The organism is Pseudomonas sp. DL, from assembly GCF_047199225.1.
GTDB classification, from domain to species: Bacteria; Pseudomonadota; Gammaproteobacteria; order Pseudomonadales; family Pseudomonadaceae; genus Pseudomonas; species Pseudomonas aeruginosa.
Genome location: NZ_CP178323.1, coordinates 2,468,615 through 2,581,953, shown reverse-complemented (window position 1 = coordinate 2,581,953; position 113,339 = coordinate 2,468,615). Strand labels below are relative to the sequence as shown.

Below are 113,339 nucleotides of genomic sequence, written 5' to 3'. Positions count from 1 at the left end.
GCCCACACCAGCGTACCGATGAGCACCGGCACCGTGGCCAGGGTCAGCAATACGTAATAGCCCTGGCCGAGCAACTGCGGCGTCTGCGTTTCCTCGTCGGGGTTGGCCGGGTCGCGGCCGAACAGCATGTCCAGCAGCGGCCCGATGCCGAATACCGCAATCACCAGGGAAAATGCCCAGAAGGCCGGATGTGCGCTGTCCTGGGCCATCCAGTAGTTGAACGGCATGGACAACGCCAGCAGCAGCCAGAGCCAATAGGCGTACTTCTTGATGGCCAGCATGGTGCTGGGAGAGAAATTTTCAAACATCGTGCGCTCCAGTTTTTGTCCGACAATCCTACAATCGAACCATCACCGAGCCGGGCTGCCAGGTCACCATCACTAAAGGTTGGCCGCCTCCCCCGCCTTCACCCTGCTTGACCTGAATCAAAGGCCAAGTCCTCGCGGTTTTATGCCCATCGACTTTCTCGATATTCCATTTTCATCCGTACTTGCCGTCTCTCGCTGCCGGCCGCGCTGGACCGTGGATACCCGGCTTTCCTGGAGAAGCCGGGTATCCATCGCATCAGCCGATAGGAATCACCGGTTATTTCCCATTGATCTCATCGAGGCCGTCGCTAATATCGAATCCAATTTCCAAACAAGGAGCCTCACGATGTCTGACGCATTCCTCTCCTCCATCAAGAACCGCCGCACCATCTACGCCCTGGACAAGCAACTGCCCGTCTCCCAGGAGAAAATCGTCGAACTGGTCAAGGAGGCCGTCTCGCACAGCCCTTCCGCGTTCAACTCGCAGAGCTCGCGGGTGGTCGTCCTGTTCGGCGCCGAGCACGAGCAGTTCTGGAACATCGCCAAGGACGAGTTGAAGAAGATCGTTCCCGCCGACGCTTTCGCCGCCACCGAAACCAAGCTCAATTCCTTCGCCGCCGGTGCCGGCACCGTACTGTTCTTCGAAGACCAGACGGTAGTGCGCCAGCTTCAGGAGCAGTTCGCCCTCTACGCCGACAACTTCCCGGTGTGGTCGGAGCAGGCCAGCGGCATGGCCCAGTTCGCGGTCTGGACCGCCCTCGCCGAGCACAAGGTCGGCGCCAGCCTGCAGCACTACAACCCGCTGGTAGATGCGCAGACCCACAAGACCTGGAACCTGCCGGAAAGCTGGAAGCTGCGCGCACAGATGCCTTTCGGCGCCATCGCCGCTCCGGCGGGCGAGAAAGCCTTCATCGCCGAAAGCGAACGCTTCAAGGTCTTCGGCAACTGATCGGCCGAGATCGCCGTAGAAAAGCCCCGCCTCGTCGCGGGGCTTTTTCTTTCCCCCGCGCCTCAGCCGCGACGCACCGCCGGCCTCGGCAGGCGCACGCTCCAACCCTGCTGCATGCCCGCCGCGGCGAGCAGGATGGCAGCCACGCCAAGCCACTGGGCCAGGCTCAGGCGATGTTCGAAGACCAGCCAGTCCACCAGGATCGCCGCGACCGGATAGATGAAGGACAAGGCACCGGTCAGCGCCGTCGGCAATTTCTGAATGGCGCCGTAGAGCAGTACGTACATCAGCCCGGTATGGACGATTCCCAGGGTCGCCAGGCTGGCCCAGGGAGCAACGTGCCGGGGCAGTTCGGCAAGGTTCGCCAGCGGTGCGAGCATCAGCACGCCGGTGCCCACCTGGATCAAGGCGATAAGATGCGGCGGCGTGCCTTGCAGGCGCTTCACGATCAGCGCGGCAAAGGCATACAGCAGCGCGGCAGCGAGCGCCAGGAGGATACCGAACAGGTAGTCCCCGCGCGGGGCGTCGCTGTCGCCGTGGGCGCTGACGATCGCCAGCATGCCGGCGAACGAAAGCCCCAGCCAGCCCAGCTTGCGCGCCGTGACCTTCTCGCCGAGAAACACCGCGCCTAGCCCCACCAGCATGAACGGCTGGACGTTGTAGACCGCGGTACCGATGGCGATCGAAGCCCGTGAGTAGGATGCGAACAGCAATACCCAGTTGCCGACGATGAACACCCCGCTGAGGAGCGCCAGCAGGAACGCCTCGCGCCCCAGGCTGCCGCGGCGCAGGAAACCCAGCGCGGCACAGGCGACCAGCAGCGTGGCGAAACCGAATACGCAGCGCCAGAACACCACGTCCAGCACGGGCTGCCCGGAGAGCAGCACCAGCCAGCCAATGGTGCCGCAGATCAGCATGGCCGAAGTCATTTCCAGCGTACCGCGACGGATCGGATCGTTCATGGGCGCTCTCCCGCAAGACAGGCCTATGATTATCCAAAGTCGTCTTCCAGCCCTCCATCGCATTACTCAGGCAAAAACCCGTGACGACCTTTTTTATCAGGGCTATTTTGAAAAAAAACTTTCGAGGCCGACATGACCGACGACATCGACCAACGCCTGATCAACGCCCTCATGGCTGACTCGCGACTGTCCCTCAAGGCTCTCGCCCAGGTCAGCGGGCTATCGGCCCCGAGCGTCGCCGAACGCCTGCGCAAGCTGGAAGAACGCGGCGTGATCCGCGGCTACACCCTGGATGTCGACCCCCGCTGTTTCGGCTACCAGTTCCAGGCGATCGTGCGCATCCGCCCCCTGCCCGGCAGGCTGCACGAGGTCGAGCGACAGATCCAGGACATCGCCGAGTTCACCGAGTGCGACAAGGTCACCGGTGACGACTGCTTCATCGCCCGCCTCCAGGTTCGTTCGATGGAACAGCTCGACACGCTGCTGGACAGGATCAACGGCTACGCGGAAACCAACACCGCCATCGTCAAGAAGTCCCCGGTTAAACGCCGGCTCCCCCCGATGACCTGAGCGAGGCACTCCGCATGCCCACACCCGGCACGGGTTCCGTCCCGGAACTGCAACTCGTCCCGTTCCAGCTGGAACACTTCCCAATCCTGCAACGCTGGTTCGCCACGGAAAAGGAGCTGGTGCAATGGGCCGGCCCCGCCCTGCGGCATCCGCTGAGCCTCGAGCAGATGCATGAAGACCTCGCGGAAAGCCGCCGGCGACCGCCGCTGCGCCTGCTCTGGAGCGCTTGCCGGGATGACCAGGTCATCGGCCATTGCCAGTTGCTGTTCGACCGCCGCAACGGCGTCGTCCGCCTGGCTCGCATAGCCCTGGCGCCAAGCGCGCGCGGCCAGGGCCTGGGGCTGCCGATGCTGGAGGCGCTGCTCGCCGAGGCCTTCGCCGACGCCGACATCGAGCGCGTTGAATTGAACGTGTACGACTGGAACGCTGCCGCCCGTCATCTCTATCGACGCGCGGGGTTCCGCGAAGAAGGCTTGCGCCGCTCCGCCACCCGGGTCGGCCGGGAACGCTGGAATGTCGTTCTCATGGGGCTTTTGCGGCAAGAGTGGGCGGCGGGAGGCGCCGGCAACGACTGAGGCGCAGGCGGATGCTGCGCCTCATCCGGTACTACAGGTTGGAACGGAGCCGCCACAGTTCGGGGAAGAGGATGGTATCGAGCATGCTGCGCAGATACCCCACTCCCTCGGTTCCGCCCGTGCCGGGTTTGAAACCGATGATGCGCTCCACCGTGGTCACGTGACGGAAGCGCCACTGGCGGAACGAGTCCTCCAGGTCGATCAGTTTCTCCGCCAGCTGATACAGGTCCCAGTAGCGTTCCGGCGCCTGGTAGACCTGTCGCCACGCCGCCTCCACCGAGGCCTCGTAACAGGTGCCGGCCGCCGCGTCCCGGGCGAGCCGCTCCTGGCTTACCGGCAACCCCTGGGCGGCCATCAGGCGGATCGCTTCGTCGTATAGCGACGGCGTATGCAGGGCCTGCTCCAGGGCCGCCAGCAGCTCGGCACGGTGAGCATGGGGCTTGAGCAGGGTGGCGTTCTTGTTGCCGAGGATGAATTCGATCTCGCGGTACTGGTAGGACTGGAAACCGGAAGACTGGCCCAGGTACGGGCGGATGGTGTTGTACTCGGTCGGCGTCATGGTCGCCAGCACCGCCCAGGCGTGTACCAGCTGGTCGAAGATCCGCGAGACCCTGGCGAGCATTTTCAGCGCCGGACCGAGCTTGCCTGACTTGACGTGCTCCCGGGCGGCCCGCAGTTCGTGGAGCATCAGCTTCATCCATAGCTCCGAGGTCTGGTGCTGGATGATGAACAGCATTTCGTTGTGGTCGGGCGAAAGCGGGAACTGGGCGTCCAGGACCTTCTCCAGCTTCAGGTAATCGCCGTAGCTCATCGCATGGGTGAAGTCCAGGGCGGCGTTATGCCACTCAGCCTCTCCGTCCGTTTCTCCCTGGGTCTGGGAGTGAGGGCAAGGACACATGTGAATCTCCTGAATTCGGCGGCAGGCGTCGGAAGTCGATGAGCGACCTGCCGGCAACGTTGTCGGGGGTGGCTTCGACACGGTCGAAGCGCGCTCATTTTACGATGCGCCCATTCGAATATTCGTGCAAAGCATCCTTTCCTGCCCGTCCCCGATGAAATCTAATTCGACGGATCGATGGAAAAATCGAATTTCGGATCACTCGCGGGTCGTGGCCGAGAAAAGCCCGGATAGCGGATCCGTGACCATTAGGCCTCGTCCCGAGAGCCTGGATTTCGACCCGCCACTCCATCCAGCGAAGCGACACGAGGCTCGCCGTCGAACTCAGCCGGCGCGCCCGAACACCCTGTCCAGGTGCGCCTGGTAGGCAGCGACGGTAGCCGGGACGTCCGGGCGCTTCATCACATCCACCGCGAGGAACGTCGGCAGGCCGGACATGCCGAGGAACTGGTTGGCCTTGTGGAAGGGGAAATACACCGCATCCACGCCTTTCCCTTCGAAGAAGTCGCTCGGATCGTCGAACGCCTGCCGTGGTGCATTCCAGGTCGCCGAGATCATGTAGCGCTTGCCCTGCACCAGACCGCCGCTGCCATATTTCTGCGTGCTGTCGGAGCGGGTACGACCGTCGTTGGCATAGAGGCTGCCGTGTCCGGCCGTGAAGACTTCGTCGATGTAGCGCTTCACTGTCCATGGCGCGCCCATCCACCAGCCGGGCATCTGGTAGATCACCACGTCGGCCCAGAGGAACTTGTCCACCTCCGTCGGGATGTCATAGCCACCGTCGATGAGGGTCTGGCGCAGGTCGAAGCCACGGCGGTCCAGATGGGCCAGGGCGGTTTCGTGCAGGGTCTGGTTGAGGCGACCGTCGGAATGGGCGAAACGCTTTCCGCCGTTGAGCAGGAGAATGTTTTTCATGGTGTTCCGTACATGCTGGAACCGCAGCGGAGATGCCTGCCGATCCCGGGTTGAAGAGAGCGGCAGGTTAGATAGGCGCAGGGAACGGAAAAAGTCGTTCGGCGGTAAAACAGATTTGATCCGCACTCACGAATCGCCAGAAGAGCTGGGATGCGCGTCTTCATTGCGCCCCCACGCAGCCAGCCCTCGATGACCGGCACGAACTCTACCCGCAGCGAGCCATCACCAACGCAGTACGCACTGGCTCGCCAGCATTCGAACGCATGTGAGTACCCAGGATTGCAGCAACAGGCTGTGACGCGCTCGACTCAAACGCTCCTTCCTACGCGCGGGACGAACGCTCCTTGGGAATCCGCAAGGAGTAGATTAGGATTCTTCCCGCACTCGCCTTAAGTCATTGGCCCGTATAGATAAGGATATCTCATGAAAACCATCGCTCGGCGTCTGAGCCCCTTCGCGATCCTGCTCCCGGCAAGCCTGTTGTCAGCCTGCGCCTCCCTAGGCAACGCCGGACTCGGCGGCTCCCAGCAGAACCCCACCAACCAGCTCCTGAACATGATCGATGAGGCTACCCGCGAAGGTATGTCCGTGGTGCTGGTACCGGCACTCATGCCCAACAAGAGCGTGACGGACCTCTCCAGCTACTCGCATCGGGTCATATTCAAGAATAAGGACGTGCCCGGGATCGCCTACATGCAGGCCTTTGCCAACAACGACCTGGAGAAGATCAAGGAAGCCGTCTATCTGTGGGACTTCCTCGAGGTCAACATCGTCCCGCCGGGAACCTACCTGCTGTCCGGAGGGATCGACTACAAGATCGACAGCACCCTTGCCCAGATCAAGGCGCCAAAGGGGCAGCCGGCTGCCAGCCCACTTGGTTCGGTGAACCTGTCCGCCGTGCTGTATCGCCGGTTCGTGAAGGAGAACTACTGGCGCGACGCCTCCTATGCAGATAAAACCTACACACAGAATGTCTGCAGCGCCGTGCACATGGCCTCCGGCCAATGCGTGGGCTGGACCGAGCAGCAATACAGCCAGCGGGAAATGGTCTCGGATGCCGGTTGGGCCGAAGGCACGAAGATCGAGGACGTTCCCTCCATCAAGCTGCAAGCGCAGATACCCGACGCCTATGCCCCGCTGTCCTTCACCATTCAGCCTGGGCAGATCCTGCTCAGCGATCGGTTCCACTTGAAGACCCCGGCCGTGAGCTATGACAGGAAGACCTGCAAGGCCGTGGACACGCAAAACATCAAGTGCGCCTTGCAGGATATCCAGGTCTTCATGAGGCCAGCGCCCATGGAGCTGACGAAAAGGTTCATCGATCGCGAGCAGCCAAGGCTGGATGAAACGGGCCGCCAGGTGCTCGCGCGCATCCAGCCGATGAAAACCGAGATACTCGGCGAAGCAGGCATGGAAGACCTGACCTGGGGCCTGCCGGTTTCCTTGAAACGCAAGGCAAGATGAAACGGGCCCTCCGCCGAGCGCCTTCCGCTCGCGGTCGCCACAACGGTTGATCGATAGAGGCCCGGAAGGCAGGCGGCAGGACAGACCGGCTCGGCTGGTCATGTTCGATGACGACCAGCCGATGACCGACCCAGACCGGATCTTGCGTCCAGATGAAAGCCGCGCACGGGGCTGGATTGCAGGCAACGGCCGAAAACGTGACAGGTGCTGGGGTACTCCTCGGACACTCCGGGAAAGTAGCAATTACGGAGCGGTTATCGGGAAAGGGAGGCGGTTGCGAGACCGTAAAAGTATGAAAGCGTTATGGGGGCACCCCAAGGAACTTGCTTCAGCAATACCGGACAGGAAAGAAAAAAGCCCCGTAACTCACTGAGCTACGGGGCTTTCCTGTTGGAGGCTGAGGTCGGAATCGAACCGGCGTTCACGGATTTGCAATCCGGTGCATAACCACTCTGCTACTCAGCCTTTGAGCGAAGCGACATGCGTTTGGCATATCGCTGAAATTTCTTTCCTGGCGCGATTTTGAACTTATAACCCTTTGATTTCAAAAGATTTTTAGCTCACCCATCGCTGGAATGGACGCAATTATGGACGGATTCGCCGAGCTTGGCAAGCGCTCTACGAAAAAAACTTTGCAGATCAGGCTATTGCGTAGCACAAGCCGGGAGAAACGGGCCCAGACGTCCGCGAAATGGGCCCGCAGCGACCGGCAACCGAGGAGCGCGCCAGGATCCGACGCGCCCTGCCCCGGCGATCAGTTCGCCTCGGGGCTCGCTTCGGTTGCGGGCGCTTCAGGCGTCGGCGCCTCCGTGGCGGCCGGCGCTTCGCCACCCGCCTGTGCACGCTTGGCGCGCTTCTCGCGCATCTGCTCGCGCTGCCGGCGAGACGCCTGCCGCCGCGCATACACCGCCTGCTCGGCGGTTACCTTGCCGGCAACCTGGCCTTGCAGATCCAGTCGCGGCGCATCTTCCACCATACAACTCCAGTAGCGGCTGCCCTGGCACCAGGTGGCGATGGCCTGTTTCAGTTGTTCGGCGGTGATTCCCAGTAGTTCGAGGTGCTGCTGCGCATCCTGGAGAATACCCTGCTTGAGCGGAACCTTGGCCGCGGGACTTTTCGGAAACGCCAGCGGAAAATGCCGTTGCAGCCTCCAGATAGCCTCGACTCCCGGCTCGACGGCTTCACGTTTCTTCGCGCGTCCCGCGGAGCTTTTGGTTTGAGCCGGTTTCGCCTGCGCCGCCTGTGCGCGCAGACGGTCTCTCAGCTCGGCAAGTTGTTCAAAACCCATCGTTCGCTTCACTAGTGCTGGTTCATTTCTGCGAGAGATTACCCGATACATCCGCTCGCGGCACGCAAAACGGCAACCAGTCGGGCACTTTCATTGCGAATCGACGCTCGTAGGCATGAGCGGCTCTCCCCCGTTCAGCGCCCGAGCGAGCTCATCGAGCGTAGTCGGCTTGAACAGGACCCGGTCCATGCCGGCAGCCAGGCAACGCTCCAGCGCATCCTTCTCGGCGCTGGCGGTAAGCGCTATCACCAAGCAGCGACGCCGACCGCCAAGGGCCTCTTGCGACCGGATACGTCGCGCCAGCTCGTAGCCATCCATCCGCGGCATCATGCCGTCGGTAATCACGACATCGAAGTCTTCGCCCTGCCAACGTTCGAATGCTTCCTCGCCATCTTCCGTGGAGGTCACCCGGTGCCCAAGGCTTTCCAATTGCATGGTCAGGGTCAGCCGATTGAACGGATGGTCTTCCGCAAGCAAGATCGAGAGCGCCCTTGCCTCTTTCTGCTCCTCGACCTCGGCAACTCCGGAACGCGCTTCGCTGGACTCGCTGGGCGGAGGCCCGGTCAGCGGAAGATCGAACTCGACCGAGAAGCAGGAGCCGTTGCCCAGTTCGCTGCGCAGGCTGATCTGGCCGCCCATCAGGTGCACCAGGCGTCGGCTGATGTACAGCCCCAGGCCGCTGCCGGACGCCTGGCCAAGCGCAGGAGAGCCGACCTGCGAGAATGGCCGGAACAGCCTGGCCTGGTCCTCCTCCGAAATACCGAGGCCGGTGTCGCTTACCTCGAGCAGCAAATGAAGCCTCTCCGCCTCGCGCCGCCCCACCGCCCGCACCGTTACCCCTCCGCGCTCGGTGAACTTGATGGCATTGCCCAGCAGGTTGAACAACACCTGCTTGAAATGCAGGGGATCCACCAGCACCCAATGCTCGAGATCCCCGTCGAGTTCCAGTGCCAGGGAAAGATTCTTCTGCCGCGTCAGCCCACCAACCAACGGCAGGATTCCTCTGATCAACTCGCCAGGAAGCACTGGTTCGGGAGCTGAATCGAACCGACCGGATTCGATCCGCGACAAATCGAGAATATTGCCCAGCAGAAGCAGCAACCCCTGGGCCGCCTCCTGGGCAATGCTCAGCGAATCTAGGTCCAACACGCCCTTCTCGCCCTTTTTCAGCACCAGTTCCTGCAGGCCGATGACCGCATTCAATGGCGTGCGGATCTCGTGACTCATCGTCGAAAGAAACACGCTCTTGGCACGGTTGGCAGCGTCGGCTTGCTCTTCTGCCTGGCGGGTCTTGCGCACCTGGCGCATCAGGTAGAAACCCCAGATGAGGGAGATGGAAATCAGTACGCCGAACAATCCGCCGATCTGCAGAATCTTGCTCCGGTGATCGCGCCAGAAGTCCGCCCCTCCCTTGGCGAAGCGAGGCTCCCAGCGGTGGAGGATTTCCGCCACTTCTTCCGGAGCGATCGCCACCTGGGCCTTCTCCAGGATGCCCCGCAGCTCCGGCTGGTTCCTCGCCACGCCGATGCTGATCGGGATGGAGAGGTCATCGAGGATACCGACGACCTGGATCCGGTTGTCGAAATGCTGGGCGGACAGATAGCGACCGGTATAGTCGCTGCTGATGGCGGCCTCGCTCTGGCCGGCGTCTACGCTGCGCATGGCGGCGAGGAAGGTCGGATAGACCTGGAGCTTGATCTCCGGGTGCTCGCGTCGAATGAAGTCGTTGAGAAAGTAGCCAATCGTCGTCGCCAATCGCTTGCCCGCCAGGTCCGCGAGGCCATGGACACGCCCCACCCTTTCATACCGGCCACCCTGGCGGGCGCCCATCAGCACCGTGGTGCTGCGTAGATAGGGCGTCAGCACTTCGAGGCCGGAATCGAAGCGCTCCGACGAAGGCATGGTCGGCGTAACCAATGCCTCCCCCGCATCCAGTCGGCTTTTCGTCTCGACGAAGTTGCGTGCTCCAGTGAAGGAAAACCGCAGGCCACTGCGCTTGCCGATCAGGTCCAGATAGTCACGCCCGATACCACTCAGCCTCCCCTCGTTATCCAGTTGCCCGAGCGCGCCAAGGGAATGGTTGATCACCACCGGCACGACCGGGTGCGCGGAGAGCCAACGCTGCTCCGCCGGCGACAGCGTCACCCGGGGCTCGTCGAAGCGCAGGCGCCGCCCGGCGCTCCAGCTGCGCAACAGTTCGTCGCCGTAGCGCCCGCTAATATGCGGCAGGGCGCGATCGATGAGCGCGAGCAGAGGTTCGTCACCTGGCCGGAGCAGGAAACGGAAACCCTGGCTGTCGATGGGTGCGAAGTTCTCGATGCGCAAGTTCAGCAGGTAATGGGTCTGGATGAGGTAGTGCGTGGAAACTGCGTCCCCCAGCACGCCATCGACATCCCCCATGCTCAGCGCTTCCAGGGCAAGCTGCGGCGAGTCGAACCAGATGATCCTGCTGTGCGGATAGGCAGCCTTGATACGTTCGGCGGGAAGATAGCCCTTGACCGTGGCCAGCCAGGACTCCGCCTGCGAATCGAACGGGGCACCGCTGGAAGACACCAGTACCGGCCGGTCGGAAAGATACGCAGCGGATGCCAGCAAGCCGTGTTGTCGGGCCTCGACCTCGCTACCGACGCCAAGCAGGTCGATCTCCCCTTGCGACAACGCGTCGATTGCCGCCTGCCGCGACGGAAAGTCCCTGACGCGCAACGGCCGCTCGAACACCAGGGCCAGGTAATCGGCCGTGAAGCCCTTGTAGGAGCCTGCGTAGAAGATGGACAACGGCGGATAGTCGGGGGAAACCACGCCTACCGTCAGCGGCTCCCGTGCATCCAGCCACTGCCTGGCTCGTTTATCGAGCCAGGGACGCATCGTTGTCGTCGTACGCCCATCCGGCAGGATGGATTCGGCTTCGACGGGCAGCGGCTGCAGAGCGATCAGCAACAGGCAAAAGACCGCGGACAGCAACGACCTTGTCAGCATGTCGAGTCTACGATGGCAAAGTTCTCCGGCCGGACAGAAAGCAGCGCATCCGCGACCCGGAGCCTGCGGATACATCGGCAACGATGCCGCCATGTTAGCAGGTAGATGGATACTTTTCCCAGGAACCCACGCCTGTCGACACTCGCTCTGGCAGCCGCCTTATGCCCGGCTCGCGAAAACCCTCGACTCTTTCGCGTCGCCGGCTAGATCGATGAAGCCGCTTGCGATGACGTGCGCACTGGCCGTGGCATGCCTGCACTCGAAAGCCCAGTTCGAGCCGCACATCGCCGAGGGCAACTGGTAGCGTGCTGGAAGGTTGGTGCGATCCATTCCCGGGCTATTACCTCCATCACCCAAGTCAGAGGCAACCTTCGCCGACCTTCTCAGTGGTCGTCGAAGCGCTGCGATACCGAAGCGCTGGCCTTGGGACGGCTCGGTCGAACGTGGCAGCCAAAGCAACAGGCGCACGAAGGCGGTCCAAGGTGCAATGAATCGAGCCCCCCTGGAGTGCGACAGCCACACTTCTGATGTGCCGAGGCAGCATCTTGCGGCAAGCCGCCTCGCTGGCGAGACGAAGGGCTTCGCGAAACGTACGGCCCCGGTCGCCGGGAAAGCGGCAAGGAGAACCGCCCCTCGGCGCGGACGCTCCACGAACGGGTACGGGACTTGGAGGCGGAACGAAAAAAGGGCCCGAAGGCCCTTTCTCAATGATCTACAGACTTCATTGGAACTCTATAGATCTATATTTGGAGCGGGAAACGAGACTCGAACTCGCGACCCCGACCTTGGCAAGGTCGTGCTCTACCAACTGAGCTATTCCCGCATCGTCTTGGTGACGGGCGCCATTCTATAGCATCGCGGCGCCGTGTCAACTCCTTGATTCAAAAAAGTTTATTTCTCTTTCGGGGTGGTCGACAGATGCGGCCATGCGGCCAGCAGGTAGTGCACCATGGACCACAGGGTCAGCGCCGCGGAGATGATCAGCAGCACGTAGCCGAGAATCACCCAGAAGGTCATCAGCGGCGGATTCGCCAGGAGAATGACCAGCGCCAGCATCTGCGCCGCGGTCTTCCACTTGCCCAGGTTGGACACCGCGACCTGCGCCCTCGCCCCCAGTTCGGCCATCCACTCACGCAAGGCGGAAACCACGATCTCGCGGCCGATGATGATCACCGCCGGCAGGGTCAGCCACAGGTTGGCGTGCTCTTCCACCAGCAAGACCAGCGCAACCGCCACCATCAGCTTGTCCGCGACCGGGTCGAGGAAGGCGCCGAACGGCGTGCTCTGGCCGAGGCGCCGGGCGAGGTAGCCGTCCAGCCAGTCGGTGGCGGCGGCCAGGGCGAACACGGCACTGGCGGTCAGGTAGCTCCAGGACGTCGGCAGATAGAACAGCAGAATGAAGATCGGAATGAGCAGGACGCGCAGTAACGTGAGCAGATTGGGGATATTCATCGGACCATCTAGGCTGCGAGGTGAGCCGGCATTCTACTCGCTGTGCAGGACGGCATAAATCTGCTCGGCAAGCTTTTTACTGATACCGGGGGCTTTGGCCAGTTCATCGATACTCGCCCGCGACAATTCCTGCAACCCGCCGAAATGCTTGAGCAGGTCGCGCCGACGTTTCGGGCCGACGCCAGGGACGTCCTCCAGCGTCGACGTCCGCCGTGCCTTGCCGCGCCGCGCACGGTGGCCGGTGATGGCGAAACGGTGCGCTTCGTCACGTATCTGCTGGATCAGGTGCAGCGCCGGCGAATCGGCCGGCAGGGTGAACTCGTGGGAGGCATCGTTCAGGTAGAGGGTTTCCAGCCCCGGCTTGCGGGTCACGCCCTTGGCCACGCCGAGCAGGATCAGACCGGCGACCGCCAGTTCCTGGAGCACCTCCTGGGCCATGGCCAATTGCCCCTTGCCGCCATCCACCAGGAGAATGTCGGGCATCTTCCCTTCGCCGTCCTTCAGGCGACTGAAGCGGCGGGTCAGCGCCTGGTGCATCGCCGCGTAGTCGTCGCCGGCCGTGACGCCTTCGATGTTGTAGCGGCGATAGTCCGATTTCAGCGGCCCTTCCGGGCCGAACACCACGCAGGAAGCCACGGTAGCCTCGCCGCTGGAGTGACTGATATCGAAGCACTCCAGGCGTTGCGGCGGCTCCGCCAGGTCGAGCGCCTCGGCAAGGGCTTCGAAGCGTGCCGCCACATGCTGGCGGTTGGCCAGGCGTGCGCCCAGGGCCTGTTCGGCGTTGGTCACCGCCAGTTGCTGCCAGCGGGCGCGGGTACCACGCACCCGGTAGCTGATCTCCAGTTCGCGGCCTCGCGCTTCGGCGATCGCCGAAACCAGCACCGGGAAATCCTCGTGCGTCACGTTGACGATCAACTCCGCCGGCAGGTCGCGCTCCTGGTGGCTGAGATAGTACTGGCCAAGGAACGCCAGCAGCACTTCGCCCACCTCCTCCTCGATCGCGACCTGCGGGAAGAAGTTCTTGCTGCCCAGCACCCGCCCGCCGCGTACGCTGATCAGGTGTACGCAAGCGCCGCCAGGGGTGACGATGGCGGCGACGATGTCGACGTCGCCGTTGCCACCTTCCATGCTCTGCTGGTCCTGGACCCGCCGCAGGATCGCCACCTGGTCGCGCAACTCCGCCGCCTTCTCGAAGTCCAGGCGCATCGCCGCCTGCTCCATGCCGACGTTCAGCTCGTCGGCCAGCGCGTTGCTCCTTCCTTCGAGGAACATCACCGAGTGGCGCACGTCCTCGGCGTACTCCTCAGGACTGACCAGCCCCACGCAGGGCCCCTTGCAGCGCTTGATCTGGTATTGCAGGCAGGGCCGCGTACGGTTGCGGAAATAGCTGTCCTCGCACTGGCGGACGAGAAACGCCTTCTGCAGCAGGTTGAGGCTCTCGCGGATCGCTCCCGCGCTCGGATAGGGACCGAAGTAACGCCCCTTGCGCTTCTTCGCGCCACGGTGCAGGGACAGCCGCGGATACTCGTCCTCGCTGGAGAGGAACACGAAGGGATAGGACTTGTCGTCCCGCAGCAGGATGTTGTAGGGCGGCCGCCACTCCTTGATCAGCGTCTGCTCCAGCAGCAACGCCTCGGTTTCATTGGCGGTGATGGTGGTTTCCACCTGGGCGATCCGCGCCACCAGCGCAGCGGTCTTCGGCGCCAGGCCGGACTTGCGGAAATAGCTGGCCAGGCGCTTCTTCAGGCTCTTCGCCTTGCCCACGTAGAGAAGCTTGGCGTCCGCATCGAACATGCGGTAGACGCCCGGACGATTGCTGCAGGTAGCGAGGAAAGCGCTTGCGTCGAAAACGGCGCTCATCTAGCTGGCGGCATCGACCATGCCGTGGCGGACGGCGAGCAGCGCCAGCTCCACGTCGCTGGTGATCGAGAGCTTCTCGAAGATGCGGTAGCGATAGGTATTCACGGTCTTCGGCGACAGGCACAGCTTGTCGGAGATGCTCTGCACCTTGTGGCAGTTGGCGATCATCAGGGCGATCTGGATCTCGCGCTCGGACAGCGAATCGAAGGGGGAATCGTGCTGCTGCGGCTGGAAGGACTTCAGCGCCAGTTGCTGGGCGATCTGCGGGCTGATATAGCGCTGGCCGGCGAAGACCTGGCGAATCGCCTGGACCATTTCCTCCAGCCCCGCGCCCTTGGTCATGTAGCCGGCGGCGCCGGCCTGCATGAGGCGGGTGGGGAACGGATCCTCTTCGCAGACGGTGACTACCACGACCTTGATGTCGGGCTGGCTGCGCAGCAGCTTGCGGGTTGCCTCCAGGCCGCCGATACCGGGCATCTTCACGTCCATCAGGACGACATCCGGCTTCAGTTCGCGGGCCAGTTTCAGACAGTCTTCACCGCAGTCGGCCTGGCCGACCACTTGCAAGCCTTCGATGTCGGCCAGCATGCGGGTAATACCGGTGCGTACCAGATCGTGGTCGTCGACCACCAGCACCTTAATCACGCTGCACCTCGTCGCGCATTAGCAGACAACCGCCCACACGGGCCCCCAGGAGATTTCGGCAACCTTAACAGAAAGCCATCCCATGACCTAGCTTGGCGCAAAGGCGTCATAAATCAAGCGTCATGGAAACATCATTCGACGGCATCGAACGGGCGCTGCGAAGTATACCGCCAGCCCCCGGCGAGCGGCAGACCGGATCGCAGCAAAAACCGGCGAACCTGTGGAGAGCCCAGCGACGCCGGGCCTGGTAAAGCGCAAGCGCCCTGGTTGCCCGGGACTTCTCCATAGCGACCATCGCCGAAGTCGAAAACAGGCGACCAAGACGCCACTGGCACCGGCGGCTACTGCGCGGCCATCTCACCGACACCGGTGAAAAGACGCTGGTGGAGGCGCCTGCGACTGGCATTCGGCACCAGGCGAACGAGGGTATTCCTCAGCCAGACGCTCCAGGGCGATTCCCATTGACCAAGGCGGCCGACGATCCAGGATTGCTTCCTGATGAACTCGATCCGCGCCTCGCGTTGCTGCTGGAACAGGATCAGCGTCTCGGCGCGCGGCGCCAGACACCACAGGCGCGCCAACAGGAAGGCGTCCTCCAGGGCCATGGCCGCGCCCTGCCCCAGGTTCGGCGTCATGGCGTGTGCGGCGTCACCGATCAGCACTACCCGTCCGCGGCACCAGGAGGCGCCGGCCAACTCCTCGAGGTCGTTGTGCACCAGCGTGGTGGCGCTCGGTATGAGCCGGGCGATGCTCGCGCCGATGCCGTCGAAGTCCGCGTAGTGGGCGGCCAGCCGTTGCGGGGTTACGAAGCCCTCCTCGTCCTCGGGCTCCTCCCGGCGCACCTTCAGGGTCGCGTAGACATACATCTCGCGCGGGCTGATCTGGATGAAGCCGAGGCGCTTGCCGTGCCCCCAGACCTCTCCCGCCAGCTCGGCGTCCTCCAGCCGATGGGGAACGACCAGGCGCCAGCAGGTTTCGCCGGAATGACGCAAGGTCGCCTCCGGCCAGACATAACGTCGCACGCTCGAACGAATGCCATCCGCACCGACCACCAGCGAACAGTCGTGGACAGTGCCGTCGCTCAGGGTCACGCGTTCGTGGTCGAGTCCGTCGAGGATCTGCACGATGGAGACCCCGACCCGAATGCGCGATTCATCCAGCCCCTCCAGTAGCGCCGCATGCAGCTCGTGGCGCTGCAACGCCAGGCCGCCGCGGGAACTCCCACCCAGACTGGAAGGCATCGACATCAGCATCGAACCGTCGTGGGCGTATACGTTGATGCCGGCCAACGGCATGCCACGGCGGAACAGCCGGTCGAGATCCAGGGTGCTGGACAACGCCGTCAACGCATTGCTCGCCAGGGTGATGCCGGTACCGATGGGCCTGATCTCGCTGGCCCGCTCGACCAGCAGCCAGTCGATGCCTGCCTTGGTGAATTCGCGCGCCAGCGCCAGGCCGGCGATCCCGGCCCCCTGGATAAGAACGGTCATCCGTTGCTCCTTAGCAGCGGCATCCGTCGCGACTTCGCGCGGTCGCGACAGGCCTGCCCGAGACGATGAAAATGTCCATCCTAGCCGCCCCGGACAGCCCACCGACCCTATCAGAAGATCGAGTTGACCCTGCTCGCCGACACCTCGCCGCTCGCTTTTCCTGTCCTCCAGGCCACCGGGAGTCCGGCGCGCCGGGAAGGCAAGCGAGGCCCGGGCACGGCACGCGTGGCCGGAAATCCCCGCTAGCCGCCGCCCGCCGCGGCGCTACGGTTTTCCTTGGCCAGCGGCCTCCCGAGCGCCGGCAAGCGGCGATGGCGCCTGAAGCTCAGGGCAACCGGCCCGCGCCACCACCGCCCACGACGATCATCCAGGCGCAGCCACCCCGGCGAGAGTGGCCGGGACGGCAGTGCTCAGCCGGGCCACGGCAAGCATGCACGACTGATCGGCACGGCGTCGCGGAGGCGCGGCTATACGCAGACCCCGCTCCTGTCAACCCCTTACGCAAGGTAGTGATTGCCGGAAGCCCAGCGTACGAAAATCAACCGAAACGACATCCGCATGGAATAACGAAGCCCTGACGCCTTCAGGGCGATAGCATCGCGTGCAAGAGGTAACCGATGAGCCCGTCCGAAAACATCCAGTACGATTTCGAGTGGCGACCACTCAACAACTACCTCGCCGTGCAACGCATCACGCCTCCGGACATGCGTCAGGGTTCGGCTGCCGAGCCGCGCCTGCCCAGCGAAGCGCTCTACGAGTGGATCGTGCTGAACGGACGCTCCCCCCTGGAAGGCCTGAGCCTGGGGGAGCACTACCGCCTTTCCGACTACGGCGTCGCCGGGCTGGCATTGCAGAGTGCCGGCACCGTGGGCGAAGCCTTGCAACTGATCAAGACCAACATGCTGCTGTTCCGCAAGGATATCCGCGGGATCGCGGTGCGACGTTCCAGTTGCGACACCGTGGATGTGGATATCGACCTGCAGGACAAGCCGGACTGGCCGCAGTCGGCCCGGCTGTATCACGCCAACGTCCTGGCGTCGGCCGCCTACGCGGTGTTCCGCGACCTGCTGCTGGGCGAGCTGGAACTGGTCCGCCTGCGCCTCCCGGAAAGGAACGGCGACGTGCGGGCATACGAGGAGTATTTCCGGGTGCCGGTGTATTTCGCCGGCGCAGGCATCACCTTCACCCTCCCCGAGGAATTGCTCGAGGCCGAGATCGCCACTGCCAACTCCGCCGTGTTCCAGGCCTCGCTGGCGCTCGGCAGCAAGGCCTTCAACACCCGCGTCACCCGCGAGATGGGCGGCTACCGCCAACGCATCGTGGCACTGCTGGAGGTGCTACAGGACCGCTACCCGAGCATCGCCTGGGTCGCCCGGCAGTTGAAGGTCACCGAACGGACGCTGCGCCGACGGCTCGCCGACGAGGGCACCAACTACCGGGAAGTGCTCGACCTGGTCCGCCACGACAGGGCGCGCCAACTGCTGCGGGACGAGCGACTGCGCATCGAGGAAGTCGCCGAGAGGCTGGGCTACATGGATACCTCCAGTTTTCGCCACGCCTTCCGTCGCTGGACGGGACAGTGCGCCAACGACTATCGCCAGGCCCGCCTCGCCGGCAAGACCGCGCGGCGCCAGGGCGAACGCTAGCCGGCATGATTCCCTTCAGGGCAATTTCTGCGGATAGGGGCGAAAGGCGAACAGGCTGCACGCAGCCAGGGAAAAAGCCGCGAGCAGCACCCATTCGGCCGTCCCGTAGCCTTCGGCGCGGTCGTACAGCCAGCCCAGCAGGTAAGCGCCGAGACTGATCGACAGGGCGAAGGTGAACGGCTGGATCGAACCGTAGATCACACCGAAGCTGCGCAGGCCGAAGTAGCGCATCAACAGGTACTTGGTGGTGCCGCTTTCCCCTCCTCCACCCAGGCCGACCAGGAACACCGCCAGCCATAGACCGCTCGGTGTGTCGCCCACCAGGAACCAGGCCATGCCGAGCACCGCCGCCAGGGCGAAGGGCAACGCCACCCGAGGCGTCGCCACGCGGTCGAGAAGCCAGCCCATCAGCGGCTGCGACAGCATCATGCCGACCCACAACGCCGACAGCGCGGTGCCCGCCTCGCCCCGGGACAAACCGCGCTCCACCAGCATCGGCACGCCATGGGTCATGATCCCGGACATCACGAACACCGCCAGTACCTGGTTGCCCAGCACCAGCCAGAAACTGGCGCTGCGCCAGGCCTGGGGCGCCGTCGATCCGCTCAGCGCGGTTTCCGCTACGGCCGTGCCGGCGGCCACGCCAGCATCCGGCGCTGGCTCGCGGAACAGCCAGGCCAGCAGCGGCAGCGCCAGGCCCAGTTCGAGCACGCCGTAGACCAGGAAAGCGCCGCGCCAGCCCCACGCTTCGAGGCTCTGGTGGCCGACCAGCAGGCCCAGCGGCCCGCCCACCCCGAAGCCCAGGCCTAGCAGGCCGTAGGCCACGCCCAGGCGTTGGCGGAACCAGAGTCCGAGGATACGTCCGTAAGGCAGGTTGCCTGGCGCCAGCAGGCCGATCAGCAGGAACAGCGCGTAGAGTTGCCAGACGGCATTCACCGCCGCCAGGCCGAGCAGCGGCAGCGACAGGGCGGCGGTCAGCCCGAGCATTGTCCGCCGCGCGCCCCAACGATCGATCAGCCAGCCCTTGAGCGGGCTGGTGATGGCGACCGCCAGTCCGAACAGCGTCACCAGCAACGACACCTCGGCGCGGTCCCAGGCGTACTCGGCGCTCATCGGTGCGATGAACAGACTGAAGGTGTTCAGCAGGATGCCGGTGGGCCCGAGCATGATCGCCACCACCGACGCCAGCAGCACACCGCCGCTGGTCGCGGAAAATTCTCGTTGCGCCACGCCTGGCCCTCTAGAAGCGGTATGCCGCGCGTAGGTAGTAGAAGGCGCCGTTGAAGCCGATCTGCGAGGCATAGGTGTCGTAGCGCAGCACGTCGCCATAGGTGGTGTTCTGCGCGGGCAGCTTGTCCGGACGGACGTCGAACAGGTTGTCGGCGCCGGCGGTCAGCGTCAGGTCGGCGCTGAGCCGGTAGCGCGCGGCGATGTCGGTGATGTACTTCGGGTCGTTGACGAAATGGTTGAATTTCTCCGTCGACCAGGCGTCCGGCCCTACCGTGTAGTCGAGTTCCGAGCTGGTCCGGCCGTAGCGCGTCAGGCGCAGGCTGACCTCCCAGTCCTGGCGGCTCCAGGTGCCGCCGAGGGAAACCTGGCTGCGCGGGGTGGAGCTGGTGATCCAGGCGACCTGCTGGGCATTGAGCAGCGGCTCGCCGTTGGCGCCTCGATGGTTCTTGCGCAAGGTGGTGCGGTTGAAGTTGGCCGACAGTTCCCAGTCGACCTGCCCGTACTCGCCAAGCGCGACGAGGTAGTGACCGGTGATGTCGACACCGCGGGTGCGGGTGTCGGCACCGTTGGCCAGGTAGTGGGTACTGACCGTACTGGCACTGGCCGGCAACGAGATCCCCGCCGCGGCCAGGGCATCGATGGCTTCCTGGCCGGAATAGGTGGCGCTGTCGACGATGCGGTCGCGGATGCTGATCTGGTAGGCGTCGATGTTCAGCCCGACGTTTTCCCACGGGCTGAGTACCAGGCCAAGGTTGAAGCTGGTCGACTTCTCCGGTTGCAGTTCGTCGGCGCCGAGCATCTTCGCCGCCGGCGAGTTGGCCGCCAGCAGGCCAAGGGCGATGGTCGGGCCGACGCTGAGGCCGGTGTAGTGCTCCTGGACCAGGGACGGCGCGCGGAACCCGCTGCTTACGCTGGCGCGCAGCGCCACCCGCGGATCGAACTGGTAACGGGTGGCGAACTTGCCGTTGGTGGTGCTGCCGAAGTCGCTGAATTTCTCGTGGCGCACCGCCACGTCGACCTCCCAGGCTGGGGTCAGGGAGGTACCCAGGTCCAGGTAGGACGCCCAGGCGTGCCGCGACCATTGCCCCTCGCTGAGCGGCGAGAGGCCAGCCAGGGATTCCGCCCCGCCGCTGTAGTAGGACGCCGGGTCGCCGGCGTCGATGCGGTAGCTTTCCCGCCGGTATTCCGCACCCAGCGACAACGCCAGCGGAGCAGCGAGGAAATCCAATTCGAATTCCCGCCCCAGGTCCAGGTTGCTGGTCCATTGGCTGTTGCGGTAGCGCGCCAGGTCGAAGCTTCTCGGGCTGTTGCCGGTTTCACGGTAGATCGCCGCGTTCACCGACTGGGTCATGCCGATATCGGGACGGTCGGCGCCGTAGCCACTGCTCAGGTCCCAGTGCCAGGCATCCAGCAGATGCTCGCCGCGCACCCCGGCGAGGAACGCATAGTCGTCCTCGTCGCTGTTCGGGCGCGGCGTGAAGCCGTCCGGATACAGCGTCGGCGCCACCGAAGCCAGGCGATAGTTGGCCGCCGAAGAGGCCTTGCGCCGAGTATAGGTGCCGAAGCCGTACACCTCGATATCGTCGCCCAACCCGAAACCGGAGTTGAGCGCCAACGATTGCCGGTGGAACGCGGGATCGCCCATGGAAATGTTGTCGCGCCGACCGGTGCGCTCATCGATGCCGCTGCGCATCGTGCGCTCCTGCTCGCGATATTCGGCGGTGAGGTTGACGAAGCCGCTATCGCCGAAGGCCAGCCCGATGTTCCCCCCGCCGCCATGGGTGAAGCCGTCGCCGTCGCCGGTCTGCCCGACGTCAGCGGCCGCCGACCCGCCGCTGTCGGCGGACTTGAGGATGACGTTGATCACCCCGGCGATGGCGTCCGAACCGTACTGCGCCGAGGCGCCGTCGCGCAGCACCTCGACCCGCTCGATGGCGTTGATCGGGATGGTGTCCAGATCGACGCCGGTGGAGCCCTTCTCCAGCCCCCCGCTGATATTGAGATTGGCCGTTTCGTGGCGACGCTTGCCGTTCACCAGCACCAGCACATGGTTGGGGCTCAGCCCGCGCAGCGACTGCGTGTGGGTCAACGCCGAGGCGTTGAACGGCTGGGCCTGGCGGGTCAGCGAGGGCAACAGTTTGACCAGCGCATCGCGCAGGTCGACCGCACCGCTGCTGCGTAGCTGGGTAGCGCTGACCACATCGATCGGGCTCAGGCTGTCCTGCGCCTTCACATCGCTCTTGCGCGTGCCGGTGACCACCACGGTGGACAAGGTCGGTGCCACCGCCGCACCTCGCGTCTCCTGCACAGGCGCCTGTCCGCGGCGCAGGACGAAGGCACCGCTTTCGTCCTGCGCGTATGCCAGCCCGCTGCCGGCCAGGGCACGCCGCAAGGCGTCCTCGACACTGAGCCGGCCGCGGATATCCGGTCCGCGCAACCCCGCCACCAGGCGCTGGTCGAAGGCGATCGGCACGTGTCCCTGGCGCACGATGTTCAACAACACCTCGGCCAGTTCGCCGGGCGCTATGTCGAATACCCGGGGCGCCGTGGCCGCGTCGCGCGGCCCACCGTCGGCGGCCTGCACCTCGCCCTGCAGCGCGCAGGCGAGCCCCACCGCACAGAGCATGGGGGTCAACGAACGAGAGGAAAGACGTACATCGGGCATGGTCGAATCGTCCTGGATGGAATTCGCCCATGAGTGCAATCCGACGCCGGCTTTTTCAGCGTCGGGCAATATGAATTTCGCATAACCTTATGCGCCCGGATTCCTCCGCAGGCGGCGCACTAGCGTGCGTCGGCGAGCCGCGGCGCGGGCGGGTTGATCAATAGCGCGAATATCTCGGAGTGGGACTTCACGTTCAGCTTCGCGTAGATGTGCCGGCGATGCACCTTGATGGTGGCGATCGACAGCGTCAGCCGATCCGCTATTTCCTTGTTCGAGTATCCATCCAGCATCAGGCGGATGACATCCGACTCCCGCGCGGTCAGCGGCGATATCAACCCTCTCCAGGGCTGGACTTCCACCTCCGCCGCTGCGATCGGTTTCGCCTCCTCCCTGACCGCATCCTCGAAGTGGATGCGTTTTTTCATCAGCGCGATGACCCACGGGCGAAGCAGCTCGAACAGCGCGATCTGCTCGGCGCCGAAGCGGCTCTCGCTGCCCAACGACAGGCACAGGGTTCTTTCACCATCCAGCGGGACGTTATATTGAACTTCGTCCGTCACCACATAATGCGCAAAGTACGTATTGTAATATTCGGTCGTTTCGAAATCTTCGGAGACGATATCCGCAAGATGAAAAAGCCCGCCGCGCCGACAGTTTCTGGATACCTGGTAGAAAGGATCTTGCAGATAGAGTCCGGTTATATATCGACTGATCAGCGGGTCCGGCTCGACTTCTTCTCTCTCCTCCTCCATGAAGGAAAGAATCAAGGGACTGGAATCGCTGAATATCAGGGCCGCCCAGTTGTCGACGGGGGCGAACTGGCCGAGGGTCTGCGCCAGGATCCGCCAGAAGAACGGCCGGTCCAGCGCTTCGAGCAACTTTCCCAGTGACTCGTGCCAGGCGCCGCCGTGCAATGCGATATCCACACAACTACTCCTCTGGGATTAGTCACTCGGCGTTATGTCATGAAGAGTTCCAATGTGCATAATATCGATGCCTTCGAAGATAGCCACAGGTCAGAACTACCAGTTCTGGTAGGTGCAAAATCCAACTTGTTTCGTTTCGGAAAGGAAATCCAATGAAAAAAGTTTGTGCACTGGCGTTATCGATCCTGACGACGATCGGTGCGACAGCGGCGGACAGTGCATGGGCTGCGCAAACCAGCGTCCATCTTTACAACTGGTATGACTTCATCGCCCCGGAAACGCCCAAGGCTTTCCAGAAGGAAACCGGCACCCGTGTCGTCCTCGACACCTTCGACAGCGCCGAGACCGCGCAGGGCAAGCTGATGGTCGGCCGCTCCGGCTACGACGTGGTGGTGATCACCTCCAACATCCTGCCCGGGCTGATCAAGGCGGGCGTCCTCCAGGAACTCGACCGCGACCGGCTCCCCCACTGGAAGAACCTCGACGCGGACATCCTCGGGAAGCTTCAGGCCAACGATCCCGGCAATCGCTATGCCGTACCTTATCTCTGGGGAACCACCGGGATCGCCTACGACGTGGACAAGGTCCGCAAGCTGCTCGGCCCCGACGCGCCGGTCGACTCCTGGGACCTGGTCTTCAAGGAGGAGAACATCTCCCGCCTCAGCCAGTGCGGCGTGGCCACGCTGGACTCCTCCACCGAGCTGGTGTCCATCGCCCTCAACTACCTGGGCCTGCCGCACAACAGCCAGAATCCCGAGGACTACCAGAAAGCCCAGGAACTGTTGCTGAAGGTTCGCCCCTACATTCGCTATTTCGACTCCTCCAGAGTCGACACCGATCTCTCCAACGGCAACGTCTGCGTGGTGGTCGGCTGGCAGGGCACGGCCTACATGGCCCAGGTCAACAACGAACAGGCCGGGAACGGTCGCCATATCGCCTACAGCATTCCCCGGGAAGGCTCGCTGGTCTGGGCCGAGAACATGGTGCTGCTCAAGGATGCACCGCATCCGCAGCAGGGTTATGCGCTGATCGACTACCTGCTGCGTCCGGAGGTCATCGCCAGGACCTCCAACTACGTGGGCTATCCGAATGGCAACCAGGCGGCGCTGCCGCTGGTAGAGCGGAAGCTGCGGGAAAACCCGGCGGTTTACCTGAGCAAGGAAACCATGGCGACCCTCTTCCCGCTGGAAACCCTGCCACTGAAGGTCGAGAGAATCCGTACCCGGGTCTGGAGCCGGGTCAAGACCGGGAGCTGACACCCGCCCGAGACGCCCCCTGGAAGCGCGGGAGCGCCCGGAGCCAGAAAAATCCAGCGAGGTCCGCCAGGACCGGCGTTCGCGTCTTTCACCGGGCGAGGCTCTGCCTCGTCCGTCAGGATGCGGCTTGCCGGCTGACCTGCGACCGATAGAGATACCTCTCCCCCAGGGCGGGAAAGCCCCGGGCATGCCTGATGGAGAAAACCATGCTTATCCATTTCTGCCCCAGGCTGCTGACGCCTGCGGGGTTCGACCTGCCGTGCGAGTTGATCGACATCCGCATCAAGGAGTTCGACCTGCACCTGCTTGGCGGGCGCGACGTGGTGGCGCGTCACCCCCTCCCCGACAAGCGCTACCACGTGGCCTGCCGCAAGTCCGGCTGCAAGGCGGTGAATGGCCTGCTGGTGGACGTGGAAAAGCACGTTCCGCTGTTCACCGTGGACACCCGCTGGAGCATCGACGCCGAAGTGGTCCTGCGCCACCGCGTCGAGTACGTGGTGCTCGACGCCGAGCACGACGCGGTGAGCGACTACATGCTGCTGTGGTGCGACGAGGTGCCCAACTACTTCCTCGGCCAGAGCACCCCGGCCATGCAGGTTCCGTTGATGGAACTGATGCGCGGCAATGCGTTGCAGACCGAGCGGCAGGATGTGTTCCGCCTGCCGACGCTGAGGTCCGAACGCCTGCGCCAGGGCAACGCCGATGCCAACCAGCATCTTCCGAGCCGTGAGCAGGCGTTCCACGTCAAGGCCGAGCAGATCAGCTATGGGCTGGCCTGAAGGACGCGCGCCAGCGGCAAGCTACGCTGGCCGCCGGTGCCGCGCATCACAGGGCAGCCGCGCCGCTCAGTGCCGCGGCTGCCATACCTCCACGGCGCGCGCATCCACCGGTTTGGGTAGCAGTCCCTGGGCGTGGAAGGCGTCGGCGATGCGCTGTTGCTCGTCGAGACCATCTGCGCTCACCGGTTGTACGTCGTAGCTGCGCCGCGCATTCGCCTGCTCGACGGTAGCGGCATCGAGATTGCCCCACAGCGGCCCCAGCACCTTGGCCGCGTCGGCCGGGTGGCTCTTGAGCCAGCGCCCGGTGCGCTGCAGTTCGGCGAAGACCTGCTGGAGCACTTCAGGATGTTTCCTGGCGTAGTCGCTGGAGGCGAGGTAGTAGCGCTGGTAGCTGGCCAGGCCCTGGCCGTCGGCCAGTACCCGCGCGCGTTGCTGGCGCTGGGCGCTTGCCACGTAGGGGTCCCAGGTCACCCAGGCGTCGACCTTGCCGTTCTCGAAGGCGGCGCGGCCGTCGGCTGGCGTCAGGTAGGCTGGCTGGATGTCGGAGAACTCAAGCCCGGCGCTGGCCAGCGCGGCGATCAGCAGGTAGTGGCTGCCGGCGGCCTTGGTCACGGCGATGCGCTTGCCCTTCAGCTCGGCCAGGGACTTCAGCGGCGAATGTTCGCCGACCAGTATCGCCTGCGCCGCGGGCGAAGGTGTTTCGCGGGCGAAGTAGGTCAGGCGAGCACCCGCCGCCTGGGCGAACACCGGCACGGTGTCGGCGACGTCGGCGGAGAGATCGACGTTGCCGACATTGAGCGATTCGAGCAACGGCAGGCCGCTGGGGAACTCATGCCAGGACACCCGGATGCCCTGCCTGGCCAACTCGCGCTCGAAGGTGCCCTGGCTGCGGATCAGGGTCAGCAGAGTCGAGGATTTCTGGAAGCCGATGCGCAGGACCTCCTCGGCCTGTGCGCCACCAATGCCCGACAGGACGACGGAAGCGGCAAACACGATGGCCAAGCGACGCAGGAACGGACGAGACATGCGATGACTCCTGGGATAGGTGCGAGCGCCCGCAGGGACGGGAGTTCCAGCTGCCGGCGACGGAACGGATAGATTATTGGAATAAAAAACAATCGATAAATAACTTATAGTTATCAATTAATGCCCGGGCAGCGCCTACCGGATATCCGCATCCGACGCCTGCCTGACCGCAAAGCCGCTGGCGAAGGTCGGCCGCACATCGAGGCGCTGCGGAATCAATCCATGGGCCTGGTAGAAATCGGCGGTCTCCTGCTGCTGGCCGAGCGTTCGCTCATCCAGCGCCTGCCAACGCAAGCGCCGGCGTTCGAACTGCAAGCGCGCGGCGTCCTCGGGGAAGCCGATGATCTGCGCCAGGCTTCGCGAATACTCGTCCAGGTGCAGGTACGCCCAGCGCTGGGCGCTGGCCAGGCGTTGCAGGTAGTCCTGCAGCACGGCGCGTTTCGCCGGGTCGGCCAGTGCGCTATCGGTAGCAGCGAGGAAGCTGTTGCCAGCCCACAGGCCGCGACCGTCGACCAGTACCCGAGCCTTGTCGGCGGTCTCCGCGAGCGCGGTGTAGGGCTCCCAGGTCGCCCAGGCATCCACGGAACCATTGGCGAGGGCCATTTTCGCGTCCACCGGGCCGAGGAAGCGGAATTCGACGTCCTTCTCGCCCAGCCCGACCGAGGCCAAGGCCTTGAGCGCGACGAAGTGGCCGATGGAACCGCGCCCGGTGGCAATGCGCTGACCTTTCAGGTCGTTGGCCGAGCGCAGCGGCGAATCCCCTCTCACCAGCACGGCGGTACCGTAGGGATCGGATTTGTCGACGGCGATGGCCTTCAGCCGGGCACCGGCGGCCAGGGCGAAGAGCAATGGCGCGTCGCCGATGATGCCGGCATCCACCGCACCGGCATTGAGTGCTTCGGCGAGGGGGGCGGCGGCGGGGAATTCGAACCAGCGGATGTCGTAGGTCAGCTCGTCCAGCGCGCCGGCAGCCTCCAACTGAGCGCGCATGTTGCCCTTCTGGTCGGCCAGGCGCAGGGTCACGCGCTCGTCGGCACAGGCCTGGCCGACGAGCAGGCAGAGAAGCAGGAACAGGCTCAGGGTCTGACGCATTCCGTAACTCCTCAACGCTGGCCGACGCGGAGGTCGGCGGGCAACTGGCGGGCCACTTCGGCGGCACCGGCGGACAGGCTGAAGTCGAACGCCGGGGCGACCTCCAGCGACTTCGGCAGCACGCCTTCGGCATGGAAGAAATCGGCGGCGGTCTGCAGGGTGGCGGCAACCTCCGGACCGAAGACCACAGGACTGATGCGCGCCTCGCCAACCCAGCGCCGAGTGACTTCGCGCGGCATGTTCAGATCCTTGGCCAGGGCCTCGGCGAACGCCTCCGGATGCCTCAGGGCCCAGGCCTGGGCACGCGCCAGGCGGGTCAGCAGGTCGCTGATCGCGGCCTTCTTGCGGGCGATCGCAGCGTCGCTGGCCAGGGCATAGGAGTAGCCGGTCATGATCCCGGCACCGTTGTCGATGACCCGCGCCTGATCGAGCAGCACGGCGCTGGAGGTATAGGGCTCCCAGGGCACCCAGGCGTCTACCGAGCCACGCACCAGGGCGGCGCGGCCGTCCACCGGACCAAGGAAGGAAAAGCTTACGTCCTGCGGTCCGAGGCCGGCGCGACGCAACGCGCCAAGGGCGAGGAAATGCCCCCAGCCGCCGCGATTGACGGCAATGCGCTTGCCCTTGAGGCCGGCCACCGAACGGATCGGCGAGTCCTTGCCGACCACCAGCGCCACGGTCGCCGGGTTGAAGTGCCAGGCGCCCACCGCCTTGAGCGGCGCGCCGGCAGCGTAGACGAAGAGGAACGGGATATCGCCGGTAAAGCCTATGTCCAGGGCCCCGGCGTTGAGCGCCTCGAGCACCGGTGCACCGGAGGGGAACGCCGACATTTCCAGCTTGTACGGCAGGTCGTCGAGCTCGCCGGACGCGCGCAGGGCGGCGTAGCGGTCGCCCTTCACATCGCCCAGGCGCAGGCTGATGAGGTCGGCGGCGCTGGCGGCTCCAGCCAGCAGGGTCGCGGCCAGCAGGCCGGCAAGCACACACAGGGGTCGTTTCATGGGCAATCTCCAGGCAGCTCCGCACGGAGCCGGGGCTATCCTGGGCTATCCGTTCCGCCGGTGCGGTCGCCGACAAGGCCAGGGTCGAGAATCGTGGGAGGTACGTTTCAAAGACTCAGCGCCGCCCTCCCCGCCGCGCTCCAGACGCTATCTTTCTGTGGCGTGTGGACACGTCCGCAAAGCACGTCGCGGTAGTGCCGCTGTAGCGGATTGTGCCGGCTGAGGCCGTGGTTGCCGCTCAGTTCCAGGGCCTTCTCGACCACCGCCAACGCGTTGTCGATGACCGCGACCTTGAGCAGCCCGGAGTCGCTGGCGGGCAACTGTCCGCAGCACGCGGCATCGAGCAGCAGGCGGTTCTGCAGGAGCAGGCCGTCGATCTCGCCGAGCGCCTCCTGCATCCTCGGCAGGCTCGCCAACGGCGCGCCGAGACTGGCCGGCACGCGCTCGCGCAGCCAGCCGACGAGCCACTCGCGGGCGCTCCCGGCGATACCGTCGTAGAGAGCGCCGAGCAACACCGCGCTAGCCTGGGCGAAGTCGCGCAGCACGGCCTGGTCCGGCGCCGGAGGCTGGTCGTGGGGATGCAGGCCGATGGCGTTTTCCAGAGGCACCGCCACCTCTTCGAAGAGCACCTCGTGGCTGCCGCTGGCGCGCATGCCCAGATGGTCCCAGCTCTCCACGATACGGATGCCTGGGCTGTCGCGGCGCACCAGCCAGGTACCCACGCGGGGGATCGGCTCGTCGCTGCGCGCCCATACCGCCAGCCAGGTCAGGCCGGGAATGCCGGTGGTGTAGAGCTTGTGCCCGGACAGCTGCCAGCCGTCGCCGACACGCCGCGCCAGCGTACCCGGCAGACCGCCGCGTGACGGCGAACCCAGCTCGGGCTCCACGCGCAGGCTATTGATCAACGCCCCCTGCTCCAGCACCTCGCGCGCCACGCGCCGCTTGAGCGCGCCGGGCCAATCGGGGTTATCGGCCAGGCGCCGCAAATGCAGGTACTGCATGCACAGCACCAGGGCCGTGGAGGGTTCGCCGCGAGCCACCGCGCCGATTACCCGGCGCAGCTCGCCGAGGCTGGCGCCGGGACCGCCGAGCGCAGGCGGCAAGGCCAGGGCGAGCAGCCCGTGGTGTCGCAGCAGGGCCAGGTTGGCATGGGGAAAATCTCCGCTGCGGTCATGGGCATCGGCGCTTTCCGCCAGTTGCCGGGTCAGTTCTGGCAGCCGTTCATCGAACGCCGCCGAGGGAGTCTGCAGGACGGCCATGGGATCAGGCCGTGGCGCGCCGGCGCTCGCGCTCGGCGACTTTGGCGCGGGTCAGCGGGATCAGCTCGCGGCCATATTCCACGGCATCGGCGAGGGGATCGAAACCGCGAATGAGGATATTGCGCACGCCCAGGTCGTAGTAGGCGAGCAGGGCGTCGGCCACCTGTTCCGCGGTACCAACCAGGGCGGTGGAGTTGTGCCCGCCACCGACCAGCCTGGCGATTCCGGTCCAAAGGCGCTCGTCGAGGCGCTCGCCCTGCTCCACCGCCTTGAGCAGACGCTGGGCGCCGACGCTCTGCGGCTTGCCCTTGGGGAAGCCGGCCTCGCCCAGGCGCGCGCCGGCGCTTGCGCGTATCGCCTCGGCCTTGGCCCAGGCCTCGTCCTCCGTGCGCCCGAGGATGGGCCGGAACGACAGGCTGAATTCCACTTCGCGACCATTCGAGCGCGCCTGTTCGCGCACAGCGGAGATGGTTTCGGCGGCCTGTGCCAGGGGTTCGCCCCAGAGCATGAACACATCGGCCTGCTTGCCGGCGACCTTCAGCGCGGCTTCCGAGGAGCCGCCGAAATACACCGGAATGTGCGGTTTCTGCTGCGGACGGATGGCCGAGAAGGCGTGCTCCACGCGGTAGTGCGCGCCGTGGAAATCGAAGGGTTCGGTGCTGGTCCAGGTGCGCTTGAGCAGTTCGATGAATTCGTCGCTGCGGGCATAGCGCTGGTCGTGGTCGAGATAATCGCCGTCCTTGCGCTGGTCGGCGTCGCTGCCGCCGCTGATGATATGCACCGCCAGGCGCCCGTCGAGGAGGTGTTCGAGGGTCGCCAGCTTGCGCGCGGCCAGGGTCGGGGCGACGAAACCGGGGCGGTGCGCCAGCAGCAGACCGATCCGGGAAGTGGCCAGGCCAGCGGCGGCGGCCACCAGGAATCCATCCGGCTGGTCCGACCAGTAGCCGACCAGGATTCGATCGAAGCCGGCCTCTTCGTGGGCGCGTGCGAAAGCGGCGATGTAAGTCTTGTCGAGGATAGGTCCGACCGGCGCGAGGGTCTCCGAGGCCAGGCGATGGCCGATCATGCCGAGAAACTGGATGCTCATGGTCCGTACTCAGTGGAAGGCTTCGTTGAAGGACGTGTCGATCACCGTGGAAGTGTCGAACGGCTTGGGCAAGGCACCGGTCTGCAGCAGGAAATCCGCGGTCTCCTGGTAGTCGGTGGCGGCCTGGGCGTCTACCGGGCCGACGCTCATGCCGGCCTGGCCGATCCAATGGCGGGAGACTGCCCGGTCGAGATTGGCCTTCTGCGCCCAGAGGTCAGCGTACTGCTCCTTGTGTGCCTCGACCCAGGCCCGTGCCTTGCGCAGGCGGCCGAGGAAGTCGGCGATCTGCGCGCGCCTGGGCTCGATGGAAGCAGCGTTGGCGGCGATGCTGGACAGCCCCGGCATCAGGTCGCGGGCGGTGAGAATCGGCCGTGCGCCGGAAACCACGATCTGCTGCGAGATATACGGCTCCCACACCGGAAAGGCATCGATGCTGCCGCGCGGCAAGGCGGCGGCGGCGTCGATCGGCATCAGCTTGACGAACTCCACGTAGTCCTTCGGCAGGCCGGCTTTCTCCAGCGCGCGCAAGGTCAGTTGCTGGCTCCAGGCACCGGGCCAGTAGGCGACTTTCCTGCCCTTGAGATCGGCAATGCTGCGCACCGGAGAATCCTTCGGCACCAGCAGGGCTATGGTATCGGGGTTCTGCCGCGAGACGCCGACCAGCTTCACCGGCGCACCCTTGGCGGCGAGGAAGATGAAGCCCGAGTCGCCGAGGAAACCCAGGTCCAGCGCTCCGGCCTGCAACCCTTCGGCCACCGGCGCGGCGGACTGGAAATGCTTCCATTCGACCTGGTAAGGCGCGCCTTCGAGAACTCCCGAGGCCTCCATGGAAGCCCGCACGTTGTAGTAGTTCTGGTCGCCCACACGCAACGTCGGCAGCTCTGCGGCCTGGGCCAGGGAGGCACCGAGCAGAAGCGTGGCGAAGCTGGTTAGCAGGTATTGCTTGAGTTTCATCGGAGTTCCTCAACCGGCGTGCCGCAACAGCGGCAGGCGGGCGATATGGTCATGTATGGCGGGAATCAGGCCCTGGCCGTAGCGCACGGCGTCGCCGAGCGGATCGAAGCCTCGAATCAGGAAGGTCGAGACGCCCAGCCGGTAGTACTCGCCAAGCGCAGCGGCAACCTGCTCGGGGGTGCCTACCAGGGCGGTGGAGTTCCAGCGCGCCCCGGTCAGCCGGGCCACGCCGGTCCACAAACGGCTGTCGAGCACCTCGCCCTGCTCGGCGGCGGCCAGCAGGCGCTGCGAACCGACGTTCTGCGGCTGGTGGTCGCGCAGCGGCAGACCGAGGCGCGCACGGTTCTCGCGGACCTGTTCGAGCACCTCGGCGGCACGCTTCCAGGCGGCCTCCTCGGTATCCGCGACGATCGGCCGGAATGACACCGAGAAGCGCGGATCGCGTCCCTGGGCCTTGGCGGCGGCGCGCACTCGGCGGATATGCCCGTCGACCGCGGCCAGCGGCTCGCCCCAGAGCATGTAGGTGTCGGCGTGCCTGGCGGCGACCTCGATGGCTGCGTCGGAGGAGCCACTGAAATAGATCGGTATGTGCGGCGACTGGCGCGGGCGCACCGCTGGCGAGGCGCCCTGGAAGCGGTAGAACTCGCCGTCGAAATCCACCGGTCCCGTGGCGGTCCAGATAGCACGCAGGGCTTGCAGGTATTCGTCGGTACGGGCGTAGCGGCGGTCATGGTCGAGGTAGTCGCCATCGCGCGCGAGGTCCTCGTCGTTACCACCACTGACTACGTTCAGGGCCAGGCGGCCCTCGCTGAACTGATCCAGGGTGGCCAGTTGGCGTGCCGCCAGCGGCGCTGCGATCACCCCCGGGCGATAGGCCAGGAGAACGCCAAGGCGCCGGGTGGCAGCGGCGACGAAGGAACTGACCACCGCGCCCTCGGCGGCATTGCTGAAATACCCCACCAGCACCCGGTCGAAGCCGGCGTCCTCATGGGCCTGGGCGAAACGCCGGACGAAACCGGCGTCCACAGCCTCCCCCAACGGCTGGTCCACCTCGGAACTCGGTGTGGCGGTGATCATGCCGAGAATTTCCACGCTCACGCTGTTGCCCTCGCCTGGGCCGCTCGACTGATAAGGTTGGCGGCTGTCGTTATAAGAAAAACATCTGCATGGGTGCTTTTCTTAGAAGCTACAGGCTGAAACTACATGATGGAAATTCATTTTTGTCATATCTTAATATGCTAAAAGCGCATATTTAGCTTTTCCGTCTTTTCGTTTCCCAAGGCGGACACTATGCGTAGCCGCCCTCGCTCCCTCTTCCCTCTGAAGCGAAAAGGGGCTCGCAGGGGAATGTTGATCCCGACTGCAGCCCCTTCTCATTCACGCTCCCGTCTCCCGGGGATCTCCCGGCGCCGCTACTCAACCGGCTTGCATATCCAACCCCTCGGCCACCGCCCTGCCGAACAGCCGTGCCGGCGTCTCCAGATTGCCCAGCAGGCGCGGACGCACCAGCCAGAGCTGGATCAGCGGCTGGAAATCCTCCAGTTGCAGCACCTGCAACTGATCGCGGTAGCGGCTACGCGCCAGGGCCGGCGCCGGCACCAGGCCGAGACCCCGGCCCGCGACGACCAGGCCCAGTTGCAGCTCGCTGCCGAAAGTCTCTAGGTTCAGTTGCAGGCCCAGGCCCTGATCGGCCAGGGCCCGTTGCAGGCCGGCACGGAAGCCGCAGCCATCGGGGTTGAGCACCCAGCCATGGTGGTAGCAATCGAGCAGGCGTCGCGCCTGGATGGCACTGTCGCGGGCGACCACCACGCAGAGTTCCATGCGCCCTAGGGGCGTGGCGCCGAGTTCTTCGGGGAACACCTTGCTTGGCGGAAACAACACCACTGCCGCGTCCAGTTCGGCATTCTCCAGGCGCGCCAGCAAATGGCTGCCCCAGCCAGTGCCGACCTGCGCGCGCAGCTCCGGGTACTCGTCGGCCAGCCGCCGAAGGGCATCCAGCAACACCACCTCGCCGATACTCTGCGGCACGCCCAGGCGCAGCACGCCACTTGGTGTGGAGTCACCGGCCACCAGTTCGCGCAGGCCATCCACCTCGCGCAGCACCCGCCGGCACTGTTCGTAGACCCGCAGTCCGCTGGCGGTGGGTTTGAGCGGCTTGGTATTGCGGTCCAGCAATGCCACTCCGAGGGACTCCTCCAGGCTCTGTACCCGCCGGGTGATCGCAGACTGGGTCAAACCCAGGCTCTCGGCGGCCTGGCTCAGGGAAGCGTTGCGGATCACCGCGACGAAGGCGTCGATGTCATCGATTTTCATGGGGCCGGCACCAATTGCATTTCTCGCATATTAGCTTAGATTAAAAATGCATTTCAGGAATAAAAAAGCGTTTGCTACCGTACCGCCAGAACTTCCCGGAGTGAATCCCCGCATGTCATCCATCCTGCGCCTCGACCGCCTGCGCCAGTTCATCGGCGAGCTGGCGACACTGCTCGACAGCCGTCCCGACGAATCCACCCTGCTCACCCAAGCCCACCCCCTGCTGGCCGAGCTGGTGCGCCAGGACGACTGGCTGCCGGAAGACTGCGCCCGCCCCGATCCACAGCGCTACCAACAGTACCTGCTGCATGTCGACTCACGGCAGCGCTTCTCGGTGGTCAGCTTCGTCTGGGGGCCAGGCCAGATCACACCGGTACACGATCATCGGGTCTGGGGCCTGATCGGCATGCTCCGCGGGGCCGAATACTCGCAGCCGTACGCCTTCGATGCGGGGGGGCGTCCGCATCCCAGCGGAGCCCGTCGACGCCTGGAGCCCGGCGAGGTCGAAGCGCTGTCGCCACGCATTGGCGACGTGCACCAGGTGAGCAACGCCTTCAGCGACCGCACATCCATCAGTATCCACGTCTACGGCGCCAATATCGGTGCGGTACGGCGTGCCGTGTTCAGCGCCGAAGGTGAGGAAAAACCCTTCATTTCCGGCTATTCCAACAGCCGCTTGCCCAATATCTGGGACCTGTCGAAAGAGAACCCCGCATGAGCCAGATCGCCGTACGCACCTTCCACGATATCCGCGCCGCTCTCCTCGCCCGCCGGGAGCTGGCGCTGCTCGACGTGCGCGAGGAGGACCCGTTCGCCCAGGCCCATCCCCTGTTCGCCGCCAACCTGCCGCTGTCCAGGCTGGAACTGGAGATCCATGCCCGGGTGCCGCGCCGCGACACGCCGATTACCGTCTACGACGACGGCGAAGGCCTGGCGCCGGTCGCCGCGCAACGCCTCCTCGACCTCGGCTACAGCGACGTGGCCTTGCTCGATGGCGGCCTGTCCGGTTGGCGCAACGCCGGCGGCGAGCTGTTCAGGGATGTGAACGTGCCAAGCAAGGCCTTCGGCGAACTGGTGGAGGCCGAGCGCCACACGCCATCGCTGGCCGCGGAGGAAGTACAGGCTTTGCTCGACGCCAGGGCCGACGCGGTGATCCTGGATGCCCGTCGTTTCGACGAATACCAGACCATGAGTATCCCCGGCGGCATCAGCGTGCCCGGCGCCGAACTGGTGCTGCGCGTCGCCGAACTGGCGCCGGACCCGCGCACCCGGGTGATAGTCAACTGTGCCGGGCGCACTCGTAGCATCATCGGTACCCAGTCGCTGCTCAACGCCGGCATCCCCAACCCGGTGGCGGCATTACGCAACGGCACCATCGGCTGGACGCTGGCCGGTCAGCAACTGGAACACGGCCAGACGCGACGCTTCGGTGCGATCTCCCAGGACACTCGCAAGGCCGCCGCCCAGCGCGCCCGTGCCGTCGCCGACCGCGCCGGCGTCGAACGCCTCGACCTGGCCGGTCTGGCCCAATGGCAGGACGAGCACGACCGCACCACCTACCTGCTCGACGTACGCACGCCCGAGGAATACGAAGCCGGTCACCTGCCTGGCTCCCGCTCCACGCCCGGAGGCCAGCTGGTTCAGGAAACCGACCATGTCGCCAGCGTGCGCGGCGCGCGCCTGGTACTGGTGGACGACGATGGCGTACGCGCCAACATGAGCGCCTCCTGGCTGGCCCAGATGGGCTGGCAGGTCGCGGTACTGGACGGACTCTCCGAGGCCGACTTCAGCGAGAGGGGCGCCTGGAGCGCGCCGCTGCCGAGGCAACCCCGGGCCGACACCATCGACCCGACCACCCTCGCCGACTGGCTGGGCGAACCGGGCACCCGGGTGCTCGACTTCACCGCCAGCGCCAACTATGCGAAACGCCACATCCCCGGCGCCGCCTGGGTATTGCGCAGCCAGTTGAAGCAGGCACTGGAACGGCTGGGCACGGCCGAGCGCTACGTACTCACCTGCGGCAGCAGCCTGCTGGCGCGCTTCGCCGTGGCGGAAGTCCAGGCACTCAGCGGCAAGCCGGTGTTCCTTCTCGACGGCGGCACCAGCGCCTGGGTCGCCGCGGGCCTGCCGACGGAAGACGGCGAAAGCCTGTTGGCGTCGCCGCGCATCGACCGCTACCGCCGCCCCTACGAAGGTACCGACAATCCGCGCGAAGCGATGCAGGGCTACCTGGACTGGGAGTTCGGCCTGGTGGAACAACTCGGTCGCGACGGAACCCACGGCTTCTTCGTGATCTGAAGCCATTACCCGACGAAATCGGAGAGTCATCGAATCGACGCCGGGCAGGCTGCGGAAACGATCCGGAAGTGCGGAAGAGCGGCGCCCCGAAAATGCAAAAGCCCCGCTCAGCGGGGCTTTTCAGTACGCGGATATGGCGGAGGCGGTGAGATTCGAACTCACGGAAGAGTCTCCCCTTCGACGGTTTTCAAGACCGTTGCCTTAAACCACTCGGCCACACCTCCGCATCGCGGGGCGCCATAGTACCGGATAGCAACACACTGTCAAACTCTATCGATTGGCCCTGGCAGAGGCTTTGCTATCATGCCCATCAGTACGTCATGGACCCGTTCCCGTTAAGGAGTACCCACACCATGCAAGAACAGCAATATCAGCTGAACTCCGCCGTCGCGGAACAGCGTGAAGTCAGCGGCGTTCTGCGCAATACCTACGGCCTGCTGGCACTCACCCTGGCCTTCAGCGGCCTGGTGGCCTACGTTTCGCAGCAGATGCGCCTGCCCTATCCGAACGTGTTCGTGGTGCTGATCGGCTTCTACGGCCTGTTCTTCCTCACCGTGAAGCTGCGCAACAGCGCCTGGGGCCTGGTCAGCACTTTCGCCCTGACCGGCTTCATGGGCTACACGCTCGGCCCGATCCTCAACATGTACCTCGGCCTGCCCAACGGCGGCAGCGTCATCACTTCGGCGTTCGCCATGACCGCCCTGGTGTTCTTCGGCCTGTCCGCCTATGTGCTGACCACCCGCAAGGACATGAGCTTCCTGTCCGGCTTCATCACCGCCGGCTTCTTCGTCCTGCTGGGCGCCGTGCTGGTATCGCTGTTCTTCCAGATCAGTGGCCTGCAACTGGCGATCAGCGCCGGCTTCGTCCTGTTCTCCTCGGCGATGATCCTCTACCAGACCAGCGCGATCATCCACGGCGGCGAACGCAACTACATCATGGCCACCATCAGCCTGTACGTGTCGATCTACAACCTGTTCATCAGCCTGTTGCAGATCTTCGGCATCGCCGGCGGCGACGACTGATAGAAAACGCCTCCGGAAAAGCCCGTCCCCGCGACGGGCTTTTTCATTTGCGGACCGGCAAAACACAGGCATTGGTTTATCATTCGAAGAAATCCTTCGCGTATCGCAGCATGAAATTCGCCATCGCCCTATTCGACCCTCCCCACTCCCCCGCCGCCCGCCGCGCGCTGCGCTTCAGCGAAGCCGCGCTGGCCGGCGGGCACGAAATCGTCCGCCTGTTCTTCTACCAGGACGGCGTGCACAGCGCCTCGGCCAACGTCGTGAGCGGCCAGGACGAGTTCGACCTGCCCGCCGCCTGGCGCGAGTTGGTCGAGCGCAACGGCCTGGACGCCGTGGTCTGCATCGCCGCCGCCCTGCGCCGCGGCGTGCTGAACGCCGAGGAAGCCGAACGCTACGGCCGTCCCGGCGCCAACCTTGGCGCACCATGGGAACTGTCCGGACTCGGCCAGTTGCACGAGGCGGCGCAAAGCGCGGACCGCCTGGTCTGCTTCGGAGGCGACCGATGAGCCAGTCGCTGCTGATCATCAGCCGCCAGTCGCCCTGGTCCGGCCCGAGCGCCCGCGAGGCGCTGGACATAGCCCTGGCCGGCGGCGCCTTCGATCTACCGGTCGGCATGCTGTTCCTCGACGACGGCGCGTTCCAGCTGGCTCCCGGCCAGCATCCTGCGCACCTGCAGCAGAAGGACCTGCAGGCCAACCTGCAGGCCCTGCCGATGTTCGGCGTGGACGACCTCTACGTCTCGGCCCGTAGCCTGCGCGAGCGTGGCCTGGCTGAAGAGCGCCTGGCCCTCGCGGTCGAGGTGCTCGACGACCAGGCCCTGCGCGACCTGCTGCAACGCTACGACCAGGTGATTACCCTCTGATGGCCACGACCCTCCACGTACTGTCCCGCTCGCCGTTCAATGACGGCCGCCTGGGCAGTTGCCTGTACCTGCTCAACCCCGGCGACGGCCTGCTGCTCTGCGGCGACGCCGTGCACGCCCTGCTGGCCGGCAGCCACGCCTGCCAGGCCCTGGAACTGATGCCGGCGGAAATCGAACTGTTCGCCCTGCTGGAAGACCTCCAGGCGCGCGGTATCGAGGACGTCCCCGCTCGCCTGGTGGCGGTGGACTACCCCGGCTTCGTCGAACTCGCCACCCGCTTCGACAAGGTCAACAGTTGGCTATGACGCTCCTTATGCTGGAAGGCCGGGAAATCCGGCTGGACAAGGACGGCTACCTCGCCGCCCTCGACGATTGGTCGGAGCCGGTGGCGGAAGCCCTGGCCGCCCGCGAGGAGCTGGCTCTGACCGCCGAGCACTGGGAGATTCTCCAACTGCTCCGCGAGTTCTATGCGGAGTTCCAGCTGTCTCCGGCCAACCGCCCGCTGATCAAGTACGTCGCCCAGCGACTGGGTCCGGACAAGGGCAACAGCCTGCACCTCAACCACCTGTTCAAGGGCGCCCCGGCCAAGCTTGGCGCGAAGCTGGCCGGCCTGCCGAAACCGAGCAACTGTCTATGACTCTCTCGACTCCCGCCGAACATCCGTTCGCCCAGTTCGTCCGCATCCTCGGCAAAGGCAAGCGCGGAGCGCGCAGCCTGACCCGGGAGGAAGCCCGCGAGGCCCTCGGCATGATCCTCGACGGCAGGGTCGAGGACACCCAGCTGGGCGCCTTCCTCATGCTCCTGCGGCACAAGGAGGAAAGCAGCGAGGAACTGGCCGGTTTCACCGAGGCGGTGCGCGAACGCCTGCAAGTCCCGTCCTTGCGCGTCGACCTCGACTGGCCCAGTTACGCCGGCAAGAAGCGCCACCTGCCCTGGTACCTGCTGGCCGCCAAGTGCCTGGCCGGCCATGGCGTGCGCATCCTCATGCACGGCGGCGGCACGCATACCGCCGGACGCCTGTACAGCGAACAGTTGCTGGCGGCGCTGGAGATCCCGCTCTGCCACGACTGGCTGCAGGTAGAACAGGCCCTGGAGCGCGGCCACCTGGCGTTCATTCCGCTCGGCGCCTGGATGCCGGTGCTGCAACGCATGATCGATCTGCGCAATACCCTCGGCCTGCGCTCGCCGATCCATTCGCTGGTTCGCCTGCTCAACCCCCTGAATGCGGATTGCATCCTGCAGAGCATCTTCCACCCCGGTTACCAGGAAACCCACCGCGAGGCCAGCCGCCTGCTCGGCGACCGGGCCATCGTCATCAAGGGCGAAGGCGGCGAGATCGAAGTCAACCCGGACGTCGTCGCCCACCTGTATGGTTGCGACCAGGGCGAAGCCTGGGACGAGGAATGGCCGGCATTGTCGACGCACCGGCACATGAAGCCGGAACAGCTCGACCCGGGTTTCCTTCGGGCCGTCTGGGACGGCCGCGAAGGCGACGCCTATGGCCACCTGGCGGTGCTCTCCAGCATGGCCCTGGCGCTACGGGCCCTTGGCAAGAATCGCGAAGAAGCCTTCAAGGAAGCCGCACACTACTGGGCGACCCGAAACGAATCGATCTGATCGATACGAATAGCCCTTTATTTATATAAATTTATCGATCACCCGACACTAGACTGTTCCTCCAACGACGTATGGAGGAACCCGCTCATGGGACAGTTGATCGATGGCCGCTGGCACGACCAGTGGTATGACACACAGAAAGACGGCCGCTTCCAGCGCGAAAACGCCCAGCGCCGCCATTGGCTGGGCGAGCCGGCGTTCCCCGCCGAGGGCGGGCGCTACCATCTCTATGTCTCGCTGGCCTGCCCCTGGGCCCATCGGACCCTGATCGTGCGCAAGCTGAAGGGGCTGGAGTCGCTGGTCGATGTTTCGGTGGTCAGTTGGCTGATGCGCGAGAACGGCTGGACCTTCGACCCCGCCCACGGCTCCACCGGCGATCGCCTCGACGGCCTGGCCTTTCTGCACCAGCGCTACACCCGCGACGACCCGCACTACAGCGGCCGGGTCACGGTGCCGCTGCTGTGGGACAAGCAGGCGCAGAAGATCGTCAACAACGAATCAGCCGATATCGTCCGCATCTTCAACAGCGCCTTCGACGCCATCGGCGCCAACGCGCTGGACTTCTACCCGGAGCCGCTGCGCGAGGAGATCGAACGCCTCAACGGACGCATCTATCCTGCGGTCAACAACGGCGTGTACCGTGCTGGCTTCGCCACTCGCCAGGACGCCTACGAGGAGGCCTTCGTCCAGTTGTTCGAGGAGCTGGACTACCTGGAAGGCTTGCTCGGCGAACGCCGCTACCTGGCCGGCGAATACCTGACCGAGGCCGATATCCGCCTGTTCACCACCCTGGTGCGCTTCGATGCGGTGTACCACGGACACTTCAAGTGCAACCTGCGGCGCATCGAAGACTACCCGAATCTCTCCGGCTGGTTGCGCGAGCTGTACCAACGCCCGGGCATCGGCGAGACAGTGGACTTCGAACATATCAAGGGGCACTACTACGCCAGCCACCGCACCATCAACCCGACCGGGATAGTACCGCTGGGCCCGCGTCTCGACCTGGCGCGCGCGCCAGGCCGGGAACGACTTCCCGGCAAGGGCATCTGGGGAGAAGGCTGAAGGCTCAGGCGTCCTCGCGGGCGCCTTCGAACCAGGCCAGCTTGTCGCGCAGTTGCACGACTTCGCCGACGATCACCAGGGTCGGCGCATGCACTTCGTGCTCAGCCACCAGTTGCGGCAGGTTTTCCAGGGTTCCGGTGAATACCCGCTGCTGGGCGGTGGTCCCCTGCTGGATCAGCGCCGCCGGGGTCTGTGCGGAGCGACCGTGGGCGACCAGTTGCTCGCAGATCACCGGCAATCCCACCAGGCCCATGTAGAACACCAGGGTCTGGCCAGGCGCTACCAGGTCCTGCCACGGCAGGTCGGTGGTGCCGTCCTTCAGATGACCGGTGACGAAACGAACCGATTGCGCATGATCGCGATGAGTCAGTGGAATCCCGGCGTAGGCCGCGCAGCCGCTGGCCGCGGTGATTCCCGGCACGACCTGGAAAGGTATGCCGTGGGCAGCCAGTTCGTCGATTTCCTCACCGCCGCGGCCGAAGATGAACGGGTCGCCACCCTTCAGGCGCAGCACGCGCTTGCCCTGGCTGGCCAGCTCCACCAGCAGGCGGTTGATCCGATCCTGCGGCACCGCATGTTCGGCGCGGCGCTTGCCGACGTACAGGCGTTCGGCATCGCGGCGGCATAATTCGAGGATCGACGGCGCCACCAGGCGATCGTAGAGCACCACGTCGGCCTGCTGCATCAGGCGCAGGGCACGGAACGTCAGCAGGTCCGGATCCCCCGGCCCGGCCCCGACCAGATATACCTCGCCCGTGGCTATGTGCGCGAGGCCGCCGGCCAGGTGCTCCTCCAGGAGACGCTCGGCTTCCGCCGGACGGCCGGCCAGGACACGCTCGGCGATCTCGCCCTGGAACAGGTTTTCCCAGAACACCCGGCGCTGCTGCAGGTCGGGTAGCAATTCCTTGACCCGGTGGCGGAAGCGGCTGGCGAGTCCGGCCAGTTGCCCGTAGGTCGAGGGAATCCAGGTTTCCAGTTTGGCCCGGATCAGCCGCGCCAGCACGGGCGCATCGCCGCCGCTGGAGACCGCCACCACCAGCGGCGAACGGTCGACGATGGCCGGGAAGATCACGCTGCACAGGGCCGGCGCGTCCACCACGTTGACCGGTATCCCGCGCGCATTGGCCGCTCGCGACACCTCGGCGTTCAGCGGTTCGTCGTCGGTGGCGGCGATGATCAGGACGCAGCCGGGCTGGTCGCCGTCCTGGTAGTCGCGTTCGAGCAGCTCGCCGCCGCCCTGCTCCACCAGATGCCGCAGTTCGATGTGGATCTGCGGCGCGACCACGCGCAGGCGCGCGCCGGCGTCGGCCAGCAGGCGCGCCTTGCGCAGGGCGACTTCGCCGCCACCGACCACCAGCGCGAGGCGCCCTTGCAAGGAGTGGAACAGCGGCAGGAAATCCATGTCAGCCGATCACCTCGATGCCAGCCATGTAGGGCTTGAGGACTTCCGGCACACGGATCGAGCCGTCCGCCTGCTGGTAGTTCTCCAGTACCGCCACCAAGGTGCGGCCGACGGCCAGGCCGGAGCCGTTGAGGGTGTGCACCAGCTCGGGCTTGCCGGTTTCCGGATTGCGGTAGCGGGCCTGCATGCGCCGGGCCTGGAAGTCGCCGCAGTTGGAGCAGGAGGAAATCTCGCGGTACTTGTCCTGGCTGGGAACCCAGACTTCCAGGTCGTAGGTCTTGGTCGCACCGAAGCCCATGTCGCCGGTGCACAGCGCCAGCACCCGATACGGCAACTCGAGCAGTTGCAGGACGCGCTCGGCGTTGGCGGTCAGGCCTTCCAGCGCCTCGTAGGAAGTGGCCGGATCGACGATCTGCACCATCTCCACCTTGTCGAACTGATGCTGACGGATCATGCCGCGGGTATCGCGCCCGGAGGCACCGGCCTCGCTGCGGAAGCACGGGGTATGGGCGACGAACTTCAGCGGCAATTGCTTGGCGTCGAGGATCTGCCCGGAGACGATGTTGGTCAGCGAAACCTCGGCGGTCGGGATCAGGTAGAGGTCGGCTTCGCCGTCGCGGCCGATCTTGAACAGGTCCTCCTCGAACTTCGGCAACTGGCCGGTGCCTTGCAGCGCCGGAGCCTGGACGAGATAGGGGGTGTAGGCCTCCTCGTAGCCATGCTCGGCGGTATGCAGGTTGATCATGAACTGCGCCAGGGCGCGATGCAGGCGGGCGATCGGGCCGCGCATGAGGGCGAAGCGCGCGCCGGAAAGCTTGGCGGCGGTCTCGAAATCCAGCCAGCCGTGCCGTTCACCGAGGGCGACATGGTCCTTGACCTCGAAATCGAAGGTCTTCGGCGTGCCCCAGCGACGCACTTCGACGTTGGCGTCCTCGTCGGCACCGACCGGCACCGACTCGTGCGGCAGGTTGGGAATGCCCAGCAGCATGGCATCCAGTTCGCCCTGGATGGCGTCCAGCTGGCGCTTGCCTTCCTCCAGCTCGGAGCCCATGCGATCGACATCGGCCAGCAGCGGCGCGATATCCTCGCCACGCTGCTTGGCCTGGCCGATCGCCTTGGAACGCGCGTTGCGCTCGGCTTGCAGCTGCTCGGTACGGGTCTGTACCGACTTGCGCTGCTCTTCCAGCGCTTCGATGCGTGCGACATCCAGTTGGAAGCCACGGGTGGCCAGGCGGGCAGCCACTTCTTGCGGCTGGGTGCGTACCAGTTTGGGATCGAGCATGCTCTTTTCTCGTCTCGTGTCGGTTATCGGCGGTTCGTGGCCCGGTTGGCGCTTCGCCGGCCCCGGCGACGTCATCGACGCCGTCGCGGAAGCCTGGCTAGCTCCGCCGAGCCCATACCGCTCAGGATTTTCTGCGTTGGCGGGGACTGGTGCGATCCAGCTCGGCCAGGTGTTCCAGCTTGTCGCGGATCTTCAGTTCCAGGCCCCTCGGCACCGGTTGATAGTAACGCCGCGGCTCCAGATCCTCGGGGAAATAATCCTCTCCGGCGGCATAGGCATCCGGCTCGTCGTGGGCGTAGCGGTATTCCTCGCCATAGCCGAGGCTCTTCATCAATTTGGTCGGCGCGTTGCGCAAGTGCAATGGCACTTCCCGCGAGCCGCTTTCGGCGACGTCGCGCATCGCCGCGTTGAACGCGCTGTACACCGCATTGCTCTTCGGCGCACAGGCCAGGTAGACGATGGCCTGGGCCACCGCCAGCTCGCCTTCGGGGCTGCCCAGGCGCTCCTGCACGTCCCAGGCCGACAGGCATAGGCCGAGGGCGCGAGGATCGGCGTTGCCAACCTCCTCGCTGGCCATGCGCACCACCCGCCGGGCGATGTACAGGGGATCGCAGCCGCCGTCGAGCATACGCGCGAACCAATAGAGTGCCGCGTCGGGATTGGAGCCGCGCACCGACTTGTGCAGCGCGCTGATCTGGTCGTAGAACGCCTCGCCGCCCTTGTCGAAACGTCGGCGGGTATCGCCGAGCAGATTCTGCAGCAGCTCGGGGCTGATCTCGCTGCCGTCCTCGGCGAGGTCGGCAGCGTTCTCCAGCAGGTTCAGCAGGCGCCGCCCATCGCCGTCGGCGGCGGCCAGGAGAACCTGGAAGCTCTCCTCCGGCAGCCTCAGCTTGCGCTTGCCGAGGCCCTTGTCCTCGTTCAGCGCGCGGCCCACCAGCTTGCGCAGGGCGGCTTCGTCGAGGCTCTTGAGGACATACACGCGAGCCCGCGAGAGCAGCGCATTGTTCAACTCGAAGGACGGGTTCTCGGTGGTCGCGCCAATGAAGATCAGCGTGCCGTCTTCCACATAGGGCAGGAAGGCATCCTGCTGGCTCTTGTTGAAGCGGTGCACCTCATCGACGAACAGGATGGTCCGGCGCCCGTATTGCGCCGCGTGCTGCTTGGCCACCTCGACCGCCTGGCGGATCTCCTTGACCCCGGACAGCACCGCGGAAATGGTCTCGAAATGGGCGTCCGACACCTGCGCCAGCAGCCGCGCCAGGGTAGTCTTGCCGACTCCCGGCGGGCCCCAGAAGATCATCGAGTGCAGCGCGCCCTGCTCCAGCGCCTCGCGCAAGGGCTTGCCGCGGGCCAGCAGGTGTTCCTGCCCCACGTACTCGTCCAGGTTTGCGGGCCTCAGCCGTGCCGCCAGGGGCTGCGCGACGGGCTCGCTGCGGAACAGATCCACGGCTTGCGCTTACTCCTGGATCACGTCGACGCCCGGCGGAACGTCGAAGGTGAATTGCTTGGCATCCAGCGCCTCGTTCATCTTCACGTCGAAGAACAGGATGTTGGTGCGCTGGCCGACGCCATCGATCATCTGCATGTCGTTCACCTTGCCGCTGCGGAACGACAGGCGCAAGGTGTCGAAGAGGGTGTCCTTGGTCTTCGGCTTGAGCACGAAATCGACTACGTTGCCGCCCTCCTTGTAGGTGATGGCGAAGCTTTCGCTGATCTTCGAGATGTCGCCGGAGAGCAGCAGCGCCGGCGTCTGGGTCAGGCGCTGATCGAGCTTCTGGATGGTCACCTGCTCCAGGTCCGGGTCGTACAGCCAGACCTTCTCGCCGTTGGAAATGAGCAATTGCTCGTTCGGCGCATCGGTATGCCAGCGGAACAGTCCCGGCCGCTTCAGGCTCAGTTGGCCGGCGGTTTCCTGCAGGCGCGTGCCGCTACCGTCCAGGGTCAGTTGGGAAAAACGCGCGGTCAGGGTCTGGGCCTTGTTCAGCAGGCCGGTCAGGCGCTGGACAGCGGCGCTGTCGTCGGCATGGGCCAGCGAAGCGCCCATGGCCAGGGCGGCAACGAACAACGTGCGGATCAGTCGCATCGGAATCCTCTAAAACCTGTCGGGTTCAATCACGAACCGGCGCCGGCGCGATGACTTCGCGGGAGCCGTTGGTATTCATCGGGGTGACCACGCCGGCCATCTCCATCGCCTCGATCATCCGCGCGGCGCGGTTGTAGCCGATCTTCAGCTTGCGTTGCACGGCGGAGATCGATGCCCGGCGACTCTCGGTGACGAAACGTACCGCCTCGTCGTAGAGCGGGTCGTCCTCGCTGCCTTCGCCGGAGCCGTCGCCGCCATCGAAGGAACCGCCACCGCTGCCGCCTTCGTCGACGCCAGCGAGGATGTCCTCGATGTAGTCGGGCGCGCCGCGCAGCTTCCAGGCCTCGACCACCCGGTGCACCTCGTCGTCGGAAACGAAGGCGCCGTGCACGCGAATCGGCAGGCCTGTGCCCGGCGGCAGGTAGAGCATGTCGCCGTGGCCGAGAAGCTGTTCGGCGCCACCCTGGTCGAGGATGGTGCGCGAGTCGATCTTGCTGGAGACCTGGAAGGCGATCCGGGTCGGGATGTTGGCCTTGATCAGGCCGGTGATCACGTCCACCGACGGCCGCTGGGTCGCCAGGATCAGGTGGATACCGGCCGCCCGCGCCTTCTGCGCGATACGGGCGATAAGCTCCTCGACCTTCTTGCCGACGATCATCATCATGTCGGCGAATTCGTCGACCACCACCACGATGGTCGGCAGGGTGCTCAGCTGCGGCGGCTCGTCGTCCGGGCTTTCGCGACGGAACAGCGGGTCGGTCAGCGGCGTGCCAGCCTCCTCGGCGTCCTTCACCTTGCGGTTGAAGCCAGCCAGGTTGCGCACACCCATGGCCGCCATCAGGCGGTAGCGCCGCTCCATCTCCGCCACGCTCCAGCGCAGGGCGTTGGCGGCTTCCTTCATGTCGGTGACCACCGGGCAGAGCAGGTGCGGGATCCCTTCGTAGATCGACAGTTCGAGCATCTTCGGGTCGATCATGATCAGTCGCGCCTCGCTCGGCGTGGACTTGAACAGGATCGACAGGAGCATGGCGTTGACCCCCACCGACTTACCGGAGCCGGTGGTACCGGCCACCAGCAGGTGCGGCATCTTCGCCAGGTCGGTGATGATCGGCCGACCGCCGATGTCGTGGCCCAGGGCCAGCGGCACGGTGGACTTGTGCTCGTCGTACTCCGGCGACGACAGCACTTCGGAGAAGCGCACCATCTGCCGGTCTTCGTTGGGAATCTCGATGCCGACGGTGGTCTTGCCGGGAATCACTTCCACCACCCGCACGCTGATCACCGCCAGCGAGCGCGCCAGGTCCTTGGCCAGGTTGGAAATGCGGCTGACCTTGACCCCCGCCGCGGGCTGGATCTCGAAACGGGTGATCACGGGGCCCGGATGCACCGAATCCACGCTGACCTCGACGCCGAACTCCTTCAGCTTGATCTCCAGCAGGCGCGACATCGCCTCCAGCGACTCGGGCGAGTAGCTCTTCTGCTTCACTTCCGCCGGATCGAGCAGCGACAGCGGCGGCAGGGTGCCCTCCACCGCCGTATCGACGAACAGCGGCGCCTGCTTCTCTTTCAGCACGCGCTTGCTCGGCTCCGGGGCCTTCGGCGGCGGTGGCGGATCGATCTTCGGCGGCGGGCGCTTCTCCCGCTCGCTCATGTGCTTGGCCAGGGCCTCTTCGCGTTCCAGCAGGCGCTCCTTGGCCTTGGACTGTTCGCGGCGGTCCGGCACGCTCGGCGCCACCACCTCGGCGACGCGCTCGTCGACCTCGCGCAGTTGCGCGACCAGTTGCTTGCGCTCGGCGCGCGCGCCCATCCAGCGATTGAAGGCGTTCTGGATCAGTTCGAAGAAGTCCAGGGTGATCTTGCCGGTGACATCCATCACCTTGAACCAGGAGAGGTCGGCGAACACCGTCAGGCCGAAGAGGAACAGGGCGAAGAACACCAGCGTGCTGCCCTGCACGTTCAGCGCATCCACCGCGACGCGGCCCAGGCTCTGGCCGATGGCGCCGCCGGCCGAGGCGCTGGCCGGCATGTGGCCGCTGGCGTGGAAATGGATGTAGGCCAGTGCCGAGCCGGCCAGGATCAGGAAGATCAGCCCGACCAGGCGCCAGGAAAACAGCCAGGTGTTCCATTCCCACGGCAGGTTGCGGCGGCGGAATACCTGCCAGGTCTTGATGCCCAGCAACAGCGGAAAGAGGTAGGCGAAGTAGCCGAGCGTCATGAACAGGATATCGGCGGATACCGCACCGAGCCGACCGGCGGCATTCTGCACCTGGTCAACCTGGCTCGAGTGACTCCAGCTCGGATCGGCCGGGTCATAGGTGAGCAGAGCCATCCACAAGTAGAGGCAGAGCGCGCCCAGCGCGATCAGGACCCCTTCCTTCAGGCGGGAATGCAGTTGCTGACGCCATGCGGCGGCATGGCTCGCGGTGGTCGAATCCTTCAAATCGCTATTTTTCCTGCGCACGGCTGGTGCTTTAGAAGCTGTCTTGGTCAAAACGCGCCTATTGTACGGCTTTAGGGAAACTCTGAAAAATCACACCCGAAATCAGCGGCAATCCGTGCGTGGCTGATCCCGGCCCCGGGGTTTTGCCGGCCTTTTGCGGATAGGTGTAGCATAGCCGGCAGAACTCTTCAGGCGGCTCCATTGGAGCACGCATTTTCTTATGTGACAAAGGCTTATGGAGTCTTTTTATGAGTGAAGTCAAGCATTCGCGCCTCATCATCCTGGGCTCCGGTCCGGCCGGCTATACCGCCGCCGTGTACGCCGCACGCGCCAATCTCAAGCCAGTGGTGATCACCGGCATCCAGCCAGGCGGCCAGCTGACCACCACCACCGAAGTCGACAACTGGCCGGGCGACGTCGAAGGCCTTACCGGCCCGGCGCTGATGACCCGCATGCAGCAGCACGCCGAGCGTTTCGACACCGAGATCGTCTACGACCACATCCACACCGCCGAGTTGCAACAGCGCCCCTTCACACTGAAGGGCGATAGTGGCACTTATACCTGCGATGCATTGATCATTGCCACCGGTGCCTCCGCGCAATACCTGGGCATGTCGTCGGAAGAAGCCTTCATGGGCAAGGGCGTTTCCGCCTGCGCCACCTGCGACGGCTTCTTCTACCGCAACCAGGTGGTCTGCGTGGTCGGCGGCGGCAATACCGCCGTCGAGGAAGCGCTGTATCTGGCCAACATCGCCAAGGAAGTCCACCTGATCCACCGTCGCGACAAGCTGCGCTCGGAGAAGATCCTCCAGGACAAGCTGTTCGACAAGGCCGAGAACGGCAACGTGCGCCTGCACTGGAACACCACCCTGGACGAGGTGCTGGGCGACGCCAGCGGCGTCACCGGCGTACGCCTGAAGAGCACCATCGACGGCAGCACCAGCGAGCTATCGCTGGCCGGCGTGTTCATCGCCATCGGCCACAAGCCGAACACCGACCTGTTCCAGGGCCAACTGGAAATGCGCGACGGCTACCTGCGGATCCACGGCGGCAGCGAAGGCAATGCCACCCAGACCAGCATCGAAGGCGTGTTCGCCGCCGGCGACGTGGCCGACCACGTCTACCGCCAGGCCATCACTTCCGCCGGCGCCGGCTGCATGGCCGCGCTGGATGCCGAAAAATACCTCGACGACCATTGATCGGACCCGGGGGAGGCCCGCCCTCCCCTACCCCGCCATGCTGACCTGGCTTTCCCGCACCGACTTCGACTTTCCACCCCTCGACAAGGCCCTGCAGGAGCCCAACGGGCTGCTCGCGGCCGGCGGCGACCTCAATCCGCAACGCCTGGTCGCAGCCTATCGCCACGGCTGCTTCCCCTGGTACCAGGATGGCCAGCCGATCCTCTGGTGGTCGCCCGACCCGCGCACCGTCCTGTTCCCCGACGAACTGCACGTTTCCCGCAGCCTGGCCAAGTGCCTGCGCCAGCAACGCTTCGAAGTCACTTTCAACCGTGACTTCCGGGCGGTGATCCAGGCTTGTGCCGCGCCGCGTAACTACGCCGACGGCACCTGGATCACCACGCCGATGCAACTGGCCTACCAGGAGCTGCACCTGCGCGGCATCGCCCACTCCGTGGAAGTCTGGCAGGAGCGACAACTGGTCGGCGGCCTCTACGGCCTGGCCATGGGCAGGCTGTTCTTCGGCGAATCGATGTTCAGCCGCGCCGACAACGCTTCCAAGGTCGGCTTCGTCACGCTGGTCCGCCATCTGCGCGACGCCGGCTTCGTCCTCATCGACTGCCAGATGCCGACCCGCCACCTGCACAGCCTGGGCGCCCGCGCCATCAGCCGGGGGGAATTCGCCGACTACCTGCAACGCTATCGCGACCAGCCTCCTACCGGCGACCTGGATTTTTAGGCGAGTTTCCGTGCCTGGCATAAACTTGCTTATGGGTCCCTGCTGGAGTTCACCATGACCGAACTCGCCCGACTGAAGTTCTACGCGACGCAACCGCACCCGTGCAGCTACCTGCCCGAGGAGCAGGCAACCACCCTGTTCCTCGATCCCAGCCAGCCCATGGACACGCAGCTGTACGCCTCGCTGTCGGAGGTCGGCTTCCGCCGCAGCGGCGACCATCTCTATCGTCCGCACTGCCAGCATTGCACCGCCTGCATCGCCGCGCGCATACCGGTCGCCGGCTTCAGCCCGAACCGCCAGCAGCGGCGCATCCTCAAGCGCAATGCGGAACTGCAGGTGATCCGCAAGCGACCGAGCTTCAACGAGGAGTACTACGACCTCTATCGGCGCTACATCGAGCAACGCCACGCCGACGGCGACATGTATCCGCCCAGCCGCGACCAGTTCGCCACCTTCCTGGTTCGCGACCTGCCCTTCTGCTGCTTCTTCGAGTTCCGCCTGCATGGCCGCCTGCTGGCCATAGCCGTGACGGACGTGCTGCCGAACGGACTCTCGGCCGTCTATACCTTCTACGATCCCGACGAAGAGCAGCGCAGCCTGGGACGCTACGCGATCCTCTGGCAGATCGCCGAGACCGAACGCCTGGGCCTGCAGGCCGTCTACCTGGGCTACTGGATCAAGAATTGCCGCAAGATGAACTACAAGACCCAGTACCGCCCCATCGAACTGTTCGTCAACCAGCGCTGGGTCGCCCTCACCTGATAGCCGTGTGGCGCTATTGTCGATTTTCTGGCACAATGCACGCCGCTTTTCACGGCCCACCTCTCATTGAAAGGGCCACCCACAGATACCGAGGGCTCTACTGCATGTCGAAAGAAGACAGCTTCGAAATGGAAGGTACTGTCGTCGACACCCTGCCCAACACCATGTTCCGTGTGGAGTTGGAAAATGGGCACGTCGTCACCGCGCACATCTCCGGCAAAATGCGCAAGAACTACATCCGCATCCTCACCGGCGACAAGGTCCGCGTGGAACTGACGCCCTACGACCTGAGCAAGGGCCGCATCACCTACCGCGCCCGCTGAGTCGACACGAGCCGCTGCGGCTCGCCGATTGCAAAAGAAAACGCCCGGCATCTGCCGGGCGTTTTCGTTGCCGCGCCCGGATCAGGCGGGCTCCGCCGCCGTGATCTCGAACTCGAAGGCCAGCTCGTCGCCCTTCAGGTCGACATGCACCAGGCCGCCATGCTCGGCCAGCTCGCCGAACAGGATCTCCTCGGCCAACGGCCGCTTGATCTTGTCCTGGATAAGCCGCGCCATCGGTCGCGCACCCATCTGCACGTCGTAGCCCTTCTCCGCCAGCCAGCCGCGCGCCGCATCGCTGACCTCGAGCTGGACGCGCTTGTCCTCCAGCTGCGCCTGCAGCTCGGTGAGGAACTTGTCGACCACGCTCTTGATCGTCTCGGTGCTCAGGCGGCCGAACTGGATGATGGTATCCAGGCGGTTGCGGAACTCCGGGGTGAAGCTCTTCTTGATCACTTCCATCGCATCGGTGGTGTGATCCTGCTGGTTGAAGCCGATCGACGCGCGCGCCGCCACTTCCGCGCCGGCGTTGGTGGTCATGATCAGGATGATGTTGCGGAAGTCCGCCTTGCGCCCGTTGTTGTCGGTCAGGGTGCCGTGGTCCATCACCTGCAGCAGCAGGTTGAAGACCTCCGGGTGAGCCTTCTCGATCTCGTCGAGCAGCAACACGCAGTGCGGGGTCTTGGTGATCGCCTCGGTGAGCAGGCCGCCCTGGTCGAAGCCGACGTAGCCCGGAGGCGCACCGATCAGCCGCGACACGGTATGCCGCTCCATGTACTCGGACATGTCGAAGCGCACCAGCTCCACACCCAAGGCCTTCGCCAACTGCCGCGCCACCTCGGTCTTGCCCACGCCGGTGGGACCGGCGAAGAGGAATGAGCCGACCGGCTTGTCCGGCGCCTTGAGCCCGGCCCGGGACAGCTTGATCGCCGTGGACAGCGACTCGATGGCGTCGTCCTGGCCGAACACGGTCAGCTTGAGGTCGCGTTCGAGGTTGCGCAGCAACTCCTTGTCGGAGGTGGTGACGTGTTTCGGCGGGATCCGCGCAATCTTCGCCACGATATCCTCGACCTGCGCCACCTCGATGCGCTTCACGCGCTTCTCTTCCGGCTGCAGGCGCTGGTAGGCGCCCGCCTCGTCGATGACGTCGATGGCCTTGTCCGGCATGTGCCGGTCGTTGATGTAGCGCGCCGCCAGCTCGGCCGCGGCGCGCAGCGCCTCGTCGCTGTACTCGATGTGGTGATGCTGCTCGAAGCGCCCCTTGAGGCCCTTGAGGATGCCATAGGTGTCTTCCACCGACGGCTCGGTCACGTCGACCTTCTGGAAGCGCCGCGCCAAGGCCCGGTCCTTCTCGAAGATGCCGCGGAACTCCTGGAAGGTGGTCGAGCCGATGCAGCGGATCTCGCCCGAGGACAGAACCGGCTTGAGCAGGTTGGAGGCGTCCATTACCCCGCCGGATGCCGCACCGGCGCCGATGATGGTATGGATCTCGTCGATGAACAGCACCGCGTGCGGGCGCTTGCGCAACTCGTTGAGCAAGGCCTTGAAGCGCTTCTCGAAGTCGCCGCGGTACTTGGTACCCGCGAGCAAGGCACCCAGGTCGAGGGAGTAGACCACGCTGTCGGCCAGCAGGTCCGGCACCTGGCCATCGACGATGCGTTTGGCCAGGCCCTCGGCGATGGCCGTCTTGCCGACCCCCGCCTCGCCTACCAGCAGCGGGTTGTTCTTGCGCCGGCGGGCAAGGATCTGCGCCACCCGCTCGACTTCATGCTCACGCCCCACCAGCGGGTCGATCCGCCCCTGGCGAGCCAGCTCGTTGAGGTTGCTGGCATAGGCGTCCAGCGGATGGTTGGACGTGGCCGACTCGCCACCTTCCTCATCCTGCATATCCTGCTCCCCATCCTGCGGATGTTCGGCATGCCCGGGCACCTTGGAGATACCATGGGCGATGTAGTTCACCACATCGATACGCGCGATGCTCTGCTGCTTGAGCAGGAACACCGCCTGGCTTTCCTGTTCGCTGAAGATCGCCACCAGGACATTGGCCCCGGTCACTTCGCGCTTGCCGGAACTCTGCACGTGGAACACCGCACGCTGCAGGACGCGCTGGAAGCCCAGCGTCGGCTGGGTTTCGCGCTCGTCGTCGTGCTGCGGGATCAGCGGCGTGGTGGAATCGATGAATTCCTGCAGGTCGCGCCGCAGCTTGTCCAGGTTGGCACCGCACGCACGCAATACCGTTGCCGCCGCCTCATTGTCCAGCAAGGCCAGCAGCAGGTGCTCAACCGTCATGAATTCATGGCGTTTGGCCCTCGCCTCCTTGAAGGCGAGATTGAGGGTGACTTCGAGCTCTCGATTCAACATGGCTTCACCTCGCTCCCAAACATCCGATCAACTGTCTTTCTCTATCTCGCAGAGCAATGGATGCTGGCTCTCCCGTGCATACTGATTGACCTGCATCGCCTTGGTTTCGGCCACGTCCCGGGTAAACAAGCCGCAGACCGCTTTACCCTGAGTATGTACCGTCAACATGATCTTGGTGGCTTTTTCCCGGTCCATGTTGAAGAACACTTCCAGCACTTCAACAACAAAGTCCATCGGCGTGTAATCGTCGTTGAACAGTACCACCTTATACAACGGTGGCGGCTGTAATACAGGCTTCGACTCCTGTACCGCGAGCCCCGCCCCTTCGTCCTCGTGCTCATGAGGCTCGGGATGGTCCTGATTGAATGTTAGTCGAATCTGGCTAGGTGCATGCATGAGGAAAAAAAGCTTTGCCTTTCTGGAAAGTTATGGACCGACATGATGTTGATCCGTTTCTCAGGCGTATGGTTCAGCGCCTTGACTAACTGCAAAAGGGTGTTACAAACAATGGAATACCCCTACAGGGTATCAGGGGTTCCGCACCCGTCTCGACCCAGGTCGGACGCGGGATCGTAGTGGATGATACTCCAGCGTTGGAGTCCTTTGCAGAGGGATATGAGCATGCTCAGCGGTAAGGTCAAGTGGTTCAACAACGCCAAGGGCTACGGGTTCATCCTGGCCGAGGGCCGAGATGAGGACCTGTTCGCCCATTACTCGGCCATTCAGATGGACGGTTACAAGACACTCAAGGCGGGCCAGCCGGTCAATTTCGAGATCATCCAGGGACCGAAGGGACTGCATGCCATCAACATCAGCCCCGCCACCGCGACAACCGCCGCACCCTCCGCCCCCGCCCCGCAGGAAGAGCCGCAGGCGACGCCCGTCGAAGCCTGACCCCAGCGCGGATGCGGAAATGAAAAAGGCCGGTGCGAACCGGCCTTTTTCTCGTTCGGGCGCTAGCCCTTCCTACATCTTGGCAATCATCGCGTCGCCGAACTCCGAGCAGGACAGCAGGGTCGCGCCGTCCATCAGGCGTTCGAAGTCATAGGTCACGGTCTTGGCGGCGATCGCCCCGTTGGTGCCCTTGATGATCAGGTCGGCCGCCTCGGTCCAACCCATGTGGCGCAGCATCATCTCCGCGGAGAGGATCAGCGAACCCGGGTTGACCTTGTCCTGGCCGGCGTACTTCGGCGCGGTGCCGTGGGTCGCCTCGAACATGGCCACCGAATCGGACAGGTTGGCGCCGGGCGCGATGCCGATGCCGCCGACCTCGGCCGCCAGGGCGTCGGAGAGATAGTCGCCGTTCAGGTTCAGGGTGGCGATCACGTCGTACTCGGCGGGGCGCAGCAGGATCTGCTGCAACATGGCGTCGGCGATCACGTCCTTGACCACGACGTTCTTGCCGGTCTTCGGATTCTTGAACTGCATCCACGGACCGCCGTCCAGCAGCTCGGCGCCGAATTCATCGCGCGCGACTTCGTAGCCCCAATCCTTGAAGGCACCCTCGGTGAACTTCATGATGTTGCCCTTGTGCACCAGGGTCACCGAACTGCGGTCGTTGTCGACGGCGTATTGCAGGGCCTTGCGCACCAGGCGCTTGGTGCCTTCCTGGGAAACCGGCTTGATGCCGATGCCGCAGTTCTCGGTGAAGCGGATCTTCTTGACGCCCATTTCCTCGGTGAGGAACTTGATGACCTTCTCCGCTTCCGGCGAACCGGCCTTCCACTCGACGCCGGCATAGATGTCCTCGGAGTTCTCGCGGAAGATCACCATGTCCACGTCGCCGGGCTTCTTCACCGGGCTGGGCACGCCTTCGAACCAGCGTACCGGGCGCTGGCAGACGTAGAGATCGAGTTGCTGGCGCAGGGCCACGTTCAGGGAGCGGATGCCGCCACCGACCGGGGTGGTCAGCGGGCCCTTGATGGAAACCACGTAGTCGCGTACGGCGTCCAGGGTTTCCTGGGGCAGCCAGGTGTCCTGGTCATAGACCTGGGTGGCCTTCTCGCCGGCGTAGACTTCCATCCAGGCGATCTTGCGCTCGCCCTTGTATGCTTTTTCCACTGCAGCGTCGACAACCTTGATCATGACCGGGCTGATATCGACGCCGATGCCATCACCCTCGATGAACGGGATGATCGGGTTCTTCGGTACGCTCAAGGACATGTCGGCATTCACAGTGATTTTGTCACCGGTCGCCGGCACCTGGATCTTTTGGTATCCCATGCTGAACTCCGTGTTGTGGTTAAAACCCTGTTGCAGCCTTCTAGGGTAGCCCAGTTGTCCGCCCGGAAACCACATCTTCCTTAGTCTAAACAGGCGAGCGCATCAGCCCGGCGAGAGGGTGGTATACTGCGCGCCATGACTTCGCAGTCATCGAGGTCCGAGCAGTCTGGGACCAGACCCTCTCCCCTCGCAGCGTCGGGTTCGCCACCATGAACCCGCCGTACAACGCTCTACTGGCGCCCCTATATCCCGCGGCATATCTCGATTTCGATTCAACCCGATGTTGAGCGAAGGCATCGCGTCCACCAACGCGTATCGAGACTCTGTGCGCGCCCAGCAAAAAAGAGAGTTACCGTAGATGTCCATCCGCTCGAAGATCACCTACACCTTCACCGACGAAGCACCCGCGCTCGCCACCTACTCGCTCCTCCCCATCGTCAAGGCCTTTGCCGCTTCCGCCGGCATCGACGTCGAGACCAGCGACATCTCTCTTGCAGGACGCATCCTGGCCAACTTCGCCGACCGCCTCGAAGCCGACCAGCGTATCGAAGACGACCTCGCCCGCCTGGCGGTCCTGGCCACCTCGCCCGACGCCAATATCATCAAGCTGCCCAACATCAGCGCCTCGGTGCCCCAGCTGAAAGGCGCGATCGCCGAGCTGCAGGGCCTGGGCTACAAGGTTCCCGACTTCCCGGAAGACCCGCAGACCGACGAAGAGAAAGAGGTTCGCGCACGCTACGCGAAGATCCTCGGCAGCGCCGTGAACCCGGTCCTGCGCGAAGGCAATTCCGACCGTCGCGCGCCTGCCGCAGTGAAGGCCTACGCCCGCAAGCACCCGCACTCCATGGGCAAGTGGAGCATGGCCTCGCGCTCCCACGCCGACTACATGCGCGGCGGCGACTTCTTCTCCAGCGAACAGTCCATCACCATGGCCAAGGCCGGTGACGTGCGCATCGAATTCGTCGGCAAGGACGGCAAGGTCGAGGTCAAGAAGCAACTGAGCCTGCAGGAAGGCGAAGTGCTCGACAGCATGTTCATGAGCTGCGGCAAGCTGCGCGACTTCTTCGAGAAGACCCTGCAGGACTGCAAGGAAACCGGCGTCATGTGGTCCCTGCACGTCAAGGCGACCATGATGAAGATTTCCCACCCGATCGTCTTCGGACATGCGGTGAGCGTCTACTACAAGGACGTCTTCGACAAGTGGGGCCAACTCTTCGAAGAGCTCGGCGTGAACCCGAACAACGGTATCTCCAGCGTCTACGACAAGATCAAGTCGCTGCCCGCCTCCCAGCAGGAAGAGATCCTCCACGACATCCACGAGGTGTACAGCCACCGCCCGGAAATGGCGATGGTCGACTCCGTGAAAGGCATCACCAACCTGCACATTCCGAGCGACGTCATCGTCGACGCCTCGATGCCGGCGATGATCCGCAACTCCGGCCAGATGTGGGGCAAGGACGGCAAGCAGAAAGACACCAAGGCGGTAATGCCGGAAAGCACCTACGCCCGCATCTACCAGGAGATGATCAACTTCTGCAAGACCAACGGCGCCTTCGACCCGACCACCATGGGCAGCGTGCCGAACGTCGGCCTGATGGCGCAGAAGGCCGAGGAATACGGCTCCCACGACAAGACCTTCGAAATGACCGCCGACGGCACCATGCGCGTGGTCCTGGCCGACGGCAGCGTGCTGATGCAGCACGACGTGGAGACCGGCGACATCTGGCGCGCCTGCCAGACCAAGGACGCACCGATCCGCGACTGGGTCAAGCTGGCCGTCACCCGCGCACGCCAGTCCGATACCCCGGCGATCTTCTGGCTGGACCCGGAGCGCGCCCACGACCGCGAACTGCGCAAGAAGGTCGAGCTGTACCTCAAGGACCACGACCTGACCGGTCTCGACATCAGCATCATGGGCTACAACGAGGCCATTCGCGTCAGCATGGAACGCCTGATCCGCGGCAAGGACACCATCTCGGTGACCGGCAACGTCCTGCGCGACTACCTGACCGACCTGTTCCCGATCATGGAACTGGGCACCTCGGCCAAGATGCTCTCCATCGTTCCGCTGATGGCGGGCGGCGGCATGTACGAAACCGGCGCCGGCGGCTCGGCACCCAAGCACGTCCAGCAACTGGTGGAAGAGAACTACCTGCGCTGGGACTCCCTGGGCGAGTTCCTGGCCCTGGCCGTGTCCCTGGAGGAAACCGGGATCAAGACCGGCAACGCCAAGGCCAAGCTGCTCGGCAAGGCGCTGGACGAAGCCACCGGCAAGCTGCTGGACAACAACAAGTCGCCGTCGCGCAAGGTCGGCGACATCGACAACCGCGGCAGCCACTTCTACCTGGCGATGTACTGGGCCCAGGCCCTGGCCGCCCAGGACGAAGACGCCGAACTGAAAGCGCACTTCGCACCGCTGGCCAAGGCCCTGACCGAGCAGGAAGCGACCATCGTCGCCGAACTCAATGCGGTCCAGGGCAAGCCGGCCGAGATCGGCGGCTACTATCGCTCCAACCCGGAGCTGACCAGCAAGGTGATGCGCCCCAGCGCCACCTTCAACGCGGCGATCGACAGCCTGGCCTGATAGCGTCACGCTGACGAAGCAGAAACCCCGGGCCTACGCTCGGGGTTTCTTTTTATCGAGGCCTTTTCCGTACCGAGGAGACATCCATGAGCTGGCATCCCCATGTCACCGTAGCGACCATCGTCGAGGACCAGGGCCGCTTCCTGCTGGTCGAGGAACAGGCCGACGGCCGCGAGGTGCTGAACCAGCCCGCCGGGCACCTGGAGCCCGCCGAAAGCCTGCTCGAGGCCGCCCTGCGCGAAACCCTCGAGGAAACCGGCTGGGAGGTCGAGCTGAGCGCCGTCACCGGCATCTACCTGTACACCGCGCCGTCCAACGGTGTCACCTATCAGCGCGTATGCTTCGCCGCCCGCCCCGTGCGCCACCACCCCGAACGCGCCCTCGACGACGGCATCATCGGCCCGCGCTGGCTGACCCGCGACGAACTGGCCGCCCAGCCGCAGCGCTGGCGCAGCCACCTGGTGCTGCGCTGCATCGACGACTACCTGGCCGGCGGCCGCTATCCCCTGGCGCTGATCCGCGACACCCACGTGTCGCCCTCCCTGCCCCAGGCCTGATAGAATCCGCGTTTTACGAATTCGCCCGTGACGCCTGATCGCTATGTCTGAATCCGCCCCCACCCCACGCCGCGAGCGCGTGATCGTCGGCATGTCCGGCGGCGTCGACTCGTCCGTCTCCGCCCTGCTCCTGTTGCAGCAGGGCTATCAGGTCGAAGGCCTGTTCATGAAGAACTGGGACGAGGACGACGGCACCGAATACTGTACCGCCCGCGAGGACCTGGCCGACGCCCAGGCCGTCTGCGACCGGATCGGCATCAAGCTGCACACGGCGAACTTCGCCGCGGAATACTGGGATAACGTGTTCGAGCACTTCCTTGCCGAGTACAAGGCCGGCCGTACGCCGAACCCGGACATCCTCTGCAACCGCGAAATCAAGTTCAAGGCGTTCCTCGACTACGCGCTGATGCTCGGCGCGGACCTGATCGCCACCGGCCACTATGTGCGGCGCCGCGACCGCGACGGGCGCACCGAGCTGCTCAAGGGCCTGGACCCGAACAAGGACCAGAGCTACTTCCTGCACGCGGTGGGCGGCGAGCAGATCGCCCGCAGCCTGTTCCCCGTCGGCGAACTGGAGAAGCCGGAAGTCCGCGCCATCGCCGAGAAGCATGGCCTCGCCACGGCGAAGAAGAAGGACTCCACGGGCATCTGCTTCATTGGCGAGCGACGCTTCACCGATTTCCTCAAGCAGTACCTGCCGGCCCAGCCGGGCGACATCGAGACCACCGAAGGCAAGGTCATCGGTCGCCACAGCGGCCTGATGTACCACACCATCGGTCAGCGCCAGGGCCTCGGCATCGGCGGTCTCAAGGAAGCCGGCGACGATCCCTGGTACGTGCTCGGCAAGGACCTGCAACGCAACGTGCTGCTGGTCGGCCAGGGCAACGACCACCCGCTGCTGTTCTCCCGCGCCCTGCTGGCCTCGCGAATCTACTGGGTCAACCCGGTCGAACTGGAGCGGCCGCGCCGCCTGCGGGCCAAGGTGCGCTACCGGCAGAGCGACCAGGACTGCGTCCTGGAGAAAATCGCCGAAGGCTACCGCGCGGTGTTCGACGAACCGCAGCGCGCAGTGACCCCGGGGCAATCGGTGGTGTTCTACGACGGCGACGCCTGCCTCGGCGGCGGCGTGATCGAAACGGCGGAAGCCTGGGATTTCGGAGGACGCCCGTGAGCGATCCGCGACAGCAACTGATTGCCCTCGGCGCCGTCTTCGAATCCGCAGCCCTGGTCGACAAGCTGGCACGCACCGGACAGATCAGCGAAGCCCCGCTGGGCTGCATGCTCGGCAGCCTGCTGGCGCGCAACCCGGCCAGCACCCTGGACGTCTACGGTGGCGACAGCCTCAACCTGCGCGACGGCTTCAAGGCCCTGGCCAGCGCCCTGGAGCGCAAGCCCGGCAGCCTGCAGCGCGAACCGCTGCGCTACGCCCTGGCGATGCTGACCCTGGAACGGCAACTGGACAAGCGCGGCGATATGCTCGACCTGATCGGCCAGCGCCTCGACCAGGTCGAACAGCAGGTCCAGCACTTCGGCCTGGTCCACGAGAACGTCATCGCCTCGTTCGCCAGCATCTACCAGGACACCCTCAGCACCTTCCGCCAGCGCATCCAGGTACACGGCGACATGCGCCACCTGCAGGTCAGCAGCAACGCCGCGCGGATCCGCGCCCTGCTGCTCGCCGGCATCCGCTCGGCGCGGCTCTGGCGGCAACTGGGCGGCAGCCGCTGGCAGATGGTATTCAGCCGGCGCCGGCTGCTCAACGAACTCTATCCCCTGCTGCGCGGCTAGCCATGGCCATGGCCGGGAGCCAGCCGCAACGGCGCAACAGCCCGACCCAGGGCGCCGCCATGCTGGCTCTTTCGGCGCTGTTCTTCGCCCTGATGGGCGGCCTGATCCGCGAGGCCTCCAGCACCGTCAACAACGAAACCGTGGTGTTCTTCCGCAACCTCGTCGGCGTGCTGTTCTTCCTGCCCCTGGCGCTGACTCGCGGCATCGGCCCGCTGCGCACCCGCCGCCCGCTATCGCACCTGCTGCGCACCACCTACGGCCTGGGCGGCATGTACTGCTACTTCTACGCCCTCGCCCACCTGCCGCTGACCGACGCCATGCTGTTCAGCTATGCCGCGCCGGTGTTCACGCCGCTGATCGCACACCTGTGGATCAAGGAGCCGCTGACCCGCCGCATGATGGTCGCCACCCTGGTCGGCTTCCTCGGCGTGCTGCTGGTGGCCAGGCCCAGCGGCGCGGTAGTGGCGCCGATCGCCCTGGTCGGCATCGCCTCCAGCCTGATGGCTGCCTGCGCCTTCGTCTCGATCCGCGAAATGAGCGACAGCGAGCCAGCCTATCGCATCGTGTTCTACTTCGCCCTGTTCGGCACCCTGTTCTCCGCCGTGCCGCTGGCCTGGGCCTGGCAGCCGCTGAACGGCCAGGAACTGCTCCTGCTGCTCGGCGCCGGACTGTTCGCCAGCCTCGGCCAACTGACCATGTCGCAGGCCTATGCCCTGGCCTCCCCGGGAGTGATCGGACCGATCGCCTACATGGCCATCGTTTTCGCCGGGGTGATCGCCTGGCTGCGCTGGGACGAACTGCCCAGCCACACGTCGCTGCTCGGCGCCGCCCTGATCTTCGCCGCCAGCCTGATCCCCCTGCTGGGCAACCGCCCCGCCGAAAGGCCCCGCTGAATGCCCCACCGGGGCGCACCTTTCATGTATGATATGCGCCCCTTTTTCGTTGACTTCCAGCCACGAGAACGTCTCATGCAGCTTTCCTCGCTCACCGCGGTATCCCCCGTCGATGGCCGCTATGCCGGCAAAACCAGCAGCCTGCGTCCGATCTTCAGCGAATACGGCCTGATCCGTTTCCGCGTCATGGTGGAAGTCCGCTGGCTGCAGCGCCTCGCCGCCCACGCCGGGATTCCCGAGGTCGCGCCGTTCTCCGCCGAAGCCAACGCCCTGCTCGACAGCCTGGCCAGCGACTTCCAGCTGGAACACGCCGAACGCATCAAGGAAATCGAGCGCACCACCAACCACGACGTGAAAGCCGTGGAGTACCTGCTCAAGGAACAGGCCGCCAAGCTTCCGGAGCTGGCCGCGGTCAGCGAGTTCATCCACTTCGCCTGCACCTCCGAGGACATCAACAACCTGTCCCACGCCCTGATGCTCCGCGAGGGTCGCGACAGCGTGCTGCTGCCGCTGATGCGCCAGATCGCCGAGGCCATCCGCGAACTGGCGGTGAAACTCGCCGACGTGCCGATGCTGTCCCGCACCCACGGCCAGCCTGCCTCGCCGACCACCCTGGGCAAGGAACTGGCCAACGTCGTCTACCGCCTGGAGCGGCAGATCAAGCAGGTCGCCGACATCGAGTTGCTGGGCAAGATCAACGGTGCCGTGGGCAACTACAACGCCCACCTGTCCGCCTATCCCGAAGTCGACTGGGAAGCCAACGCGCGCCAGTTCATCGAAGGCGACCTCGGCCTGACCTTCAACCCCTACACCACTCAGATCGAGCCGCACGACTACATCGCCGAGCTGTTCGATGCGATCGCCCGCTTCAACACCATCCTCATCGACTTCGACCGCGACGTCTGGGGCTACATCTCCCTCGGCTATTTCAAGCAGAAGACCGTGGCCGGCGAGATCGGCTCCTCGACCATGCCGCACAAGGTCAACCCGATCGACTTCGAGAACTCCGAGGGCAACCTCGGCATCGCCAACGCGCTGTTCCAGCACCTGGCCAGCAAGCTGCCGATCTCGCGCTGGCAGCGCGACCTGACCGACTCCACCGTGCTGCGCAACCTCGGCGTCGGCATCGCCCACAGCGTCATCGCCTACGAGGCCAGCCTGAAGGGCATCGGCAAGCTGGAGCTGAACGCCCAGCGCATCGCCGAGGACCTGGACGCCTGCTGGGAAGTCCTTGCCGAGCCGGTGCAGACCGTGATGCGTCGCTATGGCGTGGAAAACCCCTACGAGAAGCTGAAGGAACTGACCCGCGGCAAAGGCATCAGCGCCGAAGCCTTGCAGACTTTCATCGAAGAGCTGGCGATTCCCGCCGAGGCCAAGGTCGAGCTGAAGAAGCTGACCCCGGCCGGCTACGTCGGCAATGCCGCCGCCCAGGCCAGGCGCATCTGAGCACCCAACCCTTTTGCACGCCCGGCTGCGCCGGGCGTTTTTGTTTCAAGGACTTAACCATGAATGCTGATACTCCCCTGCAACTTCTGGGCGGACTGACCGCTGCCGAATTCCTCCGCGACTACTGGCAGCGCAAACCGCTGCTGGTCCGCCAGGCGATCCCGGACTTCGAAAGCCCGCTGTCCGCCGACGAGCTGGCCGGGTTGTCGCTGGAGGAGTCGGTGGAATCGCGCATCGTCCTCGAACACGGGAAAACCCCGTGGGAAATGCGCCGTGGCCCGTTCCAGGAGGAGGACTACCAGCACCTGCCGGAACAGGACTGGACCCTGCTGGTGCAGGCGGTCGACCAGTTCGTCCCGGAAGTCGCCCAACTGCTGGAGCAATTCCGCTTCCTGCCCAGCTGGCGGATCGACGACGTAATGATCAGCTACGCCGCTCCCGGCGGCGGCGTCGGTCCGCACTTCGACAACTACGACGTATTCCTGCTTCAGGGCCACGGACGCCGGCGCTGGAAAGTCGGACAGATGTGCAGCAGCGACAGCCCGCTGCGCGAGCACGCCGACCTGCGCATCCTCGCCGGCTTCGAACAGAGCGACGAGTGGGTCCTGGAGCCCGGCGACATGCTCTACCTGCCCCCGCGCCTCGCCCACTACGGCATCGCCGAAGACGAGTGCATGACCTACTCGATCGGCTTCCGCGCGCCCAGCGCCGCCGAAGTGCTGACCCATTTCACCGACTTCCTCGGCCAGTTCCTCTCCGACGAGGAGCGCTACACCGATGCCGGCCTGCAACCGGTAGGCGACGATCCGCACCAGATCCAGCGCGACGCTCTGGAGCGCCTGCAGGGCCTGATCCAGGAGCACATGAGCGACGAGCGCCTGCTGCTGACTTGGTTCGGCCAGTTCATGACCGAGCCGCGCTATCCCGAACTGGTTGCCGGCGAGGAGATCCCCGAGGAGGAGCTGTTCGGCGCCCTCGAGGATGGCGCGCTGCTGGTGCGCAACCCCAGCGCCCGCCTGGCCTGGAGCGAGATCGACATCGGCCTGGTGCTGTTCGCCAGCGGCCAGAGCGTACTCCTGCCCGGGCAGCTCAAGGAACTGCTGAAGCTGGTCTGCTCGGCCGATGCGTTGCATCTGGAAAACCTCGGCCAATGGCTGGCCGATGACGATGCGCGTAAGCTGTTGGCGGAGTTGGTCAAACAGGGCAGTTTGGAGTTTGCAGATGAATAAGATCCGCGTACGCGTAGCCGACTGGCAGAAGGACAATGCCGAGCTGCGCCGCATCCGCGAAGCGGTCTTCATTGCCGAACAGTCGGTTCCGCCGGAACTGGAGTGGGACGCCGAAGACGACGAAGCCGTGCATTTTCTCGCCTATGAAGGCGAATACGCGATCGGCACCGCGCGCCTGCTGGGCGACGGGCACATCGGCAGGGTCTCGGTACTCAAGGACTGGCGCGGCCTGAAGGTCGGCGACGCGCTGATGCGCGCGGCCATCGAGGAAGCCGAGCGACGCGGCCTGAAGCGCCAACTGCTGACCGCGCAGGTCTATGCCATACCCTTCTACGAGCGACTGGGCTTCAAGGTCGACAGCGGCGAGTTCCTCGACGCCGGCCTGCCCCATGTCGACATGGTTCGCGACAGCGACTGAGGCCCGATGAGCGACGCCCCGGAGACCTCGCCGGCCGACCTGCCGGCCATCGAATTCAGCTCTCCGGGGTGCTTTGCGGTACGCAACCCGGCCAGCGCCGCGCTGCCTGCGGAACGCTGGGAACCAGCGCCATTCCGCCTCGGCGAACATGAGCCGCTGGAGCGCTTCGAGCATCCGCAGGAAGCCCGCGCCCATGCCCTGGCCCTCCTGCAGCAGGCCCGCCGCTCGCTCTGCCTGCACAGTCCCGACCTGGAAAGCTGGCTCTATCACCACAGCAGCATCCAGGAAGCCTGCACCCGTTTTCTCCTGGCCAATCCACGCAATCGCCTGCGTATCCTCGTTGGCGACAGCGCCCAGGCCGTGCGCAACGGCCACCGCCTGATCAACCTTTCGCGCCGCCTGTCGAGCAACTGCCTGATCCGCCGCCTCAACCCGGACTACCCTAAAGAGGACGACGCCTTCCTCCTGGCCGACGACCAGGGCCTGCTGCTGCGCCCGAAACCGGCGCAACCGGCGGGCTATGCCTGCTACCGTGCCGCCGGGCGGGTGCGTCAACTCCAGGCCCGCTTCGAGCAGGCCTGGGACACCAGTCTTTCCGACCCGGACCTGCGGAGCTTCCTCCTGTGACCCTGTTGCGCACCACCCTGCTCTCCTCGCTGTTGGCGACAGTCGTTCTCGGCGCCTCGGCCGCCCCGCGCACCGAAGTGATCCCGCTCAACTACCGCACCGCCGACGACGTGATGGCGGTGGCCCAGTCGGTCATCGGCAGCGAAGGCAAGGTCACCGCCTATGGCAACCAGTTGATCGTCAATGCCGAGCCGGCGAAGATCCGCGAGTTGCAATCGGTCCTGCAGCAGATCGACTCGCGCCCGCATCGCCTGCTGATCACCGTGGATACCAGCGAGAACCTGCAACAGGACAGCCGCGGCTATTCGGTGGATGGTTCGGCCAGCGCCGGCAACATCGAGATCCAGAGCGGCCGCGGCGAGGTCAACGGCAAGGATCGAGTCCGCATCATCCGTCGCTCCACCGACAGCCGTTCCGGCGGCAGCCAGCAGGTCCAGGCCACCGAGGGCTACCCGGCGCTGATCCAGGTCGGCCAGAGCGTCCCCATCACCAGCACCGCCACCGGTCCCTACGGGCAGATCTACAGCCAGACCGAATACCGCAACGTCAACCGCGGCTTCTACGTCACCGCGACGCTGACCGGCAACCTGGTGCACGTCACCATCAGTTCCAGCAATAACCGCCTCAGCCAGAGCCATCCCGGCGTCATCGATACCCAGAGCACCGACACCCGGGTCAGCGGCAAGCTCGGCGAGTGGATCACCCTGGGCGGCGTCAGCGAACAGAACCAGGCCGACCAGCACGGCTTCGTGCGTCGCTACTCGACCCAGGGACGCGACGACACCAGCCTGCGCCTGAAAGTCGAAACCCTCGACTGACCGACGGCGCTCTTTCCAGCGCGAATTGCCTCCCGCTCCGGCAAAGCCGCGGGGCGCGGGCTTTTGCGGGCATTTTCGATGCAAACGGAAACATCTCGACCAGACAAGACCATCCGGTCACTCTTAGACCTTCGTGTAGTAGTCTTGAAAAAACACTACAAAACGTTTGACGACGGATTTTTTCCAGAGCATGATGGCCCCGCTCCCGCTAATCAGGGGCTCTGAAACGACGAGCTCCCGGTGCCTGCGCCGATACGCCCTCGGCCTCCACCGTGTTGATCTGCCCACAAGGCGGCTTGACGAGATTGCGACTGGAACGAAGTTGTCCTGAGGGACGGGGAAGCGTTTACGTATCAGCCAGATCGAAAGACTCGACAGCGAGTCGCCCACCGGCAACCACGAGCCGAACGGCACTTGATCCAGTCGAGAAGCACGGTCCGCGAACTGTTCGTCTCCACCCCCTCCTCGGCGTCATTCTTCGCCACGGTCATTCTCTCGCCATGCAGCGGTGAGCCACCCGCAAGACAACCTTCACCAGCAGGTTTTGAGTGGGTCAGTCGGTGCTCAACCAATACATTTCTTGAAGGATTGACCATGTCCGCATATCAGAACGAGATCAAGGCAGTTGCCGCGCTGAAAGAGAAGAACGGCAGCAGCTGGAGCGCGATCAACCCCGAGTACGCAGCTCGCATGCGTATCCAGAACCGCTTCAAGACCGGCCTGGATATCGCCAAGTACACCGCGGCCATCATGCGCAAGGACATGGCCGAATACGATGCGGACTCCTCCGTCTACACCCAGTCGCTGGGTTGCTGGCACGGCTTCATCGGGCAGCAGAAGCTGATCTCGATCAAGAAGCACCTGAAGACCACCAACAAGCGCTACCTCTACCTGTCCGGTTGGATGGTCGCCGCGCTGCGCTCCGACTTCGGCCCGCTGCCGGACCAGTCCATGCACGAGAAAACCGCGGTTTCCGGCCTGATCGAAGAGCTGTACACCTTCCTGCGCCAGGCTGACGCCCGCGAGCTGGACCTGCTGTTCACCGGCCTGGACGCTGCCCGCGCCGCTGGCGACAAGGCCAAGGAAGCCGAGCTGCTGGCCCAGATCGACAACTTCGAAACCCACGTGGTGCCGATCATCGCCGACATCGACGCCGGCTTCGGCAACGCCGAGGCGACCTACCTGCTGGCCAAGAAGATGATCGAAGCCGGCGCCTGCTGCATCCAGATCGAGAACCAGGTGTCCGACGAGAAGCAGTGCGGCCACCAGGACGGCAAGGTCACCGTTCCGCACATCGACTTCCTCGCCAAGATCAATGCCGTACGCTACGCCTTCCTCGAGCTGGGCGTGGACGATGGCGTGATCGTCGCCCGTACCGACTCCCTGGGCGCCGGCCTGACCAAGCAGATCGCCGTGACCAACGAGCCGGGCGACCTGGGCGACCTGTACAACTCCTTCCTGGATTGCGAAGAAATCTCCGAGGCCGAGCTGGGCAACGGCGACGTCGTGATCAAGCGCGAAGGCAAGCTGCTGCGTCCGAAGCGCCTGGCTTCCAACCTGTTCCAGTTCCGCAAGGGCACCGGCGAAGATCGCTGCGTCCTGGACTGCATCACCTCGCTGCAGAACGGCGCCGACCTGCTCTGGATCGAAACCGAGAAGCCGCACGTCGGCCAGATCAAGGCAATGGTCGATCGCATCCGCGAAGTGATTCCGAACGCCAAGCTGGTCTACAACAACAGCCCGTCCTTCAACTGGACCCTGAACTTCCGCCAGCAGGTGTTCGATGCGTTCGTCGCCGAAGGCAAGGACGTTTCCGCCTACGACCGCAACAAGCTGATGAGCGTCGAGTACGACGACACCGAGCTGGCCAAGGTCGCCGACGAGAAGATCCGCACCTTCCAGCGCGATGGCTCGGCCCACGCCGGCATCTTCCACCACCTGATCACCCTGCCGACCTACCACACCGCCGCGCTGTCCACCGACAACCTGGCCAAGGGCTACTTCGCCGACGAAGGCATGCTGGCCTACGTGAAGGGCGTGCAGCGCCAGGAACTGCGCCAGGGCATCGCCTGCGTCAAGCACCAGAACATGGCGGGCTCCGACATCGGCGACAACCATAAAGAGTACTTCGCTGGCGAAGCCGCTCTGAAGGCCAGCGGCAAAGACAACACCATGAACCAGTTCCACTAAGGAACAGGGGCCAGCCGGGCAGCCACGATCTGCCCGGCCCGCCTCGCGAAAACCCCGGCTCCGGCCGGGGTTTTTCATTTCCGGATCATGGCAAAAGGCCTCGAGTGCCTGTCATCGTCCCGTCGCTTTCAGCGGTTAGCGTCAATGCTCCGTCGATCAGCCCACAAGGAGCACGTCCGTGAGCCTGGAGAAAAAAGATGCCATCCTGTTCGGTGATGGCGACGAGTTGCCCAGCAACCATTCGAACAACCCGCACATGAACGACCTGATCGCCGGCCTCGGCCGCCGTCAGGTCCTGGCCGGCGGCGCGGCGCTCGGCGCCCTCGCCTTCCTCGGCGTCGCGCTCCCCGCCAGCGCCGCTCCCGCCGAAGCGCAGGTGCCCGCCGCGGAAGGCCTGCGCGGCTTGCCTTTCAAACGCCGCAACCGCTTGCCCTTCGAAGCCATCGCCAGCGGCCGTGCCGATACCATCCGGGTGCCCGCCGGCTACAAGGCGACGCCCTTCATACCCTGGGGTACCCCGATCAGCGGCAGTTATCCGGGCTTCCTCGACGACGCCAGCAACAGCGCCCAGGACCAGGCCGAACAGATCGGCATGCACCACGACGGCATGCACTTCTTCCCGATCGACGCGCAGTTCGGCTTCGGCGGCGGACACATCAGCAACCATGGCCTGCTGGTGCTCAACCATGAATACATCGACGCGCCGCTGCTGCACACCAATGGCCCGACCGTGGTCGATGGCAAGCGCACCGTCGCCGATGAAGTGCGCAAGGAAATCAACGCCCATGGCGTTTCCGTCGTGGAGATCCGTCGCAACGTGCGTGGCGAGTGGAATGTCGTGCCGTCGCAACGAAATCGCCGGATCACCGCCGCCACGCCGATGCGTATCGCCGGCCCGGCGCGCGGCCACGAACTGCTGCGCACCCGCCACAGTCCGGACGGCACCCGCACCCGCGGCACCCATAACAACTGTTCCAACGGTTTCACCCCCTGGGGCACCTACCTCACCTGCGAGGAGAACTGGGTCGGCTATTTCTCCACCCAGGACAGCGAACTGCCGCGCGAACTGACCCGCTACGGCATTCGCAACACCAGCCGTTTCGGCTGGGAAACCCTGGCGGGCGACGAGTTCGAACGCTTCGACGCCACCCGCAAGGGCAAACAGGCCCAGGACGACTACCGCAACGAACCGAACAACTTCGGCTGGATCGTCGAGATCGACCCGTTCGACCCGCAATCGGTGCCGGTCAAGCGCACCGCTCTCGGCCGCTTCGCCCACGAAGGCCTGGTCTTCGCCCCGGTCAAGCCGGGCCGCCAGGTAGTCTGCTACTCCGGCGACGACTCGCAGAACGAGTACATCTACAAGTACGTCAGCCGCGACAAGTTCCGTCCGGGTCGCAGCAACGCTCGCCTGCTCGACGAAGGCACCCTCTACGTCGCCCGCTTCAACGCCGATGGCAGCGGCCAGTGGCTGCCGCTGGACATCGCCGACGGCAACTTCCGCGCGGCCTGTCGCAAGGCCGGGGTGAGCTTCGCCGACCAGGGCGAAGTGCTGATCAACACCCGCCTGGCCGCCGATGTCCTCGGCGCGACCAAGATGGATCGCCCGGAGTGGGGCGCGGTCAACCCGGACAACGGCGACGTCTACTTCACCCTCACCAACAACACGTCGCGCACCGTCGCCGACGCGGCCAACCCACGGGTGAAGAACGCCTACGGCCATATCATCCGCTGGCGCGAACGCAGCCGCGACTATGCCGGGCAACGCTTCACCTGGGACCTGTTCATGCTCGCCGGTCCCGGCGAAGACAGCCGCGGCCCGGACGGCAAGCCGCTGAACCAGGACAATATCCTGGCCAGCCCCGACGGCCTCTGGTTCGACCCGGAAGGCCGCCTGTGGATCCAGACCGACATGAGCGGCAGCCAGTTGAGCAGCGGCCCGTTCGGCAACAACCAGATGCTGGTGGCCGACCCACGCACCGGCGAACTGAAGCGCTTCCTCACCGGTCCGCTGGGTTGCGAGGTGACCGGCATTGCCGCGACGCCGGACTTCCGTACGCTGTTCATCAACATCCAGCACCCGGGGGAAGGTTCGACCGCCGATAACCTCCTCAGCACCTGGCCGGACGGGCCGGGCCGCCGGCCACGCTCGGCCACCGTGGTGATCACCCGCGAAGACGGCCGACGCCTGCTCTGACGCGCCACGACGACCTGCGTTGGCCGGAATGCCGGCGCAGGTCGCCGCTACAGCCGTGGGCAAGCCCGGGCAAAGCGGGTGGAATGCAGGCTCCCCTCTCTATGGAAGGACGCCAGCATGCCCAAGCGCAATCGTCTCAGCCGCGCCGTCGGCGCCATCAACCTCCTCCCCCGCCGCCTGCGCAGCCGCAGCCTGACGCTGCTGCTGGGCTCCCAGGTGCGCTTCGCCGGCACTGCCAGGGTGCGCATCCATGAACTGGGGCAGGAGCGCGCCATCCTCAGCCTGAAGAACCGTCGGCCGGTGCAGAACCACATAAAAGGTATCCATGCCGCGGCGATGGCCTTGCTCGCCGAGTCGGCCAGCGGCTTCCTGGTCGGAATGAACGTACCGGACGACAAGCTGCCGCTGATCAAGACCATGAAGATCGACTATCTCAAGCGCGCCCAGGGCGACCTGACCGCCATCGCGACGCTGGAGGCCGGACAGATCGAGCAGATCCGGCAACAGGACAAGGGCGAGGTCCGCGTGGCGGTGTTGGTCAGCGACGAGAACGGCAACCAGCCGATCGCCTGCGAAATGGTCTGGGCCTGGGTCGGCAAGAAACCCCGGGTCGCTACCGCAGCCCCCAGGTAGCGCACCTCCGGAGCGACTACATCTACGCTGCGACGCGAACCGCCGCAAACCTTGCCCAGCGCCTTCGCATCCGTCACGAAGAACCGCGGGCGCAGCCCCAGGCGGCGCCGCAGCCGGGTTGCCATGGTGCGGAAAGAAGAAAAACCGCCATGCGCCCGGCCCGGAGAATATTCCCGGTTTAATGCAATAACGGATTGGGCGAGAGTAATTACCAATAAAAGGGTAAACAATAGTAACGCGGCGAAGAATATATGTAGCGAAGTTATACGGATGCGACATTGCAAACGATATTCATTATCGTTTGAAGCCTTGCAAAGAGCCCTCCACCACGCTTCGCGGCAATACGACCAAAAGCCAGCCAGGCCGCGCCATTTCTCGCAAAGACAGCATTCACGAGGGTTTCGGGGATTAACCAAAGCGCTGGAAAAAGCAGAGAAGCGTCTGTTTGTGTTAGAAAAATTTACTTGTCCGGCGCTTTGGGCATAAAATCGGAAAGATACATACAACCCTTAGCTCACTACGCAGCGGGTTGCACAAGAAGTCGGGCATTGCGCCCAGAACCCACGATCTTATATATCCGGTACAGAAGGAGTATCAGCATGCCAAACCCAGCTGAACTTGCAGCTCATCACTGGGGATTCGCTGCCTTCCTTCTAGGGGTCGTTGGCCTTCTCGCCTTCATGCTAGGGGTTTCGTCCCTGCTTGGCAGCAAGGCATTTGGTCGCAGCAAGAACGAACCCTTCGAATCCGGGATCGTCCCCACCGGAGGCGCACGCCTGCGTCTCTCGGCAAAATTCTATCTGGTCGCGATGCTCTTCGTGATCTTCGACGTCGAAGCCCTCTTCCTCTTCGCCTGGTCGGTGTCGGTTCGCGAAAGCGGCTGGGCCGGCCTGATCGAGGCAACCATTTTCATAGCAATTCTGTTGGCGGGTCTTGTCTATCTTTGGCGGATCGGTGCGCTCGATTGGGCTCCCGAAAGCCGTCGCAAGCGGCAGGCGAAGCTAAAACAATGAGGCTTTGGCGATGCAATACAAACTTACCCGGATCGATCCCGATGCGGCCAACGACCAATACCCGATAGGCGAACGGGAAACCGTAGCCGACCCGCTGGTCGAGGGCCAGGTTCACAAGAACATCTTCATGGGCAAGCTCGAGGATGTGCTGAACTCCACCGTCAACTGGGGTCGCAAGAACTCGCTCTGGCCCTATAACTTCGGGCTGTCGTGCTGCTACGTGGAGATGACCACCGCCTTCACCGCGCCGCACGATATCGCCCGCTTCGGCGCCGAAGTGATCCGGGCGTCGCCGCGCCAGGCCGACTTCATGGTCATCGCCGGCACCTGCTTCATCAAGATGGCCCCGGTCATCCAGCGCCTCTACGAGCAGATGCTCGAACCCAAGTGGGTCATCTCCATGGGCTCGTGCGCCAATTCCGGCGGCATGTACGACATCTATTCGGTGGTCCAGGGGGTCGACAAGTTCCTCCCCGTGGACGTCTACATCCCCGGCTGCCCGCCCCGTCCGGAGGCGTTCCTGCAAGGCCTGATGCTGTTGCAGGAATCCATCGGCCAGGAGCGCCGCCCGCTGTCCTGGGTCGTTGGCGACCAGGGGGTCTACCGCGCCGAAATGCCGGCCCAGAAAGACCTGAAACGCGAGCAGCGCATCCAGGTGACCAACCTGCGCAGCCCCGACGAAGTGTGATCCGGAACTCCCGGCCAGCCCCGCTGGCCGGCCGAGACCAGCCGCGTTCACCCCACCGTTGACCGAAAGCGACCGAGACCATGACTGCAGACTCCGCTCTGTACATCCCGCCTTACAAGGCAGACGACCAGGATATCGTCGTCGAACTGAATTCCCGCTTTGGCGCCGAGACCTTCACCGTCCAGCCCACCCGTACCGGCATGCCGGTGCTCTGGGTTCCGCGCGAAAGACTGATCGAAGTCCTGACCTTCCTCCGTCAGGTACCCAAGCCCTACGTGATGCTCTACGACCTGCACGGCGTCGACGAGCGGCTGCGCACCCATCGCCGCGGCCTGCCGAGCGCCGACTTCAGCGTGTTCTACCACCTGATGTCGCTGGAGCGTAATAGTGACGTGATGATCAAGGTCGCCTTGTCCGAGCGCGACCTCAACCTGCCCACCGCCACCCGTATCTGGCCCAACGCCAACTGGTACGAGCGCGAAGTGTGGGACATGTACGGCATCACCTTCACCGGCCACCCGCACCTGACCCGCATGCTGATGCCGCCGACCTGGCAGGGCCATCCGCTGCGCAAGGACTACCCGGCGCGCGCCACCGAGTTCGATCCCTACTCCCTGTCCGCCGCCAAGCAGGACCTGGAGCAGGAAGCCCTGCGCTTCAAGCCGGAAGACTGGGGCATGAAGCGCCACGGCGAGAACGAGGACTACATGTTCCTCAACCTCGGCCCGAACCACCCGTCCGCCCACGGCGCGTTCCGCATCATCCTGCAACTGGACGGCGAGGAGATCATCGACTGCGTCCCGGAGATCGGCTACCACCACCGCGGCGCCGAGAAGATGGCCGAGCGCCAGTCCTGGCACAGTTTCATCCCCTACACCGACCGCATCGACTACCTCGGCGGGGTGATGAACAACCTGCCCTACGTACTCTCGGTGGAGAAGCTCGCCGGGATCAAGGTGCCCCAGCGGGTCGACGTGATCCGGATCATGATGGCGGAGTTCTTCCGTATCCTGAACCACCTGCTGTACCTGGGCACCTATATCCAGGACGTCGGCGCCATGACCCCGGTGTTCTTCACCTTCACCGACCGCCAGCGCGCCTACAAGGTGGTCGAGGCCATCACCGGCTTCCGCCTGCACCCGGCCTGGTACCGCATCGGCGGCGTCGCCCACGACCTGCCGCGCGGCTGGGACAAGCTGGTCCGCGAGTTCCTCGACTGGATGCCCAAGCGCCTCGACGAGTACGAGACCGCGGCCCTGAAGAACAGCATCCTGCGCGGCCGGACCATCGGCGTCGCCCAGTACAACACCAAGGAAGCCCTCGAGTGGGGCACCACCGGCGCCGGCCTGCGCGCCACCGGTTGCGACTTCGACCTGCGCAAGGCCCGCCCCTACTCCGGCTACGAGAACTTCGAGTTCGAGGTACCGCTGGCCCACAACGGCGACGCCTACGACCGCTGCATGGTCAAGATGGGCGAGATGCGCCAGAGCCTGCGGATCATCGAACAGTGCCTGAAGAACATGCCGGAAGGCCCTTACAAGGCCGACCATCCGCTGACCACGCCGCCGCCGAAAGAACGCACGCTGCAACACATCGAAACCCTGATCACCCACTTCCTGCAGGTTTCCTGGGGCCCGGTCATGCCGGCCAACGAAGCCTTCCAGATGATCGAGGCGACCAAGGGTATCAACAGCTACTACCTGACCAGCGACGGCAGCACCATGAGCTACCGCACGCGTATCCGGACGCCCAGCTTCGCGCACCTGCAACAGATCCCCTCGGTGATCAACGGCAGCATGATCGCGGACCTGATCGCCTACCTGGGTAGCATCGATTTCGTTATGGCTGACGTGGACCGCTGACATGAGCCAGAGCAACCTGATTCAGACCGACCGTTTCGTCCTCAGCGAAACCGAGCGCTCGTCCATCGAGCATGAAATGCATCACTACGAGGACCCGCGCGCGGCGTCCATCGAAGCCCTGAAGATCGTCCAGAAACAGCGCGGCTGGGTGCCGGACGGCGCCATCCCGGCGATCGGCGAGGTGCTGGGGATCCCGGCCAGCGACGTCGAAGGCGTCGCCACCTTCTATAGTCAGATATTCCGCCAGCCGGTGGGCCGCCACATCATCCGCGTCTGCGACAGCATGGTCTGCTACATCGGCGGCCACGAGTCGGTGGTCGGCGAGATCCAGAAGCAACTCGGCATCGGTCTCGGCCAGACTACCGCCGACGGACGCTTCACCCTGCTCCCGGTCTGCTGCCTGGGCAACTGCGACAAGGCCCCGGCGCTGATGATCGACGACGACACCCATGGCGACGTGCGTCCCGACGGTGTCGCCAAACTGCTGGAGGCCTACGTATGACCCTTACCTCCATTGGTCCGGCCAACCGCATGGCGCGTTCGGCGGAAACCCATCCGCTGACCTGGCGCCTGCGCGAAGACGCCCAGCCCGTCTGGCTCGAGGAATACCAGAGCAAGGACGGCTATGCCGCGGCGCGCAAGGCGCTGACCCAGATGGCCCAGGACGACATCGTCCAGACCGTCAAGGACTCCGGCCTCAAGGGCCGCGGCGGCGCGGGCTTCCCCACCGGCGTGAAGTGGGGCCTGATGCCGAAGGACGAGTCGCTGAACATCCGCTACCTGCTGTGCAACGCGGACGAGATGGAGCCGAACACCTGGAAGGACCGCATGCTCATGGAGCAGCTGCCGCACCTGCTGGTGGAAGGCATGCTGATTTCCGCGCGCGCGCTGAAGGCCTACCGCGGCTACATCTTCCTGCGCGGCGAATACGTCGACGCGGCGCGCAACCTCAACCGCGCCATCGACGAAGCCAAGGCCGCCGGCCTGCTCGGCAAGAACATCCTCGGCAGCGGCTTCGATTTCGAGCTGTTCGTCCACACCGGTGCCGGCCGCTACATCTGCGGCGAAGAGACCGCGCTGATCAACTCGCTGGAAGGCCGCCGCGCCAACCCGCGTTCCAAACCGCCCTTCCCTGCCGCCGTCGGCGTCTGGGGCAAGCCGACCTGCGTGAACAACGTGGAGACGCTGTGCAACGTGCCGGCCATCGTCGGCAACGGCGTGGACTGGTACAAGACCCTGGCCCGCCCCGGCAGCGAAGACATGGGCACCAAGCTGATGGGCTTCTCCGGCAAGGTGAAGAACCCCGGCCTGTGGGAACTGCCGTTCGGCGTCAGCGCCCGCGAGCTGTTCGAGGACTACGCCGGCGGCATGCGCGACGGCTTCCAGCTCAAGGCCTGGCAGCCCGGCGGCGCCGGTACCGGCTTCCTGCTCCCGGAGCACCTGGATGCGCAGATGTTCGCCGGCGGCATCGCCAAGGTCGGCACCCGGATGGGCACCGGCCTGGCCATGGCGGTGGACGACAGCATCAACATGGTTTCCCTGCTGCGCAACATGGAAGAGTTCTTCGCCCGCGAGTCCTGCGGCTGGTGCACCCCCTGCCGCGATGGCCTGCCGTGGAGCGTGAAGCTGCTGCGCGCCCTGGAGCGGGGCGAAGGCCAGCCCGGCGACCTCGAGACCCTCGAGCAGCTGGTCAACTTCCTCGGCCCAGGCAAGACCTTCTGCGCCCACGCGCCGGGAGCCGTCGAGCCGCTGGGCAGCGCCCTCAAGTATTTCCGTGCCGAATTCGAGGCGGGCATCTCCCGCCAGCCTTCGGCCGCGCCGCGCCCGGCAACGGTCGGCGCCTGATGCTTTGCAGCCGGACGGCCAGCCGTCCGGCGATGTTTCGTCGTCGTGCCGCGGCCCGGCCGCAGGCCCGACGGAACCGTGAGTTTCTATTAGCCACGCCCGCTGACAACGGGCCAACGAAGACTTGAACCATGGCCACTATCCACGTAGACGGCAAGACGCTCGAAGTCGATGGTGCAGACAACCTCCTGCAGGCCTGTCTGTCCCTCGGTCTCGACATTCCCTACTTCTGCTGGCACCCGGCGCTCGGTAGCGTCGGCGCCTGCCGCCAGTGCGCGGTGAAGCAGTACACCGACGAGAACGACAAGCGTGGTCGCCTCGTCATGTCCTGCATGACCCCCGCCACCGACAACACCTGGATCTCCATCGAAGACGAAGAGGCCAAGCAGTTCCGCGCCAGCGTCGTCGAATGGCTGATGACCAACCACCCGCACGACTGCCCGGTGTGCGAGGAAGGCGGTCACTGCCACCTGCAGGACATGACGGTGATGACCGGCCACAACGAGCGCCGGTACCGCTTCACCAAGCGCACCCACCAGAACCAGGAACTCGGCCCGTTCATCGCCCATGAGATGAACCGCTGCATCGCCTGCTACCGCTGCGTGCGCTACTACAAGGACTACGCCGGCGGCACCGACCTCGGCGTCTACGGCGCCCACGACAACGTCTACTTCGGACGGGTCGAGGACGGCGTGCTGGAAAGCGAGTTCTCCGGCAACCTCACCGAGGTCTGCCCCACCGGCGTGTTCACCGACAAGACCCACTCCGAGCGCTACAACCGCAAGTGGGACATGCAGTTCGCCCCGAGCATCTGCCACGGCTGCTCCAGCGGCTGCAACATCAGCCCCGGCGAGCGCTACGGCGAGATCCGCCGCATCGAGAACCGCTACAACGGCTCGGTCAACCACTACTTCCTCTGCGACCGCGGTCGCTTCGGCTACGGCTACGTCAACCGCGAAGACCGTCCGCGCCAGCCGCTGCTGGTGCTGAGCAAGCAGAAGCTGAGCCTGGACGGCGCCCTCGACCAGGCCGCCGCCCTGCTGAAGGAGCGCAAGGTGGTCGGCATCGGTTCGCCGCGCGCCAGCCTGGAAAGCAACTTCGCCCTGCGCGAGCTGGTTGGCGAAGGCAACTTCTACAGCGGCATCAACGAAGGCGAGCTCGACCGCCTGCGCCTGATCCTGCAGGTCATGCAGGAAGGCCCGCTGCCGGTGCCGAGCATCCGCGACATCGAGGACCACGACGCGGTCTTCGTCCTCGGCGAGGACCTGACCCAGACCGCCGCCCGCATCGCCCTGGCCCTGCGCCAGTCGGTGAAGGGCAAGGCCGTCGAGATGGCCGCCGACATGAAGGTCCAGCCGTGGCTCGACGCCGCGGTGAAGAACATCGCCCAGCATGCGCAGAACCCGCTGTTCATCGCCAGCGTCAGCGCGACCCGCCTCGACGACGTGGCCGAGGAAACCGTTCACGCCGCGCCGGACGATCTCGCTCGCCTCGGCTTCGCCGTGGCCCACGCGATCGACCCAAGCGCCCCGTCCGTGGCCGACCTCGACCCTCAGGCCCAGGCCTTCGCCCAGCGCATCGCCGATGCCCTGCTGGCGGCCAAGCGTCCGCTGGTAGTGTCCGGCAACTCGCTGGGCAACAAGGCATTGATCGAAGCCGCGGCGAACATCGCCAAGGCCCTCAAGCAGCGCGAGAAGAACGGTTCCATCAGCCTGGTGGTCGGCGAAGCCAACAGCCTCGGCCTGGCGCTCTTCGGCGGCGACTCCGTGGAAGCCGCGCTCGAGCGACTGACCTCCGGACAGGCCGACGCCGTGGTGGTGCTGGAGAACGATCTCTATCGCCGCACCGACGCCGCCCGTGTCGACGCGGCCCTGGCGGCGGCCAAGGTGGTGATCGTCGCCGATCACCAGCAGACCGCCACCACCGCCAAGGCGCACCTGGTGCTGCCGGCGGCCAGCTTCGCCGAAGGCGACGGCACCCTGGTCAGCCAGGAAGGCCGCGCCCAGCGCTTCTTCCAGGTGTTCGACCCGACCTACTACGACGCCAGGAACATGGTCCGCGAGGGCTGGCGCTGGCTGCATGCGATCCACAGCACCCTGCAAGGCAAGCGCGTCGACTGGACCCAGTTGGACCACGTCACCGAAGCCGTGGCCGAGGCCAAGCCGATCCTGGCCGGCATCCGCGACGCCGCACCGGCCGCCTCGTTCCGCATCAAGGGCCTCAAGCTGGCCCGCGAACCGCACCGCTACAGCGGGCGTACCGCCATGCGCGCCAATATCAGCGTGCACGAGCCGCGCACCCCGCAGGACATCGACTCGGCGTTCGCCTTCTCCATGGAAGGCTACTCCGGCAGCCAGGAAGACCGTCAGCAGATCCCGTTCGCCTGGTCGCCGGGCTGGAACTCGCCGCAGGCCTGGAACAAGTTCCAGGACGAGGTCGGCGGCCACCTGCGCGCCGGCGACCCCGGCGTGCGCCTGATCGAACCGAAGGGCGAAGGCCTCGACTGGTTCCAGGCCGTGCCGGTGCCGTTCAGCGCCAAGGCCGACAGCTGGAAGGTAGTGCCGCTGTACCACCTGTTCGGCAGCGAGGAAAACAGCTCGCGGGCCGCGCCGATCCAGCAGCGCATCCCGGAGACCTACGTCGCCCTGTCCAAGGAAGACGCGGACCGCCTCGGCGTCAACGACGGCGCGACCCTCGGCTTCCAGCTCAAGGGCCAGGCCCTGCGCCTGCCGCTGCGTATCGATGAACAACTCGGCGCCGGCCTGATCGGCCTGCCGGTCGGCTTCGCCGGCATCCCGGCGGCGATCGCCGGCTGCTCCGTGGAAGGTCTGCAGGAGGCTGCACAATGAGTTGGCTGACTCCCGCTCTGGTCACCATCATCCTCACCGTGGTCAAGGCCATCGTGGTGCTGCTCGCCGTGGTCATCTGCGGCGCCCTGCTAAGCTGGGTCGAGCGCCGCCTGCTCGGCCTCTGGCAGGACCGCTACGGCCCCAACCGGGTCGGTCCGTTCGGTGCGTTCCAGCTCGGCGCGGACATGGTCAAGATGTTCTTCAAGGAGGACTGGACCCCGCCGTTCGCCGACAAGATGATCTTCACCCTGGCCCCGGTGATCGCGATGGGCGCCCTGCTCGTCGCCTTCGCCATCGTGCCGATCACCCCCACCTGGGGCGTGGCGGACCTGAACATCGGCATCCTGTTCTTCTTCGCCATGGCCGGCCTGACGGTGTACGCCGTGCTGTTCGCCGGCTGGTCGAGCAACAACAAGTTCGCCCTGCTCGGCAGCCTGCGCGCCTCGGCCCAGACCATCTCCTACGAGGTGTTCCTGGCCCTGTCGCTGATGGGCATCGTCGCCCAGGTCGGCTCGTTCAACATGCGCGACATCGTCCAGTACCAGATCGACAACGTCTGGTTCATCATTCCGCAGTTCTTCGGCTTCTGCACCTTCATCATCGCCGGCGTCGCCGTGACCCACCGTCACCCGTTCGACCAGCCGGAAGCGGAGCAGGAACTGGCGGACGGCTACCACATCGAGTACGCCGGGATGAAATGGGGCATGTTCTTCGTCGGCGAGTACATCGGCATCGTACTGGTCTCGGCGCTGCTGGCGACCCTGTTCTTCGGCGGCTGGCACGGTCCGTTCCTGGACACCCTGCCCTGGCTGTCGTTCTTCTACTTCGCCGCCAAGACCGGCTTCTTCATCATGCTCTTCATCCTGATCCGCGCCTCGCTGCCGCGTCCGCGCTATGACCAGGTGATGGCGTTCAGCTGGAAGGTGTGCCTGCCGCTGACCCTGATCAACCTGCTGGTGACCGGCGCGCTCGTGCTGGCCGCGGCCCAGTAAGGAGAACCACCGTGATCAAAGAAATCATCAACGTCGTGCATGGCACCTTCACCCAGCTTCGCAGCCTGGTGATGATCTTCGGCCATGCCTTCCGCAAGCGCGACACCCTGCAATACCCCGAAGAGCCGGTCTACCTGCCGCCGCGCTATCGTGGCCGGATCGTCCTGACCCGCGACCCCGACGGCGAGGAACGCTGCGTAGCCTGCAACCTGTGCGCCGTGGCCTGTCCGGTTGGCTGCATCTCCCTGCAGAAGGCCGAGACCGAGGACGGTCGCTGGTATCCGGAGTTCTTCCGCATCAACTTCTCGCGCTGCATCTTCTGCGGCCTGTGCGAGGAAGCCTGCCCGACCACCGCGATCCAGCTCACCCCGGACTTCGAGATGGGCGAGTTCAAGCGCCAGGACCTGGTCTACGAGAAGCACGACCTGCTGATCTCCGGGCCGGGCAAGAACCCGGACTACAACTACTACCGCGTTGCGGGGATGGCGATCGCCGGCAAGCCGAAAGGCGCCGCGCAGAACGAAGCCGAACCGATCAACGTGAAAAGCCTGCTGCCATAAGGAGACGTCGCGTGGAATTCGCTTTCTATTTCGCTGCCGGCGTCGCCGTACTGGCCACGCTGCGGGTCATCACCAACAGCAACCCGGTGCATGCCCTGCTCTACCTGATCATTTCCCTGCTGGCCATCTCGATGACCTTCTTCAGCCTCGGCGCACCCTTCGCCGGTGCCCTGGAGATCATCGTCTACGCTGGCGCCATCATGGTTCTGTTCGTCTTCGTGGTGATGATGCTCAACCTCGGCCCGGCCGTGGTCGAGCAGGAGCGCAAGTGGCTCACGCCCGGCATCTGGGTCGGGCCTTCGGCCCTGGCCCTGGTCCTGCTGGTGGAACTGCTGGTGGTCCTCGCCCGCACCCCGAGCGGTGCCGGCATCGGCCATACCACGGTAGATGCCAAGGCGGTCGGCATCAGCCTCTACGGCCCGTACCTGCTGGTGGTCGAACTGGCCTCCATGCTGTTGCTCGCGGCCCTGGTCGCTGCCTATCACCTGGGTCGTCAAGACGCCAAACAATAAAGGTTCGGCGGGCGCCCTGCGCCCGCCCCAAGGGAACGTAACGCTATGAACGCAATACCACTGGAACACGGCCTGGCCCTCGCCAGCGTCCTGTTCGCCCTCGGACTGGTCGGCTTGATGGTGCGACGCAACATCCTGTTCGTACTGATGAGCCTGGAAGTGATGATGAACGCCGCCGCCCTCGCCTTCGTGGTCGCCGGCAGCCGCTGGGGCCAACCCGACGGCCAGGTGATGTTCATCCTGGTGCTGAGCCTCGCGGCCGCCGAAGCGAGCATCGGCCTGGCGATCCTGCTGCAACTGTATCGCCGCTTCCACACCCTCGATATCGACGCTGCCAGCGAGATGCGCGGATGAACCTTCTACCTCTTACCTTCCTGTTCCCCCTGGTCGGCTTCCTGCTGCTGTCGTTCTCCCGCGGCAGGTGGTCGGAAAACCTTTCGGCGCTGGTCGGCGTCGGCTCGGTCGGCCTCTCCGCCCTGAGCGCGGCCTGGGCCATCTTCAGCTTCCACAGCAGTCCGCCGGAAGGCGGTGCCTACAGCCTGGTGCTGTGGCAGTGGATGGCGGCCGGCGACTTCAGCACCAACTTCACCCTGTACCTGGACGGCCTCTCGGTAACCATGCTCGGCGTGGTTACCGGCGTCGGCTTCCTGATCCACCTGTTTGCCTCCTGGTACATGCGTGGCGAAACCGGCTATTCGCGCTTCTTCGCCTACACCAACCTGTTCATCGCCAGCATGCTGTTCCTGGTGCTGGGCGACAACCTGCTGTTCCTCTACTTCGGCTGGGAAGGCGTGGGCCTGTGCAGCTACCTGCTGATCGGCTTCTACTACAGCAATCGCAACAACGGTAACGCGGCGCTCAAGGCATTCATCGTCACCCGCGTCGGCGACGTGTTCATGGCTTTCGGCCTGTTCATCCTGTTCCAGCAGTTCGGCACCCTGAACATCCAGGAGCTGCTGGTGCTGGCGCCGCAGAAGTTCCCGGAAGGCAACCTCTGGCTGACCCTGGCGACCCTGGCCCTGCTCGGCGGCGCGGTCGGCAAGTCCGCCCAGCTGCCGCTGCAGACCTGGCTGGCCGACGCCATGGCCGGCCCGACCCCGGTCTCCGCGCTGATCCACGCCGCCACCATGGTGACCGCCGGCGTCTACCTGATCGCCCGTTGCCACGGCCTGTTCACCCTGGCCCCGGACATCCTCGAACTGGTCGGCATCGTCGGCGCGGTGACCTTGGTCCTGGCCGGCTTCGCCGCCCTGGTACAGACCGATATCAAGCGCATCCTCGCCTACTCGACCATGAGCCAGATCGGCTACATGTTCCTCGCCCTCGGCGTCGGCGCCTGGGACGCGGCGATCTTCCACCTGATGACCCACGCCTTCTTCAAGGCCCTGCTGTTCCTTGCCTCGGGCGCGGTGATCGTCGCCTGCCACCACGAGCAGAACATCTTCAAGATGGGCGGCTTGTGGAAGAAGCTGCCGCTGGCCTACGCCAGCTTCGTGGTCGGCGGTGCGGCGCTGGCCGCCCTGCCCTTCCTCACCGCGGGCTTCTACTCCAAGGACGAGATCCTCTGGGAGGCCTTCGCCAGCGGCCATCGCGAACTGCTGATCGCCGGCCTGGTGGGTGCGTTCCTGACCTCGATCTACACCTTCCGCCTGATCTTCGTCGCCTTCCACGGCGAGCCGAAGACCGAAGCCCACGCCGGCCACGGGATTTCCCACTGGTTGCCGCTCAGCGTGCTGATCGTCCTGTCGACCTTCGTCGGCGCCCTGATCACCCCGCCGCTGGCTGGCGTCCTGCCGGAAAGCGTCGGCCACGCCGGTGGCGAAGCCAAGCACAGCCTGGAACTGGCCTCGGGTGCCATCGCCATCGCCGGTATCCTGCTGGCCGCCCTGCTCTTCCTCGGCCAGCGCCGCTTCGTCAGCGCCCTGGCGAAGAGCGCCCCGGGTCGCTTCTTCGGTACCTGGTGGTACCACGCCTGGGGCTTCGACTGGCTGTACGACAAGCTGTTCGTGAAACCCTACCTGCTGCTCTGCCAATTGCTGGGGCGCGACCCCATCGACCGTACCCTGGGCGTCGTTCCGTTCAGCGTGCGCGGCGGACACAACCTCCTCAGCCTCACCGAGAACGGCCGCCTGCGCTGGTACGCCGCTTCCCTGGTGGGTGGCGCCGCCATCCTGCTCGGCGCGCTGCTGCTGGCCTAACGAATTCACGGAGAGACTGAGCCTGTCATGATTCTGCCCTGGCTAATCCTGATCCCCTTCATCGGCGGTTTCCTCTGCTGGATCGCCGAACACAGCAGCAAGACCCTGCCCCGCTGGATCGCGCTGCTTTCGATGACCCTGGTCCTGATCCTGAGCCTGTGGATCTGGGCCACCGGCGACTTCCAGCTGGCGCCCGCGCCCGGCGGCGAGCCGGAATGGACCCTGCAATTCAAGGTGCTGTGGATCGAGCGTCTCGGCATCAGCATCCACCTGGCGATGGATGGCCTGTCGCTGCTGATGGTCGCCCTCACCGGCCTGCTCGGCGTGCTCTCGGTCCTCTGCTCCTGGAACGAGATCCAGCGCCGCATCGGCTTCTTCCATCTGAACCTGCTGTGGATCCTGGGCGGTGTGATCGGCGTGTTCCTCGCCATCGACCTGTTCCTGTTCTTCTTCTTCTGGGAAATGATGCTGGTGCCGATGTACTTCCTCATCGCGCTGTGGGGACACAGTTCCGATGACGGCAAGAAGACCCGCATCTACGCCGCCACCAAGTTCTTCATCTTCACCCAGGCCAGCGGCCTGGTGATGCTGGTGGCGATCCTCGGCCTGGTGTTCGTCAACTTCAATGCCACCGGCGTGATCACCTTCGACTACGCCACCCTGCTGAAGACCCAGCTGAGCCCCCACGTGGAATGGCTGCTGATGCTCGGCTTCTTCGTCGCCTTCGCGGTGAAGATGCCGGTGGTGCCGGTGCATTCCTGGCTGCCGGACGCCCACGCCCAGGCGCCCACCGCCGGCTCCGTGGACCTCGCCGGCATCCTCCTGAAGACCGCCGCCTACGGCCTGATCCGCTTCGCCCTGCCGCTGTTCCCCAACGCCTCGGCGGAATTCGCGCCGATCGCCATGTGGCTCGGCATCATCGGCATCTTCTACGGTGCCCTGCTGTCCTTCGCGCAGACCGACATCAAGCGCCTGGTCGCCTACTCCAGCGTTTCGCACATGGGCTTCGTGATGATCGGCATCTACTCCGGCAGCCAGGTAGCGCTGCAGGGCGTGGTGGTGCAGATGATCGCCCACGGCCTCTCCGCCGCGGCGCTGTTCATCCTCTGCGGCCAGCTCTACGAGCGCCTGCATACCCGCGACATGCGCAAGATGGGCGGCCTGTGGTCGCGCATGCCCTACCTGCCGGCGATCAGCCTGTTCTTCGCCTCGGCGTCGCTGGGCCTGCCCGGTACCGGCAACTTCGTCGGGGAGTTCCTGATCCTGATCGGCGCCTTCAAGGTGGTCCCGGTGATCATCGTGATCGCCACCTTCGGCCTGGTCTTCGCCTCGGTCTACTCGCTGATCATGATCCACCGCGCCTACTTCGGCCCCAGCCAGTCCGACGAGCCGATCCTCGGCCTCGATGCCCGCGAACTGAGCATGGTGCTCGGCCTGGCGGTCCTGCTGGTCCTGCTCGGGGTCTACCCGCAGCCAGTGCTGGACATCTCCGCGGCCAGCATGCACGGCGTGCAGCAATGGCTGGGCGCAGCCCTTTCCACCCTTGCAGGACGGTAGTCGCGAAATGACCTTTACGATCCAACACTTCATCGCGCTCCTGCCACTGCTGATCACCAGCGCCACCCTGGTGGTGGTGATGCTGGCGGTAGCCTGGAAACGCAATCACTCGTTCACCGCCACCCTCTCGGTGATCGGCCTCAACCTGGCCCTGCTGTCGCTGCTGCCGGTCCTCGGCGTCACCCCGATCGAGGTGACACCGCTGGTGCTGGTGGACAACTACGCCTGCTTCTACATGGCCCTGGTGCTGGTCTCCGCCCTGGCCTGCGTGACCCTCGCCCACGCCTACATGGAAAGCTATCCGGGTAACCGCGAAGAGCTGTACCTGCTCCTGCTGCTGGCCACCGCCGGCGGCCTGGTGCTGGTCAGCGCGCAGCACCTGGCCAGCCTGTTCATCGGCCTGGAGCTGCTCTCGGTCCCGGTCTACGGGATGGTCGCCTACGCCTTCTTCAACAAGCGCTCGCTGGAAGCCGGCATCAAGTACACCGTGCTCTCGGCCGCCGGCTCCGCCTTCCTGCTGTTCGGCATGGCCCTGCTCTACGCCGAGTCCGGTACCCTGGGCTTCGCCGGCCTTGGCGCCAAGGTCGCCGAGCACGTGCTGAGCGGTCCGCTGGTCAGCGTTGGCGTAGGCATGATGCTGGTCGGCCTGGGCTTCAAGCTGTCGCTGGTGCCCTTCCACCTGTGGACCCCGGATGTCTACGAAGGCGCCCCGGCGCCGGTCTCGGCGTTCCTCGCCACCGCCAGCAAGGTCGCGGTGTTCGCCGTGCTGCTGCGGCTGTTCCAGATCGCCCCTGCGGCCCTGGACAACCAACTGCTGAACATCTCCCTGAGCGTCATCGCGGTCGCCTCGATCCTCTTCGGCAACCTGCTGGCACTGACCCAGAGCAACATCAAGCGCCTGCTCGGCTACTCGTCCATCGCCCACCTGGGCTACCTGCTGGTCGCCCTGATCGCCAGCAAGGGCATGGCCGTGGAAGCGGTCGGCGTCTACCTGGCTACCTACGTACTGACCTCCCTCGGCGCGTTCGGCGTGATCACCCTGATGTCCACCCCGTACAGCGGCCGCGACGCCGATGCGCTGTTCGAGTACCGCGGCTTGTTCTGGCGCCGGCCGGTACTGACCGCGGTGATGACCGTGATGATGCTGTCGCTGGCAGGCATCCCGCTGACCGCCGGCTTCATCGGCAAGTTCTACGTGATCGCGGTCGGCGTCGAGTCGCACCTGTGGTGGCTGATCGGCGCCCTGGTGCTGGGCAGCGCCATCGGCCTGTACTACTACCTGCGGGTCATGGTCACCCTGTTCCTGGTCGAGCCCGGCATCCGCCAGCACGACGCACCGTTCAACTGGGGCCAGCGCGCCGGCGGCATCATGCTGGTCGCCATCGCCCTGCTGGCGTTCTTCCTCGGCGTCTACCCGCAGCCGCTGCTGGAAATCCTCCAGCATTCCGGCCTGGCCCTCGCCGGCTGAGTCGCCCGCTCCACGAAAACCCCGCCTCGGCGGGGTTTTTCTTTGGCCCGCCCCACGCACCCTGCCCCGCTGCCGTGGCATGCTCCGCGCTCCATGGATGAACCCGGAGGCCTCATGCCCACCTTCCACGAAATCGACGTCCTGCGACACAACAGCGCCAGTTGGGACGCCCAGGCCGCCCGTGACTGCGAATGGTCGCGACCGGTCAGCGCCGAAGAGGTCGCCGCCGCACGCCGCGGCGACTGGGCGGTGAAGCTGACCCCGGGCGCGTTACCCGCTCACTGGCTGGGCGACGTACGCGGCCGCGAGATCCTCTGCCTGGCCTCGGCCGGCGGCCAGCAGGCGCCGATCCTTGCCGCCGCCGGCGCACGGGTCACGCTGTTCGACGCCTCGGCGGGACAGCTGGACAAGGACCGCCAGGTCGCCGCCCGCGACCGCCTCGAACTGGCCTGCGTGCAGGGCGACATGCGCGACCTCTCGACCTTCGCCGATGCCTCCTTCGACCTGGTCTTCAATCCCATCTCCAATCTCTACGTCGACGATGTCCTGCCGGTCTGGCGCGAATGCGCGCGGGTGCTGCGGCCGGGCGGCAAGCTGCTGGCGAGCTTCTACAACCCGGCGCTGTTCATCGAGGACCGCTCGCCGGAACTGGCAGAGCAGGGCCTGATCCGGCCGCGACATCGCCTGCCCTACTCCGACCTGGAAAGCCTCTCCGCCGAAGCCCTCGCGGCAAAGCGCGAGAAAGGCGAAGCCCTGGTGTTCGGCCATAGCCTGACCCAGCAGATCGCCGGCCAGCTCGCCGCCGGCCTGCTGCTGCAGGATTTCTACGAAGACTGGCAACCGCACCCGCGCTTCGTCATCGACCGCTTCGTGCCGACCTTCCTCGCCACCTGCGCGCTCAAGCCGAGGTCCGCCGCCGGTTGACAGCGACGAGCCCTGAGGAGTGCCGGCAAGCGCTGCTCCATGTCCAGTTGCGCAACGGTCGCGATGTACCGGGTTCGACGCACTGTTAGCCGAAGGCCCCAGGCACTGCCTGGAGCGGCTCAGCCACGACAGCGCCGTCCATGATGCTTCAAGGCCTGAAACGAACAAGCCCCGCATTCGCGGGGCTTGTCTGCCACGGGCGCGACTCAGGCCTGCGGTTCTTCCTCGCGGCCAGTGAACAGGTCCCAGCTGGCCATGAACAGCGCAGCGATCAGCGGGCCGATGACGAAGCCGTTGAGGCCGAACAGGGCCATGCCACCGAGGGTGGAGATCAGCACCACGTAGTCCGGCATCTTGGTGTCCTTGCCGACCAGGATCGGGCGCAGGATGTTGTCCACCAGGCCGATCACCACCACGCAGAACAGGATCAGCACTACGCCCTGCCAGATCGCCCCGGTGAGCAGGAAATAGGCCGCCACCGGCGCCCAGATCAGCGCCGCGCCGATGGCCGGCAGCAGCGACAGGAAGGCCATCAGGGTGCCCCAGAGCAAGGCGCCCTCGATGCCCAGCAGCCAGAAGATCAGGCCGCCGAGAGCGCCCTGGGTGGCAGCCACGGCGATGTTGCCCTTCACCGTGGCGCGGATCACCGTGGTGAACTTGGCGAACAGGTGGTGCTTGTGTTCCTGGCTCAGCGGCACCGCCTGCTTGATCCGCCGGCCGAGCACGCGACCGTCGCGGAGGAGGAAGAACAGCAGGTAGAGCATGATGCCGAAGCTGATGACGAAGTCGAGGGTGTTCTGGCCGATGCTGAACGCCTTGGTCGCCACCACCTGGCTGGCCTGCATCGCCACCGAGGAGAGCTTCTCCTGCAGGCTCGAGAGATTGGCCAGGTCGAAGCGCTCCAGCCACTGGTGCACCGATGGCGGCAAGGCAGCCACCGCCTGCTGCAGGTAGGCGGCGAAGTTCAGTTCGCCGGACTTGACCCGCTGGTAGACGCTCGCGCCTTCCTGCACCAGCGAACCGGCGATGAAGATCACCGGGATGATCACGATCAGCACGCAGATCAGCAGGGTGATCAGCGCGGCGAGGTTCTTCCGATCCCTCAGGCGCACCTGCAGGCGGCGTTGCACCGGGGCGAAGATGATCGCCAGGATGGTGCCCCAGAACACCGCGCCGTAGAACGGCAGCAAGAGCCAGCCGAAGGCGAGCGTGACCACCGCCAGCAACAGGAGAAAAGTCCGGGATTCCAGTTTCGTGTCGAGCATGTCCAATCCATCTGGCAGTGGGAAGCAAAGCATTAGTCAGCCGGCGGACGTGGATCGTTCACGACTGCCGGCCGACTCCGCCGAATAATGACAGGAAGGCTCTGTGGCGCACCACTGCCGGCTGGCTCTTTTGCCGGCAGCGGTCGCGCGGGGGAAGGGTCAGATGCGGAACTGACCGACCAGTCGGCCCAGGCCCTGGCCCAGTTGCGCCAGGCTGCGGGCGGTCTGCGCGCCCTGCTGGGCCTCGTCGGCGACGCTGTCCACCGCGCCGGCGATCTGGTGCACGCTGCGGTTGATCTCCTCGGCCACCGCGGTCTGTTCCTCGGCGGCGCTGGCGATCTGCGCGTTCATCGCGTTGATGGTGGCGATCAGCTGGGCGATGGCATCCAGCGAATCGCCGGCCTGGTTGGCCTGGTTGCTGGTGCCCTCGCCGGCCTCGCCGGAACGGCGCATGGCGTCGACCGCGGCGTTGGTGCCCTGCTGCAGGCGATCGATCATGCCCTGGATTTCCTGGGTACTCTGCTGGGTGCGGCTGGCCAGCGCCCGCACTTCGTCGGCGACCACCGCAAAGCCACGTCCGGCCTCGCCGGCACGGGCCGCCTCGATGGCCGCGTTGAGCGCCAGCAGGTTGGTCTGTTCGGCAATGGAGCGGATCACCCCGAGCACACTGACGATGGATTGCACGTCCTGCTGCAGGCTATCCAGAGAAGTCCCGCTGTCGCGGATCTCGTCCACCAGCGCGTGGATGCGCTCGATGCTGCCGTCCACCACGCGCTTGGCCGCCTGGCCTTCGTGGTCGGTCTGCTGCGCGGCCTCGGCGGCGCGCTGGGCGCTCTGCGCCACTTCATGGGCGGCGGCGGACATCTCGTTGATCGCGGTGGCGACCTGGTCGGTCTCGTGGCGCTGGCGCTCCATGGCCTGCTCGGAACGCTCGGCCTGGGCCGACATCTGCTCCACCAGTTGCTTGAGGTCGCCGGTCATCCCGGCGATCTGCCGCACCAGACCGTGGATCTTCTCGACGAAGCGGTTGAAGGAACCGGCCAGCTCGCCCAGCTCGTCGTGGCTGGTCACCGGTAGGCGACGGGTCAGGTCGCCTTCGCCGGCGGCGATGTCATCGAGGTTCTGGCGGATCTGGTGCAACGGCCGCAGCATCGCGTTGGCCACCGCCAGGCCGATCACCAGCAGGACCACCAGAAGGACGCCGGCGATCCCCACGATACTGGCGATCAGGGTGCCGATACGCTCGTCGATGTCCTGCTTGATTTCCACCAACTGGGCCTCGACGCCGTCGAGGTTGATCGCCGAGCCGATAACCATGTCCCACTTCGGCAGGTACAGGGTGTAGGACAGCTTGGGCACCATGACGCTCTCGTTGCCCGGCAGCGGCGAGGTATAGGTCACGTAGTGGCTGCCGTTGCGGCCGGCCTCCACCAGTTCGCGGTTGAGGTAGACGCCGCTGGGATCGCGGCGGTCGCGGAAGCTCTTGCCGACGTCCACCGGGCTGTCGCCGCGAAACAGGCGCACCACCTGGGAGTCGTAGCCGAAGATATAGCCGTCCGTGCCGTACTTGATCTTCGACAGGCGCGCGATGGCCTCGGCGCGGGCATTCAGGTCGCCGTTGGCCGAGCGGTCGTACTCGGCCTGGATACTGCCCATGGCGATCTGCACGTAGTGCTCGAGTTCGGCACGACGGTCGCCGAGCAGGCGCTCGCGGGTATCCTTGACTTCGGCATCAGCCTGTTTTTTCAGGATCAGCACCGCTCCGCCGCTGAGCACCAGGGCGAAGAGCAGCACCGGCACCATGGCCAGCAGGAGGACTTTGGATTTCAGGGTCAGACGCATCATCAACTCCTAGCATGACGCCCAATAAAAAACGGGATTCCCGTTTCATCGGCAATCCCGTCGGAAGCTTAAGCGGCCGGCCCGACATTCCGTCAGGCGACCGCCCGAGATGGAACTCAGAGCAGCATCGCGGCGGCCCAGCCGAACACCAGCAACGGCAGGTTGTAGTGCAGGAAGGTCGGCACAACGGTGTCCCAGATGTGATTGTGCTGGCCGTCGACGTTGAGCCCGGAGGTCGGCCCAAGGGTCGAGTCCGACGCCGGAGAACCTGCATCCCCCAGCGCGCCGGCGGTGCCGACGATGCTGACGATGGCCAGCGGGCTGAAGCCCAGTTGCACCGCCAGCGGGACGAAGATCGCGGCGATGATCGGCACGGTGGAGAACGACGAGCCGATGCCCATGGTGACCAGCAGGCCGACCAGCAGCATCAGCATGGCGCCGACCGCCTTGCTGTTGCCGATCCAGGCCACCGAGGCGTCGACCAGGCTCTGCACCTCGCCGGTGGCCTTCATCACCTCGGCGAAACCGGCCGCGGCGATCATGATGAAACCGATGGTGGCCATCATCTTCATGCCTTCGGTGAACAGGTCGTCGGTCTCCTTCCAGCGCACCACGCCGGACAGCGAGAAGACCACGAAACCGACCAGCGCGCCGATGATCATCGAGTCCAGCCACAGCTGTGCGACGAACGCGGCGACGATGGATACCCCGGCCACCGCCAGGCTCTTCGGGTTGTAGCTGACATCGACGCGTTCGGCCTGCTCGATCCGCTGCAAGTCGTAGACGCGCTTGCGGCGGTAGCTGAACAGCACCGCGATGAGCAGCCCGGCGAGCATGCCCAGGGCTGGGATGAACATGGCGTGGGTGACGTTGATCCCGCTGACGTCGACGCCGTTGCGCGCCACGTTGGCCAGCAGGATTTCATTGAGGAAGATGTTGCCGAAGCCCACCGGCAGGAACATGTACGGGGTGATCAGGCCGAAGGTGATGACGCAGGCGATCAATCGCCGGTCGATCTGCAGCTTGCTCAGCACATAGAGCAGCGGCGGCACCAGCAGCGGGATGAAGGCGATATGGATCGGCAGGATATTCTGCGAGGATACCGCCACGCAGAGCAGCAGGCCGACCAGGATCCACTTGAACGCACCGGCGCCCTTGCCCTGCTCGTCGTGCCGGCCGAGCAGCGCCAGGACCTTGTCGGCCAGCGCATGGGCCACGCCGGAGCGGGCGATGGCCACGGCGAAGGCGCCGAGCATGGCGTACGACAGGGCCACCGTGGCACCCCCGCCGAGGCCGCCGTTGAAGGCCTTGAGAGTCCCCTCCAGGCCTAGGCCACCGAACAGTCCGCCGACCACCGCGCCGATGATCAGCGCCAGCACGACATGCACACGGCAAAGGCTGAGGACGAGCATCAGCCCCACCGCCAGCACCACTGCGTTCATCGTTGAACTCCTTGCAAATGAAACGAACTCGACCGTCTGCGGCCGAAAAAAGGGGCGTACTCTGCTACAGCCATCCCCGCCTGTCAAAGCCGCGCATGCGCGAATGTCGCCTGGCTATAAACCGTTGTGCACGGTTCTTGCGTGCGATTCGCCGAACGACGGCAATCCGGCGCCAGCGAACGGACCGTCGTCAAGAATGGGCGAGCCCTGCCGATAAGCCTTGGGCCCCCGCAGTTTCTTCGTACAAGGACCCCTCCCATGTTCCTTCGCCGCCTGTCCATCCAATGGAAGATCACCCTGCTGGCAGGGCTCTGCCTGCTCGGCGTGGTCGCCTTGCTGGTCGGCCTTTCGGTCTACCGCATGCAGCACAGCAGCGTGCTGGTGAAAAGCGCCAGTACACAGATGCTCGACGAATCGGCGCGCCTGCGCCTGGAAGCCCGCGGGGAATTGCAGGCGTTACGCATCCAGCGCTATTTCATGGATGCCTTCCAGTACGGCAAGGGCTTCTCCCGGCAGATCCTGTTCCTCCGCGACCAGGCGCAGAAGCGCTTCCTCGATGCCTACGACCTGCGCGAAGACCTGACCCGCCAGGTGCGCACCGCGCTCGCCGCCAATCCCGAGGTGCTCGGCCTGTACGTGGTCTTCGAACCCAATGCGCTGGACGGCAAGGACGAACTGTTCGTCGACCAGCCCGCCCTGGGCAGCAACGACAAGGGACGCTTCTCCCTGTACTGGGCGCAGGCCACGCCGGGACAGCTGGAATCCGAGTCGATGATCGAGTCCGAACTCGCCGACACCAGCAGCGGGCCCAGCGGCGCGGCCTACAACGCCTGGTACACCTGCCCGAAGGAAAGCGGGCAACCCTGCGTGCTCGATCCTTACTTCGACAAGGTCGGCGAACGCCAACTGCTGATGACCAGCATCGCCTTTCCCCTCGAACTGGATGGCAAGGTGATCGGCGTGATGGGCCTGGACATCAACCTGAGCAACCTGCAGGCGCTCAGCGAACAGGGCAACCGCGAACTCTACGACGGCGTCGGCCAGGTCGGCATCCTCAGCCCGGCCGGGCTGTTCGCCGGCAACAGCCGCGACGCCGGCCTGCTCGGCAAGAACCTGGCCAAGGCGGATCCGCAGCACGCCGGCGAACTCCTGCAACTGCTGGCCGCCGGCAAGAGCCGGTTGTTCAACGAGAACGACGACCTCAAGGTGCTGCAACCGTTGCAGCCGATTCCCGGCGCCAAGCCCTGGGGCGTGCTCCTCGAAGTGCCGAAGAGCGCCCTGCTCGGCCCGGCCCTGGCGCTGGAGCGGCAACTGGACGACATGCGTCGCGAAGGCACCTGGGTCGAACTGGGCCTCGGCCTCGGCGCCGCGGTGCTCGGCCTGCTGGTGCTGTGGCTGAGCGCCCGCGGCGTGACCCGGCCGATCCTCGGCGTCGCCCACATGCTGCGCGACATCGCCAGCGGCGAAGGCGACCTGACCCAGCGTCTGCCGCACACCGGGCGCGACGAGCTGGGCGAACTGGCCGGTTGGTTCAACCGTTTTCTCGACAAGCTGCAGCCGATCATCCGCGACGTGAAGGTCTCGGTGCGCGATGCGCGCAGTACCGCCGACCAGTCGGCGGCGATTTCCAGCCAGACCAGCGCCGGCATGCAGCAGCAGTTCCGCGAGATCGACCAGGTCGCCACCGCATCCCACGAGATGACCGCCACTGCCCAGGACGTCGCCCGTAGCGCCGCCCAGGCCGCCGACGCCGCGCGCGGTGCCGACCAGGCGACCCGCGACGGCCTGGCGCTGATCGACCGCACCACCCAGAGCATCGACAGCCTGGCCGCCAACCTGACCAGCGCCATGGGCCAGGTCGAGCAACTGGCCAGCAGCAGCGAGGAAATCGGTTCGGTGCTGGAAGTGATCCGCGCCATCGCCGAGCAGACCAACCTGCTGGCGCTCAACGCGGCCATCGAGGCGGCCCGCGCCGGCGACGCCGGCCGCGGCTTCGCGGTGGTCGCCGACGAAGTGCGCAACCTCGCCCGGCGCACCCAGGACTCGGTGGAACAGATCCGCGGGGTGATCGAAGGCCTGCAACAGGGCACCCGCGACGTGGTCGACGCCATGCACGGCAGCCATCGCCAGGCCCAGGGCAGCGTCGAGCAGGTGGATGAAGCGGTGGCCGCGCTGCAACGGATCGGCGAGGCGGTGACGGTGATCAACGACATGAACCTGCAGATTGCCAGCGCCGCCGAGGAACAGAGCTCGGTAGCCGAGGAGATCAACCGCAATGTCGCGGCGATCCGTGACGTCACCGAGTCGCTGTCGAGCCAGGCCGAGGAATCGGCCCAGGTCAGTCAGTCGCTGAACCGCCTGGCCAACCACCAGCAGGGCCTGATGGAACAGTTCAAGGCCTGACCGTTCACGGCCTGAATAGCGCCGGGGGGCCGTAGGTCCCCCAGATCGCCAGGCGGGCCAGCGAGCGCAGCCAGCCACGCAGACGCGCCGGGGCTCCCGCCTCGGCCACCTTCGCTGCCGCTGTCCCGGCCTGTCGCGGCTCGCCGCGCTCGCTGCGCAACGCGTTTTCCACGGCCTGCTCGTAGCGAGCCTGCGCGAGTAACCGCGGCGACCGCCCCTCCTCTCGCTGTCCACTGGACTCGCCCAACAGGAACACCAGCACCGGCAGCATCAGCGCCCAGCGCCAGCGGCCCGTACTCGTCCGCCGTTTCATCGTCCAAGACCTCCTTGCAAGAAGCCCGGGATGCTAGGGAAAGCGCAGGAGGAAATCTTGCCGGGACTGTCGGCAAATGGTGAAGAACTGTTAAGCCCTGGCGGCGCGGCCGCTCTTCTGCAACGGCAACTCGACGCTCACCCGCAGGCCGCCCAGCGGGCTGTCCTCGAGACTCAGGCGGCCACCGCAGGCCTCGGCGATGTCGCGCGCGATGCCCAGGCCCAGGCCATGGCCGCTGACCTGCTCGTCGAGCCGGGTACCCCGCTCGAGCACCGCCTGGCGCTGGTCGGGGAGGATGCCGGGGCCGTCATCGTCGACCTTCAGGCGGACCATGCCCTCGCCCTGCGCGACAGTCAGGCGGACTTCGCTATCGGCCCACTTGCAGGCGTTGTCCAGCAGATTGCCGAGCATCTCCAGCAGGTCCTCGCGGTCCCATGGCAGGCGCAGCCCCGGTGGCGCGCTCCAGCTCACCTGCAGGTGCGGGCCGTGGATCAGGCGCAGGGTGTCGCACAGCGACGGCAACTCCTCGGCGCAATCGAAATGTGCGCCAGGCAGCGCTTCGCCGACCAGGCGCGCCTTGCCCAACTCGCGACCGAGGCGCTGCTGGATCTGTTCCAGCTGTTCGCGCAGGACCTGTTGCAACTCCGGCTGGCGCGCCATCTCCTCGCGCTCGGCGAGGCTGACCAGCACCGCCAGCGGCGTCTTCAGGGCGTGACCGAGGTTGCCCAGGGCGTTGCGCGAACGCTTCAGGGTCTCCTCGGTGTGCGCCAGCAGGTGGTTGATCTGCTCCACCAGCGGCTCCAGTTCCTCGGGAGCCTGGTTGTCCAGTTGGCTACGCTGGCCCTGCTGCAGCTGGGCGATCTGCAGGCGCACCTCCTCCAGCGGACGCAGCGAACGACGCACGGTCAGGCGCTGCAACAGCAATACCAGGAGCAGCGCCAGGGCGCCGGCGCCCAGGCCCATCCACTGCACACGGGCGAAGCTTTCCAGGATCGGCGTATAGTCCTGCGCCACCACGATCCGCAGCTTCTGGCCCATGCGCTTGTAGTGGCCGCGGAACACCAGCAGTCGCTGCTCCTCGGGCCCATCGACCAGACCCTGCACCAGCCCTTTCTTGTGCGGCACCTCCAGCTCGCTGTCCCACAGGGAGCGTGAGCGCCAGGTGTCCTTTTCCAGCTCGATGACGAAATAGCGCCCGGAATACGGGCGCTGGAACGCCGGGTTGAGGCGTTGCTCGTCCAGTTGCATGCCGTTCGGCCCGCGTACCATGGCCACCAGCAGGTTCTCCGCCTCCTCGCGCAGGTTGCCGGCGAAATAGCGCCGCAGGCCCTGGTCGAACAGCCACAGGCCGGTCTGCGCGAGGACCAGCCCGACCACCAGCAGCACCGCGAACAGGCCGACGCTCAGGCGCCGCTGGATCGACCTCATCCGGCGGCCACCCCGGCGTAGCGGTAGCCCTGGCCACGGCGGGTCTCGATCACCTCGCGGCCGAGCTTGCGCCGCAGGTGGTTGACGTGGACCTCGATGACGTTGGAATCGCGTTCGGTCTCGCCGTCGTACAGATGCTCGGCCAGGTGCCCCTTGGACAGGACCTGGCCGGGGTGCAGCATGAAATAGCGCAGCAGGCGGAATTCGGCGGCGGTCAGGTCGACGTCGGCGCCGTTCAGGCACACGCACTGACGCTGCTCGTCCAGGCGCAGCCCGGCGGCCTCCAGCTGGCTCTGGTTGGCCAGCCCATGGGCGCGGCGCAACAGGGCCTGGATGCGCAAGGCCAGCTCTTCCGGATGGAACGGCTTGGTCAGATAGTCGTCGGCACCGGCCTTGAGCCCATCGATGCGTTCGGCCCAGGAACCGCGCGCGGTGAGGATCAGCACCGGAGTCGCGAGTCCCAGCCCACGCCACTCCTGGAGTATCTCCAGGCCGGGGCGCCCGGGCAGGCCGAGGTCGAGGATGATCAGGTCGTAGGGCTCGCTGGCGCCCTGCACCGCCGCGTCGCGGCCGTCGGCCAGCCAGTCCACCGCGTAGCCCTGGCGGGTCAGGCTGGCCATCAGTTCGTCGGCCAGGGGAACGTGATCCTCAACCAGCAGCAACCGCATCAGTCGTCTTCCTCGTCCTTCAGGATGCGGCCGTTGCGGGCATCCAGTTCCAGTTCACGCACGACGCCGTCGCGGGTGAGCAGTTCCACCTCGTAGACATAGACGTCGTCTTCCTCTTCCAGCTCGACCTCCAGCAGGCGCGCCCCGGGGTAACGCCCCAGGGCTTCCTGCATGAGGGATTCGAGCGGCTGTATCACACCGTCCTGGCGCAGGCGCAGGACCTCGTCCTGGTCCAGGTCGCGCGCCATCGCTTCGAGGCTGATGACCGCCAGGACCAGTGCGACGATCCCGGCGTAGCGCATGAGCCACTTCATCAGTCGTCCTGGTGGTCCTTGAGCACGGCGCCGGTAGCGGCATCCAGCTCCAGGTCCCATTTCACGCCCTGCGGGTCGCGCAACTCGACCTGGTAGATGTAGCGGCCGTATTCCTCTTCCAGCTCGGTATCGTGGACGCTCGAGCCGGGATGCTTGGCGATGGCGTTCTTGTTCAGCTCTTCGAAGGACTTGATGGTCCCGGCGTCACGCAGCTTCAGCGCCTCGTCCGGGCCGAGGTCGCGGGCCTGGGCCAGGCCGGCAGTCAGGGCGATGGCGGTGGCGGCGAACAGGGCAGTCAGTTTCTTCATGGGAATCTCTCCGTGGGAATCAATCGTGTTGCTTTCGACGGTTTGCAGATTAACCGGGCGCTCTTAATTGAAGCTGAATTTGCCGCAAGGACATGGCCGGGGCGCGCCATAGGGTAACGGAAAGCCTCTGCGATGGGGCTCGCCGGCGTTCGAAAGCGCTTGGTCCTGCGACAACTCGTCCTATAATCGCCGGTCCGCAAGGGAGAAGACCAGCATGCCAGCCATCCAGATCAAGTCCCCCGCACTGACCCTCAAGGCCGGTCGCCGCGCCCTCGCCCGCATCCGCGAACGCGGCCTGCAGCCGGCCGACGTCGGCATCGTCCCCGGTGCCGCCGGCGGGCCAAAGGCGCTGGGCATCCAGGGACTGGACCTGGCGATCTTCGGCGAGTGGCTGCCGCGCGCCCCGCGTGAACGCTCGCTGATCGGCGCCTCCATCGGTTCCTGGCGCTTCGCCAGTGCCTGCCTGCCCGACGCCGTGGCCGGCCTCACCCGCCTCGGCGAGCTGTACACCCGGCAGCGTTTTCCCAAGGGCGTGAGCATCGCCGAAGTCTCGCGCAAGTGCGCGGCGATGCTCGACGACCTGCTCGCCGGCCAGGACGCGCGGATCCTCGACAACCCGCTGTACCGCCTCAACGTGGTGGTGGTGAAGAGCCACGGGCGCCTCGCCCACGACCACAAGGCCAGCCTCGGCCTGGGGCTGTCCTCGGTGATCCGCGACAACCTGATCGGCCGCCGCCATCTGCACCGCCACTTCGAACGGGTGATCCTGCATGACGCCCGCCAGGCGCCGCCGCTGGCCGCGCTGACCGACTTCCCGTCGCGCTACCTGCACCTGGACGGCGGCAACCTGCGCCAGGCGCTGCTCGCCTCCGGCTCGATCCCGATGGTCATGGAAGGCGTCCGCGACCTGCCTGGCGCCGGCCCCGGCACCTACCGCGACGGCGGCCTGCTCGACTACCATCTCGACCTGCCCTACGAGGACCGCGGCGTGGTGCTCTACCCGCACTTCACCGACAAGGTGATCCCCGGCTGGTTCGACAAGGGCTTGCCCTGGCGCCGTGGCGACGCCGGGCGCCTGCAGGACGTGCTGCTGCTGGCGCCGTCGCGCGAGTACCTGGCGCGCCTGCCGCACGCCAAGCTGCCGGACCGCAAGGACTTCACCCGCTACCTCGGCGACGACGACGGCCGCGAGCGCTACTGGCGCCAGGCGATGGCGGAAAGCCGCAGGCTCGGCGACGAATTCCTCGAACTGGTCGACGGCGGCCGGCTCGGCGAACGCCTGCAAGCGCTGGACTGAGCCGCCACCGACGAGAAGGATCCTGCATGAAACTGGCCGTAGCGCTGATCCACGGCATCGGCGACCAGCCCGATAGCCGCGACGAGGACGGTCTGCACAGCTACGCCCGCGAACTGGTGGCGGCGCTGCGCCGACGTCTCGGCGCGGAAGCCGGCGAGGTGGCCTTCCAGAGCCTGTACTGGGCCAGCGTACTGGACGCCCGCGAGCTGGACTACCTCAAGCGCATCGAGCGCGAGCCGCTGGGCTGGCGCTGGCTGCGCCGGGCGGTGACGCTGTTCCTCGGCGACGCCAGCGGCTACCGCAAGGTCAGCGCCGCCTACGACACCACCTACCAGCAGGTCCACCAGCACGTGCGCAGCGGGATCATGGCCCTGCGCGCGAAAGTCGGGCCGCAGACGCCGCTGGTGATCCTCGCCCACTCCCTGGGCGGGCACATCGTGTCCAATTTCATCTGGGACCAGCAGAAACTCAACCGCACGCCGAGTTGCTCGATCGACCCCTTCCTCGGCCTGGAAACCCTGGCCGGGCTGGTCACCTTCGGTTGCAACATCCCGCTGTTCACCTTCGCCTACGAGAAGGTCTGTCCGATCCGCTTTCCCGGCCACTGCCTGCCCCCGGCCATCCGCCAGCAGGCACGCTGGCTGAACGTCTACGCGCCGGCCGATCCGCTCGGCTATCCGCTGCGGCCGTTGCAGAACTACGCCGCGGTCGTCCACGAGGACCTCGCCCTGCCGGTCGGTCCCTGGTACAAGCGGCACACCCCGTTGAGCCACATGGAGTACTGGAACGATGCGCGCTTTCACGATTACCTGGCGGACTACCTGCGCCGCCTGTTGGCTGCTGGCCTCGAGCCTGCCGGCGCTGGCCGCGCCCTCCCCGCAGGCGAGCCAGGAGATCGGCCGCTTGCTGAGCTTTGTTGAAGACAGCGGCTGCACCTTCATCCGCAACGGCAGCGAATACCCGGCCGCGGAAGCCCGCGCCCACCTGCAGAAGAAGCTCGACTACCTGGAGCGCAAGGATCTGGTCGCCAGCAGCGAGGACTTCATCGAGCGCGCCGCGACCCAGAGCAGCCTCAGCGGCAAGCCCTACCAGGTGCGCTGCGCCACGCAGACGCGCAACTCCGCCGACTGGCTGAACCAGGAGCTGCGGCGTCTGCGGCAAGCCCCCTGATCAACCGGGATGGCCGTCGACCCGCGGACGACACAGCATCGGCGCATAGAACCAGGCGAACAGCAGGAACGCCAAAGCCCACAGTCCGCCTGCCAGGGGCAGCGCCCAGTTCGCCGGCAACAGGCTGGGCAGGAACACCCGCGCCGCGCAGCCGAGATTGAGCAGAGCGAAAGCCCAGGGCATCGCTGCCGGCGGTTGCAGCGCGCGACCGGTATGGCCGAGAGTGACCCGTGCCAGCATCGCCAGGATCAACCCGCCCATGCCGCCCACCGCCAGCGCGTGCAGCGCCTGGCTCGGCGCCAGCGCCAGGCCCAGGCTCCAGAGCGCCATGCCAAGCGGCGCCACGGCGATCCAGAAATATGCCAGGTGCAGAGACCAGAGCAGCGGCACCTGCCAGATGCCGCGATCGCGCCAACGCCACAGGCGCCACAGTTGCGCACCACCGAGGGCGGCGAACAGTCCTGCAAGCCAGGGCGTCGGCTGCGTCGTGACGCCCGCGGCGGTGAGCAGCGCCACCAGCACGCAGCCCAGCAGGATGCCATTGTCCAGCCAGGCGATCGCCGGCACCTGCTGCTGACGGCCGAGACCGCGCTGGGTGAAGAACGGGATCACCCGCCCGCCGATCAGGTTCATCATCCCGGCGATCAGCCATAGCGCGGCGATGGAGGCACGCCGTTGCCAGTCGTCGTTGCCCTCGAACAGGCCGAGCAGGACCAGGGCGTCGGCCAGGGTCAACAGCAGCAACAGGCCCACCACCGGGTAATTGCGCTTCTGCCGCACCCGCCACAGGCTGCGACCGATAGCCCAGGCCAATAGCGGCAGGAAGCTCAGTTGCAGCACCAGCAGCAGCGCCAGCGGCGCATCGAATAGCCAGGCCAGGCGCGCCGCCAGCCAGAGCCCGGCGAGCAGGGCCAGGGGTTTGCCCTGCAGGCCGGGTACGCCGGTCCAGGTCTGCACGGCGGTCAACAGGAAGCCGGCGATGATCGCCACGCCGAAACCGAAGAGCATTTCGTGACGATGCCAGGCCAGCCAGCCACCGACCGGTTGCCAGCCGCTCCAGAGCCCGGCCAGCGCCGCCAGCCAGAGCGCGATGGCGAGGACCGCGAACAGCGCGCCGCCGAGGAAGAACGGGCGGAAGCCCAGGCGCCAGATCGGCGGTATGGCCATCAGCCTGGAACGATCAAGCACTTGCACAGCAGACCTCCCAACCGGGTCGACGCATGCGGAACAGCGCGCTCAGGCGCATCACGTAGCCGATCTTCAACAGGGTCGGGCCGAGGATCACCAGCGCATGGGAAAACACCAGCGCCGGCATGTTCAGGTAGCGGTCGAGGAAATAGGCGGCGATCACGCCGGCGACGAGCAGCGCCAGGCCGGCCGCCAGCAGCCCGTGACCGATCCGCAGCACCCGCCGTGGACAATCGAACAGAGCGTTCATCTCGATCTCCTTTTTCCGAAAAAGGGCCGACGCACCTCGCGCCGGCCCGTCGCTTCAGGCGTCCAGCGCGGCGGCCGGACCGAAGAACTCGTAGTGGCATTGCTGCGAGGGTACGCCGAGGTCGGCCAGGTGGCGCTTGACCTGCGCCATGAAAGGCCGGGGTCCGAGGAAGTAGGCGTCCAGGTCGCGCTCCTGCGGCAACCAGTCGGCCAGTTTCTCGCGGCTCAGCAATCCCTCGGCGTCGGCACTGTCGCCGGCGCGCGGTTCGCTGTAGCAGAAGAAGTGCTCGACCTGCTCGTGCTGCGCCGACACGTCTTCGATCCAGTCGCGGAAGGCATGCACGCCGCCATGCCGGGCGCAATGGATGAAGCGGATCGGCCGCGCCTGCGGCAGCGCTTCCTGCAACATGGCCAGGGCCGGGGTGATGCCGACGCCGGCGGTGATCAGCACCAGCGGCTTGTCGCTGTCACGCAGGACGAAATCGCCAGCCGGCGGAAACAGATCCAGCTCGTCGCCCTCGGCGACCCGGTCATGCAGGTAATTGGAGACCCGTCCACCCGCCTCGCGCTTGACGCTGATGCGGTATTCGCGGCCGTTGCTGGCAGCGGAAAGCGAATAGTTGCGGCGCACTTCCTCGCCGTCGATGTCCAGCCGCAGGCCGATGTACTGTCCCGGCTGGAACGCCAGCAGCGGCTGGCCGTCCACCGGCTCCAGGTAGAACGAGGTGATTTCCTCGCTCTCCGCCTGCTTGCGTGCCACGCGGAAGCGCCGCACACCGCGCCAGCCGCCATCGGCCTGGGCGCTGGCGGCATACACCGACTCCTCGGCCTCGATCAGCAGGTCGGCCAGTTGCTGGTAGGCCGCGCCCCAGGCTTCGAGGACTTCGTCGGTGGCGATCTGTTCGCCGAGGACCTCGCGGATCGCCCGCAACAGGCAAGTGCCGACGATCGGATAGTGTTCGGGCAACACCTGCAGGGAGACATGCTTGTTCACCACCTTGGCCACCAGCGGGCCGAGTTCCTGCAACTGGTCGATGTGCCTGGCGTACATCAGCACGCCATTGGCCAGCGCCCGCGGCTGGTCGCCGCTGGCCTGGTGGGCCTGGTTGAACAGCGGGCGAACCTCGGGGTACTCGCCGAGCATGGTGCGGTAGAAATGGGTGATCAGCGCTTCACCGCCGGTCTCCAGCAGCGGTACGGTGGCTTTGATGAGGGCACGTTGGGCATTGGACAACATAGATGACTCCTGACGCATGCAAGGTTTTGTTTCACCTCGAAGCATTTCAGGAAGCGTGCCAAGGCAAACTACCAGAATTCACGGGCCTTGCAGGCCGGCATAGGTCATAATGACTGCAACCATTCAGAGTCATTAGGACTGCAAAGAGGTCGAAATGACCACCAACCCCTTGCTTGCCACCCTGATCCCGCTGGTTGCCGACCTGTCCCGCGACCTGCCGGAAGACGAACGCTACCGCCGCCTGCTCCAGGCCCTGCGCGACCTGCTGCCCTGCGACGCCACCGCGCTGCTGCGCCTGGACGGCGAATACCTGATCCCGCTGGCGGTGGACGGCCTCAGCCCGGACACCCTCGGCCGGCGCTTCCGGGTCGGCGAACATCCGCGCCTCGAGGCCCTCCTGGAGCGCCGCGGGCCGACCCGCTTCCCCGCCGACTGCGGCCTGCCCGATCCCTACGACGGTCTGGTGGAAGGCCTCCACGGCCACCTGGAAATCCATGATTGCCTGGGCTGTCCGCTGTACCTCGACGACCAGCCCTGGGGCTTGCTGACCCTGGATACCCTCGATCCGTCGCGCTTCGCCAGCGCCGACCTGGATACCCTGGAGGCCTTCGCCAGCCTCGCCGCCGCCACGGTCAAGGCCAGCGAGCGGATGCGCGACCTGACCCGCCGCGCCGAGGACGAGCACCAGCGCGCCGAGGCCTATCTCGAAGCCGCTGGCGAGCGGCCACGGGAAATGATCGGCCAGAGCGCCGCGCACAAGGCGCTGCTGGAAGAAATCCGCCTGGTCGCCAACAGCGACCTGAGCGTACTGATCACCGGCGAGACCGGGGTCGGCAAGGAACTGGTGGCGCAATCCATCCACCGGCATTCCATGCGCAGCGGCAAGCCGATGATCAGTCTCAACTGCGCCGCGCTGCCCGAGACCCTGGTGGAAAGCGAATTGTTCGGCCATGTGCGCGGCGCCTTCTCCGGCGCGGTCAACGAACGGCGCGGCAAGTTCGAACTGGCCGACGGCGGCAGCCTGTTCCTCGACGAGGTCGGCGAGTTGCCGCTGGCGGTGCAGGCCAAGCTGCTCCGCGTGCTGCAGAGCGGGCAGTTGCAGCGGGTCGGCTCCGATCGCGAGCACCGCGTCGACGTACGCCTGATCGCAGCCACCAACCGCGACCTGGCCGAGGAAGTGCGTGCCGGGCGCTTCCGCGCCGATCTCTACCATCGCCTCAGCGTCTATCCCTTGCGCGTGCCGCCGCTGCGCGAGCGCGGCCGCGATATCCTCCTGCTGGCCGGCTACTTCCTCGAGGAAAACCGACCGCGCCTGGGACTGCGCAGCCTGCGCCTGGACCACGAGGCCCAGGCCGCGCTCCTCGACTATCGCTGGCCGGGCAACGTGCGCGAACTCGAGCACCTGGTCGGCCGCGCCTCGCTCAAGGCCCTCGGCCACAATCCGGAGCGGTCGCGGATCGTCACCCTGCATCGGCAGGATCTCGACCTGCCCGCGGAAACCCCCGCGCCACCTCGCAGCGTGGTCGAGCCCGCGCCCGCCGCGCCAACGACCGGTCACTCGTTGCGCGCGGCCACCGACGCCTACCAACGCCACCTGATCCAGGACTGCCTGGCCCGTCACCAGGGAAGCTGGGCCTCGGCTGCACGCGAGCTGGGCCTGGATCGCGCCAACCTGGCGCGCCTGGCGCGCCGCCTGCAACTCAGGTAAACGACCGCCCGGTCGGAGCAGACCGGGTCCGGCGCGCAAACCTGCTACCATGGCGCCCCCATTCCGGTTGTCCGATAACCCCGATCCAGAGCGCACTACAGTGGAACTCTTCAAAGAATTCACCTTCGAATCCGCCCATCGCCTGCCCCACGTCCCCGAAGGCCACAAATGCGGGCGCCTGCACGGCCACTCGTTCCGTGTCGCCATCCACATCGAAGGCGAGGTCGATCCGCATACCGGCTGGATCCGCGACTTCGCGGAAATCAAGGCGATCTTCAAGCCGATCTACGAGCAACTCGACCACAATTATCTGAACGATATTCCAGGCCTGGAAAACCCCACCAGCGAAAACCTCTGCCGCTGGATCTGGCAACAACTCAAGCCGCTGTTGCCGGAACTCTCCAAGGTCCGCGTCCACGAAACTTGCACCAGCGGTTGCGAATATCGGGGCGATTGATTCGCCCGACTCTCCCCAGGCGCTTCGCCATCTGCTCTAAAACGGGCTTCCACACAACGGGCCCGTTCTGCCGTCTCTCTCCCATGGGCTGTACGAAGCATTATCCCCACGGACATAAAGGTTTCATATTCTTCAGGGAAACATCCGGCAAGCTGTCCCTACAGTCCGTTAGTCAATAAAACCGTGCAACTATATTGTTCTTCCAGTAGATAAAGACTTATCCTTTGCCGCGGACACGGAAAGTCCGTAAATCCACTATAAATGCACCAAAACCCAGCACCATATTTTTAGAACGGGAGTGAAACGAATGTCCAAACTTGCCGAGTTCCGCGAGGCAGAGCGCAAACTTCAGGAGCAACTGGCCCTGCTGGAAAAGCTGAAAAGCGACAGCAGCCTGAAGCAGGAACTGGAATTCAAGGACAAGTTGCAGGCGTTGATGGACAAGTACGGCATGACCCTGCACAACATCATCGCCATCCTCGACCCCAAGGCTCCGGTCACCGTCAGCGCCGCTCCGCAGCGCCGTGCCCGCGCCCTGAAGGTCTACAAGAACCCGAACAACGGTGAAGTCGTCGAAACCAAGGGCGGCAACCACAAGGTTCTGAAAGCCTGGAAAGAACAGTACGGTTCCGAAACCGTCGAATCCTGGCTGCAACGCTAAGCCGGTTTTCCCGACGGCATCCTGCCGATGCCGTCGGAAACCCCACTGGCTACTTTCGCTCCCCTCCTCGCCAGATCAATTCTGCGACTTCGATTCGCAAGCGCTCCTGATCTTCTGCGCCGCCAGGTTGTTCTCCACCCCCGGCAGGTTCTCCAGCAGACACTCGTAATAAGCCTTTTCCCGCGACAGCAGGAAGGAGCCGTCGTTATACAACTTGTCGCAGGCCTGGGTGATGAAGTGAACCGCCACCCCGCTCTTCGCCGTGCGTTGGTAGTCGAGTATGCATTGGTCGTAGTCCTTGTCGTCGGCGAGAGTGGAAAGCGGAAATAACAGCAGCAGGGGCAGCAGGAACTTCATGGCAATGGTATCCATGGGAAAGTTGTGCTCCAGCATGGACGAGCCGGCTCGGAGTGCCAAGCCGACCATGAAGTAAAATTTTGCACTTGTTTACAGGCCGGACCAGACTGGCCGTTCTTCGCTGCGCGAATGCGACAATGGCGGGCCGGGGAGCCGAATCGCAGGCGTCCCGAGCGGATTCGGTTTCCCGGCCGCCTGGCGGCAACTCGCTCCATCGACGGGCACCGCCCTCCGCCGAACTCTTCCGGCAAACGGGTGCTGCCCGATCCGCATCCGCTTCAATAGGCCGCTACGAACAGGAACGACAACTGTAGATTGAGCATGGGCGACAACATATTGTTCAGTTCCAGAAACTCCACCGCTACTTGCCGCTGCTCCGCTTCTATATCCTGCAACAACCGACTGAACGAGGCTGGCTCCAACTGCCCGCGAACCTGGGCCTCGATACGCGCGATCGTCCCTTGCTTCTCGAAGCCGCGAGGAAGCAGTACGCTCACTTCCGCGTCAGGGACGCCCGCCAGGCGAACCTGCTCGGTCAGCCAGGCCTGCACATCGGCCCTCGCCTGCGACGCATTCGGCGCCTGCCAGAAGCGCTCTCGCTGAAGGTTCAGGACCTGCTCCGCCTGCATCGCCCGCTCCGGCCAGGCGGTCTGCCGGGAAACGTCCTGGAGCTTGAGCCATTCCCCGGCCAGACGACGATATTCCTCCCCTCGTTCCTCCCTCCAATCCATGCTGAGCATGACCAGATGCACAACCAGCAGCAGGCACAGGCTCCAGATGGCCATGCGCAAGAGAGGTTTTTCCTGCCATTGTCGTTGCAGGTTCCGCCCCTGGAACTGCAGTGTTCGCTGGAAGTCCGACATCAGGCACCCTCCCCCGGCGTACGCAGGACCAGGCTCAGCGATAGCCCCTCGCTCTGCGAAGGTTCCACCCTGACATCTTCGAAACTCCCCGATTCCATGAAACGCCGCACATAGAGACGCGGGTCGACACTGTCGGTGCCAATCCGCAACTCCAGCTCGGAGCCTCGATAGCGCCAGGCGAGCAACCGACTGTCCTTCGGCAACAGTTCCGCTACCTGTCCCAGCAGCGCCACCTGCGAGCGATGCTGCAAAGCGCGCCCCAGCTCCGTGGCCATCCGATTGCTCTGCAAGGCCTGGTTGCGTGCGCTGAGGATCGGCGAGACCTGGTCGCTCAGCTGGTCGTACTGCGTTCGCAGCGCACGCTCGGCCCACCACCAGGACAAACCTTCCCCCAGATTGAATCCGCATCCCAGCAACAGGGTGGCTATGAGCCCATGCGGCAACCAACGCTCCCATCGCAGCAGCGTTGCTTCCGCCGCCGGAACGGCCCAGGGACGGCCCAGCGACTCTCCAGGCTCGGCAACCAGGCTCTCCGGGATGCGTATTCCCGCCAGCCCCCGGAGCAACCGAACCCATTGTTCTGGCTGGGGTGGGCTGGGAAAGAAATGGCTCAGGACAAGGCAGTCATCTCTCCAGACCTGGAGATCCAGCCCGGAGCGAACCCGAAGCAGCCGAACCGTCTCGCCTTCCGCGACCGACCGAGGGGGAGCCTGCAGGAGGGATTCGGGGATACAGCGATAACGCCGAGGTTGGTCGACGCAGTCTTCGGCAACGGCCTCCCGGACCTCCTCATCCCAGAACCAGACCAGAGCATGGCCACCCCGCCAGGCTACGTAATGGCCTGCGCGGCGAAAAGGCGCCAGGGCGGCAAGCTTCAACGCCAGTGCCTGATACCGGTCAGAGCGCGGCACATGATTGAGATCGAGACAGCGATAGACACACCACGCCCGATCCACGATCCACTGCGCTGGGGCGCGCCGCGCCAACCCTGTACCTCTACGTACCCACTCAAGCTGCGCCCGGCCATCCTTACCACGGCCTTGCCACAAGCGGGGCGGCAAGAACCCCGGGGGCGATATCGGGATGCAGCGGAGGATTCGAGTAGCGATCATTTATCTTCACGGACCTCTTCGAGAGAAGCTGCCAGGGTGGCAGCAGGCGGTGCTCTGAGTTGAAGCGGACCTCGTATTCCGTCCCCTGCTCGGCTCCTGGCGGGTAGAGCCGAATCGACAGGGCCGGACTGGCCAGGCGCGCCCAGCCATCCTCGGGAACCAGCCTCGCATGACCCCCGAGGAGGTCATGCAGGTCCGACATCCGGGTGAACGGACGCTGCCAGCGGGCTTGCAGCAGTCGGCCGACAGCGTCCTCCGGTAGTCCCCAGGCAAGAGACAGGATTCGGGCATCCGCGGTGTTGATGTTCAGCGCCGCCTCGTCCGCCGCAACCAGATCGCGCCAACCGGCGTCGAGCAAATGCGCTTCCCAGGGGCGCCAGGCCTCCAGCCGGAAGACTTCCATCACCGAGCGCAACGGACGGCGCCGGGCCTGGCCCGGAGAGGACCTGTCGCTGGCTTGCGCGGCGCTACCCAGTCGTGGAGCGGCGCCGGGATAGAGATAGCTGAACCATTGGGCGACCATGACCTGCACCTGCTCGGCGGGAACCCCCAACCCCGCCAGCAGCCTGGACAGTACCCGCGGATCGATGCCGGAAAGACTGAGGCGCGCGGAGCGATCGAGCAGCGCAATGCACCAGCCATTGGCCATGCAGAACTCCCGGCCATCCAGAGGCAGCTCCCCGCCAATGGGCAGGATCGAAGTGTCCATGTCCACCTTGCTCGGCGCGGCGCCAGCATTTCCCGGTACGCTCAGGCCCGCGACGGTATAGCGCTGGGTAGCCACCAGCCATTGGACCCGCGCCAGCAAGGCATGCTCCTCCAGCTCACGAAGCAGCGCCTTGCGCCGGTTTTCCGTGGCATCCAGCGAGCGCCCGACCCAGAGTACAGCGGCACTGGCCAGCAGGGTCATGATGGCCAGGAACCAGACCACTCCGACCAGAACGAAGCCAGACGAGCGGGCAGACGCCGCATGTCGGCATGCGCCATCAGAAATCATGTTCGGCGGGCCTCGCTCTGGGCAGCGCGACCGCGACAAGGACAAACAGGCGCTCCTCGGGAGCCGTCAGTGCCATCGCCTCGGGAAGGGTATCGGCCAGTTGCGCGCTCGGCGGCCAGTCCCGGTGCCACTGGCCGTGACCGTCCAGATAGCGGAAGCGAGCTTCGCCGCGCAGATGCAGGAGGGGCCAGCGACTGTCCTCCAGCCTTCGCACATAGATCAACTCGGTCCGGTCCTCTCCTGCCCGCCGCTCAAGCCGGAAGGCCAAGGGCGTCGGGATGCCCGCACGGCGATCCAGGGCCGCGGCAGACATGGCCTCGAAACTGAGCTCGTCCCCTCGCAGACGCCAGCGGACCTCGCCAGCCTCGGGAGCGACCAGGTTCTCCACCGCATCACGGAACCAATCGAAGGTCAGCGCCCGGACCTGTCCGCGCCCCAGGCTCTGGTGCAAGGACTGGTTGGCCTTGCTGGCATAGCTCAACCCTTGCATGAGCAACGTGCCGATGAAGGAAACGACCAGCAGCACCACGATCATCTCGAGCAGGGTGAATGCACCCTGTTTTCGTCGCGAGCGGATCATGGTCCATCACCCAGTCGCGCTGGGATGACCACGTATCCGGGAAGCTCCAGTTGCAGCGTCTGCGGCGTTCCATCGCCGGCCCGGATGCTGGCGACGACCCTGAACAAGGTCACGTCGTAGATGCCCGGACTGCCGCTATGGCGGCCCACCGCCGCTTTCGACGCGGACAGCGGCGAACTTCGCCACTCCAGCCGGTAATGCCCCAGCCGGACCCTGCCTGCGGGTTCGAGCGCAGGGTTCATGCGCTCCAGATAGGCCATCGCCACCCAAGCCGTCTCGATGCGCAGCTCGGCCGCCTCGACCCGCTGCATGCTCCGAAAGGCACTGTTGAGCCAGGCGAAAAGCGCACCGCCGACCACTGCCAGGAGCGTCAGCGCAACCACCGCCTCCAGGAGCGTGAAGCCTTCCTGCCGCGCCGGCATCAGCGGATCGTCCCGGGCGCGCAGAGGAGGGGCTGAAGCAGCAGCGTATGTGTCGCGCGCCCATGATGGACCTGCAACTTTCCGCCCAGGCAAACTCCGTTTGCCATGTAACGTATCGGCGGCCGAGCAGTAACCGTCCAGCCATCGGGCAGTCGCAGCAACTGCTCGGGAACCGCCCCGCTCTCACCAATGAGCAGCTCCCGCCCATCGCTGCGCACGCGATAGCCCAAGGTCTGCAATTGATTGAACAGATCGTCCAGCGCGGTCCTGCGCGCCCAGGTCTCCTGCATCCTCACCAGGCCGGGCAACGCCACCGCAGCAATGGCCCCGACGATCACCAGCACCACCAGCAGTTCGAGCAAGGTGAACGCGGCCTGGTCAACGTTTGGGCGCGTAACCGACATCGGCATCCAGGCCTTTCCCACCGGGCTGCCCATCCGCGCCCTGACTGTAGAGAGTGAAGGGTTGTTCGGCACTCGGCCTGTCGCTGTACAGGTAAGGCCGGTTCCAGGGGTCCAGCGGTACGCCGCCCTCGAGGTAGGGCCCGTGCCAGAAGGCCCCGAGACGTTCATCGGAAGGCGGCGTGTTGAGTAGCGCCAGGCCTTCTTCTTCGGTCGGCAGCCGGCCGATGTCCAGGCGCATGGTGAGCAACGCGCCCTTGAGCATCTTCACCTGGGTATCCGCCGTCTGCGCCTTCGCCTTGTCGGCCTGATTGAACAGTCGCGGCCCGACGAGCCCCATCAGCATGCCGATAATCACCAACACCACAATCATCTCGAGCAGGGTGAAGCCCTGTTGTGCAGCTCTGTTCATACGGTTTCCACTTCACGTCTCATCCAACCAGCCGCGGCATCGATACCCGGCATTCAAAGCACCATGTCGTTGGCGCTGGTAATCGCCAGTACCACGCCGGTAATGATCAGGCCGAACACAGAGCCGATCAGCAGGATCGCCAAAGGCTCGATCAGTACCAGGGCCTTTTTCATTCGCGCCTGCCCGGCCTCTCCATAGAGCGTCGCCAGGCTCTGCAGCATCTCCGCGAGCTGCCCGGAGGCCTCTCCAACCCGCACCAGGCTCGAACCGATGGACGTGACCGCCTGGCGCTCCTCCAACGCTGCCGACAAGGCGATGCCGGCCCGCACATCCTGGGTGACTCGCTCCAGGGTCCGGCGCTGCCGGGCAATGCGGACGCCAGCGGCGGAAAGCAGCAGGGCCTCCACCAGCGGCACACGATTTCCCAGCAGGGTTCCAAGCACCTTCGACCATTGCGCTATTTCCGCCTGCATCAACCATTCCCCGACTACGGGCAGGCGCACCAACTGGTCGAGCGCATGGGCGCGGAGCGCCGGATTGCGCAGCGCCACGGCGATGCCGCCAGCAAGCAGCAGGACGGCGAACGCCAGCAAGCCGGAACTCTCGTTGCTCCATACCCCGATGCTCAGCACTGCCCAGGCAAGCCACGGGAGCTGGGCAGTCTCGTTCAGGAGATTGGCGAATTTCGGAACGACGAAGACGAACAGGGTCGCCACGGCGAGCACCCCGCTGAGCACCAGAATCGCAGGGTAGATCAGCGCCCCTTGCAACTCGGCGCGGGTTCGCCGTTCGTATTCCATCTGCGTGGCACAGTCCCTCAGGGCTCCTGCGAGGTTTCCGGTCATCTCGCCGGCCGCCACCAGTTGATATACATAGCGCGGCAGGTCGAGGCCGGCGCTCTCCAGCACCACGGGAAAGGATTGCCCCTGGCGCAGGCCATTGGCCATCGCCTGCAGGGCGGTAATCAACTTCGGGTGGCGCGCGCCTCGCTCCTGAGCCTCCACCGCGTCGGCCATGCTCACTCCCGCCGCGAGCATGGTGGCCAGCTCGTGGATGGCCATGTTCAATTCCTCGGCCTTGAGCCGACGTCGCGAGCCCAGGTTGCGGCGTTTCACCTCCAGGCTGAGCGGGGTGAGCCCCTGGCGCTGCAACTGCCGCAGCGCATCCTGGCGCGTTGGGAGGCAGAGTTCGCCACGAACGCGCCTGCCCTTGCGATCGACGGCCTGGTAGATGAAATTCATGGGCTTAGCCGCTGGTCACGCGATGCACCTCGTCAAGACTGGTCATACCCAACCAGGCCTTGATCAAGCCATCTTCACGCAGATTGCGCTGTCCCTGGCTGGCGGCAAGCCGATGCATCTGTTCGAGGGAAGCTCTCTGCACGATCAGGTCGCGCATCTCGGAAGACAGATCGACGAGTTCGTAGATGCCCACACGGCCGCTGTAGCCGGTACCTTCGCAGCGGCCGCAGCCTCGCGCCACGCGCCATTGCGCTGCCTGCCCCGGGAACAGCCGCGCGGTGGCCGCCTGGGTCGCTGCCAGATCGGCCGCAGCAAGGGTTGGCTCGCAAGGTTCCGCGCAGTGGGCGCACAACCTGCGCACCAGTCGCTGGGCCTGGACACCGCGCACCGGCGAAGCCACCAGGAAGGGTTCCACGCCCATGTCGATCAAACGCGTGAAGGCGCTCACCGCATCGTTGGTATGCAGGGTCGAAAGCACCAGGTGACCGGTGAGCGAGGACTGTACGGCGATCTCCGCCGTCTCCAGGTCGCGTATCTCCCCGATCATGATCACATCGGGATCCTGCCGCAGGATCGAGCGCAAGGCGGCAGCGAAGGTCAGGCCGATGTCGGCATGGACCTGGACCTGGGTGATGTTGGGCACCTGGTATTCCACGGGATCTTCCACGCTGATGAGCTTGCGCACGCCATCATTGATTTCCTCCAGCGCGCCATAGAGCGTGGTGGACTTGCCCGATCCGGTGGGGCCGGTCACCAGGATGATGCCGTGGGGTTCCGCTACCCATGCACGCATCCTCCGCAAGTGGTCCGGGAGCATCCCGAGCCGGTCCAGGCGCAACCCCTCGCGCTCCTTCGGCAACAGGCGCATGACCACCGATTCGCCATGCACCCCTGGCAAGGTGGAGACCCGCACGTCGAGCTCCGTACCGCTGACCCGGATGCTCATGCGTCCATCCTGCGGCAACCGTCGCTCCGCGATGTCGATGGCGGAGATCAGCTTGATCCGCGAGACGACCGCCGCGAATCGCTCGCGGGGAAGGCTCAGTTGGTCGTGCAGGACGCCGTCGACGCGGAAGCGGATACGGAAGTCGAACTCCCGGGGTTCGATGTGAATATCCGAAGAACGCTTTTCCATGGCCTGGCTCATCACGTTGTTGACGAGTTCGACTACCGGCGCCTCCTCCGCCAACTCCCGCAGGTAGCGGATGTCTTCGCTGCCGTAGGCGTGCCGATCCGCACCTTGCCGGGCCAGGTCCAGGGAGTGCTCCAACCAGCCGTCCAGATCCTGGGAGCGGCACAGCACTGCTTGAATCGAGCGCTCCGGATAGAAATAGCCCAGGGTTTCGCGTATCGAAGGAGATAACGGATCACGCGCCGCGAACAGCAGTTGCTCGCCCTCCTCCCAGACCACCAGTTGCTCTTCGACGAACCAGTCGGTATTGATCGGGGTACTGAGCAGGAATGCGGCGATGGACTCTTCGCTCGGCTTCCGCAGGTCGTCCCCCACCAGCGGCAACCGCAGTTGCTCCGCCAGCACCTGCATGAGGGTATTTTCCGAGATGGCTCCGGAACGCACGAGAATGCCTCCCAGACGGCCGCCAAGCCGGCGTTGCAGGTCGAGCGCCCGCTCGAGTTCCTGGCCGCTCACCAACCCGCGTTCGAGCAAACGCTGCCCCAGCGGTATCCACTCGGCCGTCATCTGCGGGCCCGGGGAAACGGCCTCAGAGGACATCTGCAAAACCTTCCTGTACCCGACGGAACCAGAGGAAGCCCGATGAACAGACCAGCAGCGACGCAACGCAATAAACGCTGAAGACCCCAAGGGTCGGATAGGGAGCATCGAAAAGGATCGCCCTGACCATTTCCACCGGGATCGTCAGCGGATTGAGGTACAGGTAGGGCTGCATTACCGGTGGCAAGGA

General features: G+C 65.3%; 105 protein-coding genes, 3 tRNA genes and 2 pseudogenes (2 of these 110 running past the window's edge). 56 read left to right on the top strand and 54 right to left on the bottom strand.

From position 1 onward, the window contains the following. Positions 1-308, bottom strand: partial view of an alkane 1-monooxygenase AlkB1 gene (gene alkB1 / locus ACI766_RS12285; RefSeq protein WP_003102475.1) — the 5' end (the start) only. The gene continues 841 nt to the left of window position 1, outside the view; the window shows 308 of its 1,149 coding nt (coding positions 1-308); it begins with the start codon at positions 306-308; the stop codon falls past the left edge of the window. A 346-nt stretch (positions 309-654) separates the two neighbouring features. On the opposite strand from alkB1, the gene ACI766_RS12280 reads away from it, so the two are divergent. Next, a complete protein-coding gene (locus tag ACI766_RS12280; protein WP_003113348.1) occupies positions 655-1,257 on the top strand; it encodes a nitroreductase family protein in 603 nt (200 codons plus the stop codon). A 62-nt stretch (positions 1,258-1,319) separates the two neighbouring features. On the opposite strand, the gene ACI766_RS12275 is transcribed toward ACI766_RS12280, so the two are convergent. Then, positions 1,320-2,219, bottom strand: a complete 900-nt coding sequence (locus tag ACI766_RS12275; RefSeq protein ID WP_003116840.1) for a DMT family transporter — start codon at positions 2,217-2,219, stop codon at positions 1,320-1,322. Between the two features lie 132 nt (positions 2,220-2,351). On the opposite strand from ACI766_RS12275, the gene ACI766_RS12270 reads away from it, so the two are divergent. Both ACI766_RS12270 and ACI766_RS12265 read left to right on the top strand, forming a co-directional pair. Continuing rightward, positions 2,352-2,789, top strand: coding sequence for an Lrp/AsnC family transcriptional regulator (locus tag ACI766_RS12270; protein WP_003102469.1), 438 nt, complete (start codon positions 2,352-2,354; stop codon positions 2,787-2,789). Between the two features lie 14 nt (positions 2,790-2,803). Then, entirely contained in the window at positions 2,804-3,364 is a 561-nt protein-coding gene (locus ACI766_RS12265) for a GNAT family N-acetyltransferase (protein ID WP_003102467.1), read from the top strand. Between the two features lie 31 nt (positions 3,365-3,395). On the opposite strand, the gene kynA is transcribed toward ACI766_RS12265, so the two are convergent. Both kynA and ACI766_RS12255 read right to left on the bottom strand, forming a co-directional pair. Continuing rightward, positions 3,396-4,262 carry a tryptophan 2,3-dioxygenase gene (gene kynA, locus ACI766_RS12260; protein ID WP_003160422.1) on the bottom strand — a complete coding sequence of 289 codons (867 nt, stop codon included), beginning with the start codon at positions 4,260-4,262 and terminating at the stop codon, positions 3,396-3,398. 324 nt (positions 4,263-4,586) lie between these two features. Beyond that, positions 4,587-5,177: an NAD(P)H-dependent oxidoreductase gene (locus ACI766_RS12255; protein ID WP_012614078.1), complete on the bottom strand. Its 591-nt coding sequence runs from the start codon at positions 5,175-5,177 to the stop codon at positions 4,587-4,589. A 423-nt stretch (positions 5,178-5,600) separates the two neighbouring features. On the opposite strand from ACI766_RS12255, the gene ACI766_RS12250 reads away from it, so the two are divergent. Then, the gene (locus ACI766_RS12250) at positions 5,601-6,641 is read left to right on the top strand and encodes a hypothetical protein (RefSeq protein ID WP_003102461.1); all 1,041 of its coding nucleotides are present in this window, start codon (positions 5,601-5,603) and stop codon (positions 6,639-6,641) included. 391 nt (positions 6,642-7,032) lie between these two features. Here the strand turns inward: ACI766_RS12250 and ACI766_RS12245 are convergent. The 8 genes from ACI766_RS12245 to pqsH all read right to left on the bottom strand — a co-directional run bounded on the left by ACI766_RS12245 (position 7,033) and on the right by pqsH (position 16,352). Then, a tRNA-Cys gene (locus ACI766_RS12245) sits at positions 7,033-7,106 on the bottom strand. A gap of 289 nt (positions 7,107-7,395) precedes the next feature. Continuing rightward, positions 7,396-7,929 carry a ProQ/FINO family protein gene (locus tag ACI766_RS12240; RefSeq protein ID WP_003099002.1) on the bottom strand — a complete coding sequence of 178 codons (534 nt, stop codon included), beginning with the start codon at positions 7,927-7,929 and terminating at the stop codon, positions 7,396-7,398. A 90-nt stretch (positions 7,930-8,019) separates the two neighbouring features. Further along, positions 8,020-10,998, bottom strand: coding sequence for an ATP-binding protein (locus tag ACI766_RS12235; RefSeq protein ID WP_087823731.1), 2,979 nt, complete (start codon positions 10,996-10,998; stop codon positions 8,020-8,022). A gap of 654 nt (positions 10,999-11,652) precedes the next feature. After that, positions 11,653-11,728: transfer RNA gene (locus tag ACI766_RS12230), tRNA-Gly, on the bottom strand. Between the two features lie 68 nt (positions 11,729-11,796). Next, positions 11,797-12,357: a CDP-diacylglycerol--glycerol-3-phosphate 3-phosphatidyltransferase gene (pgsA, locus tag ACI766_RS12225; protein ID WP_003090349.1), complete on the bottom strand. Its 561-nt coding sequence runs from the start codon at positions 12,355-12,357 to the stop codon at positions 11,797-11,799. A gap of 33 nt (positions 12,358-12,390) precedes the next feature. Continuing rightward, on the bottom strand, positions 12,391-14,217 hold the full coding sequence (gene uvrC / locus ACI766_RS12220; protein WP_003097551.1) for an excinuclease ABC subunit UvrC: 1,827 nt from the start codon (positions 14,215-14,217) through the stop codon (positions 12,391-12,393). Then, entirely contained in the window at positions 14,218-14,862 is a 645-nt protein-coding gene (gene uvrY, locus ACI766_RS12215; RefSeq protein WP_003090351.1) for a UvrY/SirA/GacA family response regulator transcription factor, read from the bottom strand. 341 nt (positions 14,863-15,203) lie between these two features. Further along, positions 15,204-16,352, bottom strand: a complete 1,149-nt coding sequence (pqsH, locus tag ACI766_RS12210) for a 2-heptyl-3-hydroxy-4(1H)-quinolone synthase (RefSeq protein WP_003119987.1) — start codon at positions 16,350-16,352, stop codon at positions 15,204-15,206. 617 nt (positions 16,353-16,969) lie between these two features. Between pqsH and ACI766_RS12205 the strand changes: the two genes are divergently transcribed. Further along, positions 16,970-17,998, top strand: a complete 1,029-nt coding sequence (locus tag ACI766_RS12205; RefSeq protein WP_003097554.1) for an AraC family transcriptional regulator — start codon at positions 16,970-16,972, stop codon at positions 17,996-17,998. Between the two features lie 15 nt (positions 17,999-18,013). Here the strand turns inward: ACI766_RS12205 and ACI766_RS12200 are convergent, their stop codons facing one another. The 3 genes from ACI766_RS12200 to vqsR all read right to left on the bottom strand — a co-directional run bounded on the left by ACI766_RS12200 (position 18,014) and on the right by vqsR (position 22,819). Then, a complete protein-coding gene (locus tag ACI766_RS12200) occupies positions 18,014-19,228 on the bottom strand; it encodes an MFS transporter (protein WP_003113355.1) in 1,215 nt (404 codons plus the stop codon). A 10-nt stretch (positions 19,229-19,238) separates the two neighbouring features. After that, complete coding sequence (locus ACI766_RS12195) at positions 19,239-21,893, bottom strand: TonB-dependent receptor (RefSeq protein WP_023087248.1); 2,655 nt, start codon at positions 21,891-21,893, stop codon at positions 19,239-19,241. A gap of 119 nt (positions 21,894-22,012) precedes the next feature. Beyond that, complete coding sequence (gene vqsR / locus ACI766_RS12190; RefSeq protein WP_003097562.1) at positions 22,013-22,819, bottom strand: transcriptional regulator VqsR; 807 nt, start codon at positions 22,817-22,819, stop codon at positions 22,013-22,015. A 152-nt stretch (positions 22,820-22,971) separates the two neighbouring features. On the opposite strand from vqsR, the gene ACI766_RS12185 reads away from it, so the two are divergent. Together ACI766_RS12185 and qteE are read left to right on the top strand one after the other, a co-directional pair. Then, on the top strand, positions 22,972-24,075 hold the full coding sequence (locus ACI766_RS12185; protein ID WP_003090368.1) for a polyamine ABC transporter substrate-binding protein: 1,104 nt from the start codon (positions 22,972-22,974) through the stop codon (positions 24,073-24,075). Between the two features lie 206 nt (positions 24,076-24,281). Then, positions 24,282-24,854 (top strand): quorum threshold expression protein QteE, encoded by a 573-nt coding sequence (gene qteE / locus ACI766_RS12180; protein WP_003090369.1) that lies wholly within the window; start codon positions 24,282-24,284, stop codon positions 24,852-24,854. Between the two features lie 66 nt (positions 24,855-24,920). Here qteE and ACI766_RS12175 read toward each other — a convergent pair whose 3' ends face one another. The 8 genes from ACI766_RS12175 to ACI766_RS12140 form a co-directional block, all read right to left on the bottom strand. Next, positions 24,921-25,880 (bottom strand): aliphatic sulfonate ABC transporter substrate-binding protein, encoded by a 960-nt coding sequence (locus tag ACI766_RS12175; protein ID WP_003097598.1) that lies wholly within the window; start codon positions 25,878-25,880, stop codon positions 24,921-24,923. A 135-nt stretch (positions 25,881-26,015) separates the two neighbouring features. Then, on the bottom strand, positions 26,016-26,972 hold the full coding sequence (locus ACI766_RS12170) for an ABC transporter substrate-binding protein (RefSeq protein WP_019726381.1): 957 nt from the start codon (positions 26,970-26,972) through the stop codon (positions 26,016-26,018). An 11-nt stretch (positions 26,973-26,983) separates the two neighbouring features. Further along, positions 26,984-27,970 (bottom strand): aliphatic sulfonate ABC transporter substrate-binding protein, encoded by a 987-nt coding sequence (locus ACI766_RS12165; RefSeq protein ID WP_003113358.1) that lies wholly within the window; start codon positions 27,968-27,970, stop codon positions 26,984-26,986. Between the two features lie 107 nt (positions 27,971-28,077). Beyond that, positions 28,078-29,229: an acyl-CoA dehydrogenase gene (locus ACI766_RS12160; protein ID WP_003143826.1), complete on the bottom strand. Its 1,152-nt coding sequence runs from the start codon at positions 29,227-29,229 to the stop codon at positions 28,078-28,080. A 4-nt stretch (positions 29,230-29,233) separates the two neighbouring features. Continuing rightward, on the bottom strand, positions 29,234-30,316 hold the full coding sequence (locus ACI766_RS12155; RefSeq protein WP_023087247.1) for an LLM class flavin-dependent oxidoreductase: 1,083 nt from the start codon (positions 30,314-30,316) through the stop codon (positions 29,234-29,236). A gap of 9 nt (positions 30,317-30,325) precedes the next feature. Continuing rightward, entirely contained in the window at positions 30,326-31,270 is a 945-nt protein-coding gene (locus tag ACI766_RS12150; RefSeq protein WP_003097609.1) for an ABC transporter substrate-binding protein, read from the bottom strand. Positions 31,271-31,279: 9 nt separating this feature from the next. Then, positions 31,280-32,347: an LLM class flavin-dependent oxidoreductase gene (locus tag ACI766_RS12145; RefSeq protein ID WP_003130938.1), complete on the bottom strand. Its 1,068-nt coding sequence runs from the start codon at positions 32,345-32,347 to the stop codon at positions 31,280-31,282. Between the two features lie 339 nt (positions 32,348-32,686). Next, on the bottom strand, positions 32,687-33,583 hold the full coding sequence (locus ACI766_RS12140; RefSeq protein ID WP_019726383.1) for a LysR family transcriptional regulator: 897 nt from the start codon (positions 33,581-33,583) through the stop codon (positions 32,687-32,689). Between the two features lie 112 nt (positions 33,584-33,695). Between ACI766_RS12140 and ACI766_RS12135 the strand changes: the two genes are divergently transcribed. Together ACI766_RS12135 and ACI766_RS12130 are read left to right on the top strand one after the other, a co-directional pair. Next, on the top strand, positions 33,696-34,301 hold the full coding sequence (locus tag ACI766_RS12135) for a 3-mercaptopropionate dioxygenase (protein WP_017149109.1): 606 nt from the start codon (positions 33,696-33,698) through the stop codon (positions 34,299-34,301). Then, positions 34,298-35,881, top strand: a complete 1,584-nt coding sequence (locus tag ACI766_RS12130) for a rhodanese-related sulfurtransferase (RefSeq protein WP_017001968.1) — start codon at positions 34,298-34,300, stop codon at positions 35,879-35,881. Before ACI766_RS12135 ends, ACI766_RS12130 begins: the two co-directional genes overlap by 4 nt. A gap of 134 nt (positions 35,882-36,015) precedes the next feature. On the opposite strand, the gene ACI766_RS12125 is transcribed toward ACI766_RS12130, so the two are convergent. Then, positions 36,016-36,105 (bottom strand) — tRNA-Ser (locus ACI766_RS12125). Positions 36,106-36,234: 129 nt separating this feature from the next. Between ACI766_RS12125 and ACI766_RS12120 the strand changes: the two genes are divergently transcribed. The 7 genes from ACI766_RS12120 (at position 36,235) to ACI766_RS12090 (ending at position 40,444) form a co-directional block, all read left to right on the top strand. Further along, a complete protein-coding gene (locus ACI766_RS12120) occupies positions 36,235-36,903 on the top strand; it encodes a Bax inhibitor-1/YccA family protein (RefSeq protein ID WP_003090386.1) in 669 nt (222 codons plus the stop codon). Positions 36,904-37,013: 110 nt separating this feature from the next. Then, the gene (tusD, locus tag ACI766_RS12115; protein WP_003090387.1) at positions 37,014-37,409 is read left to right on the top strand and encodes a sulfurtransferase complex subunit TusD; all 396 of its coding nucleotides are present in this window, start codon (positions 37,014-37,016) and stop codon (positions 37,407-37,409) included. Continuing rightward, positions 37,406-37,765, top strand: coding sequence for a sulfurtransferase complex subunit TusC (tusC, locus tag ACI766_RS12110; RefSeq protein ID WP_003090389.1), 360 nt, complete (start codon positions 37,406-37,408; stop codon positions 37,763-37,765). Before tusD ends, tusC begins: the two co-directional genes overlap by 4 nt. Next, positions 37,765-38,070, top strand: a complete 306-nt coding sequence (gene tusB, locus ACI766_RS12105) for a sulfurtransferase complex subunit TusB (protein WP_003090391.1) — start codon at positions 37,765-37,767, stop codon at positions 38,068-38,070. The genes tusC and tusB overlap by 1 nt, the downstream gene beginning before the upstream one ends. After that, positions 38,067-38,402, top strand: coding sequence for a TusE/DsrC/DsvC family sulfur relay protein (locus ACI766_RS12100; protein WP_003119979.1), 336 nt, complete (start codon positions 38,067-38,069; stop codon positions 38,400-38,402). Before tusB ends, ACI766_RS12100 begins: the two co-directional genes overlap by 4 nt. After that, a complete protein-coding gene (locus tag ACI766_RS12095; RefSeq protein WP_003160436.1) occupies positions 38,399-39,382 on the top strand; it encodes a glycosyl transferase family protein in 984 nt (327 codons plus the stop codon). The genes ACI766_RS12100 and ACI766_RS12095 overlap by 4 nt, the downstream gene beginning before the upstream one ends. An 87-nt stretch (positions 39,383-39,469) precedes the next feature. After that, complete coding sequence (locus tag ACI766_RS12090; RefSeq protein WP_003097628.1) at positions 39,470-40,444, top strand: glutathione S-transferase family protein; 975 nt, start codon at positions 39,470-39,472, stop codon at positions 40,442-40,444. Positions 40,445-40,448: 4 nt separating this feature from the next. Here the strand turns inward: ACI766_RS12090 and cysG are convergent, their stop codons facing one another. The 5 genes from cysG to ftsK form a co-directional block, all read right to left on the bottom strand. Continuing rightward, complete coding sequence (gene cysG / locus ACI766_RS12085) at positions 40,449-41,846, bottom strand: siroheme synthase CysG (RefSeq protein WP_003160439.1); 1,398 nt, start codon at positions 41,844-41,846, stop codon at positions 40,449-40,451. A 1-nt stretch (position 41,847) separates the two neighbouring features. After that, positions 41,848-43,128, bottom strand: a complete 1,281-nt coding sequence (gene serS / locus ACI766_RS12080; RefSeq protein ID WP_003097631.1) for a serine--tRNA ligase — start codon at positions 43,126-43,128, stop codon at positions 41,848-41,850. A 121-nt stretch (positions 43,129-43,249) separates the two neighbouring features. Beyond that, on the bottom strand, positions 43,250-44,575 hold the full coding sequence (locus tag ACI766_RS12075; protein ID WP_003097632.1) for a replication-associated recombination protein A: 1,326 nt from the start codon (positions 44,573-44,575) through the stop codon (positions 43,250-43,252). A 9-nt stretch (positions 44,576-44,584) separates the two neighbouring features. Continuing rightward, the gene (gene lolA, locus ACI766_RS12070) at positions 44,585-45,211 is read right to left on the bottom strand and encodes an outer membrane lipoprotein chaperone LolA (protein ID WP_003090414.1); all 627 of its coding nucleotides are present in this window, start codon (positions 45,209-45,211) and stop codon (positions 44,585-44,587) included. Between the two features lie 25 nt (positions 45,212-45,236). Continuing rightward, on the bottom strand, positions 45,237-47,672 hold the full coding sequence (ftsK, locus tag ACI766_RS12065; RefSeq protein ID WP_003119977.1) for a DNA translocase FtsK: 2,436 nt from the start codon (positions 47,670-47,672) through the stop codon (positions 45,237-45,239). 227 nt (positions 47,673-47,899) lie between these two features. Here ftsK and trxB point away from each other — a divergent pair, with 227 nt between their 5' ends. The 4 genes from trxB (at position 47,900) to infA (ending at position 50,653) form a co-directional block, all read left to right on the top strand. After that, positions 47,900-48,850 (top strand): thioredoxin-disulfide reductase, encoded by a 951-nt coding sequence (gene trxB, locus ACI766_RS12060; protein WP_003090421.1) that lies wholly within the window; start codon positions 47,900-47,902, stop codon positions 48,848-48,850. Positions 48,851-48,887: 37 nt separating this feature from the next. Continuing rightward, positions 48,888-49,568, top strand: a complete 681-nt coding sequence (gene aat / locus ACI766_RS12055) for a leucyl/phenylalanyl-tRNA--protein transferase (RefSeq protein ID WP_003113368.1) — start codon at positions 48,888-48,890, stop codon at positions 49,566-49,568. Positions 49,569-49,622: 54 nt separating this feature from the next. Beyond that, the gene (locus tag ACI766_RS12050) at positions 49,623-50,330 is read left to right on the top strand and encodes an arginyltransferase (protein ID WP_003097644.1); all 708 of its coding nucleotides are present in this window, start codon (positions 49,623-49,625) and stop codon (positions 50,328-50,330) included. Between the two features lie 104 nt (positions 50,331-50,434). Further along, positions 50,435-50,653, top strand: a complete 219-nt coding sequence (gene infA / locus ACI766_RS12045; protein ID WP_002553999.1) for a translation initiation factor IF-1 — start codon at positions 50,435-50,437, stop codon at positions 50,651-50,653. A gap of 81 nt (positions 50,654-50,734) precedes the next feature. On the opposite strand, the gene clpA is transcribed toward infA, so the two are convergent. Both clpA and clpS read right to left on the bottom strand, forming a co-directional pair. Further along, entirely contained in the window at positions 50,735-53,011 is a 2,277-nt protein-coding gene (gene clpA, locus ACI766_RS12040) for an ATP-dependent Clp protease ATP-binding subunit ClpA (RefSeq protein ID WP_003090432.1), read from the bottom strand. A gap of 27 nt (positions 53,012-53,038) precedes the next feature. Further along, the gene (gene clpS / locus ACI766_RS12035) at positions 53,039-53,407 is read right to left on the bottom strand and encodes an ATP-dependent Clp protease adapter ClpS (protein ID WP_003097649.1); all 369 of its coding nucleotides are present in this window, start codon (positions 53,405-53,407) and stop codon (positions 53,039-53,041) included. A gap of 225 nt (positions 53,408-53,632) precedes the next feature. Between clpS and cspD the strand changes: the two genes are divergently transcribed. Next, positions 53,633-53,905: a cold shock domain-containing protein CspD gene (gene cspD / locus ACI766_RS12030; RefSeq protein WP_023087246.1), complete on the top strand. Its 273-nt coding sequence runs from the start codon at positions 53,633-53,635 to the stop codon at positions 53,903-53,905. Positions 53,906-53,977: 72 nt separating this feature from the next. Here cspD and icd read toward each other — a convergent pair whose 3' ends face one another. Further along, the gene (icd, locus tag ACI766_RS12025; RefSeq protein ID WP_003090436.1) at positions 53,978-55,234 is read right to left on the bottom strand and encodes an NADP-dependent isocitrate dehydrogenase; all 1,257 of its coding nucleotides are present in this window, start codon (positions 55,232-55,234) and stop codon (positions 53,978-53,980) included. A 358-nt stretch (positions 55,235-55,592) separates the two neighbouring features. On the opposite strand from icd, the gene ACI766_RS12020 reads away from it, so the two are divergent. The 27 genes from ACI766_RS12020 to ACI766_RS11890 all read left to right on the top strand — a co-directional run bounded on the left by ACI766_RS12020 (position 55,593) and on the right by ACI766_RS11890 (position 87,082). Further along, the gene (locus tag ACI766_RS12020) at positions 55,593-57,818 is read left to right on the top strand and encodes an NADP-dependent isocitrate dehydrogenase (protein WP_003116719.1); all 2,226 of its coding nucleotides are present in this window, start codon (positions 55,593-55,595) and stop codon (positions 57,816-57,818) included. Between the two features lie 86 nt (positions 57,819-57,904). Then, a complete protein-coding gene (locus tag ACI766_RS12015; protein WP_003097654.1) occupies positions 57,905-58,375 on the top strand; it encodes an NUDIX hydrolase in 471 nt (156 codons plus the stop codon). 43 nt (positions 58,376-58,418) lie between these two features. Beyond that, positions 58,419-59,546: a tRNA 2-thiouridine(34) synthase MnmA gene (gene mnmA, locus ACI766_RS12010; protein WP_020750350.1), complete on the top strand. Its 1,128-nt coding sequence runs from the start codon at positions 58,419-58,421 to the stop codon at positions 59,544-59,546. Beyond that, complete coding sequence (gene hflD, locus ACI766_RS12005) at positions 59,543-60,163, top strand: high frequency lysogenization protein HflD (protein WP_003090440.1); 621 nt, start codon at positions 59,543-59,545, stop codon at positions 60,161-60,163. The genes mnmA and hflD overlap by 4 nt, the downstream gene beginning before the upstream one ends. Positions 60,164-60,165: 2 nt before the next feature. Continuing rightward, positions 60,166-61,056 carry a DMT family transporter gene (locus ACI766_RS12000; RefSeq protein WP_003097658.1) on the top strand — a complete coding sequence of 297 codons (891 nt, stop codon included), beginning with the start codon at positions 60,166-60,168 and terminating at the stop codon, positions 61,054-61,056. Positions 61,057-61,131: 75 nt separating this feature from the next. Further along, positions 61,132-62,502 carry an adenylosuccinate lyase gene (gene purB, locus ACI766_RS11995; RefSeq protein WP_023087245.1) on the top strand — a complete coding sequence of 457 codons (1,371 nt, stop codon included), beginning with the start codon at positions 61,132-61,134 and terminating at the stop codon, positions 62,500-62,502. 59 nt (positions 62,503-62,561) lie between these two features. Further along, a complete protein-coding gene (locus ACI766_RS11990; RefSeq protein WP_023087244.1) occupies positions 62,562-63,731 on the top strand; it encodes a cupin domain-containing protein in 1,170 nt (389 codons plus the stop codon). Beyond that, the gene (locus ACI766_RS11985; RefSeq protein ID WP_003090444.1) at positions 63,724-64,149 is read left to right on the top strand and encodes a GNAT family N-acetyltransferase; all 426 of its coding nucleotides are present in this window, start codon (positions 63,724-63,726) and stop codon (positions 64,147-64,149) included. Before ACI766_RS11990 ends, ACI766_RS11985 begins: the two co-directional genes overlap by 8 nt. Positions 64,150-64,155: 6 nt before the next feature. Continuing rightward, positions 64,156-64,776: a hypothetical protein gene (locus ACI766_RS11980; protein ID WP_003097664.1), complete on the top strand. Its 621-nt coding sequence runs from the start codon at positions 64,156-64,158 to the stop codon at positions 64,774-64,776. After that, complete coding sequence (locus ACI766_RS11975; protein ID WP_023087243.1) at positions 64,773-65,594, top strand: secretin N-terminal domain-containing protein; 822 nt, start codon at positions 64,773-64,775, stop codon at positions 65,592-65,594. Before ACI766_RS11980 ends, ACI766_RS11975 begins: the two co-directional genes overlap by 4 nt. A gap of 594 nt (positions 65,595-66,188) precedes the next feature. After that, entirely contained in the window at positions 66,189-67,784 is a 1,596-nt protein-coding gene (locus ACI766_RS11970; protein WP_003090447.1) for an isocitrate lyase, read from the top strand. Between the two features lie 178 nt (positions 67,785-67,962). Continuing rightward, positions 67,963-69,981: a PhoX family protein gene (locus tag ACI766_RS11965; RefSeq protein WP_003097668.1), complete on the top strand. Its 2,019-nt coding sequence runs from the start codon at positions 67,963-67,965 to the stop codon at positions 69,979-69,981. A 78-nt stretch (positions 69,982-70,059) separates the two neighbouring features. Further along, on the top strand, positions 70,060-70,614 hold the full coding sequence (locus ACI766_RS11960; RefSeq protein WP_003143818.1) for a DUF4442 domain-containing protein: 555 nt from the start codon (positions 70,060-70,062) through the stop codon (positions 70,612-70,614). A 599-nt stretch (positions 70,615-71,213) separates the two neighbouring features. Next, entirely contained in the window at positions 71,214-71,627 is a 414-nt protein-coding gene (locus ACI766_RS11955) for an NADH-quinone oxidoreductase subunit A (protein WP_003090452.1), read from the top strand. Between the two features lie 10 nt (positions 71,628-71,637). Continuing rightward, positions 71,638-72,315, top strand: a complete 678-nt coding sequence (locus ACI766_RS11950; protein ID WP_003090455.1) for a NuoB/complex I 20 kDa subunit family protein — start codon at positions 71,638-71,640, stop codon at positions 72,313-72,315. An 80-nt stretch (positions 72,316-72,395) separates the two neighbouring features. Continuing rightward, complete coding sequence (gene nuoC / locus ACI766_RS11945; protein WP_003090458.1) at positions 72,396-74,177, top strand: NADH-quinone oxidoreductase subunit C/D; 1,782 nt, start codon at positions 72,396-72,398, stop codon at positions 74,175-74,177. Between the two features lies 1 nt (position 74,178). Beyond that, positions 74,179-74,679, top strand: a complete 501-nt coding sequence (gene nuoE, locus ACI766_RS11940) for an NADH-quinone oxidoreductase subunit NuoE (RefSeq protein ID WP_003090460.1) — start codon at positions 74,179-74,181, stop codon at positions 74,677-74,679. Continuing rightward, positions 74,676-76,022 carry an NADH-quinone oxidoreductase subunit NuoF gene (gene nuoF, locus ACI766_RS11935; RefSeq protein ID WP_003097674.1) on the top strand — a complete coding sequence of 449 codons (1,347 nt, stop codon included), beginning with the start codon at positions 74,676-74,678 and terminating at the stop codon, positions 76,020-76,022. The genes nuoE and nuoF overlap by 4 nt, the downstream gene beginning before the upstream one ends. A gap of 131 nt (positions 76,023-76,153) precedes the next feature. Beyond that, on the top strand, positions 76,154-78,871 hold the full coding sequence (nuoG, locus tag ACI766_RS11930) for an NADH-quinone oxidoreductase subunit NuoG (RefSeq protein ID WP_003122603.1): 2,718 nt from the start codon (positions 76,154-76,156) through the stop codon (positions 78,869-78,871). Then, positions 78,868-79,863, top strand: a complete 996-nt coding sequence (gene nuoH, locus ACI766_RS11925; protein WP_003090465.1) for an NADH-quinone oxidoreductase subunit NuoH — start codon at positions 78,868-78,870, stop codon at positions 79,861-79,863. The genes nuoG and nuoH overlap by 4 nt, the downstream gene beginning before the upstream one ends. Before the next feature lie 11 nt (positions 79,864-79,874). Continuing rightward, positions 79,875-80,423, top strand: a complete 549-nt coding sequence (nuoI, locus tag ACI766_RS11920; protein ID WP_003090467.1) for an NADH-quinone oxidoreductase subunit NuoI — start codon at positions 79,875-79,877, stop codon at positions 80,421-80,423. Between the two features lie 11 nt (positions 80,424-80,434). Next, positions 80,435-80,935, top strand: coding sequence for an NADH-quinone oxidoreductase subunit J (nuoJ, locus tag ACI766_RS11915; RefSeq protein WP_003090473.1), 501 nt, complete (start codon positions 80,435-80,437; stop codon positions 80,933-80,935). 45 nt (positions 80,936-80,980) lie between these two features. Continuing rightward, positions 80,981-81,289 (top strand): NADH-quinone oxidoreductase subunit NuoK, encoded by a 309-nt coding sequence (gene nuoK / locus ACI766_RS11910; protein WP_003090475.1) that lies wholly within the window; start codon positions 80,981-80,983, stop codon positions 81,287-81,289. Next, positions 81,286-83,133: an NADH-quinone oxidoreductase subunit L gene (gene nuoL, locus ACI766_RS11905; RefSeq protein ID WP_003097681.1), complete on the top strand. Its 1,848-nt coding sequence runs from the start codon at positions 81,286-81,288 to the stop codon at positions 83,131-83,133. The genes nuoK and nuoL overlap by 4 nt, the downstream gene beginning before the upstream one ends. A gap of 27 nt (positions 83,134-83,160) precedes the next feature. Beyond that, a complete protein-coding gene (nuoM, locus tag ACI766_RS11900; protein ID WP_003097684.1) occupies positions 83,161-84,690 on the top strand; it encodes an NADH-quinone oxidoreductase subunit M in 1,530 nt (509 codons plus the stop codon). A gap of 7 nt (positions 84,691-84,697) precedes the next feature. After that, on the top strand, positions 84,698-86,158 hold the full coding sequence (gene nuoN, locus ACI766_RS11895) for an NADH-quinone oxidoreductase subunit NuoN (RefSeq protein WP_003090482.1): 1,461 nt from the start codon (positions 84,698-84,700) through the stop codon (positions 86,156-86,158). Between the two features lie 114 nt (positions 86,159-86,272). Continuing rightward, entirely contained in the window at positions 86,273-87,082 is an 810-nt protein-coding gene (locus ACI766_RS11890) for a class I SAM-dependent methyltransferase (protein ID WP_003113379.1), read from the top strand. Positions 87,083-87,288: 206 nt separating this feature from the next. Here the strand turns inward: ACI766_RS11890 and ACI766_RS11885 are convergent, their stop codons facing one another. The 3 genes from ACI766_RS11885 to ACI766_RS11875 all read right to left on the bottom strand — a co-directional run bounded on the left by ACI766_RS11885 (position 87,289) and on the right by ACI766_RS11875 (position 91,631). After that, positions 87,289-88,347, bottom strand: coding sequence for an AI-2E family transporter (locus tag ACI766_RS11885; protein WP_003113380.1), 1,059 nt, complete (start codon positions 88,345-88,347; stop codon positions 87,289-87,291). 159 nt (positions 88,348-88,506) lie between these two features. Further along, positions 88,507-90,192 (bottom strand): methyl-accepting chemotaxis protein, encoded by a 1,686-nt coding sequence (locus tag ACI766_RS11880; RefSeq protein WP_087823724.1) that lies wholly within the window; start codon positions 90,190-90,192, stop codon positions 88,507-88,509. A gap of 113 nt (positions 90,193-90,305) precedes the next feature. After that, positions 90,306-91,631 (bottom strand): Na+/H+ antiporter family protein, encoded by a 1,326-nt coding sequence (locus tag ACI766_RS11875; protein ID WP_003113382.1) that lies wholly within the window; start codon positions 91,629-91,631, stop codon positions 90,306-90,308. Between the two features lie 258 nt (positions 91,632-91,889). On the opposite strand from ACI766_RS11875, the pseudogene ACI766_RS11870 reads away from it, so the two are divergent. Together ACI766_RS11870 and ACI766_RS11865 are read left to right on the top strand one after the other, a co-directional pair. After that, a pseudogene (locus ACI766_RS11870) lies at positions 91,890-93,128 on the top strand (chemotaxis protein); the annotation flags it as partial. A 369-nt stretch (positions 93,129-93,497) separates the two neighbouring features. Further along, a pseudogene (locus ACI766_RS11865) lies at positions 93,498-94,034 on the top strand (methyl-accepting chemotaxis protein); the annotation flags it as partial. A gap of 4 nt (positions 94,035-94,038) precedes the next feature. Here the strand turns inward: ACI766_RS11865 and ACI766_RS11860 are convergent. From ACI766_RS11860 to ACI766_RS11840, 5 genes are all read right to left on the bottom strand, one after another. Beyond that, the gene (locus ACI766_RS11860; protein ID WP_003116713.1) at positions 94,039-94,347 is read right to left on the bottom strand and encodes a hypothetical protein; all 309 of its coding nucleotides are present in this window, start codon (positions 94,345-94,347) and stop codon (positions 94,039-94,041) included. 90 nt (positions 94,348-94,437) lie between these two features. After that, positions 94,438-95,775: a two-component system sensor histidine kinase CarS gene (gene carS / locus ACI766_RS11855; protein WP_003090493.1), complete on the bottom strand. Its 1,338-nt coding sequence runs from the start codon at positions 95,773-95,775 to the stop codon at positions 94,438-94,440. Next, complete coding sequence (gene carR, locus ACI766_RS11850) at positions 95,772-96,443, bottom strand: two-component system response regulator CarR (RefSeq protein WP_003090494.1); 672 nt, start codon at positions 96,441-96,443, stop codon at positions 95,772-95,774. Before carR ends, carS begins: the two co-directional genes overlap by 4 nt. Then, positions 96,443-96,757, bottom strand: coding sequence for a PepSY domain-containing protein (locus ACI766_RS11845; RefSeq protein ID WP_003097704.1), 315 nt, complete (start codon positions 96,755-96,757; stop codon positions 96,443-96,445). Before ACI766_RS11845 ends, carR begins: the two co-directional genes overlap by 1 nt. Further along, on the bottom strand, positions 96,757-97,065 hold the full coding sequence (locus tag ACI766_RS11840; protein WP_003090497.1) for a PepSY domain-containing protein: 309 nt from the start codon (positions 97,063-97,065) through the stop codon (positions 96,757-96,759). The genes ACI766_RS11845 and ACI766_RS11840 overlap by 1 nt, the downstream gene beginning before the upstream one ends. 214 nt (positions 97,066-97,279) lie before the next feature. Here ACI766_RS11840 and ACI766_RS11835 point away from each other — a divergent pair, with 214 nt between their 5' ends. From ACI766_RS11835 to ACI766_RS11825, 3 genes are read left to right on the top strand one after another with little or no spacing between them, the layout of a single operon-like run. After that, positions 97,280-98,362, top strand: a complete 1,083-nt coding sequence (locus ACI766_RS11835; protein ID WP_003113385.1) for a hypothetical protein — start codon at positions 97,280-97,282, stop codon at positions 98,360-98,362. Between the two features lie 26 nt (positions 98,363-98,388). Beyond that, the gene (locus tag ACI766_RS11830; RefSeq protein WP_003116712.1) at positions 98,389-99,282 is read left to right on the top strand and encodes a hypothetical protein; all 894 of its coding nucleotides are present in this window, start codon (positions 98,389-98,391) and stop codon (positions 99,280-99,282) included. Then, a complete protein-coding gene (locus tag ACI766_RS11825; RefSeq protein ID WP_003115326.1) occupies positions 99,266-99,532 on the top strand; it encodes a DUF5329 domain-containing protein in 267 nt (88 codons plus the stop codon). Before ACI766_RS11830 ends, ACI766_RS11825 begins: the two co-directional genes overlap by 17 nt. Here the strand turns inward: ACI766_RS11825 and ACI766_RS11820 are convergent, their stop codons facing one another. From ACI766_RS11820 to hmpA, 3 genes are read right to left on the bottom strand one after another with little or no spacing between them, the layout of a single operon-like run. Beyond that, positions 99,533-100,726: an NnrS family protein gene (locus ACI766_RS11820; RefSeq protein ID WP_003122598.1), complete on the bottom strand. Its 1,194-nt coding sequence runs from the start codon at positions 100,724-100,726 to the stop codon at positions 99,533-99,535. Next, positions 100,713-100,970, bottom strand: a complete 258-nt coding sequence (ppyR, locus tag ACI766_RS11815) for a psl/pyoverdine operon transcriptional regulator PpyR (RefSeq protein WP_003090502.1) — start codon at positions 100,968-100,970, stop codon at positions 100,713-100,715. The genes ACI766_RS11820 and ppyR overlap by 14 nt, the downstream gene beginning before the upstream one ends. Before the next feature lie 54 nt (positions 100,971-101,024). Then, positions 101,025-102,206 (bottom strand): NO-inducible flavohemoprotein, encoded by a 1,182-nt coding sequence (hmpA, locus tag ACI766_RS11810; protein ID WP_003113387.1) that lies wholly within the window; start codon positions 102,204-102,206, stop codon positions 101,025-101,027. 154 nt (positions 102,207-102,360) lie between these two features. Here hmpA and norR point away from each other — a divergent pair, with 154 nt between their 5' ends. From norR to mvaU, 3 genes are all read left to right on the top strand, one after another. Then, entirely contained in the window at positions 102,361-103,914 is a 1,554-nt protein-coding gene (gene norR, locus ACI766_RS11805; protein ID WP_003090504.1) for a nitric oxide reductase transcriptional regulator NorR, read from the top strand. 100 nt (positions 103,915-104,014) lie between these two features. Next, a complete protein-coding gene (queD, locus tag ACI766_RS11800) occupies positions 104,015-104,371 on the top strand; it encodes a 6-carboxytetrahydropterin synthase QueD (RefSeq protein WP_003090505.1) in 357 nt (118 codons plus the stop codon). Positions 104,372-104,678: 307 nt separating this feature from the next. Beyond that, a complete protein-coding gene (gene mvaU / locus ACI766_RS11795) occupies positions 104,679-105,032 on the top strand; it encodes a histone-like nucleoid-structuring protein MvaU (RefSeq protein WP_003090506.1) in 354 nt (117 codons plus the stop codon). A gap of 75 nt (positions 105,033-105,107) precedes the next feature. Here mvaU and ACI766_RS11790 read toward each other — a convergent pair whose 3' ends face one another. From ACI766_RS11790 to ACI766_RS11740, 11 genes are all read right to left on the bottom strand, one after another. Beyond that, the gene (locus ACI766_RS11790; RefSeq protein ID WP_009877656.1) at positions 105,108-105,404 is read right to left on the bottom strand and encodes a VF_A0006 family four-cysteine protein; all 297 of its coding nucleotides are present in this window, start codon (positions 105,402-105,404) and stop codon (positions 105,108-105,110) included. 263 nt (positions 105,405-105,667) lie between these two features. Next, the gene (locus ACI766_RS11785; protein WP_023087239.1) at positions 105,668-106,252 is read right to left on the bottom strand and encodes a GspMb/PilO family protein; all 585 of its coding nucleotides are present in this window, start codon (positions 106,250-106,252) and stop codon (positions 105,668-105,670) included. Beyond that, a complete protein-coding gene (locus tag ACI766_RS11780; protein ID WP_170869554.1) occupies positions 106,252-106,635 on the bottom strand; it encodes a hypothetical protein in 384 nt (127 codons plus the stop codon). The genes ACI766_RS11785 and ACI766_RS11780 overlap by 1 nt, the downstream gene beginning before the upstream one ends. Positions 106,636-107,281: 646 nt before the next feature. After that, positions 107,282-108,361 carry a general secretion pathway protein GspK gene (locus tag ACI766_RS11775; RefSeq protein WP_023087237.1) on the bottom strand — a complete coding sequence of 360 codons (1,080 nt, stop codon included), beginning with the start codon at positions 108,359-108,361 and terminating at the stop codon, positions 107,282-107,284. Next, positions 108,351-108,941, bottom strand: a complete 591-nt coding sequence (locus tag ACI766_RS11770; protein WP_016852732.1) for a type II secretion system protein J — start codon at positions 108,939-108,941, stop codon at positions 108,351-108,353. The genes ACI766_RS11775 and ACI766_RS11770 overlap by 11 nt, the downstream gene beginning before the upstream one ends. Next, positions 108,938-109,363, bottom strand: coding sequence for a type II secretion system protein J (locus tag ACI766_RS11765; RefSeq protein ID WP_003097721.1), 426 nt, complete (start codon positions 109,361-109,363; stop codon positions 108,938-108,940). The genes ACI766_RS11770 and ACI766_RS11765 overlap by 4 nt, the downstream gene beginning before the upstream one ends. Next, a complete protein-coding gene (locus ACI766_RS11760) occupies positions 109,363-109,773 on the bottom strand; it encodes a prepilin-type N-terminal cleavage/methylation domain-containing protein (RefSeq protein WP_412828502.1) in 411 nt (136 codons plus the stop codon). Before ACI766_RS11760 ends, ACI766_RS11765 begins: the two co-directional genes overlap by 1 nt. After that, entirely contained in the window at positions 109,742-110,176 is a 435-nt protein-coding gene (gene gspG, locus ACI766_RS11755; RefSeq protein ID WP_003110089.1) for a type II secretion system major pseudopilin GspG, read from the bottom strand. Before gspG ends, ACI766_RS11760 begins: the two co-directional genes overlap by 32 nt. A 53-nt stretch (positions 110,177-110,229) precedes the next feature. Then, positions 110,230-111,417: a type II secretion system F family protein gene (locus tag ACI766_RS11750; RefSeq protein WP_003097729.1), complete on the bottom strand. Its 1,188-nt coding sequence runs from the start codon at positions 111,415-111,417 to the stop codon at positions 110,230-110,232. Between the two features lie 4 nt (positions 111,418-111,421). Further along, positions 111,422-113,149, bottom strand: coding sequence for a GspE/PulE family protein (locus ACI766_RS11745; protein ID WP_003122595.1), 1,728 nt, complete (start codon positions 113,147-113,149; stop codon positions 111,422-111,424). Continuing rightward, on the bottom strand, positions 113,139-113,339 hold the end of the coding sequence (locus ACI766_RS11740) for an ABC transporter permease (protein WP_412828501.1). The gene runs 603 nt beyond the window's last position; only the last 201 of its 804 coding nucleotides appear in the window; its start codon lies beyond the right edge, outside the window; the stop codon is at positions 113,139-113,141. The genes ACI766_RS11745 and ACI766_RS11740 overlap by 11 nt, the downstream gene beginning before the upstream one ends.

Excerpts from the sequence above, each read along its gene's own strand:
- ACI766_RS12280 (WP_003113348.1), top strand. The coding sequence starts at position 655 with ATGTCTGACGCATTCCTCTCCTCCATCAAGAACCGCCGCACCATCTAC.
- ACI766_RS12275 (WP_003116840.1), bottom strand. The coding sequence starts at position 2,219 with ATGAACGATCCGATCCGTCGCGGTACGCTGGAAATGACTTCGGCCATG.
- ACI766_RS12270 (WP_003102469.1), top strand. The coding sequence starts at position 2,352 with ATGACCGACGACATCGACCAACGCCTGATCAACGCCCTCATGGCTGAC.
- ACI766_RS12265 (WP_003102467.1), top strand. The coding sequence starts at position 2,804 with ATGCCCACACCCGGCACGGGTTCCGTCCCGGAACTGCAACTCGTCCCG.
- kynA (WP_003160422.1), bottom strand. The coding sequence starts at position 4,262 with ATGTGTCCTTGCCCTCACTCCCAGACCCAGGGAGAAACGGACGGAGAG.
- ACI766_RS12255 (WP_012614078.1), bottom strand. The coding sequence starts at position 5,177 with ATGAAAAACATTCTCCTGCTCAACGGCGGAAAGCGTTTCGCCCATTCC.
- ACI766_RS12250 (WP_003102461.1), top strand. The coding sequence starts at position 5,601 with ATGAAAACCATCGCTCGGCGTCTGAGCCCCTTCGCGATCCTGCTCCCG.
- ACI766_RS12240 (WP_003099002.1), bottom strand. The coding sequence starts at position 7,929 with ATGGGTTTTGAACAACTTGCCGAGCTGAGAGACCGTCTGCGCGCACAG.
- ACI766_RS12235 (WP_087823731.1), bottom strand. The coding sequence starts at position 10,998 with ATGGCGGCATCGTTGCCGATGTATCCGCAGGCTCCGGGTCGCGGATGC.
- pgsA (WP_003090349.1), bottom strand. The coding sequence starts at position 12,357 with ATGAATATCCCCAATCTGCTCACGTTACTGCGCGTCCTGCTCATTCCG.
- uvrC (WP_003097551.1), bottom strand. The coding sequence starts at position 14,217 with ATGAGCGCCGTTTTCGACGCAAGCGCTTTCCTCGCTACCTGCAGCAAT.
- pqsH (WP_003119987.1), bottom strand. The coding sequence starts at position 16,352 with ATGACCGTTCTTATCCAGGGGGCCGGGATCGCCGGCCTGGCGCTGGCG.
- ACI766_RS12205 (WP_003097554.1), top strand. The coding sequence starts at position 16,970 with ATGAGCCCGTCCGAAAACATCCAGTACGATTTCGAGTGGCGACCACTC.
- ACI766_RS12195 (WP_023087248.1), bottom strand. The coding sequence starts at position 21,893 with ATGCCCGATGTACGTCTTTCCTCTCGTTCGTTGACCCCCATGCTCTGT.
- ACI766_RS12185 (WP_003090368.1), top strand. The coding sequence starts at position 22,972 with ATGAAAAAAGTTTGTGCACTGGCGTTATCGATCCTGACGACGATCGGT.
- qteE (WP_003090369.1), top strand. The coding sequence starts at position 24,282 with ATGCTTATCCATTTCTGCCCCAGGCTGCTGACGCCTGCGGGGTTCGAC.
- ACI766_RS12175 (WP_003097598.1), bottom strand. The coding sequence starts at position 25,880 with ATGTCTCGTCCGTTCCTGCGTCGCTTGGCCATCGTGTTTGCCGCTTCC.
- ACI766_RS12170 (WP_019726381.1), bottom strand. The coding sequence starts at position 26,972 with ATGCGTCAGACCCTGAGCCTGTTCCTGCTTCTCTGCCTGCTCGTCGGC.
- ACI766_RS12165 (WP_003113358.1), bottom strand. The coding sequence starts at position 27,970 with ATGAAACGACCCCTGTGTGTGCTTGCCGGCCTGCTGGCCGCGACCCTG.
- ACI766_RS12160 (WP_003143826.1), bottom strand. The coding sequence starts at position 29,229 with ATGGCCGTCCTGCAGACTCCCTCGGCGGCGTTCGATGAACGGCTGCCA.
- ACI766_RS12155 (WP_023087247.1), bottom strand. The coding sequence starts at position 30,316 with ATGAGCATCCAGTTTCTCGGCATGATCGGCCATCGCCTGGCCTCGGAG.
- ACI766_RS12150 (WP_003097609.1), bottom strand. The coding sequence starts at position 31,270 with ATGAAACTCAAGCAATACCTGCTAACCAGCTTCGCCACGCTTCTGCTC.
- ACI766_RS12145 (WP_003130938.1), bottom strand. The coding sequence starts at position 32,347 with ATGATCACCGCCACACCGAGTTCCGAGGTGGACCAGCCGTTGGGGGAG.
- ACI766_RS12140 (WP_019726383.1), bottom strand. The coding sequence starts at position 33,583 with ATGAAAATCGATGACATCGACGCCTTCGTCGCGGTGATCCGCAACGCT.
- ACI766_RS12135 (WP_017149109.1), top strand. The coding sequence starts at position 33,696 with ATGTCATCCATCCTGCGCCTCGACCGCCTGCGCCAGTTCATCGGCGAG.
- ACI766_RS12130 (WP_017001968.1), top strand. The coding sequence starts at position 34,298 with ATGAGCCAGATCGCCGTACGCACCTTCCACGATATCCGCGCCGCTCTC.
- ACI766_RS12120 (WP_003090386.1), top strand. The coding sequence starts at position 36,235 with ATGCAAGAACAGCAATATCAGCTGAACTCCGCCGTCGCGGAACAGCGT.
- tusD (WP_003090387.1), top strand. The coding sequence starts at position 37,014 with ATGAAATTCGCCATCGCCCTATTCGACCCTCCCCACTCCCCCGCCGCC.
- tusC (WP_003090389.1), top strand. The coding sequence starts at position 37,406 with ATGAGCCAGTCGCTGCTGATCATCAGCCGCCAGTCGCCCTGGTCCGGC.
- tusB (WP_003090391.1), top strand. The coding sequence starts at position 37,765 with ATGGCCACGACCCTCCACGTACTGTCCCGCTCGCCGTTCAATGACGGC.
- ACI766_RS12100 (WP_003119979.1), top strand. The coding sequence starts at position 38,067 with ATGACGCTCCTTATGCTGGAAGGCCGGGAAATCCGGCTGGACAAGGAC.
- ACI766_RS12095 (WP_003160436.1), top strand. The coding sequence starts at position 38,399 with ATGACTCTCTCGACTCCCGCCGAACATCCGTTCGCCCAGTTCGTCCGC.
- ACI766_RS12090 (WP_003097628.1), top strand. The coding sequence starts at position 39,470 with ATGGGACAGTTGATCGATGGCCGCTGGCACGACCAGTGGTATGACACA.
- cysG (WP_003160439.1), bottom strand. The coding sequence starts at position 41,846 with ATGGATTTCCTGCCGCTGTTCCACTCCTTGCAAGGGCGCCTCGCGCTG.
- serS (WP_003097631.1), bottom strand. The coding sequence starts at position 43,128 with ATGCTCGATCCCAAACTGGTACGCACCCAGCCGCAAGAAGTGGCTGCC.
- lolA (WP_003090414.1), bottom strand. The coding sequence starts at position 45,211 with ATGCGACTGATCCGCACGTTGTTCGTTGCCGCCCTGGCCATGGGCGCT.
- trxB (WP_003090421.1), top strand. The coding sequence starts at position 47,900 with ATGAGTGAAGTCAAGCATTCGCGCCTCATCATCCTGGGCTCCGGTCCG.
- aat (WP_003113368.1), top strand. The coding sequence starts at position 48,888 with ATGCTGACCTGGCTTTCCCGCACCGACTTCGACTTTCCACCCCTCGAC.
- ACI766_RS12050 (WP_003097644.1), top strand. The coding sequence starts at position 49,623 with ATGACCGAACTCGCCCGACTGAAGTTCTACGCGACGCAACCGCACCCG.
- infA (WP_002553999.1), top strand. The coding sequence starts at position 50,435 with ATGTCGAAAGAAGACAGCTTCGAAATGGAAGGTACTGTCGTCGACACC.
- clpA (WP_003090432.1), bottom strand. The coding sequence starts at position 53,011 with ATGTTGAATCGAGAGCTCGAAGTCACCCTCAATCTCGCCTTCAAGGAG.
- clpS (WP_003097649.1), bottom strand. The coding sequence starts at position 53,407 with ATGCATGCACCTAGCCAGATTCGACTAACATTCAATCAGGACCATCCC.
- cspD (WP_023087246.1), top strand. The coding sequence starts at position 53,633 with ATGCTCAGCGGTAAGGTCAAGTGGTTCAACAACGCCAAGGGCTACGGG.
- icd (WP_003090436.1), bottom strand. The coding sequence starts at position 55,234 with ATGGGATACCAAAAGATCCAGGTGCCGGCGACCGGTGACAAAATCACT.
- ACI766_RS12020 (WP_003116719.1), top strand. The coding sequence starts at position 55,593 with ATGTCCATCCGCTCGAAGATCACCTACACCTTCACCGACGAAGCACCC.
- ACI766_RS12015 (WP_003097654.1), top strand. The coding sequence starts at position 57,905 with ATGAGCTGGCATCCCCATGTCACCGTAGCGACCATCGTCGAGGACCAG.
- mnmA (WP_020750350.1), top strand. The coding sequence starts at position 58,419 with ATGTCTGAATCCGCCCCCACCCCACGCCGCGAGCGCGTGATCGTCGGC.
- ACI766_RS12000 (WP_003097658.1), top strand. The coding sequence starts at position 60,166 with ATGGCCATGGCCGGGAGCCAGCCGCAACGGCGCAACAGCCCGACCCAG.
- purB (WP_023087245.1), top strand. The coding sequence starts at position 61,132 with ATGCAGCTTTCCTCGCTCACCGCGGTATCCCCCGTCGATGGCCGCTAT.
- ACI766_RS11990 (WP_023087244.1), top strand. The coding sequence starts at position 62,562 with ATGAATGCTGATACTCCCCTGCAACTTCTGGGCGGACTGACCGCTGCC.
- ACI766_RS11985 (WP_003090444.1), top strand. The coding sequence starts at position 63,724 with ATGAATAAGATCCGCGTACGCGTAGCCGACTGGCAGAAGGACAATGCC.
- ACI766_RS11980 (WP_003097664.1), top strand. The coding sequence starts at position 64,156 with ATGAGCGACGCCCCGGAGACCTCGCCGGCCGACCTGCCGGCCATCGAA.
- ACI766_RS11970 (WP_003090447.1), top strand. The coding sequence starts at position 66,189 with ATGTCCGCATATCAGAACGAGATCAAGGCAGTTGCCGCGCTGAAAGAG.
- ACI766_RS11955 (WP_003090452.1), top strand. The coding sequence starts at position 71,214 with ATGCCAAACCCAGCTGAACTTGCAGCTCATCACTGGGGATTCGCTGCC.
- ACI766_RS11950 (WP_003090455.1), top strand. The coding sequence starts at position 71,638 with ATGCAATACAAACTTACCCGGATCGATCCCGATGCGGCCAACGACCAA.
- nuoC (WP_003090458.1), top strand. The coding sequence starts at position 72,396 with ATGACTGCAGACTCCGCTCTGTACATCCCGCCTTACAAGGCAGACGAC.
- nuoE (WP_003090460.1), top strand. The coding sequence starts at position 74,179 with ATGAGCCAGAGCAACCTGATTCAGACCGACCGTTTCGTCCTCAGCGAA.
- nuoF (WP_003097674.1), top strand. The coding sequence starts at position 74,676 with ATGACCCTTACCTCCATTGGTCCGGCCAACCGCATGGCGCGTTCGGCG.
- nuoG (WP_003122603.1), top strand. The coding sequence starts at position 76,154 with ATGGCCACTATCCACGTAGACGGCAAGACGCTCGAAGTCGATGGTGCA.
- nuoH (WP_003090465.1), top strand. The coding sequence starts at position 78,868 with ATGAGTTGGCTGACTCCCGCTCTGGTCACCATCATCCTCACCGTGGTC.
- nuoK (WP_003090475.1), top strand. The coding sequence starts at position 80,981 with ATGAACGCAATACCACTGGAACACGGCCTGGCCCTCGCCAGCGTCCTG.
- nuoL (WP_003097681.1), top strand. The coding sequence starts at position 81,286 with ATGAACCTTCTACCTCTTACCTTCCTGTTCCCCCTGGTCGGCTTCCTG.
- nuoM (WP_003097684.1), top strand. The coding sequence starts at position 83,161 with ATGATTCTGCCCTGGCTAATCCTGATCCCCTTCATCGGCGGTTTCCTC.
- nuoN (WP_003090482.1), top strand. The coding sequence starts at position 84,698 with ATGACCTTTACGATCCAACACTTCATCGCGCTCCTGCCACTGCTGATC.
- ACI766_RS11890 (WP_003113379.1), top strand. The coding sequence starts at position 86,273 with ATGCCCACCTTCCACGAAATCGACGTCCTGCGACACAACAGCGCCAGT.
- ACI766_RS11885 (WP_003113380.1), bottom strand. The coding sequence starts at position 88,347 with ATGCTCGACACGAAACTGGAATCCCGGACTTTTCTCCTGTTGCTGGCG.
- ACI766_RS11880 (WP_087823724.1), bottom strand. The coding sequence starts at position 90,192 with ATGATGCGTCTGACCCTGAAATCCAAAGTCCTCCTGCTGGCCATGGTG.
- ACI766_RS11875 (WP_003113382.1), bottom strand. The coding sequence starts at position 91,631 with ATGAACGCAGTGGTGCTGGCGGTGGGGCTGATGCTCGTCCTCAGCCTT.
- ACI766_RS11860 (WP_003116713.1), bottom strand. The coding sequence starts at position 94,347 with ATGAAACGGCGGACGAGTACGGGCCGCTGGCGCTGGGCGCTGATGCTG.
- carS (WP_003090493.1), bottom strand. The coding sequence starts at position 95,775 with ATGAGGTCGATCCAGCGGCGCCTGAGCGTCGGCCTGTTCGCGGTGCTG.
- carR (WP_003090494.1), bottom strand. The coding sequence starts at position 96,443 with ATGCGGTTGCTGCTGGTTGAGGATCACGTTCCCCTGGCCGACGAACTG.
- ACI766_RS11845 (WP_003097704.1), bottom strand. The coding sequence starts at position 96,757 with ATGAAGTGGCTCATGCGCTACGCCGGGATCGTCGCACTGGTCCTGGCG.
- ACI766_RS11840 (WP_003090497.1), bottom strand. The coding sequence starts at position 97,065 with ATGAAGAAACTGACTGCCCTGTTCGCCGCCACCGCCATCGCCCTGACT.
- ACI766_RS11835 (WP_003113385.1), top strand. The coding sequence starts at position 97,280 with ATGCCAGCCATCCAGATCAAGTCCCCCGCACTGACCCTCAAGGCCGGT.
- ACI766_RS11830 (WP_003116712.1), top strand. The coding sequence starts at position 98,389 with ATGAAACTGGCCGTAGCGCTGATCCACGGCATCGGCGACCAGCCCGAT.
- ppyR (WP_003090502.1), bottom strand. The coding sequence starts at position 100,970 with ATGAACGCTCTGTTCGATTGTCCACGGCGGGTGCTGCGGATCGGTCAC.
- hmpA (WP_003113387.1), bottom strand. The coding sequence starts at position 102,206 with ATGTTGTCCAATGCCCAACGTGCCCTCATCAAAGCCACCGTACCGCTG.
- norR (WP_003090504.1), top strand. The coding sequence starts at position 102,361 with ATGACCACCAACCCCTTGCTTGCCACCCTGATCCCGCTGGTTGCCGAC.
- mvaU (WP_003090506.1), top strand. The coding sequence starts at position 104,679 with ATGTCCAAACTTGCCGAGTTCCGCGAGGCAGAGCGCAAACTTCAGGAG.
- ACI766_RS11790 (WP_009877656.1), bottom strand. The coding sequence starts at position 105,404 with ATGGATACCATTGCCATGAAGTTCCTGCTGCCCCTGCTGCTGTTATTT.
- ACI766_RS11785 (WP_023087239.1), bottom strand. The coding sequence starts at position 106,252 with ATGTCGGACTTCCAGCGAACACTGCAGTTCCAGGGGCGGAACCTGCAA.
- ACI766_RS11775 (WP_023087237.1), bottom strand. The coding sequence starts at position 108,361 with ATGATTTCTGATGGCGCATGCCGACATGCGGCGTCTGCCCGCTCGTCT.
- ACI766_RS11770 (WP_016852732.1), bottom strand. The coding sequence starts at position 108,941 with ATGATCCGCTCGCGACGAAAACAGGGTGCATTCACCCTGCTCGAGATG.
- ACI766_RS11765 (WP_003097721.1), bottom strand. The coding sequence starts at position 109,363 with ATGCCGGCGCGGCAGGAAGGCTTCACGCTCCTGGAGGCGGTGGTTGCG.
- ACI766_RS11760 (WP_412828502.1), bottom strand. The coding sequence starts at position 109,773 with ATGCCGATGTCGGTTACGCGCCCAAACGTTGACCAGGCCGCGTTCACC.
- gspG (WP_003110089.1), bottom strand. The coding sequence starts at position 110,176 with ATGAACAGAGCTGCACAACAGGGCTTCACCCTGCTCGAGATGATTGTG.
- ACI766_RS11750 (WP_003097729.1), bottom strand. The coding sequence starts at position 111,417 with ATGAATTTCATCTACCAGGCCGTCGATCGCAAGGGCAGGCGCGTTCGT.
- ACI766_RS11745 (WP_003122595.1), bottom strand. The coding sequence starts at position 113,149 with ATGTCCTCTGAGGCCGTTTCCCCGGGCCCGCAGATGACGGCCGAGTGG.